Below are 115,343 nucleotides of genomic sequence, written 5' to 3'. Positions count from 1 at the left end.
TCTGCAAATGCTTCTGTCAGTTCCATGCGGACTCCGGGACAGGAAACATCCAGTGCCAGACCGCTCTGATGCTCGCTGGTACCGGGCGGTGCGACGTAAGTGCTGGCTGTGAAAAGTTCTTTCTGACGCTGATAGGAACGATATCCGGACACACAGCAGATGTTCAGGCCTTCCCGGCGGCTTCGGCTGATCAGTTCTGCGGCTGCAAGAGCGGTTTTTTCTTCCAGAAGACGTTTGGGGTCGTGGGGAGGGGCATCAAAAGGAAGGCCGATGTCCACCAGATTGTCCGGAATGTAGTCTTCCGGAAGCGGATGTTCACGATTGATAAGGCGCGTATAAATCTGATTCATAAATAAAAACCCCCTTTTCCATTCATGTGTATGAACGGGAAAGAGGGTTTATGACTGTGAAATCAGTCCAAGGCCTTGGAACCCATTTCTTCCAGAAGGTCTTTTTTGATATCGTAGAGCTTCTGGGAAAGGTCTACATATACTTTCTGTGGATTTACAAAACGGCGGGACTCATCCCAGAGTGTATTCTGTTCCTGCTGGCAGAAGGCACGGAGCTCCATGACAGACGGAGAAGTGTATACACGTTTGCCTCCTTTGATCACCGGAACAAGAAGTTCTTTCAGTTCGTAGGTACCGCCAAGGACTTTGGTCTTTTTCCATGTGTCTACCGGGTCAAAGATGATCATGGTTTCTTCCGGATTAAATACTTCATCTTTGAGACAGATCAGGTCGGCTTTGATTTTGCCGGTGGATTTGCCATAAATACGGTATACGGTCTTATCTCCCGGATTGGTGACTTTTTCGGTGTTCTCGGATAATTTGATTTTCGGAATGAAGGTGCCGGTAGCTTCGTCTTTTACAGCGGCAAGTTTGTAAACACCGCCAAATGCAGGATTATCCTTGCTGGTGATCAGGTTGGTTCCGACACCCCAGGAATTGATCTTGGCATTCTGGGCCTTCAGGCTCTCAATGAGATATTCGTCCAGATCGCTGGAAGCGGAAATGGTGGCATCGTCAAAACCGGCTGCGGACAGCATTTTGTAGGCTTCTTTGGAAAGATAAGCAAGGTCACCGCTGTCGATACGGATGCCGTAATGCGTGAGCGGAATACCTTCTTCTCTCATTTCCTCAAATACACGGATGGCGTTGGGAACACCGGATTTCAGGACATCATAGGTGTCTACCAGGAGCGTACAGGAATTGGGATATAATCTTGCATAGGTCTTGAATGCAGTATATTCGTCCGGGAAACTCATAATCCAGCTGTGTGCATGGGTTCCGAGGACGGGTACGTCAAACATCTGTCCGGTAAGGACATTGGAAGTTCCGGCACATCCGCCGATAACTGCCGCACGTGCGCCGAAAATACCTGCATCCGGTCCCTGGGCACGTCGGAGACCAAATTCCATAACGCCGTCTCCCTTGGCTGCGTAGCAGACGCGCGCTGCTTTGGTGGCAATCAGGCTCTGGTGGTTGATAATATTGAGAATGGCTGTTTCCACAAGCTGTGCTTCCATAATGGGAGCGACAACTTTGACAAGTGGTTCACGCGGGAAGATGACAGTGCCTTCCGGGATGGCGTAAATGTCGCCGGTAAAATGAAAATCGCTTAAGTATTCCAGAAAATCTTCTTCAAAAATATGAAGGCTTCTCAGGTATTCAATATCCTCTTCTGTGAAACGGAGATTCTCAATATATTCAATCATCTGCTCCAGTCCTGCTGAGATCGCGAATCCGCCATCGCATGGATTGTTGCGGTAGAACATGTCGAAAATTACGGTCTGGTTGTTGTGATTTTTAAAATAGCCCTGCATCATGGTGAGCTCATAGAGGTCTGTGAGCAGAGTAAGGTTCGTTGCTCTCATATGTTTTCTCCTTATTTGCCTGCAGTGTCCGGGCACTGTGTGATTGGTGATGTATGTTATTGTATGGACAGATGGATAGTCATTAAATTTACCCTATTATAACATACTTTTTACAAATGGAACGAAAAATATTTGGTATCTGTTAAAAAGTATTGCACTGGTTGATAAGAGGGAGTCCCTCTTTGTAATTGGCAAGATTTTGGAGGACAATTCCGCAGATGCGGTCCAGAGTTTCCGGCATGTGAAATCCTCCGGAACAGTGGGGAGTCAGCAGGATATCGGGTTCTTTCCAGATCGGATGATCGGAAGGAAGCGGTTCGGGTTCGATCACTTCCAGTCCTGCGCCTGCAATCTGTTTTTCCTGAACTGCCTTCAGAAGGGCGTCCGTGTCCACAAGACTTCCGCGTCCTCCATTAAAAAACAGTGCGGTATTTTTCATGAGCTGGAATTGATGTTCGCCCATAAAATGATAATTTTCCGGAGAAGCCGGAAGGCAGACGATAACAAGATCTGCCAGAGGAAGGACCTCATTCAGCTGCTCCATGGTGTACAATCTGTCTGCATAATCCGGACAATTATGGATATTTCGTTTGATGCCGATGACATGATTTCCAAGGGCATGGAGTACCTGTGCAATTTTGGAGCCGATGTCTCCCATGCCGATGATCAGTGCAGTCTGGCCGTGAAGAGGACGGACGGTTCCGTGATCTTCCCAGCATTGCCGGTTCTGGCTGTCGCGGTATAGATGGAGTTTTTTGCTCATGGCAAATATCATGGCAAGCATGTGTTCCGATACTGCAGGACCATATGCTCCGGCAGCATTGGTGAGTATGCAGCCGTCCGGGAGTATACCGCTCTCCAGGTATTCCGCAAAACCGGCGGAATTCAGCTGAAGCCATTTCAGGGAGGTGGCTTTTCGAATGGTATCGCAGGGAAGATTGCCGATGATGATTTCTGCAGCCTGCAGGTCTTCCTCAGTGATTTCAGATGCGGAAGTGAAACAGAAATCAAAGGAGTCGTTCATTTCCAGCATTTTCTGCCTGCAGGATTCTGTGACAGGCAGAGTTACGAAAGTTTTATGTTTCATTGTAGATTCCTCTTTTTTACGCAAAATATAATGAACCTATTTTATCATAGGAAAGGGGCAGATGGGAGAGAATATTTAAAAATCGAAAAAAATAAAAAAATTTAAAAAAAGGGCTTGCATTTTCATTTTATATGTTATATAATACCACTTGTCTTGAGCGAGCAGAACTCGCAAGAGAGAATAAAAACATATAGGGCTATCGCCAAACGGTAAGGCAACGGACTCTGACTCCGTCAGTTCAAGGTTCGAATCCTTGTAGCCCTGCTAAAGAGAACGGGTATCTTCGATGAGAAGATGCCCGTTTTTTTTGTGTTATGTTACAATATGTACAGACGAAATTGTATTTGATGGATGTAAAGTTATGGAGGAAATGGATCATGGATATTTGGGAAAGACTATATGAAAAGGCGAAAGTACAATATCACCCGGAAGAGATATCTCCTTTTGTTTATGGTCATAATGTGGTTTGTGCGTTAGAAGCGGAAAATGGTGAAATATATGTGGGATTTTGTATGGAAAGCTGCGGCGGCGTTATGAATCTTTGTGCAGAGCGGGTAGCGGCATTGAATATGTATGTCAATAGTGGACAAACAAAAATTAAGCGTTTGATTGCATTTCGGGATAAGGCACCATATGGAGGTGGCAGTGGTATGCCTTGTGGGGCCTGCCGAGAATTTTTCTACCAATTAAACGAAGAGAATGAAGATATGGAAATCCTGGTTGATTACGAAAAAAGAGAGGTTGTTACATTAAAAGAATTGATGCCCAACTGGTGGGGGAAAGAACGATATAAAGAAGCAAAAACAAACGGATAACAGAGTTGTTTTAGGTAAATGGGGAAATGTGCTTTCATTCTACCAGCATATGCAGAAAAGGGGAATGTGGAAATATTAATGTACATATTTTTATGAAAAGTTAATTGTTTTACAGAATAAAGAAATGTATAATATTATTAGAGCAGATGTTATAGATGACGATGAAATATAGAGGAGTGAGTCATATGACGATGTTAAAAGAGCAGGCGGTTGAAATGCTAAAAAAACTTCCGGATGAGAAGGTTGTTTTTTTAATAAAAATCATGGAAGGATTAGAAGGGTTGGGAAATAAACCGAAGCATAGTGATAAAATGGCAGCTTTGAGAGAAATACAGAAATATAGGGGAAGATTGCCGGAAGATTTTGATTATAAAAAAGAATTAGCAGAGTCAAGAGAGGAGCGCTATGCTGGTATTAATTGATACTAATGTTTTGATTGATTATATACAAAAGCGGACGCCTTTTTATATAAGTGCAGAAAAAATATTCAATGCGTGTGCAGAAAACAAAATGGATGGCTGTATTGCTGCTCATTCAGTTTCAAATTTATTTTATATTCTTCGTAAGCGGTTTACTGTAGAAGAGAGAAAAGAATTATTGAAAATGTTATGTACAATTTTTGCGCCGTTGAGAGACATTGAGAAATTTAAAAATGCCTGTACGGTAATAAATGGAACTCTTGCCTGGGATATTTCTGGTAAATGGGATGAATCTGATTGCATAGATATTGATCCGTTTACAGTGTACGAATTGGATGGAATCAATAACATGATTGCATAGAATGGTTGTTGGAGATTGCATGTGTAAAGAAATGCAGTTGTTAATTGATAGAGAGCTTGCAGACTCTGAAATTGCAAGGCACACCATCAGGGACGGAGTTTTCTGGCTCACATTATAAAAATGGTGTAAGGAGAATCTTAGATACTTCTTACACCATTTTTATGTGTACAAAGGAGCTGCACACGAATTGCTTAGTGAGACAGCTCCGTAAAATTATGTCGATTTTTATCCCATATAAACAGTTACATGATATTCCGTCTTGCCTTCTTCTGCTGGAATGCAGCAGCCTTCGTATTCTTTGCCGTCTACGACGATCTTCTTTACACCTTTTTGTACATTGTCCGGGTTCTTTACATCCACATGGTAAGTAGCTCCGCGGTACTGTCTTGTAAGAGAGAAGTCACCGAAGCCTTCCGGAATACATGGATCGATGCAGAGTCCCTGGTAGGATGGCTGCACACCCAAAATAGCCTGAGAAAGATTCCAGAACGTCCATGCAGCGGTTCCGGTCAGCCAGCTGTTTTTCGCTTCGCCGTGGAACACGGCATCTGCACCGGCGATCATCTGTGAGTAAACATATGGCTCGGTGCGGTGAATCTCACTGATGTTTTCGATGTAGGACGGACAGGTCTTTTTGTAAATCTCAAAGGCACGGTTTCCACGGCCGATAACGGTTTCTGCGATGGAAACCCAGGGATTGTTGTGGCAGAAAATACCAGCGTTTTCTTTGTATCCCGGCGGGTAGGAAGAAATCTCACCAAGGTTCAGATAATACCTGGTATAAGCAGGCTGCAGGATCATGATGCCGTATTTTGTATCCAGATATTTTTTGACAGAATCCAGTGCCTTTTCTGCAAGCCCTTCTTTTACACCGATGCCTGCGATTACACAGAAGCCCTGTGGTTCGATAAAAATCTTGCCTTCTTCACATTCGTGGGAACCTACCTTCCGGGACTCTGCGTCGTATGCGCGGAGAAACCATTCTCCATCCCAGCCGGCATCCAGAACAGTCTGATACATTTCGTCAACGGCTTTTTCAGCTTCGGCTGCTTTGTCTGCGTTGCCGTGGATACGGCTGATTTCTGCAAATTCTTTTCCATATTTTACAAACATACCTGCAATAAATACAGATTCTGCAACCGGTCCTTCGGATGGGCCGGTGGTCTGGAAGGATTCGCCCGGCTCTTTGGAGAAGCAGTTTAAGTTCAGGCAGTCGTTCCAGTCAGCACGTCCGATCAGAGGGAGCTTGTGCGGACCTAAATGGGTATTGATATAAGTGAAGGAGCGGTTTAAATGCTCGTACAGCGGCTGTGCTTTATCCTCCTGGTTGTCGAAAGGAACCATCTCATCCAGAATGGAGAAATCTCCCGTTTCTTTTAAATATGCGGAGACAGCGGCTATCAGCCACAGCGGGTCATCGTTAAATCCGCTTCCGATATCCAGGTTGCCTTTTTTGGTAAGAGGCTGATACTGATGATATGCGCTTCCATCTTCAAACTGGGTGGCTGCGATATCCAGGATACGCTCTCTTGCACGATCCGGAATCAGATGCACGAAGCCCAGAAGATCCTGGCAGGAATCACGGAAGCCCATGCCGCGTCCGGTTCCGGATTCATAATAGGAAGCGGAACGGGAAAGATTGAAGGTTACCATACACTGGTACTGGTTCCAGATGTTTGCCATACGGTTTACATGAGGGTCATTGCTCTCTACATGGAAGCGGGAGAGAAGTTCGTCCCAGTACTGGTTCAGTTTTGCAAAAGCATCGGCTACCTGTTCGCTTGTCTGGAAACGGGCGATCATTTCGTGAGCCGGCGCTTTGTTGATTACATTTGGGGCTTCCCATTTCTGGTCGTCCGGGTTTTCACAGTAACCCAGAACGAAGATCAGCTCTTTTTCTTCACCTGCAGCTAAGGTCACATTGATTTGGTGGCTGGCGATGGGATACCATCCGCTGGCAACAGAGTTTCTTGCCTTGTTTTCTTTTACGGCTTCCGGAAAAGCATTGCTCTTGCCGGCGCCCAGGAAAGCGTCGCGGCTGGTGTCGAAGCCGTCAATGTCTGCGTTTACGGTAAAGAAGCTGTAGTGGTTGCGGCGTTCTCTGTATTCGGTCTTATGATAAATGGTGCTTCCCTCAATCTCTACTTCACCGATGCTTAAGTTTCGCTGGAAGTTTGTCATATCGTCCACAGCATTCCAGAGACAGAACTCTACATAGGAAAAAAGAGAGAAGGTTTTGGTCCCGGAGGAAGTGTTCTTCAGTGTGACTTTATTAATTTCGCAGGCGGCATCTACCGGCACGAAAGCCAGCACATCTGCCTCCAGTCCGTTCTTTGCTCCGTGGAATTTGCTGTATCCCATTCCGTGACGGCACTCGTATGCGTCCAGAGGAGTCTGGGAAGGCATGGTTGCCGGATTCCAGATTTCATTTCCGTCATGGATGTAATAATACTTGCCGTTAGAATCCAGCGGAATGGAATTGTAGCGGTAACGGGTGATTCGAAGAAGCTTCGCATCTTTATAGAAGCTGTAACCGCCGCTGGTGTTGGAAATCAGAGAGAAGAAATCCTGAGAGCCCAGGTAGTTGATCCATGGCAGCGGAGTGTCAGGCGTGGTAATGACATATTCTTTTGCAGCGTCATCAAAATAACCAAAATTCATAATAATCCTCCTTTAACGGATAAGTGAGTCTAAAAAAATTATCAGTATAATATTGATATTTTGAAAATAATACGAAACGATTTAGAAAAAGAAAGATTATTTACGAAAACGAGTAAGTTAAGAAATAAACAAGCTTACTTCATCACTTGTTCCTGCAGGAAACAACCTGCCATGTGGTAAGAAACTTTTTATGTAATGAAAATAAAATCTCCCATACGCCCTCAGTATAGCGGATAAAACACCTAAAATCAACACTTTTTCTATATATTTCGGTAAAAAGGAAAATACGAAACACCTGGAATGGAAAAAGGCGGGAGAGCTGAAGACTGCGAAAAGCCTTTCGCTAATATAGAAATGTTTCGAGAACGAAAAATTTCGTAAAAAATGGCGCGTTTTATGAAAAAACGCCTTTTGCACGTAGATAAATACAATGGTATTTTGTGCAATAAAACTAAAATGTTCAAAATATATAAAAAATCAAAAGAAATGCTTGAAGTTTTGTGAAAAAAGATATAAAATATAATTACGAAAACGATTTAGCGAAACGAAAGAATGATTGAGGCACACACCTATGGTTTCAATGAAAGAGGTCGCAAGAAGATGCAATGTCTCCGTAGCCACCGTCAGCAAGGCGATGAATGGTTACTCTGACATTGGAACAGAGACAAAAAACTATATATTAAAGACTGCATCTGAAATGGGATATCTTCCAAACTCTTCAGCCAGAGCATTAAAGACCAAAAGGAGTTACAATCTGGGAGTGTTATTCGTTGACGAAGCCAGAAGCGGTCTTACCCATGATTATTTCAATCATGTGTTGGAAAGCTTTCGGAAGACGGCACAGGAAAGGGGGTACGACATCACCTTTACAAACGGAAAAGTATCCGGACAGAAGATGAGCTATTATGAACACTGCCGATATCGGGGGGTGGACGGAGTAGTCATCGCCTGTGTAGACTTTTACACAGAGGAGGTTCTGGAACTTGTCCGTTCGGAAATACCGGTCGTGACCATTGACCATGTTTTTGATGGAAGAATTTCAGTGGTTTCCAATAACGTTCAGGGAATGGAAGAACTGGTGTCTTTTCTGTATGAGAAAGGGCACAGAAAAATTGCTTACATCCACGGAGAGGATTCCTCAGTAACCAGAGCCCGCCTGACGAGCTTTTACCGAACCGCCCAGAGCCTTGGCCTGGAGATACCGGAGGAATACATTCGCACTGCACCTTACAGAGATGCGGACAGTGCAGCGGAGGAGACGGGAGTTTTACTTGATCTGCCAGATCCCCCCACCTGTATTCTTTACCCGGATGATTATGCAGCGTTTGGAGGATTCAATGAGATCCGTGAAAGAGGTCTGAAGGTTCCGGATCATATATCTATTGCAGGATATGATGGAATCACAGCAGCAAGAATCCTGGAGCCGAAACTGACGACCATTTGTCAGGATACGGAGGCCCTCGGAAGAATTGCGGCAGAGAAGCTCATCGATCTGATCGAAAATCCCAAAACTGCACTGATTGACAAATTTACCGTAGATGGAACCTTATTTACAGGCGCATCCGTAAAATCATTAAAGTAGTCATTTCTATTACGGGATAAGTAATTAGAAATAGAACAGAAAAAAGTTTGAAATTATTTCAGGAGGTAGCAAAAATGAAGAAAAAAGTGTTAAGTGCTGTATTAGCAGCATCCATGCTGGCTGGTATGACCGCAGTTCCTGTATTCGCAGAGGAAGCGGCAGAAGAAGGAAAAGTTTTAAATATTTACTGCTGGAATGAAGAGTTCAAATCCCGTCTGACCGATCACTATCCGGGATACGAAGAAGTTGACGGAACTCATGGAAAAATCGGCGATGTAGAAGTTGTCTGGAACATCACCCCAAGTGATGACAACGCATACCAGAATAATCTGGATGAGAACCTGTTAAAACAGGCTGATGCAGCAGCAGATGACAAGATCGACCTGTTCCTGGTTGAAGCTGACTACGCTCTGAAGTATGTAGATACAGAATACACCATGAATGTTGCAGATCTGGGAATCACTGATGAAGATCTTGCACAGCAGTTCCAGTATACACAGGATATCGTTACAGATTCCAACGGAAATCTGAAGGGTGTTTCCTGGCAGGGCTGCCCTGGACTTCTTGTTTACAACCGTGACGTAGCAAAAGAAGTATTAGGAACGGATGATCCTGCAGAAGTACAGAAATCTGTAGCTGACTGGGATACCTTCCTTGCTACAGCACAGACAATGAAAGATGCCGGATACTTCATGACATCTTCCGTAAATGATGCTTACCGTGTATTCTCCAACAACGTAACAAGCAAATGGGTAGAAGACGGTGTGATCAATGTTGATGAAAATATTGAAAAATGGGTTGAAATTTCCAAACAGATGGTAGATGCAGGCGAGACCAATACCTACGAGCTGTGGAGTGATGACTGGAGCAAAGGCTTCTATCCGGAAGGCAAGACATTCTGCTACTTCGGACCGGCATGGTTCTTTGACTTCTGTATGGCAGCTGATACCGAAGGAAGTATCGCAAACGCAGGCGGCTGGGCAGCTACTGAAGGACCGCAGGGCTTCTTCTGGGGCGGTACATGGATCTGTGGTGCAGCCGGCACAGACAATGCTTCTCTTGTAAAAGATATCATGCTGAAACTTACCTGTGATGCAGACGTTATGACTGAAATCGCAAAAGCAGACGGCGACTTCGTAAACAACAAAGGCGCTATGGAAGCTCTTTCCACAGATGATACATTCGGTGATGCTATCCTTGGCGGACAGAACCCGATCGCTAAATTCCTTGGCGGAATCGATTCTATCGACTTAAGCAACCTTTCCGCATACGATCAGGGCTGCAACGAAGAATTCCAGAACGCTATGAAGAACTACTTCGAAGGCAACGCAGCTACTTATGAAGAAGCTCTGGAACAGTTCTACACTGCAGTTATCGAGAAATATCCGGAATTAAGTAAACCTGCTGAATAATGATATTTCATAAATAACAACAAGATAATATCAAGTCGGTAATGCACGCCATGCCTGCTTAGGCAGGTATGGCGTTTATGATGCAGGTATCTGCGTTCTCATGCAGGGGTGGCATCAGTTTTTTACATTTCATATGGGCAATAAGTGAAGTTTAAAGATTTGCTGCGAACTTTGCATGGAAAGGAAAAAGCCAGGAGGTGTTTGTTTTATGGAACATAAGAACAATAAAAAGGCCGTAAGCTACAACAAATGGGGCTACATATTTCTGATTCCGTTTGCTGTTGCGTACATCGTCTTTCAGTTAATTCCGCTGTGCAGTACCATCTGGAACAGTTTTTTTGAAAATTACCGTTCTGGTCTTACCCAGGTTGGACCTAATTTTGTAGGATTGGAAAACTACAAAGCCCTTCTCTCCAATGGAGACCTTTTGGTATATTTCAAAAATACCATGATCATGTGGGTGATGGGATTTGTTCCCCAGATTCTTGTATCGCTTCTTCTGGGCGCATGGTTTTCTGACCCGCAGCTTCGGCTGAAGTTTATCAATTTTTTCAAAACCGTGATCTATCTGCCAAACCTGATCATGGCTGCCGCATTTGCAATGTTGTTCTTTACTTTATTTGCAGAGAGCGGTCCGATCAACTCGATTCTTATGAGCATGGGTGTGATCAGTGCACCGTATAAGTTCTTTTCGCATACGTGGAGCGCGAGAACGCTGGTAGCTTTGATGAACTTTTTGATGTGGTTTGGTAATACCACGATCCTTCTGCTGGCAGGTATGCTTGGTATTGATACCTCCCTGTTTGAAGCGGCAGAAGTGGACGGGGCAACCTCCACGCAGATTTTCTTCCGCATTACACTGCCTCTTCTGAAACCGATTTTGATTTATGTAATGGTAACTTCTCTCATCGGCGGTCTGCAGATGTTTGATGTACCGCAGATTCTCACAAACGGAACAGGAGATCCAATGAGATCTACCATGACCCTGATTATGTTCCTGAACAAGCATCTGTTCAGCAAGAACTATGGTATGGCCGGTGCGCTTTCTGTATTACTGTTCTTAATCACCGGTGCGCTTAGTATTTTGATTTTCAGGTTTACAGCTAAGAAAGAAAATTAAGGAGGTGCAGTGGTATGTCAGATCCAAATAAAAAACAAAAAGGCGTTGGCATTAAGACAAGAAGAACCATTGCATATGTAGTATTGATTTTTATGGTTGTCCTGTGCCTCTTCTGGTTTTATGTTTTGATTATTAATGCAACAAGATCCAACGGTGAAATGTCCAAAGGCTTCACACCGATTCCAAGCAAATATCTTTGGACGAACTGGAAGAACCTTCTGAAAGGTACTCTTCCGATATTTAGCGGTTTGATCAACAGCCTGATTGTTGCCGCGTGCAGTGCAGTACTGAGTGTTTATTTCTCCACCATGACTGCATACGCCATTCACGCATATAATTTCAGGTTGAAAAAACCGATTTTCACCTTTATCCTGATGGTTATGATGATCCCGACTCAGGTTACCGCACTTGGTTTCGTACAGCTGGTTTCCAGGATGAAGCTGGAGGATTCTTTTATTCCGCTGATTGCTACGACAATCGCGGCCCCCATTACTTTCTACTATATTATACAGTATATGGAAAGTAACCTTCCCATCTCTCTTGTGGAGGCGGCCAGAATCGACGGATCCGGAGAATTCCATACCTTTAATAAGATTGTGCTTCCGCTTATGAAACCTGCGATTTCTGTACAGATGATTTTTGCCTTTGTAACCAGCTGGAACAATTACTTTATTCCGGCATTGGTACTTCACAGTGATGATAAAAAAACATTGCCGATTTTGATCGCACAGCTTCGTGCAGCAGACTTCCTGAAGTTTGATATGGGCCAGGTGTATGTGATGATCCTGTTCTCCATCTTACCGGTTGTGATTGTTTATCTGTTACTGTCCAGAAATATTGTAGGCGGCGTTGCTGCCGGCGGTGTAAAGGGTTGATACCTATAAATGAGCAAATATCGAAAAATGCACAAAGTTACCCTACTAATTCTAAAACTTCCTCAAGTGTGGCACCATTTTTAATGAATTGATGCAGATTCCCAAGCTATTCCTCTTTTATCTGCTTTTGTAAATGGGAATATCCTTCTTCAAATGTACAATAGCTTCCCTTACATGTGCAGCATAGATAATGTGCCAATGACATGATTAGCCAGTATCTCTGAATTCCCTGTTTGGAACGGATCTGATACTTATCCAATGCAAGCTTACTTTTGCTCTGGCGGAAAAATAATTCAATCGGCCATCGTCTGGTGTACGTATCTAGGATCTCCTGTGTGGACATTCCTACATTAGTAGATAGAAATATCCTTAATGCTTTGGATTCCCCAAAGGCTTCACGGGGATAGCTGAAAATAACAGCTGCATTTGGAATGCCATTGAGTTCTCCTTCATAGCGATACACATAAAACTCCCTACCGCCAACGGTCACGAGGTTGACTTTGGGATCAGATTTTCTTAAATGAAGGGCAAACTCACTGGCTTTTTGACGAATCCCGCATGGATAAATAATCCTGTTCGTTTTTAATGCACCAATCGTGTAGTAGCCTTTTTGAATAAAACTGTCCATCACTTTGGCAGAAGTATACCAGCTGTCACAAAGGAAATAAGAGATTACTGGTGCTATGGGAAGTTCCTTTGCAATTTCCTGTACAATCTGAATCTTTGATTTGGATTTATCATACAGGATAACGGCATAATTCAAAACAATCCCATTGCAGGAAAGCATGACAGATACGACCTGATGCCCATAATCCTGACGCCTTTTTAAATGAGACTGATGGAAATACGCAGCTTCGATGGGATGCAAAGCCTGTGACGAGGGTTTTGCATGCGAAGCGATTGTATCATCCACAATACAGAAAATAGGCTGTCCGGAACGTTGAGCTTCCTGATAAATAATCTGAATCACACTACTTTTTAATGTATCTTGCAGAGCAATGTCATTCCACTTGCCATGATTCAGGAAATGAGAAATGGTAGTTCTGTGGTGATGACTTACTTGAGCAAAATCAATGGTTTTGCCTCTGTATCCACGAAGGAAAACAGAAACAATAATAGTCATTAAATGGTTCAAATATACGTCGGATAAAAACTGACCGAGTTTTAGAGTTTTAAAGTAATTGTAAATTTTGTTAGAATGATGTATACTGTTTGCAACGGACACCCCCTTGTTTGAGTGAGTATGTTGTTGGTGGTACTTCAATTATACATCATTCTTCAGTGGGTGTCTTTATTTTGTGCAATATTTGGGATTTACTCATTTATAGCGGCAAACATATTTGACAGAGTATCCGGAATCTCTGGATAAAACATAAACCGATGGCTATTGACTGATCCTAGTATAACCCGCGAAACATAAGGTATTTATCGTGGCTTATCCCAGTCTCTACCATCGGTTTTCTTAATGTAAGCTAACCTGTGAAAAGCAGCATATTGGAAGTGATTAGAAGCCGCAAAACAGGCAATTTATCCGGAAGTGAAATTTATCAAATAATGGTTATATGATAATTCGTCTCCTATGAATGAAGGGCAGATGTCTGGTATTGCCGGATACTGCCCTTTCCCATTATATTTAAAAATGAGGAGGAGGTACTGTGGGACCACAGGAAATGCTTGACCGGGCAGAAGTAGAGGATAAGTGGATGCTGACACCGATGAAAAATTTTAAATCGCCCAGATTAACCGCCCGTATATGGAGAACACCTCTGGCAGTAATGATTACTGCGCTTATTTATAAACACCTGCTGGATGGACGAAATCCATGTTTTGCGCTGATAGGAGCTGCATATGGGGTAGGAAGTCAGTTCGAAGAGGGCTTTCATAATGGAATCAATCGTTTTATCGGTACATTTGTAGGCGGATTTCTCGTTATACCATTTCACTGGCTGTATGTTCATCAGCCGTTTGCCATACCAAACTGGATATGGCTTGTAGCGGGTCTGTGTCTTGTATTATGGTGCAGTCTTGCTCTGGGAGCTGATTGCGCTGCTTTTGACAATGCTTATACCATCCTGTTATGACAGAGAAAAAGGATTGACTTTCCGGACATTCTGGTTGGAAACGAAGTATGCGTTTCAGACATATTTGTATAACAATCGCAAAAACCGGCAGAAGGAACAGGAGAATTTTGGTATGAAAAATGTGGAGGAAGCGGGCGATGGACCGATTTATCCGGCAAAAAAGAATGAGAGAATTTCGGAAGAAGATCCGTGGTAATGAAGAGTAGAGGTGGATGAAAAACAGTATGCAGAAAGAATGGAAGTGTAATGAGCAAGAAAAGATTTAAGAGCTATTGGTCTGAAACGGGCACGTATGAAGCAATCGTACCGTTGATTAAGATGGATTTTGACGGGCTCAAAAAAGCTATCATTGAAATGCTGTCCGGTTCATCCGTAGAAGTGGGTGTGACATCTTTCCAGAATGATACCGTAAGTTTTGTAAATAAAGATGATGTTCTTACGTATCTGATTCATCTCGGTTATCTGGGGTATGACCAGAATACTGAGACAGCATTTATTCCCAATGAAGAGATTCGCCAGGAACTGATAAAAGCAACAAGAAGGACGCAATGGAATGAATTGTTTGATCATGCATCTATTGAAGCTTATACCGGTACGATATTACTGGTTGGTGTTAATTATAATAAAAGCAGTAAGGAACATCAGTGTGAGATTGAAAAGTATGAAAAATTAATGTGACAGAGTAAATGAGGGGACAGGTCACGCGACTCGAGGAATTTCGAGTTGCGTAACCTGTCCCTTCTTTACTATTAGTAGTCCGGACTGTTGTATTCCGATGGAAATGCTGCGCTGACGGTTGTCTGCTTCAGTGGCTCGCTGGATATGGATAATCCATAGGAATCCCCGTAAATAAGTTTCAGACGCAGATGAATATTCAGAAGTCCGATATGTGTGTGCACAGTATTTGCAAGTGATTTACAATCTGTCTGTTCCAGCATCTGAAGCAGGTGTTCGAGTTTTTCGGAGGTGATTCCAACCCCGTTATCCGTACATTCCACATAAAGAAGCTTCTGCGGGGTCAGGCTTACGGAGAGAGTAAGAACCCCCTTTCCGGGCATGGGTTCCAGACCGTGCAGAATCGAATTTTCTACCAGAGGCTGCAGAAGAAAACGGGGCATGGTATATTCCATTACACACGGATCTACCTGAAGATGAATTTCGAAACGTCCGGGGAAACGGATTTCGATAATTCTAAGGTAATTTTTTATACAGGTAAGCTCATCCTTGATCAGCACCATATCTTCACCCTTTACGTTGTAGCGCATGATAAAAGAGAGTGCCGAAATAGCAGTCCGTATTTCTTCGTTTTTGTTCAGATAAGTCAATCCCCTGATCGTGCTCAATGTATTATAAAGAAAATGCGGATTGATCTGACTTTGCAGGGCTTCCAGCTGTGCCCGGTTGTTTGCAAGCTCCGCTTCGTAAAGCCGTGCCTGGTTCTGCAGTACAGAATGGCTCATCTGGTTGATTTGATCGAGCATATGATTGATGTTCTGCGCCAGTGTCTGCATTTCCTGAGGACTGCTGATTTCCAGCTGATGATGCAGTGTATAATAAGGATCCTTCTGCATAAATTGAAAAATCGTGGACAATGGCTGGGTAATGTTTTTTCTGATATGTGTGATCAGAATTAAAAATGCCATGAGCAGAACAAAGATAAATAAAAACGCGAAAGCGTTAAAAAGTGTCAGATCTTTTGAAATTGTGGAGTATGGTATGATACTGGCTATTTTCCATCCGGTTATCGGTATGGCAGGAACCTGATCCATCAGATAAGAGGTACCATTTACTTTGCAGGAAAAGGAAGTCCGGATATCTTTCAGAATCTGAATAAATTTTTCGTCCAGATCACTATCTGACGGGAGACTGTTTACCAGAATCTGATTATTACCATCCAGAATCATAATCCGGGAATCAGGAGCTGTGGACCGGTTGGCGCAGATTTCCGCGAGAGGTTCTGCAGTACAGAGAATGAGGCAGAACCCGAGTCTGTTTTCATCGGTGGCAGGTTTTCCCTGATCATATACAGAAGTCATAAGAGAATAATAATGTTCGTTAGAATCAGGCAGATGCAGTTCTCCGGAAAATTCATTCGTATATGCTGTCGGGGAGTATATTCCATACAGATGATTCAAGCGGTTGACAAGGGAGTAGTCGTAACCGTTAAAGCTGTATACGTTCTGCTGTGTATCCAGAAGCAGTATATTTACAATACTGGAATTGCTTTTTACCATTTCGGTCGTCAGCCTGTTAAGAGATTGCTTATAAGAAAATTTTGCATTATTCTGGTTCTCTTTCAGGAGATAAAGTGCATCCGGAGATGCAGCAACCGTATTCAGCATCAGGCGCGCAGATGCCGCAATTGTTTGTGTGCTCTGCGAGATATGGTCAAGAACATTTTGTGTATATTCAGATTCTTTGTTCCGCAGAGAGCGAAAGGAAACTGTATAAAACAGCAAAGCACTTGCCAGTGTGACCAGTATGGTAATGGAAAAAAGCAGGTAGATCTGCCGGACAAGAGAATGTTTTCTGGAAATTTTCATAGTAGTATCCTGTCTGTATAATTTATAAAGTTGCTGTGTCGTTTTTCATTATATGGATATGGGTATTCTGTCAGTACCTTTATGGCTGGCTGCGGGTAGCAGCCCGGTATTGCCGCGGCGACATTCCGTAGGCATTTTTAAAAGAACTGCAGAAATAGCGATAATCGTGAAACCCCACACATTCTGAAATCAGAGTGATATTGGTTTCTGTATCGGTGAGAAGTCGGCAGGCATGAACCAGACGGATTTCTGTGAGATAATCGGAAAAAGATTTTCCGGAAATTTTCTTGAAAAGCTGGCTTAAGTAAGTGTAATTAATGCTGAATTTGTCGGATAATTCCTGCAGGCTTATTTTTTCGCTGTAATGTGTATCTACGTAATGTAGGATATCTGCAAAGTATTGTGACATTTCTTTGTTGGCAGAGGAAAGTATAAAAAATCCATCCTCTTTCCTGCTGAGTCTATTGTCATATTCTTTCTGAAGGCGTTTCAATGCGGCCTGAAATCCGGAAACGGAACAGGAACTGTACATTGCGATCATAAGGTCGGAAAACTGACAGGAAGAAAAAAATATTTGGAGCCGGTCTTCCGAAATATGAGTCTCCCAGAAGAGGAATACCTTTTCTGAACCCGGAAACAAAACATGGGGAGTGGGGAGAACAGAAGCGGTATGGCGAATTAATTCTCTGAAATCAGAAGACCGGATCAGCAGCAAAGTCAGGCTGTCAGGAAGTGGCCGGCTGTGAAAAATATCTGACAGATATGCATCGCACAAAGACGCATCAGAGATCAGAGAAGCTGTATATTTTGGATCAGACAGGAGATGCTGCTGGTAGATTTTCTGTGTGAGTTTTTCCATTACAGGGGTTACTTCATCCGGATCCAGAGGCTTCAGGCAGTAGTCGAGCGCATTCAGGCGCATACTTTCTCTGGCATAAGAAAAATCAGAGTAACCGGAAACGATGACAAAACAGGTGCGAACCTGGTGTTCCCTTGCTTTTGCAAGCAGTTCCAGACCAGTGATTCCGGGCATACGGATGTCCAGAAACGCAGCATCAAAGTTCAGGTTTATCAGGAAGTCCAATGCCTGCTGTGGATCTGTAGTTGTAACAATCTCAGTAAAACCATATCTTTCCCAGTCAATGGAATACCGGAGTTCTGTCAGAGAAAATTCTTCATCATCGACTAATAATACTCGCATTTCACAATTTTACCTTTCTAAAAAAATTCCGTATATGTACAGAACAATCTATTTATATATTAGCAATTTTTGAAAATTTTAGCAATCTGAAGATAAATAGTTCTGAAATTATTGAACATTTATTTGAGAAAATATCCCCTTTTTTTGTAAAACACAGTCACATATAATAAAATTGACATAGGAAAGGGGAGAAGATGAATGAAAGAGAAAAGAAAGAAAAGGCAATGGTTCTGCAAAAAAGATATTCCTCTTTATCTGATGGCTTTACCAACGGTGATCTGGCTGATTATGTTCTGTTATCTTCCGATGGGTGGTCTGATACTTTCCTTCAAGAAATATAACGTTCAAAAAGGAATATGGGGCTCGGAATTCGTGGGGCTGAAGAATTTTGAGTACCTGTTTACAACATCGGATGCCTGGAGAATCACCAGAAATACGATTTTGTATAATGTAGTGTTTATCGCATTGAATCTTGTTTTATCTGTGGCACTGGCATTGCTGCTGAATGAACTGAGAGTAAAGTTTATGGCAAAAACACTGCAGACAGTATTTATTATGCCGTACTTTTTGTCCTGGGCAGTGGTAGCGATTCTGGTGATGGCATTTCTGGATCGTGATAATGGATTTGTGAATCAGATATTACAGATGATTGGAAACAAGGGGTTGATTGACTGGTACAAAAGAACGGAAATCTGGCCGCCGCTTCTGATATTTATTAATGCCTGGAAGAGTGTGGGATATCAGACGGTTTTATTCCTGGCAACAATTTCAGGAATTTCCAATGATTATTATGAAGCAGCTGTTCTGGACGGTGCTTCCAGACTGCAGCAGGCAAGATACATTACAATTCCGCATTTGAGATTTGTTGCGGCAATTACACTGATTATGTCTATCGGTAATATTTTCCGCGGTGACTTCGGTTTGTTTTATACAGTTACCAAGAACAGCGGTGCGCTTTATCCGGTGACCGATGTGATCGACACCTATATTTACCGGGGGCTGATGGATGTGGGAAATGTAGGCATGTCTGCGGCAGCAGGATTTTATCAGTCGGTAGTAGGTTTTGCTGCAGTAATTGCAGCCAATAAGATTGTCTCCAAAATTGATCCCGACAGCGCAATGTTCTAGGAGAAGGGAAGGCTGAAAATGAAAGGCGAGAAAAAGAGAAAAGAAAAAGTGATGAATCGCGTCAGCGCAAAATGGAATATAATTTTCAGTATTTTGCTGATCTTTTGTGCAATGATGGTCATTCTGCCGATGGCATTAATGGTGGTTGTATCTTTTTCAAGTTCTGAGAGCATAAAAAAAGCGGGGTATACTTTCTTGCCGCAGGAATGGTCGCTGGAAGGCTATCGTTATCTGTTGGAGATGGGGGATCAGATTTTAAGGTCTTATCGAATTACGATTATTTATTCTGTAGTCGGAACCGTGCTGGGGCTTCTGATCATGATGATGTTTGCATATGTCATTTCCCAGAGAAATTTTCGATACAGCAGGTTTCTTACGTGGATGCTGTTTTTTACAATGCTGTTTTCCGGAGGTCTGGTTCCTTCGTATATTCTGAATGTTCGTTACTATCATCTGAAGGATACCGTATGGATTCTTATTCTTCCGGGATTGGTAAGCGCGTATATGGTGATTATTCTGCGTACCTTTATTCGAACAGCGATTCCGGATGGGCTGTTTGATGCGGCAAAGATTGACGGTGCCGGGCATTTTACGATTTTTTTCAAAATTGTTGTCCCGCTGTCAAAGGCGGGAATTGCAACGGTTGCACTGTTTACGTTTATTGCAAAATGGAATGACTGGTTTATTGGTATGCTTTATGTGGATAATCCAAACCTGGTTCCGCTGCAGACACTTTTAACCAAACTGCAGAGTTCTATTGATTTTCTGAAGCAGAATACCCAGGCTGCATCCGGACCGGATGGACTCCGGCTTTTAAAGTCGCTGCCAAGTACAAACCTGCGTATGGCATGTACGGTGATAGCAGTGGTGCCGGTTCTGTTTGCATATCCTTTTTTCCAGAGATATTTTGTAAATGGTATGACGGTAGGAAGTATTAAAGAATAAATAAAGACGATGAAATGATTGTCAGAGTATGAAAAAGGATCATGTTCTATGGTGGGTGAAGATCATAGGTTGTGATAAAAAAAATAATTACAAGGAGGAATGTTACATGAAAAAGAAATGGGCAAAGAAACTGTTATCCATGCTTTGCGCTGCATCACTTGCTGCTGCTCCATGCATGACTGTTCTGGCAGAAGAGGAAACCGCTGAGACAACAGCGGCAGAGGATCTGGAGTATGTGGAACTGGAGTGGTATCTGGAACTGAGTCCTGTCAGACCGGATTTTGACATGGTTATGGAAAAGGTCAATGAGTACCTGAAGGAAAAACTGAATATGAACGTGAATGTTCATTTGCTGACAAATGCAGAGTATAAAGATAAGGTTCCGAATATGTTAAGAGCCGGTGAGGACTGCGGAATTGTCAGAGTAAGCGGTGGTGCTCTTCCTTATGCTGTGAATGCAAGACAGGGTGCTTTTTATCCTATGAATGAACTGCTGGAAAAATACGGAACCGGCAGCAAGGGTCTGTTCAGTGAAGATGTATGGAACTCATTGGAAGTGGATGGAAATATTTACTGTGTTCCGAATTTAAAGGATAACTGTTATATCATGGGCTACATCTATAATGAAGATCTGGCAAATGAACTGGGAATCGATATGGAAAATATCGGTGCCAAAAACGGACGCGATCTGGAGGAAACGCTTTTAAAGGCCATGGAAATCCGCAATGAAAAACATCCGGAATGGGAAGGTGAACCTCTGGTTTCCGATATGGCATCTGTTGTATTTCCTTACTTTTTCCAGGTGGAACAGATGGACAGCTTAAGATATGCTGTTTGTAATATTCCGGATGTAGATGCAATTGGAGGATATGATCCGGATACGGTTTATAACCTTTATGCAACAGATGAATTCCGTGAGTTCTGTTTAAGCCAGCAGCGTCTGTCGGAAGCAGGTGTGTATGCTTATGATTATACAGAAATTGCTTCAACGGTAATGTCCGAGTCGTCTACTCTGGTAAATCTGGCATGGGGATATACCTGGATTGATGAACATCTTTTCAGCAATGAGTTCAGCAGCAAGCTGGTTCCTTTTGAAAATATCTGGACGGATTCCGGAAACTTTACATCCTCTGCACTGGCAATTTCTGCAAACTGTGCAAATCCGGAGCGCGCTATGATGCTGATCGAACTGGTAAATACCGATCCGTATCTGGCAACCCTGTTTCGTTTTGGTATTGAAGGGGAACACTATACAATTGGAGAAGATGGTAAAATGAATCTGGAAGGTACACGAAATGAAGATCCTTCCAATCCGGGATGGCTGTACTGGTACGGCGATAACTGGGGCAATCTGACCATCACGAATGCACCGGAATCCTATGGCGGTCCGGATGGCATCGTGTTTAAGAAGATGCTGGAATACAACAACAGTGCGAAATTGTCTGCTCATATGGGATTTACCTTTGATCCGTCCAGTGTAGAAAATGAAATCACTGCCTGTGCCAATGTTCTGGACGAATACAATGACCTGATTCTCGGACATTATGAGTCAGCAGATGAAGTGAATGCAGCATTTGATGAGATGAACGAGAAACTTACAGCAAGCGGTGTTGACAAGATTATCGCAGAAGCACAGTCTCAGATCGATGCATGGAATGCTGAGCAGGGAAAATAATTTAAATAAAAATGCCCGGGATGTAAATATTCCAGCAATGTGATGAATGAGTAAAAGAGTATCCTGATTCATTCCGAGAAAAAATCGAGTGAATGAATCAGGATATTTTTGTATATGCGCCCGGCGGCGTATGTTTCTCATAAAATAAAAGGAGGAGTGCAGGATGAAAGTTTTACCATATATTGCCCAGAACGGGGTGCATCATAAAGTCATGGGAGGAAAGGGAACACATAATGCCATGTGGGATTTTGCCATTTCTCCGGAGGGAAAAATTTATTTCAGTCTCTGTTCAGAGCTGATTGAGAGCAGTTATGCAAGGTTTTATGAATACATTCCGGAAACAGAGGAATGTAAACTGCTTTTTAAGGTGGAGGATGTGATTCTGCCGGCTTACCGTACCATTCGCCACAGCAAGATTCATACATCGATCAGTTTCCTGCCAAACGGACATATTCTTATGTCCACTCATACGACAGACAAATCTCCGGTGCATCCCTGTTGGCTTCCGGAAGGATATTATGCGCATCCGTGGGAAGGTTTTTCCGGTTCTCATCTGATTGATTATGATCCGGAGACGGGAGAAGCTCATACGTTGGGAATCCCTGTGCCTTTTGAGTCGATTTATGGCGGTGTTTACGTAGAAAAAACCAATCGTTTTTATTTTACCGGCTATATCCGGGGACATCTGTACAGCTACGATCTTTCGGATAAACAGGTAAAGGATTACGGTCAGGTTACAGAATACGGATGTTTCCGGCTTCACAAAGGAACGGATGGAAAGCTGTACTGGTCCACCCGATCCGGATATCTTGCACGTTTAAATGTGGACACAGATGAAATCGAGCAGCTGTCTGCCAGATTTACCCCTGCAAAAGGGAATTCTTTTTCAAATAAAATCATGCGTCTGGATTATGCTGTAAACCTGCCGGACGGACGAATGATCATGGCTGCTGTGCTGACAGATGGTCTGTATATATTTGATCCAAAAACAGAGGAACTGGTGAATATGGGCAGCTATGGTGAGGAAGCTCTTCCGGAAGATCCCACCAGAGTAAGAGCGGCTGTTTACGGTCCTGCGCTGGACTTTGAAAACGTGCTCTGGTATGTACTGGAAAGCAGTTATGAAGAAGGAAGTACCAGCGGTACTTTGGTTCGCTGGGATATTCTGCATGATGGAAAACCGGAGGTTCTTGGAACCATGGGAACTCCGGGAACGCGTATTGTAGCAGGTGTCAGCGAAGCGTATATTTATCATGATGTTTATTATGTGGCAGATACCAATCATGCAACAGATCTGCCGGCTGTTTTTACGATCGATCTGAAAGAATTCCGTCCGCACAGGAATGAACATTCGGTGATGCCGGAAGATCCGTACACAACCATGGGAACAGAACAGTACCGGGAAATGGCAGAAATGACAAAAGATTACGGCAGATTTCTTGATGAAAATCCGTTTCATGTAAGATGTGATCACTGGAATGCATGGAAATTATGGCTTCATATAAAGCCGGAACAATCTCCGGTGATGCGTGTGGTGCTGGATGAAGACGGTGATATTCTGGGATTGTGCAGCGGAGAGGGAAAGGAGCATTTTTTCCGCATTCACGGAGATGATGTGTGTGTAAAAACGAGGGGAGAAATGTCGGAATCGGAATGTATCGCTCTTGAGGAAAAACAGACTCCGCTGACAGGGAAAAAAATAGAGGCACTGGCGGTTCCGGGAAGGCAGTACAAGGCTATTGTTACAGCAGAGGTGTCTTTGGGAGACGGAAGAAGTTTTGTGGGAACACAGGATGGTGTTGTGGGGATTGTCCGGGAAGACGGAAGTATCTATCGTCTGGGACGTGCCTGCATTAACGGACCTGTACGGGGACTGGCCGGGGACTGTGACGGCAAAGTGGTTTATGGTGTTGGCGGGGATGAAAACGATTTGGGTATTGTTTTCCGCTATACGGAGAAAGCCGGTCTGGAAGAACTGGGTGCACTGCGGCTGGATGCAGAGTATGATCCCGGCATCCATATGAGCAGTCGGCCATGCTGTCTGGATGTGAGCAGGGACGGAAAAAAAGTAGTAATTGGAGCCAGGGATCGTATGGGTACTGTTTATGAATTAAATTTCTGATGCAGAAGGAGAACAAGATGAATCTTTTGAAAAAAGGAACATTTACCGTGGGATGTAATTACTGGGCTTCTCATGCCGGAACAAATATGTGGCGGGAGTGGAGGCCGGATATTGTTAAGGAAGACATGAAAAGACTGGCGGAGTATGGGGTACGGACTCTGCGGGTATTTCCTCTCTGGCCGGATTTTCAGCCTGTCAGAGCAATGTATGGACAGGCCGGGGTTTTAAGGGAATATCGAATGGGAGAAGAGCCTCTGCCGGATACCTGGGAAGGTCAGTGTGGTGTTTCTATAGAGGCACTGGAAAAATTCGAGGAATTCTGCAGACTTGCAGAGCAATATGGAATTACGCTGATCGTGGGGCTGATCACGGGATGGATGAGCGGACGGCTTTATGTACCGGAAGCACTTCAGGGAAAGAATATCATTAGGGATCCGGCGGCAATTATGTGGCAGGTTCGCTATGTACGGTGCTTCGTGAGACATTTCCGGGATAGTAAGGCTATAGAAGCCTGGGATCTGGGAAATGAATGCAATTGTCTGGCTCCTTTTGAGGAACCGGAGGAATTATATGCATGGGCTTCGGCGATCGCGGGAGCGATTCGTATGGAGGACGGCAGACGACCGATTATTTCAGGTATGCATGGACTGCTTCCGGAGGGAAAATGGAATATCCGGCAGCAGGCAGAACTGACGGATGTTCTTACGACACATCCCTATCCGTTATTTACTCCGTGGTGTGATGCCGCACCCATTAACACGATCCGGACAGAACTTCATGGTACGGCGGAAACACTGCTTTACCGCGGGATCGGAAGAAAACCATGTTTTGTAGAGGAAGCCGGGACACTTGGAAATATGCTGGGCGATGAAGAAACGGCAGCGGCTTTTGTCCGTACCTGCCTCTATTCTCTCTGGGCACATGACTGCCGGGGCTATTTGTGGTGGTGTGCCAATGAACAGAGTCACCTGATGCATGCACCGTATGACTGGTGCGCTGTTGAGCGGGAACTCGGGCTGTTCCATGAGGATCAGAGTCCAAAAACTGTGGTAAAGGAATTGAAAGAATTTACTGATTTTCTGGAAAAATTTCCGATGGAAGTACTCCCGGAACGTGTGGTGGATGGCGTATGTATCCTGACTCACGGGCAGGATGCATGGGCAAATGCGTATATGAGTTTTATTCTGGCGAAACAGGCGGGAATGGATCTGGAATTCATTTATGCGGAACAGAAACTTCCGGAGAGCAAGTGTTATTTTATGCCGGGAATCTGCGGAGATTCTGCTATTACAAAAGGGCATTTTCTGGAACTTATGAAGAAAGTGGAAGACGGAGCCTGCCTGTATCTTTCTCTTGATGACGGACTGATCAGCGGTATTGAAAGATTCTGCCATGTACATTCCAGAGGACGCATGAAGTCTGCGGCGGAAAAAATGGTCAGACTGGAAGAAGAAAAGGAAGACCTTCCGATATTCTTCTCCTATCAGATGTATCTGGAACCGGAAGATGCGCAGGTTCTGGCAGCTGATGAAGATGGAATACCGGTATGTACGGTATGCAGTTATGGAAAAGGTCATGTGATCTTAATGGCCGCTCCGCTGGAAATGACACTGGCACGGCGTGATCAGAGAGTGAACGGGACACCCGGATACTATAAAATATATGAGAAAGTAAAGGAATATGCTCCAGGGGAAAAAGCTGCTTCCATCGATAAAGGGACGGGAAACAGTAATGTAGGGTTGACAGAGCATATTGTCAGTGAGCACGAAAGGATACTTGTTTTCATCAATTACGATCCGGAGCCGGCAGAAATTTCGCTGAAACTGTCAGAAGGCTGGGAAGAGGGAGAATACATCAGAGGTTCTCTGCAGCTTTCAGGAAATGATTGCTGTATCCTGAAAATCCGCCATAATCATAACGTCAATGGGAATATATGAAATAAATGGTTTTATCCCGTAATATCCGCAAAATGAAGAACGGTATCCGGAAACAGAGAAAGGTATACTGTAAATGGAGGAATGTATGCTGTATCACAATGAAGAAAAACTGTCCCGTGAGGTCTTTAAAAATCCGCCGGAATACTTTCGGGGAGCTCCTTTCTGGGCATGGAACAGTTATATGGATAATGAAAAAATCGACCGGTGTGTACAGGCTGTAAAAGAGATGGGGATGGGCGGTGCGTTTATACACAGCCGTACCGGAATGAATCATCCCTATATGAGTGAGGAATTTCTGGACCGCGTGGAATATGCACATAACAGGCTGAAAGAACATCATATGTATACGTGGCTGTATGACGAAGATCGCTGGCCGTCCGGGTTTGCCGGAGGACTGGTAACAAAAAAGCATGAAAACAGGCTGCGTTTTTTGCTGTTTTCTCCGGAGTGTCAGGATGGAAAGCCCATACCGGAGGAAGAAACAAATATGGGCGGTTCTGTTTTGCGAAGCGAAGAGAGGTCATTGCTTGCCCGTTATCAGATTCTGTTAAAAGGTGGTTATCTGAAGGATTATGCAGTAATGAAAGAGGGCGAACCTGTTAAAGAGGGATACGATGAATGGTTTGCCTACATGGAAATATCCGGGACTGACCCAGGATTTAACGATCAGAGCTATGCAAACAATCTGGACGCCAGGGCGGTACGTGCTTTTCTTGATGAGGTACATGAAAAGTATTATGAAAGATTCGGAGATGAATTTGGCACGGAGATACCGGCAATTTTTACAGATGAACCTCATTTTGCAGGAAAACACTATCTGGAATTTGCGGAGCAGAAGAAAAATATGGCAATGCCATGGGCGGATGATCTGGAAGAAGGATTTCAGGGCAGATATGGTTACAGCCTTCTTGCGCATTTGCCGGAGCTGTTCTGGGAACTTGGGGAAGATCAGTTCTCAGCAGTACGGTATGAATTTCATAATTATGTGACTGACCGGTTTGTGAATGCGTATGCAGATCAGATCGGGGCATGGTGTACAGAACACAGGATCGCGCTGGCAGGGCACATGTTTGAAGAACCGACACTTGGAAAACAGACACATGCTTCGGGAGAGGACATGCGTTCCTATCGTTCTTTTGGCATTCCGGGCATTGATATGCTTTGTGATAACCGGGAATTAAATACGGCAAAACAATGTCAGAGTGTTGTACACCAATATGGAAAAGAAGCCATGCTCAGTGAATTGTACGGAGTGACCGGATGGGATTTTGATTTTCGCAGACATAAGCTGGCGGGAGACTGGCAGGCGGCACTCGGAGTGACACTGCGGGTACATCATCTGACCTGGTCTTCCATGGAAGGCGAGGCAAAGCGGGATTATCCGGCTTCCATAGGATATCAGTCCCCCTGGTATCAGGAATACTCTCTTGTGGAGGAGCATTTTGCAAGAGTAAATACTGCCATGACAAGAGGAAAGGCGCATGTGCGTGTGGGCGTGATCCATCCGATAGAATCTTTCTGGCTGTATTGGGGGCCGATGGATCAGACAGGAAATGCCAGAAGAGAAATGGAAGCAGATTTCCGGAATCTGGCGGAATGGCTGTTATATGGGACCATTGATTTTGACTATATATCAGAAGCTTTGCTTCCGGAACTGGCCGGAGAAAAAGTGAGTGTGTGCCTGAAGAAAAACAGCCCGGCTCTGAAAGTGGGAGAAATGAATTATGAAGTGATTTTCATCCCGAATTGCAGGACATTAAGGAGCAGTACACTGGATGTTCTGGAAAAATTTGCAAAAATGGGCGGAAGGGTGATATTTGCCGGAGATGCGCCTTTCCTCGTAAATGCCAGAGCTTCGGACAGAGGTACGATGCTGGCGGAAAAGACAGAAAAGATTCCCTATACCAGACAGGCTGTGTTAAAGGCACTGGAGCCTTATCGGGATATCCGTATTCTGGAGGAAGAAGGTTATTCTTCCGAGAGCCTTATCTATCAGATGAGAGAAGAAGGAAAAGACAGATGGGTATTTATTGCGCATGCAAAAACCAGTGAGATATTGGAAGAATATGTATTTGACTGCGGAGGCTCTCAGTGGCGGCGGAAATTTATCGATTTTCCGGTGAAGCAGAACCTGACAGTCAGCATACGCGGCAGATGGAATATGACGGTATATGATACAGTAACAGGGGAAATCTATCCTGCGGAAACCGTATGGAAGGAAAATGAAACGGTGATTTATCCGACACTGTATGATCAGGATTCTCTTCTTTTACATCTGGAGGCAGGAGAGGTACAGCTGCACCCGTATCAATATCCGGAAAAAATTTCTCAGGAAAAAGGGGAGAATATCGGGAAAGAGAAAAACATCAGAAAAGAGGCGGCAGTTCCTTATGTGAATGATGTGGATTTTTCTGAACCGAATGTCAGTGTTCTGGATATTGCGGAATACCGTTTTGACCGGGGAGAATGGCATCCGGAGGAGGAAACTTTAAGAATTGATAATTTGTTTCGGGAAAAATTGGGATATCCGGTTCGAAATGGAGGTCATGCACAGCCATGGGTGAGAAAAGGAGAAGAACCTCTGGAACATCAGCTTTCCCTGCGCTATACAGTGGAATGTGAGTGTGTTCTGACAGCATGTGAACTGGCTCTGGAGTATGGCGCGGATACGGGGATTTATCTGGATGGAAAGAGGGTGCCATGTGTACCGGATGGATGGTATGTGGATCCCTGTATATATAAAATTCCGCTTCCTGTGCTTACGAAGGGGGTGCATATTCTGCAGGTGGATATCCCGTATAACAGCAGGACAAATGTGGAAAATATGATGATCCTGGGTGATTTTACAGTCAGAGTAAATGGAAAGAAACAGGTGCTGTGTGCACCTGTAAGGAGGCTTTCTTTTGGAAATCTGACAACGATGGGCTTCCCGTTTTACGGCGGTAATGTGATATACCGGATTCCTTTTGTTTCGGATGGAAGCAGGTATGTTTTGTCGGCAAATCTGTTCCGGTCTCCTTATCTTGGGGTAAAGCTGGATGGAAGGAAGCTTCCGGGAATTGCTTTTTCGCCTTATGAATGTTCACTTGGAGAGGTAGAAAAAGGGGAACATTTACTGGAAATCATTATGTATGGAAACAGAGTAAATACTTTTGGCGCACTTCATAACTGTAATCTGCAGGCAGATGACCATGGACCGGCTTCTTACCGGACAACAGGCTGCGAGTGGGCATATGAATATCAGCTGCAGCCTACCGGTATTCTGAAAACGCCGGTGCTTATAATAATGGAATAAGGAGTCAAGGGTGGGGACAGGTTATGTGGATCAAAGAATCTTGAGAAGCAGAACGTTACTGTTCGCAGGTAATATCCCGCGAGGTGTTTCCATGCATTTATGCATGGAAATCCTGAGACAGTCAACGCACGAAATTATGCTTATTGCATAAATTCTGTGCATCGCGGAGCGTGTTACTGAGAACGGAGTGAACAGTAACAGCAGAACTTGTCCCTCTGACTCTTAATTACTGTCTACTTGCGGAATGGTTTATGCTATGCTAGACTAGAACTAGAAAAGATGTCAGCTTATCGGAAGCATTAAGATTGAGGTGAGACAGTATGGGGATTTATTTGAATCCGGGGGGCAGTAAATTCTATATGAGTTGTAACGCACAGATTTATATAGATAAAAGTACGTTAATATCAAAATTGAATCCATTGGTAGAAACAGAAGATCCGTCCTATCAGATGCATTTGAATAAACATATGGTTTTACAATTGAATATGTAGAATTTCTTGGAGATTGTGTTCGTGTAAATATTGATAAATTCACAAATGATATGACCAGTCCGAACAGTAAAGATAATGTATTAACGTTGCTGATACATCTTGGATATCTGACATATGACGGAATCGAAGGAACTGTCCGGATTCCAAATAAAGAAGTCGCGAAAGAATATCTGAATGCGATTGAGGATACAGATGGACTGAGTTCAGTTGCTAAAACGATGGAAGAATCTAACGGAAATGTCTGCTTACGCAGACATCACCAATAAACCGGCAATTGTAATAGAATTGAAATGGGATAAAACAGCAGATGCGGCAATCCGGCAGATAAAAGATAAAAAATATCCGGAGATATTGCAGGATTATTCGGGAAATCTGCTTCTGGCAGGGATTAATTATGACAAGGTGTCCAAGAAGTATGATTGCGTAATAGAAAAATATGATAAATAAAAAGGAGAAGAATATCTATGGAAAGCGGATTGAAAGAAAAAATACTCGGTACAGAGCTTCTTCCCTCACAGGTGGCTCTGTTTTATCTGGGTCAGGTTGGATTTATCCTGAAATACCAGGGAAAATATCTGATGATAGACGGCTATCTTTCTGATTATGTGGACAGAAACTTCAGCTCGGATCTGGTACAGTGGAAACGGCTGTATCCGTCCCCCATCCGGTCGGAGGAACTGGATTTTCTGGATTATGTTTTCTGTACACATACCCATTGCGACCATGCGGATCCGGATACATTGAAGGCAGTAGCAGAATGTAATCAGAAGGCTGTCTTTATGGGCTGCGCATCGGTGTGCAGCGCGCTGAAGGAATATGGTATCCCTGCGGAGCGAATCTGCAAAATAAAGGCAGATGAGGAAATGCTTCTGGAAGGAAATATCCGCGTGACCGGTGTACCGGCGGCTCATGAAGAACTGCATCCCGACGGGGAAGGCGGCTATGAAGAGACAGGTATTCTGTTTGCGCTGGGAGAGAAAAAAATTTTTCATTCCGGAGACTGCTGTCCTTATGACGGGCTGGAGCAGAGGATACAGAACTGTGATGCTTTAATACTTCCAGTCAATGGAAGAGATTATTACCGCACTTATGTTAAAGATATTATTGGCTGCTTTGACAGTGTGGAGGCAATAACGATTGCAAGGAATACCAATGCCGGATTACTGATGCCGGTACACTGGGATTTGTACGAAGTCAATTCTGTGAATCCCGGAATTTTTGCAGATGCGATTCACAGACTGGCGCCTTCACTGCCCTATCATATCTTTGTGCCGGGAGAACGATATATCCTGGCATAAGAAGGATGCCCGTAGAAGTATATCCCGCAGTTGCATATTATTTTGCATTATGATAAGATGAAAATACTTACAGACATGGGTGAATGAAGCAGAGGTGACAGATATGAGTGCAGAAGAAGTCATAGACAAAGTGGTGGAAATCTGTAAGAAACATTCTGTTTCACAGGTGATTTTATTTGGTTCCAGGGCAAAAAACACTCAGATGGAACGCAGTGATATTGATATAGCAGTGTCCGGAGCAGGAGATTTTGATTCATTGTGTGAAGAGGTAGAAGATATTCCGACGTTGTATACGATAGATCTGGTTGAACTGGAAGAATGCAGAAATCAATTGTTGTTGGAGGATATCAGACAATATGGACGAAAAATTTACGAAAAGATTTGAGTCTTTTAAAAATTCACTGGATTCTCTTTCAGAAGCAAGAGAAAGAGATCTGTCAGATTCCTTCGTTCTGAGCGGAACGAGTGCTAAATTCAGTATTACATTTGATCTGTCATGGAAGGTTATGAAAGATATACTTGTTCAGCATTATGCCATTGTTGGATTTGCAGCCGGTTCTCCACGGGAAGTACTGAGAGAATCATTCAAAATGGGAATGATTTCTGATGATATATGGATGGAAATGCTGAAAGTAAGAAATCAGCTGGCTCATGATTATGATGGGATGATTGTGAAAGAATACTGTACGAGAATTGTAAATGTTTATATAGACAGGTTTTACGAATTCCGAATAAGAGCAGAAGAAATCCTTTCGTTTCATTAGAAATCCCCATAATTTTCCAGGAAAATGTTTTACTGATGGGTGAATGAAGCAGAGATGCCAAAAAGAGGTTGACTTTATGAGTTATTGTTTTGACGGAAGAGTGCGTTACAGCGAGATTGGAGAGAACGGATGCCTGACTTTGCCGGGAATTCTCAATTACTTTCAGGACTGCAGTATTTTTCATTCGGATGCAGTTCATCAGGGGGTAAATATTCTGAAAGACAGGAAAAGGCTCTGGGTTCTTTCTTCCTGGCAGGTAGTTGTTGACAGATATCCGAAGCTTGGAGAGCATATTGAGACGGCCACATGGCCATATGATTTTAAAGGGTTTATGGGGATGCGTAATTTTACCATGAAGACGGCGGAGGGCGAGATGCTTGCCTATGCCAATACATTCTGGACACATCTGGATGCAGAGACAGGACTTCCTTTGAAACTGACAGAGGAAGATACAGCAGGATATATAAAAGAAGAAAAACTGGCTATGGATTATGCACCGCGTAAAATCCGGCTTCCGGAGAATTTCAGGGAAGAAGAAAGTTTCACGGTTCAGAAACACCATCTGGATACCAATCATCATGTAAATAACTGCCAGTATATCCGCATGGCAGAGGATTATCTGCCCGAGGGATTTCTGGTACGCCAGATGAGAGCGGAATACAAAAAACAGGCAAGGCTGTGCGATGTGATCTGTCCGAAGATCCGTGAGGAAGAGGGCAGAGTAACCGTAGTTCTGGATACAGAACAGCAGGAAGCCTATGCAGTGGTGGAATTTACCGGAACAAACAAAGAATAAAGAAAATGCAGAAGAAATACCAGGCGAATGGTATAGTGAGCGCCTGCGTGGAAAAGGAGACAAAACGATGCTGGAAAAATTAAAAGAAGAAGTATACAGAGCGAACATGGAACTGCCGAAATACGGTCTGGTAACATTTACATGGGGAAATGTCAGCGGAATTGACAGGGAAAAAGGCCTCTTTGTTATCAAACCAAGCGGTGTAGACTACGACAAACTGAACCCGGAAGATATGGTAGTGGTGGATCTGGAAGGAAATAAAGTAGAGGGAGAATACAATCCGTCCTCTGACACCCCAACTCATGTGGTACTTTATAATGCATTTCCCAATATCGGTGGAATCGTTCATACACATTCCTCCTGGGCGACAAGCTGGGCACAGGCGGGACGCGCGATTCCATGCTACGGAACAACTCATGCAGATTACATTTATGGCGAAGTTCCCTGCGTGCGCAATCTGACGAGAGAAGAAATTGAGGAAGCTTACGAAAAGAATACCGGTATTCTGATTGCAGATTATTATAAAGACAAAGACTATGAAGCAGTTCCGGCTGTTCTCTGTAAAAATCACGGACCTTTTACCTGGGGAAAAGATGCTCACGAAGCAGTACATAATGCGGTTGTTCTTGAGGAAGTGGCTAAAATGGCTACCCGCTGTGAACAGATTAATCCGGATGTGAAGCCGGCGCCGCAGGAACTTCAGGATAAGCATTATTACAGAAAACATGGTGCAAACGCATATTACGGACAGATTAAGAAATAACGCAGACATATTTGTTTGCCGGTAAATGAAATATCATATGTGAATGTTTATGGAGGAACATCCGCATATGATATTTTTTTGCAAAATCACAGAAAATAATTTATAATGAGGGAAAATATCCACAACGGTTTTGCGGTGATTATTGCAGGATTCCCTGTTAATTTAAGGAGGAAAAATAATGCATTACGCGATTTCTGATATTCACGGATGTTATGATGAATTTATGGAGCTTCTGAAATTGATCCATTTTTCAGACAGGGACGAGCTTTTTGTTCTGGGAGATGTGATCGACAGAGGACCGAAGCCTGTGGAAGTTCTGCAGTTTATGTCTATGCAGCCAAATGTGATTCCTCTGGTGGGAAATCATGAATATATTGCAATGAAAGTTCTTCCGGGACTTCTTCAGGAGGTGCGTGAGGAGAACTGTGAGAAGATTCTGACGATGGATTTCCTGAAAGGGTGTCAGTTATGGTTTGAGGATGGCGGGAAGATTACAGCGGATGCTTTTCGAAGACTTTCTTTAGAAGAGCAGGAAAATTTGTTGGATTATATGCAGGATTTTTCTGTGTATGAGGAAGTGACAGTGTGCGGCAGAGATTATATTCTTGTGCATTCTCTGCCGGGTGATTACCGGAATGCACAGAAACAGGATTATGTTCTGGAAGAAATCCTGTTTTCCAGACCTGATTTCACAGGAGACTGGAAAGGTGATGTGACATATATTCTCGGACATACCCCGACTTTTAAAATCGGAGAAGAATATGCAGGGAAGATTTATGTACATGATCAGCTTGTAGATATTGACTGTGGATGTGTGGCAGGGCATAATCTGGGAGCTTATTGTCTTGAGACAGGTGAGATGTTTTATGTACCGAGGAAATGAATTTTCAAACACACTCTACAGCAAAATAAAAATTCCAATCGCTTATGTTCTGTGATATAATGTTTCAACAGATTTTTGCATTAAAAGTAACAAATGAGTGATTTATGGGAAAAAATCATCCGGAGGATTATTTATGATTATATTAGGGAAAAAACAGGTTCTGACAGTAGTCAGAACCGTGGAATTCGGCATATATCTGGCAGAAGACAAAAATGCGGCTCCTGAGGAGCGTGTTCTTCTCCCCGGGAAGCAGGTACCGGCAGGGACAAAGGAAGGCGACAGTCTTGAGGTGTTCATTTACAAAGATTCCAAAGACCGTCTGATCGCCACGACCAATAATCCCATGCTTCAGGTAGGGCAGACTGCAGTTCTGAAAGTGAAACAGGTCACAAAGATCGGAGCATTTCTGGACTGGGGGCTGGAAAAAGACCTTCTTCTTCCGTATCATGAACAGGTTTTGCGTGTGAGGGAAGGTGAGGAATGCCTGGTGGCTCTTTATGTGGACAAGAGCAGCCGTCTGTGTGCAACCATGAAGGTTTATCCGTATCTTTCTACCAGAACGCCGTATAATATTGGTGATGAAGTCAAGGGACGCGTATATCAGATCAGTGAGAGATTTGGAGTGTTTGTTGCGGTAGATGATAAATATTCCGCACTGATTCCTGCACGGGAAGCCCAGGGAAAATACCGCCCCGGAACAATTCTGGATCTTCGTGTTACCGAGGTAAAAGAAGATGGTAAAATGAATGTTACCGACCGTCAGAAGGCATACATCCAGATTGAAGAAGACGCAGAAAATGTTCTTTCCGTCATTGAGGAATTTGCCGGTGTGCTGCCGTTTGATGATAAAGCTTCTCCACAGGTCATCCAGAGAGAATTTGGCCTGAGCAAGAATGCATTCAAGCGTGCGGTGGGTCATCTTCTGAAGGAAGGAAAAATAGAAATAAAAGACAGACGTATCTATAAAAAATAAAGCAGCTGTTCTGACAGAAATCGTCTGGTAACTGCAGAACAGCAATGAGATAACAGGAGAGATATTTTGAATTTTACACATCTTCATGTCCATACAGAATACAGCCTTTTGGACGGCTCAAATAAAATAAAAGAATATGTATCCAGAGTGAAGGAACTGGGCATGGACAGTGCGGCAATCACTGATCATGGCGTCATGTATGGTGTGATTGATTTTTACCGTGCTGCCAGAGATGCCGGGATTAATCCGATTCTCGGATGCGAGGTTTATGTGGCGCCCGGATCCCGATTTGACAGAGAAGTGGGCAGCGGTGATGACCGTTATTATCATCTGGTTCTCCTGGCAGAAAATAATCAGGGTTACAGCAACCTGATGAAAATCGTATCCAAGGGCTTTGTGGAAGGATTTTATTACAAACCGAGGGTAGATCTGGAAATACTGGAAAAATATCACGAAGGAATTATTGCTCTCAGTGCCTGTCTTGCCGGTGAGGTGGCGAAATATCTTACCAGAGGCATGTATGAGGACGGGAAGGCAGCAGCTCTGCGATATCAGGATATTTTTGGAAAAGGCAATTTTTTCCTGGAACTTCAGGACCATGGAATTCCGGAGCAGCAGAATGTGAACCAGCAGCTTCTGCGTATGCATCAGGAGACAGGAATCGAACTGGTTGCCACTAATGATGTGCATTATACCTATGCGGAGGATGCGCAGCCTCACGATATTCTTCTCTGCCTTCAGACCGGCAAAAAGCTTGCAGATGAGGACCGCATGCGTTATGAGGGCGGTCAGTATTATGTGAAATCTCCGGAAGAAATGGCACAATTATTTCCCTATGCGCTGGAGGCTCTTGAGAATACGCACAAGATTGCACAGCGCTGTCATGTGGAAATCGAATTTGGTGTGACCAAGCTTCCGAAATATGATGTTCCTGACGGATATACATCCTGGGAGTATCTGAATAAGCTCTGTTTTGAGGGTCTGGAACGTCTGTACCATCCGGTGACGCAGGAACTGAGAGAACGTCTGGAGTATGAATTATCCACGATCAAAAACATGGGGTACGTGGATTATTTCCTTATTGTATGGGATTTTATCAAATATGCCCGCGACAATGATATTATGGTGGGGCCGGGACGTGGTTCCGCAGCGGGAAGCCTTGTGGCGTATACGCTGGGGATCACACAGCTTGATCCGATCAAATATGACCTTCTGTTTGAGCGTTTCCTGAATCCGGAACGAGTGTCCATGCCGGATATTGACGTGGATTTCTGCTTTGAACGCCGACAGGAAGTCATTGATTATGTTGTCCGCAAATACGGCAAGGATCGTGTGGTACAGATTGTTACTTTCGGTACTCTTGCGGCCCGTGGAGTGATCCGTGATGTGGGCCGTGTTCTGGATATGCCGTATGCTCAGGTGGATACCATTGCCAAAATGATTCCTCAGGAGCTGAACATTACCATTGACAAAGCACTGGAAATGAATCCGGAGCTGCGTAAGGCTTATGAGGAACAGGAGGATGTTCATTATCTCATCGATATGGCGAAGCATCTGGAGGGACTGCCCCGTCATACGTCCATGCATGCTGCGGGTGTTGTTATCAGCCAGAAGGATGTGGATGAATATGTTCCGCTTTCCCGGGCGCAGGACGGTTCCATTACCACACAGTTTACCATGACGACTCTGGAGGAACTGGGACTTCTGAAAATGGATTTCCTGGGACTTCGGACATTGACGGTTATCCAGAATGCGGTAAGACTGATTGAAAAAGATACGGGCGCTCATCTGGATATGCAGTTTATTGATTATAATGACAAAAAAGTTCTGGATTCCCTTGGAACCGGCCGTTCAGACGGTGTGTTCCAGCTGGAAAGTGCGGGCATGAAGAACTTTATGAAAGAGCTGAAGCCTCAGAGCCTGGAGGATGTAATTGCGGGTATTTCCCTGTATCGTCCGGGTCCGATGGATTTCATTCCTCAATACATTCGCGGCAAAAATCGTCCGGATACGATCCGTTATGACTGCCCGCAGCTGGAACCGATTCTGAAGCCGACTTACGGCTGTATCGTATATCAGGAACAGGTAATGCAGATTGTGCGGAATCTGGCGGGATATACCCTTGGACGAAGTGACCTGGTGCGCCGTGCCATGTCCAAGAAAAAAGCCTCCGTCATGGAGAAAGAGAGGCAGAATTTTGTTTACGGAAATCCGGAAGAGGGAGTTCCGGGCTGTATTGCCAACGGAATTTCGGAAAAGACAGCGAATAAGATTTATGACGATATGACGGATTTCGCCAAATATGCGTTTAACAAGTCTCATGCGGCGGCTTATGCAGTGGTTTCTTATCAGACTGCTTTTCTGAAATACTATTATCCGGTGGAATTTATGGCTGCGCTTATGACGTCCGTCATTGAAATGCCGAACAAAGTTGCAGAGTATATTCTGGTCTGCCGTCAGATGGGAATCAAAATTCTTCCTCCGGATATCAACTGCGGGGAATATGGATTTTCCGTGGATAACGGCTGTATCCGATATGGCTTGTCTGCAATCAAGAGTGTTGGAAGACCGGTCATCGAAGCGCTTGTTCAGGAACGGAAAGAACGGGGAGAGTACCGTTCTCTCAAAGATTTTATCGAACGCATGACGCAGAGCATGAATAAACGTGCCATTGAGAATTTTATCAAGGCTGGTGCGCTTGACTGTCTTGAGGGAAATCGCCGTCAGAAGATGACAGTCTACACACAGATTGTGGACAGTATCAATCAGGACAAAAAGCATTCCATGGCAGGACAGCTCAGTCTGTTTGACATTGCCAGTGAGGAGAATAAGAAGGAATTTGAGATCCGCATGCCCAATGTGGAGGAATACGACAAAGAGGAACTTCTTGCTTTTGAAAAAGAAGTTCTGGGTATTTATCTAAGCGGACATCCTCTGGAAAAATACCGAAGTGCCATGGAAAAAACCATCACTGCGAAGTCCACAGATTTTCAGCAGGATGAAGAAACCGGATATCCTCATGTGATGGATGGACAGAAAGTCATCATCGGCGGTATGATTACGGATAAAACCATCAAATATACGAAAAATAATAAAGTCATGGCATTTCTTACTGTGGAGGATCTGGTGGGAACTGTGGAAGTTGTTGTTTTCCCGAGAGATTATGAGAAATGGCAGACGATGATTGGCGAAGAAGCCCGGGTATTTATCCAGGGCCGTGTTTCAGCAGAGGATGACAAGGCCAGCAAGATGATTTTGGAAAAGGTTCGTTCCTTTGATGACATTCCTAAGGAATTGTGGTTCCAGTTCCGTGACCGGGAAGAATACGCCGAAAAAGGTCCGCAGCTTCTGGAGGAACTCCGCAGATATCCGGGCGGGGACAGCGTTGTGATCTATCTGCGTGATGTAAAGGCCATGAAGAAGCTTCCGGTTGGTTATCAAGTACAAATTCAGGATTCCTGGGTCAATGAAATGAAGAAAAAATATGGAAGTTCCAATGTTAAAGTTGTGGAAAGAGTATTGAAAAACTTTTAAAAATGCTATACACTATATCCGAATATGTGTACTATTGGAAGTTTCAGCAGCCCGGCAGAGGGGCGGCTGGCTGACAGAATGAAAAGATGGAGGACAAAATTATGGCAGATAACAAAATTAAGACCATTGGTGTACTGACCAGTGGTGGTGATGCACCTGGTATGAATGCCGCGATCCGTGCCGTTGTAAGAAGAGGATTAGCTCAGGGCCTGAATGTAAAGGGTATTCTGAAGGGATATAATGGATTATTAAATGAAGAAATTATTGATATGACTGCCAAAGATGTTTCAGATACCATTGAACGCGGCGGTACTATCCTGTATACTGCACGATGCGCAGAATTCCGTACACTGGAAGGACAGCAGAGGGGTGCAGAAATCTGCAAAAAACATGGAATCGACGGTCTGGTAGTCATTGGTGGTGACGGTTCTTTTGCAGGTGCACAGAAACTGGCAAACCTTGGAGTAAACACCATCGGTGTTCCTGGAACCATCGACCTGGATATCGCATGTACAGAGTATACCATCGGATTTGATACAGCAGTAAATACCGCTATGGAAGCCATCGATAAAGTACGTGATACTTCTACTTCTCATGAGAGATGCAGTATCATCGAGGTTATGGGACGCGGCGCCGGCTATCTTGCACTGTGGTGCGGTATTGCCAATGGAGCAGAAGACGTACTGATTCCGGAGAAATATGATTATGATGAGCAGAAGCTGATCAATAACATCATCGAGAGCCGTAAGCGCGGTAAGAAACATCATATCATCATTAATGCAGAAGGTATCGGACATTCTGAGGCAATGGCAAAACGTATTGAAGCAGCAACCGGTATTGAGACCCGTGCTACGATTCTCGGACACATGCAGCGTGGTGGTAACCCGACATGTAAGGACAGAGTATACGCATCCATGATGGGAGCTATGGCTGTAGACCTTCTTGTTGCAGGCAAGAGCTGCCGTGTAGTAGGATACCGTCACGGTGAATTTGTAGATTTTGATATTAATGAGGCGCTGGCTATGAGCAAGAACGTGGATCCGTTCATGTGGGAAGTTAACCAGTCTCTTTCTCATAATTACAATAAATAATAATGTATCAGAAATTTATCAGCAGATTACGTAAGATGACAACTGCCCAGGTAATTGCCTGCGGCTTTGCAGTACTGATTCTGATAGGAGGGATCATTCTCCGGATGCCGTTCTGTACGGCTCCGGGGCAGAGTACCTCTTTTACAGATGCTGTTTTTACAGCAACGACATGTATCTGTGTTACCGGACTTGTGACTGTCACAACGGCGACACACTGGACTCTGGCCGGCAAGATCGTGATGCTTATTCTCATACAGATAGGCGGAATCGGATTTATTGCGTTTGCCAGTATTATTTTTATTACTCTGCGCAAAAAAATCTCCATGCGCAGCAGAAAAATGATACAGGAATCCTACAATCTTGATCAGATGTCCGGTCTTGTGACTCTGGTAAAGAAAGTCGTTGCGTGTGTGTTCGGCGCTGAGGCGATCGGCGCTGTGTGTTATGCATTTTGTTTCATACCGGAGTTTGGTTTGGTGAAAGGAATCTGGCAGTCTGTTTTCACTTCCGTATCTGCTTTCTGCAATGCAGGTGTCGATATTCTTGGTGAAAACAGCCTTATGCCCTATGTGGATGATCCGGCAGTCAATTTTATCACGATTATGCTGATTATCACAGCCGGTCTGGGATTCATTGTCTGGTGGGATGTGGCGGACAAAATCAGGAAGGTTTTCCGAAGAGAGCTTTCTGTTCATCGGGTATTTCGCAGCCTGCGTCTTCACAGCAAGCTGGTTCTTACGACTACAGCAGTTCTTGTGCTGGGCGGAACCGTTCTTATCTTTCTCTTTGAGTACAACAATCCCCGAACTATGGCGCATATGCCGCTCTGGCAGAAACTTATGGCATCTCTTTTTCAGTCAGTTACCACCAGAACAGCAGGTTTTCTGACAATCGATCAGGCGGCTTTTTCCAGTGCATCGGTGCTTTTATGTCTGTTTTTAATGTTTATCGGCGGTTCCCCCATGGGAACAGCTGGCGGAATGAAGACCACGACAGTTGCAGTGATGTTTTTGAATGTGGTATCCAATCTCCGGGGGAAGGAAGATGTGGAATTTCGTCACAGAAGAATCCGCAGTCATTATATCCGTTCAGCAGTTGTGATTATGGGAATGGGATTCGGAATTCTTCTTATGATGAGTATGCTTTTGGCAGCAGCAATGCCGGAAACATCTCTTATTGATATTGTTTATGAAATTACATCTGCCATTGCAACGGTGGGGTTGTCCAGAGGGCTGACATCCAGGCTTACTTTGGCAGGCAAATGGATTGTGATTCTGACCATGTATCTGGGAAGAATCGGACCGATGACTCTTGGCATGGCAGTGGTTGTCCGGGCACAGAAGCGTTCGGAGAAGGCGCAGCTGGCAGCTGAGGATATCATGATTGGATAAACCTGTAAGGAGAAGATATGAAAGATAAATCGTTTGCGGTGATCGGCCTGGGACAGTTTGGTATGACACTGGCTACTACACTGGCGGAGAGTGACAACGATGTCCTGGTGATTGACGATAAGGAAGAAAATATTCAAGAAATTTCAGAAAAAGTGACATATGCGGTCAGGGCCGATGTACGGGAACCGGGAATTCTGGAAACTCTTGGTGTTCAGAACGTGGATGTGGCAATTATTGCAGTCGCTGAAAACATGGAAGCCAGCATTATGGCTACCATGCAGGCTAAGGACTTGGGAGTTCCTTATGTTATGGCGAAGGCAATGAACAGTCTGCACGGAAGGATTCTCAGCAAGATCGGAGCGGATAATGTAATCTATCCGGAGCAGTCCATGGGTCTGCGAGTTGCGAAGAATCTGATGTCCGGCGGATTTCTTGATATTTTTGAACTTTCTTCGGAGTTCAGTATTGCCGAGTTCCGCATACCTGAGAAATGGGTGGGCAAAACTCTCAGTTCTCTTAAGGTTCGTGAGAAACATAAGATTAATATCATCGGTATTAAGAAGAATGATGAAGTGCGTGTGGATTTGAATCCGGAGGAAAAATTGCCGGATGAATGTACTTTGATCGCAGTTGGAAAAAATAAAGATCTGAATCAGACCCATTCATTCTGAATACCAGGAAGAAAAGCAGAGGATCATTTATGATTACCAGTTTGAATAATGAACAGGTAAAGAATATTATACAGTTGAATCAGAAGACAAAAGCCCGGAAAAAACAAGGGCTTTTTGTTGCAGAAGGAAGGAAAATGTTCGCAGAGGCACCCCGTGACTGGATTTCAAGAGTTTATGTGACGGAGAGTCTGTCTGAAGACGAGGAACTGATGGAGCATGTACGGGAACTGCCGTATGAAATCGTGGCGGATGGAGTTTTCCGACAGATGAGTGATACGCTGACTCCACAGGGAATCCTTACCGTTCTGAAAACACCGTCTTATACATTGGAAGATATTTTTCGCAAAGAGCATCCGTTTGTGATGGTGCTGGAGGACCTGCAGGACCCAGGAAATGCGGGGACGATTTTCCGGACAGGAGAAGGGGCAGGTGTGGATGGAATTCTTCTTACAAAAACCTGTGTGGATGTGACAAATCCGAAGGTTATCCGTTCCACCATGGGTTCTGTGTACAGAATGCCTTTTCTATATGTGGAAGATGTGGTATCATTAAAAGAGAGTTTTTGTGAAAAAAATATCCGCACATATGCAGCTCATCTGAAGGGTAAAAACTTTTATGATGGGGAAGACTATCGGGGAGGAACCGCGTTTCTGATCGGAAACGAGGGGAATGGACTGAGTGAAGAGGCGGCCTCGGCAGCGGACTGTCTGATAAAAATTCCCATGTGCGGCAGAGTGGAATCTCTCAATGCTGCGATGGCAGCAGGAATTCTGATGTATGAAGCAGCGCGTCAGCGCAGGAACTGAGAGAGGTGCAGTTCCATGAAGAAATTCATCATTACATCTGAATGAGTTTTATCAGATGATGATGGAAATGTCTGGCAGAGCATATACGGGAAGGGGGAATTTTATGGATCCGTTCATATGGCTCGCAATACTTGCGGTATTACTGGTCACAGAAGCGATTACGGCAGGACTGACAACCATCTGGTTTGCCGGAGGTGCCCTTGTGGCGGCAGTTGCGTCCTATTTCGGGGCAGGACTGATTACTCAGCTGATGCTGCTTTTGTGTGTATCACTGGTGCTTCTGATTTTTACAAGACCGGCTGCAGTGAAGTTTATGAACAAAGGTGTGACAAAAACCAATGCAGAGAGCCTGATCGGCAGAAAAGCCGTTGTCATTCAGACAATTGACAATCTGGCACAGACCGGACAGGTGAGAATCAGTGATATTGAGTGGATGGCAAGAACGGCTTCTGATGGTATTGTAATCCCGGAAAATGCAGTTGTTATGGTAAAAGAAATACAGGGTGTAAAATTGATTGTTGAAGAAGTACAGGAGGGTTAAGCGATGGGAACAGGTATTTTTGTTATTATTTTACTGGTACTTTTGCTGTGGATTCTGGCATCTTGCATCAGAATCGTGCCGCAGGCCTATGCAGTTGTTCTGGAACGCCTTGGTGCATACCGTGCTACATGGAACACAGGTATTCACTTTAAAGTTCCGTTTATTGAGCGTGCAGCCAGAAAAGTCAACCTGAAGGAACAGGTCGTAGATTTTCCGCCGCAGCCGGTGATTACCAAGGATAATGTTACTATGCAGATCGATACAGTGGTATTTTTCCAGATCACAGATCCCAAGCTGTATGCTTACGGTGTGGAAAATCCAATCATGGCAATCGAAAATCTTTCTGCGACTACACTCCGTAACATTATTGGTGATATGGAACTGGATGAAACTCTGACTTCCCGTGAGGTGATCAATACCAAGATGCGCGCATCTCTGGATGTTGCCACAGATCCGTGGGGAATCAAAGTGAATCGTGTGGAGCTGAAGAATATTATTCCTCCGGCAGCTATTCAGGATGCCATGGAGAAACAGATGAAAGCAGAACGTGAGCGCCGTGAGGCGATTCTGATCGCAGAAGGTGAGAAGCGGTCTACCATTCTTGTGGCAGAAGGTAAGAAACAGTCTGCAATTCTTGATGCGGAAGCAGAGAAACAGGCAGCGATCCTTCGTGCGGAGGCTCAGAAGGAGCGTATGATCAAAGAAGCGGAAGGTCAGGCAGAAGCAGTGCTGAAAGTACAGAAGGCAACCGCAGAAGGTATCCGTATGATCAAGGAAGCCGGTGCAGATCAGTCGGTTCTTACGCTGAAGAGTCTGGAGGCCTTTGCAAAAGCTGCTGACGGCAAGGCAACGAAGCTGATCATTCCGTCAGATATTCAGGGAATCGCAGGTCTTGCGGCATCTCTGAAAGAAATTGTTAAGGATGAGGAAAAATAATATAGAACCACAGAGGAGGAGATTATTATGAATTTAAAAGGACGGAATTTCCTGACACTGAAAGATTACACACCGGAGGAAATCGTATATCTTCTGGATTTGTCTGCAGATTTGAAGGCTAAGAAAAAAGCCGGTGAACTGCATGAGTATTACAAAGGCAAAAATATTGCACTGATTTTTGAAAAAACCAGTACCAGAACACGCTGTGCCTTTGAAGTGGCAGCACATGATCTGGGCATGGGAAGCACTTATCTGGATCCGACAGGTTCTCAGATCGGCAAGAAAGAGAGTATTGCTGACACGGCGAGAGTTCTTGGAAGAATGTTTGACGGTATTGAATACCGCGGATTTGGACAGGAAATCGTGGAAGAACTTGCGAAACATGCGGGTGTTCCTGTATGGAACGGTCTGACCAATGAATATCATCCGACTCAGATGCTGGCCGATATGCTGACTATTCGCGAGCATTTCGGCAGACTGGAAGGAATCCGTCTGGTTTATATGGGTGATGCCCGCTACAATATGGGAAATTCCCTGATGGTAGCTTGTTCCAAGCTTGGCATGCATTTTACCGCATGCACGACGAAGAAATATTTCCCGAATGAAGAACTGGTTGCACAGTGCCAGGAATGGGCGGAGGCTTCCGGCGGTTCTGTCACTCTGACAGAGGATGCGATGGAAGGAACCAGAAATGCGGACGTGATCTATACGGACGTATGGGTTTCCATGGGTGAGCCGGACGAAGTATGGGAAGAAAGAATCCGTGAGCTGACACCATATAAAGTTACGAAGGAAATCATGGCAAATGCCGGAGAAAATGCAATTTTCCTGCACTGCCTGCCTGCATTCCACGATCTGAAGACAAAGATCGGCAAGGAAATGGGAGAGCGCTTCCAGCTTACTGATATGGAAGTAACGGATGAGGTGTTTGAGTCTGTACAGTCAAAGGTTTTTGATGAGGCAGAGAACCGTATGCATACCATCAAGGCGGTAATGGTGGCAACTTTGGGTGAGCCGGAGAGATGATGACAGAGATGAAATTTGACGAAAAGACAATTTCAGATGCGATACATACGAAATGGGCGGGTAAAACCGTCCATTTTGTGGAAGAAGTGGATTCTACCAATGAGTGGGCGAAGAAACTGGGAAAAGACGGTGCAGAGCACGGCACTCTTGCAGTGGCGGATTATCAGTCGGCAGGCAAGGGACGTCTCGGCCGGAGATGGACGGCACCTTCCGGAAGCTGTGTTACCATGAGTATCCTTCTTCGCCCGGATTTTGAACCTCAGTATGCGCCTATGCTGACGGTTGTGATGGGACTGTCTGTTGCGCAGGCGGCTCAGAAAATAGGTGTGGAGACTCTGATCAAATGGCCGAATGATGTGGTGGTTTCCCGAAAAAAAATCTGCGGAATTCTCACAGAAATGAGCGTTGAGGAAGGTAAGATCCGATATGTGGTGAGCGGAGTGGGAATCAATGTGAATCTGGATACGATTCCGGATGAACTGGCAGACAAAGCGACCTCTCTTTATCTGGAAACAGGGAAGAAATTTGACAGGAATGAGATGATCGCATACGTAATGGAAGCTTTTGAACAAAATTACGAAAAATTTGCAAAAACATGTGACCTGACTTTTTTGCAGGAAGATTATAATCGTATGCTGGCAAACTTTGGACAGCCGGTGCGTGTGCTGGATACGATCGCTCCTTATGAAGGGATTGCCCGGGGAATTGATGAGAAGGGTGAGCTGATCGTAGAGAAGACGGACGGTACGAGAATATGTGTAAGTGCCGGGGAAGTATCGGTACGCGGATTATACAGTTATGTGTGAGAAATGAGGAGTTATCGGTATGCGGATTATACCGTTATGTGTGAGAAATAAGAAGCCATCGGTGCGTGGATATGGAGGAATTATGTATCAGGAAAATATTGTGCTCTGCGGAGCAAGCGCTTATGAACAGAAATTTTATTTTAATCATGATTTCGATTCCCTTCCGGAACATGTGAAACAGGAACTGCAGGTTCTCTGTGTACTTTATACGGAAGAAATCGGAGGAATCCTGACACTGGAATTTGATGAACAAGGACATCTTCAGTTTAAGACAGAAGCAGAGGACAGTGATGGATTTTTTGATGAGATCGGCAGTGTGCTGAAAATCAAAAAAATTCAGACGGAAAAAAGAGAATTGCTGGAATCTCTGGAAATTTACTACCGGGTATTTTTCCTTGGGGAGATTCCGGATGAGGAGCTGCAGAAAAAAGTGGATTCCGTGGATAAAGAGGAATAAATCATGCAGATGCGGTGGAAAATCGGTGATGTGCAGATGGAAAATCCCTTTGTACTGGCACCTATGGCCGGTGTAACGGATCTTCCTTTCCGAAAACTCTGCAAAGAACAGGGAGCCGGTCTGATCTGTATGGAAATGGTCAGCGCCAAGGCAATTTCTTTTCATAATAAAAATACAGAGGCGCTCATGGAAATTGATCCCTGCGAGCATCCGGTGTCCATGCAGCTTTTTGGCAGTGAACCGGAGCTGATGGCACGGGTGGCAGCTGAAATTGAGGGGCGTCCTTTTGACATTCTGGACATTAATATGGGATGTCCGGTGCCGAAGGTAGTAAATAACGGGGAGGGTTCCGCCCTTCTGAAAAATCCTGCGCTGATCAGAGAAATCGTGACTGGGGTTTCTCATGCAATAAAAAAACCGGTAACTGTAAAAGTCCGTATCGGATTTGAAGGTTATCCGGTAGATGTAGTGGAAATTGCAAAAATCGTGGAGGATTCCGGTGCGGCGGCGATTGCTGTTCACGGAAGAACCAGACAGCAGTATTATTCCGGTCAGGCTGACTGGGATGCAATCCGGAGAGTGAAAGAGGCGGTTTCTATTCCTGTAATCGGCAACGGTGATGTGGACTCTCCGTTAAAAGCTGAAAAAATGATGGAAGAAACAGGATGTGACGCTGTGATGATCGGAAGGGCAGTGCGTGGGAATCCATGGATTTTCCGGGAGCTGCAGCATTATTTGGCAACAGGGGAATTGCTGGAGAGACCTTCTGTTTCTGAAATCCGGGAGATGATTCTTCGTCACGCAAGGGCACAGATTGAACTGAAGGGAGAATTTACCGGAATCCGGGAAATGCGCAAGCATGTGGCATGGTATACTGCAGGCATGCGTCACAGTGCGGGATTACGCCGGGAATCCAATACCATTGCAAGCTACGGGGAACTGGAAGGTCTGCTTGAGAAACTTGGAGGATGACCGTTACGAAACAAAAGAAATGGAATGGAAAATATTTCGGGATAATTATGGTCATCGTACTTTTGGTGATGGCAGGTATTTTTATGTACCAGGAAAATTCCGGGATAAGCCGGAAACAGGAAGATGGTACGAGCCGGGAGGTCAGTGAAAGTATTGAAGATGAAAAAAGTGTGGAAGTCGATGAAAGTGCAGATGACGAGGATGTCCCGACAAGTGCTGTGGATTCGGATATTTATGCACAAGAAGGGATTCTCCATCTGAGGGTGCTGCAGCATGGAGGTTCGGAGAATGATCGATTTACGCTGGTTATTCGGATCAATGACGAGAAGTATCAGGGGAAAGTTATCGTAGATGGTACAGAAATAACGACAGATGACGGAAAAGTGAAACTGAAAGGCGGCCAGAGAGCGGAAATCGGCGGCATTGCATATGGAAGCAGTTATCATGTTATACAAAAAAAGGATATTTCTTATACAACCACGGTGAATGGAACGGACACGCGGGAAACAGACGGGGTAATCAGTGAAGACTGCCCGGAAGCAACGGAAGTATTTGTTAATACTCTTGGCAGAGGAAGTATGACTCTTGGATATACCTGTGAATCGGGAATGAATTGTCCGTTTATGCCGTTCACAGTCAGAATTGGCGGAGATTTATATGACGGAACAGTTCATATCGGTGACGCGGAAATTTCGGTGACGGATGGTATTGTCTGGCTGACAGAGAATAAAACTGCAGAATTTAGTGATATTCCTTTTGGCACTGCTTATGAAATTACGGTGCAGAAATATGGAAATTATCCAGTGACAGTAGATGGTATGGAAATTTGTGAAGATTCCGGAATCGTCAGCGGACAGAATGAAAAACCGGAAGTGAATTTTGAAATCGGCGGATTATACTTGCCGGAAAACAATGCAGCGGAAAGTGATTCATCGTCAGAAGCCATGGAAAATGATTCATTATCAGAAGCCATAGAAAGTGATTTATCATCAGATACTATGGAAAGCCATTCAGGAAAGACCACGATTGTGGAAATAATCAACACAGGATTTGCCGGAACTGTTTTTCTGAAAGTAAAGGATGGCACTGGAAATCCAATCGAAGGTATCCGGTATCAGCTTTTTGCAAAGGGAGTTTCCCAAGGGGAAATATCAGAATGCTGGGAAACATATGACAGGGATGAGGAAAATGGAATTTATACAACAAATTCTGCAGGTGTTTTGATGGCACCAAATCTGCCGGCAAATGAGTATTATTTTGCAGAACTGAAAAATCCGGATAGTTATGAACTTTCCGGGAAAAAATATGTTTTTGCGGTAACACAAAGGAAGATTTACATCAAAAGCTGAAAAGGTTTTCTCATACAGAAGCTGAAAAGATTTTCTCATACAAAAGCTGAAACGTTTTTTCTCATAAAGCAGAAACACGGTCTTTCTCACACTTGACAACACAGATGATTTTATGTATAATACAGAAATTGCGAGTATCCTGGCATAAGTCTACCCTTTTTTAGGAAAAGGGCAGAGGCACATCTATTGATATCTGATCGTGCCGGATATGAGATGCAATGGAATTTCCGGATTGTGGAAAAGCATCGGCGATTCAGATCCGGGCAGGAAAGGGAGTAAGGAATATGGAAGAAAAGAAGAACTTACTAACTTATGCAGGACTTAAAAAATTAGAAGAAGAGCTGCATGACTTAAAGGTAGTAAAAAGAAAAGAAGTAGCAGGAAAAATTAAAGAAGCCAGAGAACAGGGCGACTTATCTGAAAATGCAGAGTATGATGCAGCTAAAGATGAACAGAGAGATATTGAAGCACGTATTGAAGAAATCGAAAAAATCCTGAAAAATGCCGAGGTCGTCGTAGAAGATGAAGTCGATCTTGACAGAATCAGTGTTGGATGTAAAGTTAAAGTTTACGATGTGGAGTTTGATGAAGAAATCGAACTTAAGATCGTAGGCTCTACAGAAGCAAACAGCCTTCAGGGCAAAATCTCCAATGAATCCCCTGTAGGCAAGGCACTGATCGGTGCACATACCGGTGATACTGTAGACGTGGAGATGCCGTCCGGAGTGATGCAGTACAAAGTTTTGGAAATCCAGAGAAACATTTAAACAATATATAAGGAGGCACTAAGGTGGCAGAGCAGAAGAAGCAGGAGCAGGATTTAAATCAGTTGCGATCAGTCCGCCGCGAGAAACTGGCAGATTTACAGGCAAATGGCAAAGATCCATTTAAAATCGTAAAATATGATGTAACACATCACAGCCAGGAAGTCAAAGACCATTTCGAAGAACTGGAAGGCAAGACCATTACTGTAGCAGGTCGTATGATGTCCAAACGTGTAATGGGAAAAGCTTCTTTTTGTCATGTACAGGATAAAGAAGGAACCATCCAGTCCTATGTGGCAAGAGACAGCCTGGGAGAAGATCCGTACAAAGATTTCAAGAAATTGGACGTTGGCGATATCGTAGGAATCAAAGGCGAAGTATTTAAAACCAAGACAGGAGAAATTTCTATCCATGCTTCGGAAGTAACACTTCTGTCCAAGAGCCTTCAGGTGCTTCCGGAGAAATTCCATGGTCTGACCAATACAGATCTCCGTTATCGTCAGAGATACGTAGACCTGATCATGAACCCGGAAGTAAAAGATACCTTTATCAAGCGTTCCAAGATTTTGAGTGCAATTCGCAGATACTTGGGAGATCAGGGCTTCATGGAAGTGGAGACTCCTATGCTGGTATCCAATGCCGGCGGTGCTGCGGCACGTCCTTTTGAAACACATTTCAATGCACTTGATGAAGACCTGAAACTTCGTATTTCCCTGGAACTTTATCTGAAACGACTGATCGTCGGGGGTCTGGAGAAAGTTTACGAAATCGGTCGTGTATTCCGTAACGAGGGTCTTGATACCCGTCATAATCCGGAATTCACTCTGATGGAGCTTTATCAGGCATATACCGATTATCACGGCATGATGGATCTGACCGAGAATCTGTACCGCTATGTGGCACAGGAAGTTCTTGGCACAACCACCATTACCTACAATGGTATTGAAATGGATCTCGGCAAACCGTTTGAGAGAATTACCATGCTGGATGCAGTTAAGAAATATTCCGGTGTGGACTTCAATGAAATCCATACTCTGGAAGAGGCAAGAGCCGTGGCAAAAGAGCATCACATCGAATATGAGGAACGTCATAAGAAAGGTGATATCCTGAACCTGTTCTTCGAGGAATATGTAGAAGAACATCTGATTCAGCCGACTTTTGTTATGGATCATCCGATTGAGATTTCTCCTCTTACCAAGAAGAAACCGGAGAATCCGGAATATGTAGAGCGTTTCGAATTTTTCATGAATGGCTGGGAAATGGCCAACGCTTACTCCGAGCTGAACGACCCGATCGATCAGAGAGAACGTTTCAAAGCCCAGGAAGAGCAGCTTGCCCAGGGTGACGAAGAAGCCAACACCACAGATGAAGACTTCCTTAACGCACTTGAAATCGGTATGCCTCCGACAGGCGGAATCGGATTCGGAATCGACAGAATGTGCATGCTGCTGACAGACAGCGCTGCAATTCGTGATGTATTGCTGTTTCCGACGATGAAGACACTGGATAAGTAAAACGCAGTAAAATCAAGGGTTTGCGGTATGTGTTCTGTACCAGAAATCAGATTTTGTACCAATCTATGCAGGGTTTGCGTAGAGATTCGTAGATTTATGTGATTTTGAATGAATAGAAGAGATAATTCAGTTGAAAATACTGGAATTATCTCTTTTATTTTTTGAATGAAGAGATGGTATTAACGAGACATGATTACAATGAAAAATTAATAAAGATGTGATCCGGCCATCAGCCGAAGAATGTGTCCGCAACAGCCGGGCCCGTTCCACAAAAATGAGATGGGCGATCCGCAGTGAAATGTAATTGAAATCAATGTGGAAAAATCACATTTCACCGAATCAAGTAAGCGCGGCGGATGGAGAATGTCTGCTTGACTAATTGATAAAAAGCATAAATCTGGTTTGTCACAAAAACGATTGCGAATATTTCATGATGTAGAAAAAGTGCGCAGTAATCGAGAAACTGCTGCATATACTTTATCAATATCCTGGAATTGTGTGAAGCCGGAGGAAAGTCATGAGCATTTATGTCGTACAGCCGGGAAACAATATTGATGAAATTGCATTAAATTATGGAGTGCCTGTGATACAGATCATAGAGGATAATCAGCTTGTATATCCGTATGAACTGGCTGTCGGTCAGGCACTTCTGATCAGAGACGGCGATATAACAGGTACCGGGCGTGAAATTATCAGTAATGGATACGCCTATCCTTTTATCAGCCGCTGGGTTTTAGAACAGACACTACCGTATTTGTCGGATCTGTCTGTTTTTTCTTATGGTTTTACGTCAGAAGGAGAGTTGCTTTCTCCTCTTTTGGATGAGCAGTGGATGATCTTTATGGCAGCGCAGTATGGAACACGGGCGATTCTCACATTGACGCCTCTCGGAGCTGACGGAAGATTTGACAATCGTCTGATCAGCGCGGTGGTAAGAAATTCTCAGGCGCAGGAAAAACTTCTTAATGAATTATTGGCTGTTATGGAAGAAAAATGGTACCGGGGTCTGGATATTGATTTTGAGTATGTATTAGAGGAGGATCGGGATTATTTCACGAAATTTGTCCGAATCTGCACGCAGGTGATGCATGAATATGGATATACAGTTTCTGTTGCACTGGCTCCTAAATCATCGGCAGAGCAGCCCGGGCTTCTTTATGCCGGAAAGGACTACCGGGCGCTGGGAGAAGCTGCGGATTCTGTGCTACTTATGACTTATGAGTGGGGATACAAGTATGGACCTCCCATGGCAGTGGCACCTTTAAATAAAGTCCGCCAGGTTGTGGAGTATGCAGTCACTGAGATCCTGCCTTCGAAGATCAGCCTTGGAATTCCTAATTACGGATATGACTGGCCCCTGCCTTTTATCCAGGATCAGACAGCGGCAAAGACTATTGGGAATATAGAAGCAGTGCGGATTGCCATTCATTATGGGGCAGAAATTCAGTTTGATGAAATTGCCCGATCGCCTTTTTTTCATTATTTTGATGAAATAGGAGTAGAGCATGAAGTATGGTTTGAGGATGTGAGAAGCCTGCAGGGAAAATTTGACCTGATTGATGAATTTTTCTTACGTGGTCCGGGATACTGGCAGATCATGCAGCTGTTTCGGGTCAATTGGCTGCTTTTGGCGGAGAGGTTTCGGGTAAAAAAATAATTGAGTACAGTTTTATCCCCTTGACTTGTGTCATATGCCGTAATTACTATAGGATAAAGCCAAAGCAGATTCAAAGGAATTTTGCCAATGATATAAGAAATAAAAGAATCAAGAGTGCTGCTGTGAGCATGACCCCGATCTTACTGGTGAAAGCCTATCAGAACGAAAAAATTCCTTCATTGAAAATGGCTGGAGAAAATGATACAATAAAAATGCTTGAATATTTTGTAAAATGTACTGAAAATAGATATATTGTAAAAACATTGATGTAGTATAAAAGATTTCCGTTGAAAAATAAAAATAGTAGCATTGTTGACAGAAATTTAAATGAATTTTACTTGACAATTAATTTAGAATGATTATAATAAAATTAGAATTGTTCTAAAGGTAGCGAAGCACGAAAGAGGATAAAGTATGACAAAATATGAGAAAGAAGTATTTGCCATTGTAAACACTTCCTGTGAACATCTAACTGTAGAACAGATTTTTCAGAGACTGAAGGAACGACATCCGAAAGTGGTTCTTGCGACAGTGTATAATAATCTGAATAAATTACTGGAGGAGGAGCTGATTCGCAAGGTATCCATCGAAGGAATGCCGGACAGGTATGATCGAATGGAAAAGCATGATCATCTGGTCTGCAGGCATTGTGGGAAGCTTGCAGACGTTACGTTCAAGGATTTGACCGCATCTTTACGGGAACAGATGGGGGACGGATTTTTGTATTATGATCTGAAGGTTTATTATCTTTGCCCCGAGTGCAGGAAAAAACTGGACGAGCAGGATAAAAAAGAATAAAAACCAACATACTTTAAGGAGGTGTATAGAGATGTTAAAAGGAAAGATAGCTATCATTACGGGCGGAACCAGAGGAATTGGATTTTCTATTGTAAAAAAATACCTTGAAAATGGTGCCAATGTGGCTATTGCAGGATCCAGAAAGGAGTCTGTAGAAAAAGCAATTTCACAACTGTCGGAGTATAAAGAACGGGTGATGGGAATTTGGCCTGATTTGTGTTCTCCAGATGAGGTAGCGGACGCATTTGCTTCTGTGAAAGAGAGGTTTGGAAGAATTGATATCCTTGCGAATAATGCCGGAATTTCTTCCAGAACCAGTCTGTATGATTATACGGTGGAAGAATTTTCCAAGATCGTTGATATTAATTTAAAGGCTGTTTTTGTCTGTTCTCAGGCTGCTGCAAGGATTATGAGAGCGCAGGGAGGCGGAGTTATCATTAATACCAGTTCCATGGTTGGGGAGTATGGACAGCCGTCGGGATGTGGTTATCCGGCAACTAAATTTGCAGTCAACGGTCTCACGAAATCACTTGCCAGGGAATTGGCAAAGGATCAGATTCGTGTAAATGCTGTAGCTCCTGGTGTTACGAGAACAGATATGGTAGCTGTACTGCCCAAGGAAATGGTTGACAGAATTTCAGCGGGTATACCGCTTGGAAGAATGGGAGAGCCTCTTGATATTGCAAATGCTTATCTGTTTCTGGCCAGTGATCTGGCAAGCTATGTGACAGGAATCACGCTGCGTGTTGACGGTGCGGCAATGACCTGATAGGGAGGAAAACCAGGATGAATAAAAAAGCGATGTATCAACTGACATACGGATTGTTTGTGCTGACTTCCCGTCTGGGAGAAAAAGATAATGGCTGTATTATTAATACGGCAGGACAGGTGACTTCCAGCCCAAACAGAATCAGTATCACGGTAAATAGGGATAATTTTACTCATGACCTTGTGATGGAAAGCAGAAAGTTTAATATTTCTGTTTTAAGTGAAGAGGCAGATTTCAAAATATTCCAGCATTTTGGTTTTCAATCTGGGAGAACGGCAGAGAAATTTGAGGGGTATCATGCCTGCAAACGCAGTGAGAACGGTCTTTACTATATTACGGAAGGAACAAATGCCTATATCAGTGCAACGGTAGAGCAGACGATTGATCTGGGAAGCCATACCATGTTCATTGCTTCCGTGGATGATATGGAGATGCTGTCATCGGCGCCGTCTGCTTCCTATGCATATTATCAGTCTTCTATCAAACCCAGACCGGAAGAGAAGATTTTGACGGGGAAAACGGTATGGCGCTGTACTGTGTGCGGATATGTATACGAAGGGGAGGAACTTCCAGCAGACTTTGTCTGCCCGCTTTGTAAGCATCCGGCTTCCGATTTTGAAAAGGTGACGTCATAACTTTATACTGTGAAAGAAGGATAGTTTGTTGTTGGCGGTCTTTATTATTTTGTAAAAAACAGCAGCAGGAAATGAAGTGTAATGTCATTCCATCACTTGGAAATTTTCTTAAGTGATGGAATTTTTTTATATTAGAGGATGGAAAAGATAGAAGATCGGTCTTCTTACCGGCGCTCCGGGCCGTGGAAAAACAACTCTGGTCCGTTCCTGGTCTGCCGGATTGAACCCTTCCCTGTATAAGGTGATCTATACCAGCCTTTACACCGTTACGGTGAATGATTTCTACCGGAATCTCGCCGCGTCTCTGGGTGCCCAGCCGTCCTACCGGAAGACTGAAAACTTTCATATCATTCAGGAGGAGATCAATCGTCTTGCTCTGGATAAGAGGAAGACTCCAGTTATCATCATTGATGAAGCGAACTATATCAAAAACGCTGTTCTGAACGATCTGAAGATCCTGTTCAACTTTGAGATGGATTCCAGAGACCGGGCTGTGATTCTCCTGGTCGGCCTGCCTCAGCTGAACAATACGCTCCAGCTTTCCATCCATGAACCGCTCCGTCAGCGTATCATCATGAACTATAACATAGACGGCTACTCAAAAGAGGAAGGACGTGCTTACATTGAATGGAAACTGAAAAAGGCAGGCTGTACAGATCCTGTTTTTGATGACGCGGCCATCGAAGCGATCCTGAACGCTTCCGATGGAACAGCCCGGGTGATCAGCAAGCTCTGCAATGCTTCCCTTGTGATCGGGCATATCCAGACAGCAAACCGGATCACGGCTGACATCGTGATGCAGGCAATCAATGACAGCACCCTTGGGTGAGAAGACTCCCGCAATTAATTTGCGGGGGTTTTTCTGTCAGGAAAACAATTCGCAGAAATAATCATCTTTAAAGTGACTGACACATTTGCAAGGTTCTAAAATCAGCACGAAATAATCTGCCGAATGGGGCATCATTTAATTTGCTGGACAACACTCTGCTTTCTGATATCTTACCAATTCCAACATATCTCCACCATTATAATAATAGGCGCGCAACTGTGCCATTTGTGCGGCACCTTTTCGGCTCCATCCCATCGGTCTGGAACTCATCCTTGATGACAGTATATGGCTTACATGCCCTTCTGTACTGCTTCCGATCACTCCTTCTTTGTGCATCAGACGCAGCCGTGCTGCTCCCCAGTTCTCCAGTATATAATCCCGGCTCTTCTCCAATCGTTTCGTACCCGATTCTATATTTTCTTCCGGAAGTGCATTCTTCAATCTCTCCACGATTTCACAAAAATCGTCTTTCGTTCCCTTTCGTATTTCTCTCCCCAGCTCTCTGTATGCATCATCTGCGCTGTCTTTCATATGGCTAATCAGGAGGATCAGGTATTTCTGTAAATGAAACTCATCCAGTACATAGGATACTCCCTTAAATCGTGTCTTTGCTGTTTCTATCCAGCCTCCTCCATCCGCATTCAGATAGATCTTTTTTACTTTCTCAAGCTCATAATGGGCATTGATATATTCGTAGACTTCATCCCAGAATGCTTCATTGTCTTTTCCATCGCATACCCTGCAGAAGTAGTGTGGATTTATCAGTTTATATCGTTTGCTTTGCGGTGCTTCCGGTTCAATTCCTTCATGCACATACACCAGTTTTGTAATCTGACAGTTGTTTTTCTGACCATTGTTATTTTTAATCAGATCCCCCTTCCGTTCATGAAACTGGAGTGAAACATGATCCTCATCTGCTTCTATATACAGATATTTCACTTCCTTTTTCTTTTCGGGCTCTTTGATGTCTTTCGGGAACTTCAGTCCATGCAGCTTTGCTTTTACGGTCTGTTTGCTCACAGTTCCTTCCAGACTGGTTTCCTCGCCACCTCTTCTGTAGGAAGTCTGTACCGCTTCTTCCAGCATGGATGCCACCGCATCTTCTGTTATTCTTTCATGCTTTTCCAGACCCAGAATCCTGTCCAACAGATACTCCATCTCACCGGTTTCCCTGTTCTTGAAGAGGGTTTTTGTAAAGTGCACCGTTCCCAGCGACGTGACAAGCTGCTTTTGACTGTCTTTTTCAACATACCATCTGGTTGTTCTCTTACCGTTGTCTTTCAGCTGCTGGTTCATTTGTTCCAGAGACTCCTGAATTATAAGGAGACCAACCTTATGCAGTTCCCTGGTGATACCTCTGACATACTCCGCCATCTTTTCAGGATGTTTAAAAAAATCATCCTCCAATTTTTCAAAAATACTGATGCTTTCTTCTGCGAAATGTTTTATACTCTTAACCATAGAGAACACCTTCCTTTGTTTGTATTAGTTTCGTCGCTAAATACTTTATCACAAAGTGGTGTTCTCTTTTATTACCATTTTTAATTTTCCGACTAAAATTTTACGCTAGCTTTTTCTATGAGTACATCCAGTTCTATTCCAATATCAATCACACTCACAAGAATCATAGCTAATCCACAAGCTTAGAGCGTGTTTGAAAATTCATTCCCGTCATATGCACGCCCCACTTTGCGGGAAATTTGCCTCGCATTCGGTCAACATAGCCCGCTATGCCTCCCTCATTTGAGTCAAATTTCCCACAAATTGTGACGCACATCTGTCGAAAAGCAATTTTCAAACACACTCTAGATCATTGTCTCCGTCCCCATTGTTTTCTCAAAATTAGTGAAATACGTGGGAATATTTCCACATACGAAACGTGTATTTATTTTAGAGATTAAGATATAATTTCTCCATGAATAACGGAATTCCCAGTTGTATTTTCAGATGGAAGGGAAAAGAGAGGAGAAAACAATTATGAGAATTGTAAATCTTGAAAATGAAAACAGAAAATTTATTAAGACATTGGATAATTTCCATGTATTGGAATATGTACAGGATGCAAGTGTATCTCCAATGAATGCAATCAATGAATACTTTATGAGTAAAATGAATGTCAGAAGAAGGCAGGTTGTAATTGATATTAACAAGGATCATTCTGCAGTCATTCAGGCAGGCTCCATGCAGTGGATGGGTGGAAATGTTCAGGCAACATCCGGTGTAAAAGGAATCGGAGATCTGTTTGGAAAAGCATTAAAAGGTGCTGTGACCAGGGAATCTGCAGTAAAACCGGAATATGTTGGAGAAGGTTGTCTCGTGCTGGAGCCTACATATAAATACATTATCCTTCAGGATGTATCAAAATGGGGAGCTGTTGGAATGACCATTGAAGATGGAATGTTCCTTGCCTGTGATGCAAATGTAAAAAGAAACATCATTGCCAGAAAAAATGTTTCATCCGCAGTTTTAGGAGGCGAAGGCCTGTTTAATATGAGCCTTCAGGGAAGCGGCGTCGTTGCACTGGAGAGTAATGTTCCGGAGAGTGAACTGATTGAAATCGAACTGGAAAATGATGAACTGAAAATTGATGGAAACCTGGCAGTCTGCTGGTCTTCTAATCTGGATTTTACCGTAGAAAGAACGACAAAAACACTGGTAGGATCCGCAGTCAGTGGAGAAGGCCTGGTCAATGTATATCGTGGAACAGGAAGAATTTTAATGAGTCCGGTTGCACCGACTTCTTCCCTTCTTGAATCTACGAATACCATCAGTGCGAAGGCAGGGGCAAAAAGCAGCAATACATTAGGAAAGTAAATTGGGATATGCAGGAAGTATTATCCCATTGCTTGATTCGGAAGGAAAAGTGGTAATTACCAAATAATCTCCAGATGAAAGAACTCATAAAAAAGAATTCAAGAATACAATTAGTGAAAGGCAGTAATTTATGAGGTTTCGTAAATTACTGCCCTTTCATTTATTTGAGTTTTTCTTTTTCGGCATTTAACAGTTCTATATTAAGGTTATTCTCACTGGCAGTTTTATCCACCCACAGATTTAAGGAATCAATAGCCAGAGATACTTCATCAAGTTTTTTACTGATAAGAGCGAAGTCTTTCATCTCATCATCTGTAATTTTTCCATCTCTTGCGATCTGGATCAGACGGGCGGTCAGAGGATTGATTTCATTCAGACTGGCGATAGTTTCCAAAATGATATTGGATAATTCAGATATTTCAACTTCCGGAACGTAACGGTCCCCGATTATGCATTTGTGGGAACAGTAGTAATTGCAAAGATCCGGTCTCTTATAGCAGTCAGCCATCTGAATGATGTCATACGGAGTTGGTTCCTGAAGTTCATATTCAATCTTCTCGATTTTGGAAGCAGATACCCCTGCCATATTTTCACTTGCTTTTTCGCGGGTAAGTCCCTGAGCTTCCCGGCACAGCTGGTATATATTTTTATTTTCTCTTGTTGATTGTTTACCCATTAATAGTTCTCCTTCATCTTTCAAACACGTTCCAGAGAAATACACATGTCTAAGTCCTCTCTTCCAACGTGTATTTCTGCATGTAAAATTATTATACTGAAAACATAGAAAAACGGCAAGGATAAGTCAGAGGAAATGAGGTGCAGAGATGGATGCAGCAAAAAGAATACAGTTAATCAGAATCATTGAAAAAATGGAAAATAACCCGGAATTCAGTGAAAAACTGGGAATTCGGGATAAATCGGTATTGAAACCGGCGAAAGAGGAAAAGGGATGATTGGGGACGGAAAAGAAACAAGCAAGTCCGATTGATTCATTAATTGAAGTTGCAGGTTGACACTGGCTGTCAACCTGCAATATGCTTAGACCAAGAAGCGCTTCCGAATAACAGATGGAGGATTAATTGATGAATGGACTCAGATTTATAAGAACACAATGTAATATTTCACTTAGCAGTTTGGCAATGGCACTGGGCGTTTCACGCCAAATGGTGAGTGCTTGGGAAAATGATAAAAAAGAATTGCCCCAAAAGCGGGTGGAGCAGCTATCCCAGTATTTTGGGCTGGAGGAAAAGTATTTTGGTGAGATAGACGATGTATAGAAGCAGGAAATATTGGATAAGGCAATGTTTCGCTGGGGAAAACCGGAAGAGGAATATTATTTGTATCGATGTAATAGCAGCGATGGGGAGATGGCAGGACAGTCGGTTTATTTCCAGATAAAGGAAAGAGATATTCTTTTGTCTGTGTTAGGGTCGGGTGGAATTGACCACTCAGAGCCGCTTAGAATTAGCCATTTTTAGTCAGTGTTAATCACGGTGCACCGCTGGTTTGCCAATAAAAGCTGCCCGGGAAACTGGCTCTATGAAAGGCTTGGTGATCTTGCTTCTACGGTTACGGCAAAGCTTGGAGGCGGAAATGATGGAATGACAGAGCCTGTACAGAAGAATTACTACCGTGTTAGGAAGACATGGGCAGATGCTGCCTCCCAGCTTGGTGCTTATACGGTGCTGGAGAATGCAAAGCAGATGGCAGATAAGAATCCGGGATATACAGTGTTTGACTGGAATGGGAAAGCTTTGTATAAATCAGGAGAATCTGACAGGGCAGACAGCGGCATGACGAATGCTGACTGTCCTTTTATGGTGAAGGTGAGTGTTCCGAATCTGAACATCCGGGTTGGAGCCGGAACGGATACGGCTAAAACAGGGCATTACACTGGAGTAGGTGTATTTACTATTTTAGAAGTCAGAGAGGGTAAAGGCTCTGATGCTGGATGGGGAAAGTTGAAGTCTGGAACTGGATGGATTGCGTTAGATTTCTGCCAGAGAGTGTAGGTGAATAGGAAAATGTGAGTGAGCCTGCGGTGTTGGGATGAGAGTCCTGATGTCTGCGGGCTTTTTTTGATTTTTTGAAAAATATTGTATATAATGAAACAAACACGACATACAGATGTCATGTTGTGGATGTTAGAATATATCAGGAAGTGAAAGCGATATGAAAATAGATAGACTTATTGGGATTCTTTCTATTTTATTACAGAAAGAAAAGGTGACTGCCCCGGAACTGGCACAAGTGTTTGAAGTCTCAAAAAGAACAATTAATAGAGATATTGATGATCTTTGCAGAGCTGGAATTCCGATTGTTACATCACAGGGAACCGGTGGTGGAATCAGCATAATGGATGGATACAGAATGGATAGGACGATTCTCTCATCTAAAGATATGCAAATGATTATGGCCGGACTTCGAAGTTTGGATAGTGTGAGCGGCAGTCATTATTATGGTCAGCTTATGGAGAAAATCAAGGCTGGTTCCACAGAGTTTGTCAGTGGTTCAGAATCGATTCTTATTGACTTATCTTCCTGGAATAAGGATTCTATATCACCTAAAATCGAACTGATACAGGATGCAATTGAACTGGGAAGAATATTGAAATTTGAATATTATGCACCAAAGGGAAACTCTGAAAGAGAGATTGAGCCATACTATCTGGTTTTCAAATGGTCGAGTTGGTATGTGTATGGATACTGCCTGCTTAGAAATGATTTCAGGCTGTTCAAGCTGAATCGTATGGCAGAAATAGCACACGTAAGAAACTTTGAAAAAAGAAGCGATGTGCCGATGCCTGATTTATCAAATGAGAGAGTATTTCCTTCAAAGGGGAAAGTAAAAGCTATTTTTGATGCATCCATGAAATGGCACCTGATTGAGGAATATGGAATAGAGTCTTTCACAGAACTATCGGATGGAAAACTCCTATTTGAACACGATTACGCTGATGACGAGGGAGTACTGTCCTGGATGCTTACCATGAGGGATAAGGTTACCATTATTGAACCTGAAACCATAAGGCAGAAACTATTTTGTATCGCTACGGATATTGCAGAAAAATATAGGAAGGAATCAGTGAAATGAGATTAGATGGATTTGGAATTTTTGTTGATGACATGGCTGTTATGGTCAGATTCTATCGTGATGTTCTGGGGTTTGGGATAAAGGAAGATGAGAATACTTCAAATGTCTTTCTTGAAAAGGATGGAACGCTATTTCTTTTATATCGAAAAAGTGATTTTGAAAAAATGACAAATAGGACATTCTCGTATTGTAAAGGTGTGAATGGACATTATGAGATTGCGCTCAGCGTAGATAACTATGCAGCGGTTGATAAGACCTACGCAGAAGTAATTGCAGCCGGTGCCGAAAGTATTATGGAACCAACGACAGAGTCTTGGGGTCAGAGAACTTGCTATATTGCCGATCCGGAGGGAAACCTTATTGAAATAGGATCCTTTAAGGAGGTGTGAATAAATGAAGAAATGGTATGACGAAGAGTATATTTTTACGATTGAGGTAACAGGATATCTGCGGGGAAACCACACAGAGCATTTATGCAGAAATGGGGAGGAAATCGGGGATAAATATACCTGTACATATGGTTGCCCTGTTAATGAACAGGGGTATGGAATCTGTCAGAAAATGATGCAGATTCTTTACGGAGATATGCAGGCTGTCAGAAGTGGAGGAAATCTTGCACTGGTAGGTGGGACTGGAAACAATGAAAAGGATTACGTATGTCCGGATGGATGTGTCTGTTTTCATATGACTGCTAAAAAGACTGGCGCTGAGAATTTTTATACCGGCAAGCATTATGAGGAGTGAAGGGGAAGTATATGGCATTTAACTTTAAGAAAGCGTATAAGGAATTTTACGTGCCTAAGAATACACCGGAGATTGTGACGGTTCCGAAAGCAAATTATATTGCAGTAAGAGGAAAGGGAAATCCAAATGAGGAAGGCGGTGCATACCAGCATGCTGTGGGAATCCTGTATGCGATTGCATATACTTTGAAGATGAGTTACAAGTCAGATTATAAGATAGAAGGATTTTTTGAATATGTTGTGCCACCGCTGGAAGGTTTTTGGTGGCAGGATGGTGTAGATGGCTGTGACTATAGCAGTAAAGTGGAATTTAACTGGATATCGGTAATCAGACTGCCTGATTTTGTAAGAAAAGAGGATTTTGACTGGGCGGTAAAAACCGCATCTGCAAAGAAGAAAATAGATTGCTCCAAGGCAGAATATTTAACTGTGGAAGAAGGCTTATGTGTTCAGATTATGCATCATGGATCTTTTGATGACGAGCCAGCAACAGTAGCTATTATGAATCAATATATCGAAGAGAACGGATATAGAAATGATTTTAATAACGCCAGACTGCATCACGAAATCTATATGTCTGATGCAAGAAAGATTGCTCCGGAAAAATGGAAGACCGTAATCAGACATCCGATCTGCAAAAAGGAGGCTTAGGAGAAAATGAGCAAGGCATTAGTAGTTATTGATATTCAAAATGATATTACAAAAAATTATAGAGGTATAATTGATCGGATCAATTCAGCCATTGATTGGGCACAGAGTTATCAGATGCAGATTGTATATATTCAGCATAATAATATCTCTGTAGGTACCAGAACATTTAAGCCTGGTACTAAAGGTGCTGAGCTTGCTCCGGAACTTCATGTAGTGTCAGATAATATTTTTGTAAAGACGAAAGCCAGTGCCTTAACATGTGAAGCATTCACTGAGTTTATTGATAAGAATGAGATTGATGAATTTTATGTGTGTGGTGCAGATGCTGTTGGCTGTGTAAAATCAACCACTTATAATATGGCCAAGACAGGTTATCTGGTGCATGTAATATCTGACTGCGTTACAAGTTATGACCTGAAGAAAGTAGATGAAATGCTTAAGTATTATGAGGAAAAGGGGTGCGAGGTAAAACGATTAGATGAATATATAACAGCTTAATAAAGAAAGTGAATTGAATTATGGCATCAAGTAAAGAATATTTAATCTTTATATTGGAACAGCTGTCCGCACTAGATGACATAACCTATAGAGCAATGATGGGTGAATACATCCTTTATTATCGTGAGAGAGTTATCGGTGGAATATACGATGATAGGTTTCTTGTAAAACCAGTAAGAGCCGCGGTAAATTTAATGCCAAATGCAGAAATGGAAGTTCCTTATGAAGGAGCAAAGGGAATGCTTTTGGTGGATGATGTTGACGATAGAGAGTATCTGGTTAAGTTGTTTGAAGCTATGTATGATGAATTGCCAAAAAGAAAAAAGAAATAGAACGTAATATTCGAGCCTGCGGGTGTAGGGATGAGAGTCCTGATGCTTGCAGGCTTTTTCTTGACAAAATCGACATAGATGTCTATAATGAAACCGACATCAGTGTCGAAAATGGAGATGTAGATATGATTAGCAAGAAGGAACGAACAAGAGAAAGCATTTTAGATACTGCATACGAGTTGTTTGCAAGGGATGGATTTAATAAGATCACTATGAAAGATATCTGCGAAGCAACTGGAATGAGCAGAGGTGGGTTATATAGTCATTTTGGAAGCACAAGAGAATTGTTTGAAGCAATTCTTGAGAAAATTAACCAGAAAGATGAAATGAATTTTCAAAAAGAAATAGAAGATGGGATGGCGGCAACAGATATTCTTGACAGAGCACTTGCGCTGATGAGGAATGAGATGGAGCATTCAGAAGATTCACTGTCTCTGGCAATGTATGAATATTCAGGTACCTGCTCGAATGATAGGATGAATTACTTCAATAGGATAGGTGAAAAGAAATGGTCTGATCTTATTGAATATGGAATAGTCAGAGGCGAATTCAATACAGTGAATGTCAAAGAGATTGTTAATGTAATTCTCTATGCTTATCAGGGCGTTCGAATGTGGAGCAGAATTGTAAGTATGACACCCGAAGTGTTTGATTCGATTACGAATCATATTAGAAAGCAATTGATAAAGGAGCAATAGGTTATGGTATTAGAAACAGAAAGACTGATTCTTCGTCCATGGGAGGAGAAGGATGCAGAAAGCTTATATAAATATGCAAAAGATCCAGAGGTTGGTCCGATTGCAGGATGGCCTGTTCATACAAGTGTGGAAAATAGCCTTGAAATCATAAAAAACGTGTTATCGGCAGATGAAACATATGCTGTTTGTCTGAAAGACGATAACGTGGCGATAGGCAGCATAGGTCTGATTCCTCCTGCTCAGTCGCATACTGCTGCGGCAGATGATGAGATAGAGGTGGGATATTGGATCGGAGTACCATTCTGGGGACGAGGACTGATTCCGGAAGCGGTCAAAGCATTACAGAAGCATGCATTTCTGGATTTAGGCTGCAGTGCTATGTGGTGCGGGTATTATGACGGCAATGAAAAATCGAAACGATGCCAGGAGAAGTGCGGCTTTGTGTATCATCACACGGAAGAAAATAAACCGTGTGAACTTATGGGAGATGTAAGAACAGAGCATTTCACTTTTCTTACAAAACAAGACTGGTTGGATAATCAGAATAAGAAGTTGGTTTTTTATGTTCATGGAAAAGGTGGAAGTGCTTCAGAATCGGAACATTACAAACCGTTTTTTAGAGACTATGACGTATATGGGTTTGATTACAAAGCTGAGAATCCCTGGGAGGCCAAGGAAGAATTTGGTGATAAGGTAAAGGAACTTAAAAAGACATATAGTGAAATGATTCTTATTGCCGGCAGCATTGGGGCTTATTTTTCTATGAACGCAGGTATTAGTGAGTATTTCGAAAGAGCATATTTTATTTCGCCGATTGTAAATCTGGAGAAACTGATACTTGATATGATTTCCTGGGCAGGAGTAAGCGAAAGAGAACTGGAAGAGAAAAAAATTATTCCGGTTGATTTCGGAGATGACTTATCCTGGGATTATCTTCAGTATGTCAGAAATAATAAGATTAACTGGAAGGTGCCGACTGAAATATTGTATGGAAGCACGGATAACCTGCAGTCAATCGATACGATTAATGAATTTGTTAATGATAATGGCGCGGGGCTTACAGTAATGGAGGGCGGAGAACACTGGTTTCATACTAAGGAGCAGATGAGATTTTTGGATAGATGTATGCAGGAGCTATGTGATGAGTAAATATGATGGATTATGGAAATGGATAGCTGAAAATGGTCAGGACCAATTTAAATTGACATATGCCCAGATAGAGGAATTAGCAGGTGTTCCGATTGATCATTCTTTTTCAGTATGGCTATCTGGATTTGGACAGGCTTGATCGCAGTAATAAAGCTAATCAATATTATTTCTGGATTTGTGGTGCAAAAGCGATTTGTGACAGTTCATTCTTTGGCTAATAAAATCACAGGTGCTGTGTTATTTGCATTGCCGCTTACTTTATCGTTGATTGATGTTTCGTATTCAGCTATTTTTGTGTGTCTGGCGGCAACTTTTGCAGCGATACAAGAGGGACATATTATAAGGAGTCAATGAACCGAAACAGATAGAACTGCTCACACTGGACAAATAAAGCCAAGAAATGTCGGGAAAAAGTAATTTCTATGAGATAAGATAGTTTCAGAGCAAGCGAAGGGAGAAAAGAACTATGGAATGGATGGCAATTATCGGTGATTCGGTTCAGTACATTGAGGATCATATAACAGAGGATATTTCAGCTGAGAACATTGCAAAAGCAGTCGGCGTTTCACCTTTCTATTTTCAGAAGGGGTTTGCAATGCTTTGTGGTTTCAGTGTGGCTGAGTATATTCGTAACAGGAGGCTTGCCCTTGCCGGCAATGATCTGTTGATTACTGATGAGAAGGTTATTGATATTGCTATGAAGTATGGGTATGACTCTCCGGATAGTTTTACCAAAGCATTTACCAGATTCCATGGTGTATCGCCTTCATCCGTGCGCAAGGATGAGGTTCTATTAAAAACCTTTGCTCCGCTGAAACTAAAAATATCATTAGAGGGAGGATATCTCATGGACTACAAGATTGTTAAAAAAGAGGCTTTTACTGTTATTGCAAATGCGAAGACTTTTCCTTATGAAGGAGCCAAAGAAGTTGTGCCTCAGTTCTGGCAGGAACATTTCCAGACGGGAATGGGTCAGCATGTAATGGGCGTCTATGGAATTAACATTGATATTGAAATGGGTCAGGAGAATTTTGAGTACCTGATTGCAGATCCATATAATCCGCAGAAGGATGTTCCAGAGGGTCTGGTTACAAGAACAATACCTGCATTTGACTGGGCAGTATTTCCCTGCAAAGGGGCAATGCCAAACGCTCTTCAGGATGTAAATACGAAGATTTATACAGAATGGCTGCCTGCTCTTAAAGAGTATGAGTTTGCTGCTGGATACTGCGTAGAATATTATGATGATCCAACAAAGTATGAGAAGGGAACACAGGATGAAAATTATTATTGTGAGATTTGGATTCCTGTGAAGAAGAAATAAGAATACTGTACTTGTAAGGGAGCCTGCGGGTATCTGATTAATTTCAGATATCTGCAGGCTTTTTTGCGTTTGAAGTTAAAATATGGTCGTTTTTCTTTGCCTGTGACTTGGGAAGAAGTCTTCTCAGGAAGGATGGGTTAGCCTATGACAGTTGAAGAAATGAAGGCAGTAGATATTAGAACTGTTGACAGAGAAACGCTTGTTGATATCAGGGATGTGAAAATAGACAGATCATTACCGCTTGAAGAAAGGGTGAGAAGCTTTGTGGAGCAGATAAAGAATCCATACTGCTTTAGATGCGGTGATGCAGTTGTGAAAACTTCTTTTCTGGATACAGATGTGACATTGGAGGATTGTGTGGAAAGTTATCTTAGGAATCTATGATTTGCCATATTTCAGATGTCATGGAAGTATAGATGCTCGGTGTGTTAAGATGAACTTGGTCAAATATTTAGGCACTAAGTGCTGAGAAGCCTTGCTTCTTGCTGAGCATATCAGAAAGGAGATTCAAGGTTATGAGTAATAAAATCTACAACGCTTGTATTTATGCAAGACTGTCACGTGATGATGGCGATAAGCTGGAAAGTGACAGTATCACAAATCAGAAAGCCCTGATCAGGGACTTTTTATCGAAACATCCGGAAATCCATGTGGTTTCAGAGAAAACAGATGATGGATATTCCGGTGTCAATTTTGACAGACCAGCATTCCAGGAGATGATGGATGAAATTCGTTCTGGAAAGGTGAATTGCGTGGTTGTCAAAGATTTGTCCCGTTTTGGAAGAAATTATATTGAAGCCGGTAACTACATTGAGAGAGTATTTCCATTTATGGGAGTGCGTTTTATAGCAATCAATGATAGTTATGACAGTCTGGATAAGAATCAGTCGGACTCTCTTATTATTCCTTTTAAGAATCTGATTAACGATGCCTATTGTAAGGATATTTCTGTGAAAATCAGATCTCAGTTGGAGATTAAAAGGAAAAAGGGACAGTTCATTGGTGCTTTTGCCGTGTATGGATATCTGAAGGATGAAGAAGACCATAATAGGCTTGTGATTGATACTTATGCATCTGAGGTGGTAAGGGCAATCTTTAAGTGGAAGCTTGAAGGGATGAGCCAGGGGCGTATCGCAGACAAACTGAACATGCAAGGTGTTCTGTGTCCGATGGAATATAAGATTTCTCTTGGGATGAAAGTGCAGACCAATTTCAGGGTGCATAAGAAGGCTATGTGGTCACCTGTATCAGTTACAAGAATTCTTACCAATGAGATTTACACAGGAGTTCTTGTGCAGGGTAAGAGCGGTACTCCGAACTACAAGGTCAAAAAGGTTATGCCTAAGGATGAAGAGGAATGGATCCGTGTAGAAGATTCCCATCCGGCAATTGTTACGAAGAGAAATTTTGATACCGTGCAGAGAATTATGCAGAGGGATATCCGCATCGCTCCGGCAGAGGAAACAGTTTATCCGTTTTCAGGTTATTTGAAATGTGCTGACTGCGGACAGAACATGGTTCGTAAGCATTACACCGCCGGGGATAAGGAATACACATATTTTATCTGTTCTACACGAAAGGCTAAAAAGGGCTGCAGTACACACAGCATTGATGAAGAAACTCTTATGGCCAGTGTACTGAATGTCGTAAAAAGCCATATTGATATGGTGTTGGAGGCGGAGCAGATTCTCGAAATGGTGGAATCACTGCCAGAGAATCAGCAGAATGTCTTTAATTATGATGCACAGATTGTAAAACTGAAGGAAGAGATTGAGAGAAATAAGAACTTCAAGTTGAAATTATATGAGAATCTGCAGGAAGGCATGATTGGTCAGGATGAATATTTCCTGTTTAAGAAAAGCTATGCGATGAAAATACAGGAAGCGGAACAGGCTATTGCTGCCATTGAAGCGGAACGTGAGCAGATGGTCAATAATAATCGGGAACAGCTGTCATGGACGGAAGTGTTTAAGCAGTACCAGAACATTACAGAGGTTACCAGAAATGTAGTTGTGGATCTGATAGACCATATTGAGATTCTGGAAGGCAAGGGTATTCATGTAGTATTCAGATACCATGATAACTGGGATAAGCTGATAGCAGCTATTTCCAATATTCCTGCAGATATGAAATCTCAGATGGCGGTGTAGGAGGTACGGTATGGCAAGAAAGAGCAGAAAAAACACTGGTGCCGTAATCGAAGCACCGGTACAGATAAGTAATTATTTTTCGACGGCGATTTATGTTCGCTTGTCCATTGAGAATAGCGGTAAAGATGATGACGGTGATTCTATTGCCAATCAGATAAGCTTCTGTAAAGCATACTTGGCTGAGCATACCGACCTGAAGCTTTACGGAATATATGAGGATAACGGTGAAAAGGGTACCAACTTTGACCGCCCAGAGTTCAAGAGGATGATGGATGATATCAGAAGCGGCAAAGTAAAGTGCGTTCTTGTAAAAGACCTGAGCTGCTTTGGCAGAGATTATATAGAGGCTGGTGAGTATCTGGAAAAGATATTTCCGTTCATGGGCATCCGGTTTATTTCCATTACAGACGGATATGACAGTCTGACCTGTGATGATGCCGAAAGTGCCTTGATGATACCATTAAAAAATATGATTAACGATGTGTATGCCAAGGATATTTCAAGAAAAATCATCACATCCTTCAAGGCAAGACAGGAGAAAGGCGAGTTCCTTCCGGCATTTGCTCCTTATGGATATGTGAAATCCAAAGAAGTGGCATACAGATATGAGATAGATCAGGCAACAGCACCTTATGTAAGGATGATATTTGAATGGAAGGCTGAGGGCGTTTCCCATAATGAAATTTGTAAAAGACTCAATGATATGGGAGCGGTAACGCCTGCCAGACGTAAGGTTGATCTTGGTATATGGAGGGCGGAAAAATATAAGCACACGGTATGGCATGGACGCACTATCATTGATATTATGAAGAATCCTACCTATACCGGCTGTATTGTTTATGGCAGGATTCCGAAATCTTTATACGAAGGAATCAAGATGCATCGTGCTCCAGAGGAAGAATGGCGATATGTGCCGGATGCACATGAGCCGATTATCAGCCAGGAATTATTCGATAAGGTACAGAAGATGTTTGCTGACCGTGCGGAAAAGTTTAAGGCAAAGATGGATGAGAATGCACCACTCAGGGAACTTGTGACGAATCATTTTAAGGGCAAGATTTATTGTGGTGACTGCGGAAAGAGAATGCGATTTGTTAAGCCTACAGATAAAAGATATCCTGTGGATCAGGATCATGCGGTGTATGTTTGCGGCGGCTATCTTGATAGTGGTTACTCAAGATGCTCAAGACATTCCATCAGATATCCTGTGGTGGCGGATTCAGTTCTGGCTGCAATTAACATGCAGTTGGAATTAGCTTTAAAACAGGAGCAGCTTATTAGGCAGATGCGTGGTTCTGTAAAGGAAAAGAATCTGATTGATAAATATGTTGGTCAGATAAACTATCTGTCGCAGGAACTAAAAAAGATTAATGGCAAAAGAGAGAGTTTGTTTGAGAACTTTGCGGAAGGCATTTTGGATGAGGCAGAGTATCAGTTCGCCAAGAAGAAATATGATGATGAAGCTGCAGAAATCGAAAAGAAGCTTACTGTGGAAAAGGCAAAGAAGGTTCAACTGGACGACATTTTGTCTTTGAGTAATGAATGGCTTGTGGCGATTCATGAGGCAGAAAATGTTACAGAAATCGATGCTGGGTTGGTGAAACACCTGGTCAGCTCTGTAAAGATTTTTGAGGATAATCGTGTCGAAGTGGAATTGAACTTTAGAGATCAGAGAAACATCTTCAACAGGATAATTGCTGAAATGGCAGGTGAAGCAAATGAGTAAATGGGTTATTGGCAAATATATTCGTCTGTCCCTGGCTGATCAGGATTTAATGAAAAAGGAGAATAAATCAGAGAGTGAGAGTATATCCCACCAGAAGGCTCTGATTCAGAATTTTATCAACGGCCATTCAGAACTGAATGGTTCAGAGCAGTATGAGTTTTTTGATGATGGGTATTCCGGCACAAATTTCGAGCGGCCTTCTTTTGAGCGACTGCTGGATAGAATAAAAAAGGGTGAGATTAACTGTGTTATCGTAAAAGACTTCTCACGATTTGGAAGAGATTATATCGAACTGGGTGATTACCTGGAAAGAATCTTTCCTTTTATGGGTGTGAGGTTCATTTCCATCAATGACCATTATGACAGTGCTGATTACAAAGGTACTACCGGTGGTCTTGATGTTGTTATGAAGAATATCGTTTACGATTACTATAGTAAGGATCTGTCGGTAAAAGTAAAAACAGCAAAGTACCAGAAGATGAAGCAAGGGAAATACCTTGGCGGTCATGTGCCGTATGGTCTTATGAAGGACCCAAAGGACAAGCATAAGCTGATAATTGATCCTGAGGCAGCAGCAGTTGTAAGAGAGATATTTGATATGGCTATTGCCGGGATGCGTCGGATTGATATGGCACGTACTCTGAATGAGAGAGGGATTGAAACTCCAGGACAGTATTACAGAAGAAAGCATCCAGGAACGAAGAAATTTGCAGATGCTTCTGATATGGTTTGCTGGAATCATAATAATATCAGAAACATACTTCAACAGGAAATGTATTACGGTGCAATCGTTGGTCATAAAAGACAGGGGCTTGGTGTGGGATGTAAGCATACAGCAACTGTGCCGAAGGAAAAACAGTTTATTGTGGAAGGCAGACATGAAGGGATTGTTACAAAGGAAGAGTTCCTGAGAGCACAGGAGATATTTTGTAAGCAGCGAAAGACGAAGAAGGTCATATCAAAGACTTATCCGCTTTATCGGAAGGTTAAGTGTGGCACCTGCGGAAGGGCGATGACTTATAAGACATATTCTTTCCGTGGAGAGGAATATAAGTATTTTGGATGCCCTCATGCCAAGGAGCAGGTTGGTGATGACGGATGTTGTAAAAGATATATTACTGAGGATAATCTAAATGCTATTGTTTGGTCGGTGGTAAGACAGCTGCTTGATATGACAGATGCATTTAAGAAAAAACTGGATAAGCAGCATGGTATTAGCAGACAGTATAATCAGATTCTTGCCAAGAAGCTTGCTGAGTTGCAGCAAGAGAAGGAAAAGTGCGAGTCGAATAGATTCACCAATGTGGATCAGTTTATGGCAGGTCAGTTGGATAAGGAAGTGTACCAGAGAAGAAGAGCAGACCTTGGAAGGCTTGCTGAAAGACTTGAAGCTGATATTGCAGAACTGGAGCAGAAGCTTAAGGCAGCGGAAACCGTGAAAGATGACAGCTTATCGCAGGCACTTGGTGTGATGAAGAAGTATTCCGGAGCAGATGAACTGACACAGGCAATGGTGCAGGAACTGATTGATAGGGTTATTGTCACAGATCCGGAGCATGTGGAGATTGTCTGGAAGTTTAAGGATGAGGTTTGGAAGTTTATTGGAATGTAAGGGTGAAGCCGGTTGGATGATGAGTCTGACTGGCTTCTTTTTTGATTGAAAAAATTGCAGTTTTGATGTACTATAAATTATACGAATAAGACAACTGTTTTTTGGTTGAGGATTGGAATTATGGTAAAAAACAATATCGAAGTTGATGTAAAAGTAAAATGCATAGAGCAGGGAAAAACACAGGTGCAGTTGGCTGAAGAGATTGACACTACAAAGGCCTATGTGAATCGTGTCATCAAGAAGCAGGATGGCGTTGTGAATAAGACTTTTGTGCAGATGATGGAAGCACTGGGGTATGATATTGAACTTACTTATGTGAAGCGAGAATGAGATATCTTCGCGAAAAATACATAGCCTATAGTGAACAAATTTGGAAAGGAATTTACAAGTATGGATGAGGAAGTTATTTATATTGCACCCGAGGATGTTGAAATAGTAGATTCATCTGAGTATAGTGCAGAAATCGCAGATCAATTTTCTGACATGCCGGAAGTTGCAAAACCCTTATTAAAAGGAGCCAAGGTGGCGTTTAGGAAGATAGAAAAGATGCTTTATTCTGCACCGGCAATTGTAAACTTAGTCAAAGATAATATTCCGGATGTAACACTGCAGGCAATACTTACAGATGAACAGAAACAGCAGATTGCCAAAGGGGCACTAAAATTGATGACGAAAAAAGATGGATCACTTATGGCAAATCTTGTGAATCCAGAGACAAAAAAGATTGTTGCGACAATTCCACTAAAAAGTGTCAAGATTGCTCCGGAAATAACACAGGCTATGACAAGTTATGCAACACAGATGCAAATGGCACAGATTGCAGAACAGATACAAGTGGTTCAGTTGGCAATAGAAGAAGTAAGGCAAGGGCAAGAGTTTGATCGTCTTGCTACAGCATATAGTTGTCAACAGAAATTGATACAGGCAATGGAAATAAAAAATCCAGAGCTGAGGGCTATGGCTTTGATGCAGATTGCATCTGATGCAGAAGATAGTCGTAATTTATTGATGCTGAGTCAGAAAGCAAATGTTGGATTTATTACAGAACAACCAGAATCTTTCTTTGGGAAAATCATAGGAGGGGCTACCCCAGAGAAAATCAATTCTAGAATGAATGAAATCAGAGAAAGTTTATGTGCTGTAAATATGGTATCTCTTGCTGAAGCTATTGCATATCAGGAACTTGGCGAAGACTCAGCTGCAAGAAAAAGTTTAGCTTATTATGGAGAGTTTGTTCAGAAGACCTATCTTGAGGCTCCTGGACTTGTAGAGAGATTAGATTTAATTGACCCATCTCCAGAGAATTATTGGTCAAGGACATTACCGGATATAGAGAGGAGAATCCAGGCTTTGCCATGTAGTCGAGAACAGAATCAAATTGAAGAAGGAGCAGAAGAAGATGGAGAAGAAGTGCAAGAATAAGAAGTGTCAAAGACCTTTGCCGGATGGATATAAACATAAGTATTGTGAAAACTGTAGAAATGAACATGCACAAAAGGCTAAGAATTTTGGAAAGGGAGCACTAGGGGTTGCTGCCACTGCAGGAAGCATTGCGCTTGCAATTATCACTAAAGGAAAAATTGATCCAAAAGGAAAAGCATAGTAAGGAGACCAGTTATGGATGTATACTTAAGGTCATATCAACGTGAGTGTATAGAAAACATATTTAATAAAATTGAGTCTGGGGCAACAAGAATCAGTGTTGCAATGACAGTTGGCTTAGGAAAAAGTATAACCTCTATATTCTTAGCTGATGAAATTATAAAACGTTATTCTGAAAGTTGTGTATTAGTATTCCGGTATAGAGTAAACTGTGATCAAGCGAAGGTTGAAATAGCAAAATTAGGAAAATCTGATGAAATCTATTGCGGAACGGTTAATGAATTTTTACATGATAAAAATAAAAAATATAAGTATTGTTTGCTTCATGACTTGGCTGTATATGATAGAAAACAAATTTCAGATGCAATTAAAAATAACAACGTAGTAACGGTTTCGTTTTTTGCACCAGGACAAGATGTTGTTGAGGAAAATCAGGTGAGTGATTCCGAGCAAGCAAAGAGGCTGATGGCATATGCAGAGCGTATCACACCTATTGTTTGCGTATATGAAACAAAAGACATACTTGATATCAGAGACATTAGATATGCTGGTGAAATGGAAACATCTTTTATAAAAAATGAAATTTCTGTTGTATCAGATTGGTTGACCACAGAACGTGTTAAAGCAGAAAAAGAGAGAAATGAGACACAAAATAGGGTTAATAGGCTTCAAGCATATATGAAAGCTTTTAAGCAGATGCAAGATCAGCAGACTATCAAAAATCAAGCGGCTGAAATTGAAAGGCTGAAAGCTTTATTGCAGGCGGATGAACGAGATAAGCGAATCGAAGATCTAGAAGCTCGCGAGAAAGAGTATCAAGAACAATTAATTGAAAAAGATGCTCGTATTGCACAACAGGATCAAATGATTTCATTCATGAAAACTGCTTTTAGTAGTATTGGAATATCTCCCGATGTGATTGAACAATCATTCGATCAGATACAGAGGATTCGCGAATCATTAATTGAGGAACTCGAAAGTACTGATGAAGATGTAAAAGAAATTGCATTGAAGAAACTTCAGGATAAAGTAGCAGAGATCGTTGGAGAACTTACTAGAAATGTTATTTCTGTGGCAGATAATACATACTATAAGGAATATCTTGTTGGAGAACTGACTCAAGAGGTATGGGATAAACTTGATGAGAAGAGTAAGGCATTTCTTATAACTGCAAAAAGTAATTATGACAGTATGGTAAAGATGCCAGATAAGGATTCTATGGACTATTCTGGAGTATGTCTTTTGGTTACAAAGGCTCTTGAAGTCGAAACAACAAAGAGATTTTTTGATAAATACAAAGAATTTTTAAATAGAAAATATACTGGTGTATCTCAATGGCCATATGTATTGAGACAGAGAGTTCATGGGCAGGTTACAGATGAAATAATTCCTGATGGAGAATTTACACTTGGGTCTGTTGTTCCTACTGTGGGATATAAGAGAGATTATGATGTTAATGGTAATATAACTGGTTATTCCAGAGGTAATAATAGAACACGAATGGAATTTTTAGATTATGCGACAAGGAATCTTTTTAAGTTATCTGATAGGAGTAGTGCAGAACGTGAGATAGAAAAGGATTATCAGTTTATAGAAAGAGTACGGTTAGATTATAGAAATCCTTCTGCGCATAGAGATGAATTGACGATTACGTCTGCAAAAAATTGCATAGAGTATGTTATTGATGTGCATCACATGTTGAAAGAAATGCTTGGAGCAATGAAAATATAATACAAGGAGTGAAATTTTATATGCTTAATCTTTCTGAAGAACAGCAGAAAAAACTAATGTCAGCTATTAATGAGCATATTCAAGAAGAAACGAAAAAGAGTATGACTGATTTTGATAAGACGTTAGATAACGTCACAGGTAAGTTGAAAAATATAGGATGGACACTGCCAGCTGAGTTGGGAATATATGCAGTAAATGTTATTGGAAATATGGAAGAGATTTCTAATATTGAGAAGTTTTTTGAGATGTATTTTACTCAGGACGATTATAAGTTTACGAGAAAGATGATTGAAAATATTCTCGATGCTCCGATTAGTGAAGGACTAAAAAAGATGGTAAGAGAGTGTTGGACAGCATTTCAAAACAAATTATATGCAGTTTGTGCTACATCTCTATTATCAGTTATAGAAGGAGTATTATCTGAATTTAGTGATGATAAATCAGATGTAAGAATGATGAAAGTTTGTCAGAAGCATGTAGATGAGTTCCCGGCAGATGGCAGCAGTATTTTGAAGCATGTTTGGATCTCCTACAATAATTTTATTCGTAACCTTTATCAGAAAAGCGATTTCAAACAGGATGAACCAGATGAAGTGAACCGTCACTGGTTGTTACATGGAAGATCAGACTTTGAAATTGAGGAAATAGATTGTTTGAGATTATTTAATGCAGTTGATAGTTTATGCATGGTAGTAAAGAAGGAAAATAAGGAAGCTGAAACAAATTAAACTCTGCCATCTAAAAAATGGCAGTAAAATCTTTTAGACCTATCTTGACATACGCTGATGAAGCACATCATTCTGCATCAGATACTTACCAGAGAATAATGAACTACTTTAAACCAAAACTATGGCTTGGTATGACTGCGACTCCAGATAAGCGAGATGACAATATAGAAGGCCGAAATATATATGAAATCTTTCATTACCAGATTGCTTATGAGATTCGTTTGCAGCAGGCTATGGAAGAGAATATGTTGTGTCCATTCCACTACTTTGGTATCAGTGATTTGTCTATGATTGGGGATGGAAAGGGCAGGAATAAAACGATTACGACACAGGATTTCAATCTTCTGGTCAGCGATGAACGAGTAAAACATATCATAGAGCAGGCGAACTATTTTGGTTATAGCGGGGATCGCGTAAAGGGGTTGATCTTCTGCAGCCGTATTGCAGAATCAAGAGAATTGTCGGACAAGTTTAATAAGATGATTAATCCAGATACCGGGAAGTATTACAGGACCATTGCGTTAAATGGAGATGCCGATGAAAATGAGCGGGCAGAAGCATTTGAACGTTTGGCAATGGATGAAGCGGATGCTGCGGATGATATTCAGCCTTTGGATTATATTTTTTCTGTTGAGATTTTGAACGAAGGTGTGGATATCATCGAGGTGAATCAGGTTATTATGCTTCGGCCGACACAGTCTCCGATTGTCTTTATACAACAGTTTGGCCGTGGGCTTCGTAAGGCAGATGGCAAAGAATTTGTTGTAATTCTGGATTTTATTGGAAATTACGAGAAGAACTTTATGATTCCCATTGCTCTTTCTGGTGACCGCACATATAATCCGGATACCATTCGAAAGTATGTGATCAGTGGCAATAGTACGATTCCTGGAGCGTCTACAGTTCATTTTGATGCAGTCGCAAAGGAAAAAATCTTCAGGTCGATTGATAAGATTCGTGGAATGAAAGCAATCATTAAAGATAGTTATATATCATTAAAAAACAGATTGGGACGGGTTCCATATCTCATGGATTTTTACGAAAATGGTGAAATCGATCCACTTGTAATTATCAGAGAGTTTAAAACTTATCAGGATTTTTTAGTTTCGGTTGAACAGGAATGTTACAAAGAAAAGATTACTGACCAGGAAAAGTTGACATTAGAGTATTTATCCAAAACAGTTCTCAGCGGAGTCAGACCATACGAATTAGAGATATTAAAACGTTTATTTTATTCAGATCAGATTTCATTGTCGGAATTGGCCGATGAACTGAAAAAGGTTTATTTGCATTCTTTTGATGAAGCCTCGCTGGAAAATGCGATTCAAGTACTGGAGGGACGTTTTGTCAGTAAAGAAGAAGAGTACCAAAAATATAAGAAAATAGATATTATTGGTGATCATGATGCAAAGTTTATCCACCGAATGGTAAGTTATGCGAAAAGGCTGGAGCATAAGGAGTTCTATAAGCAGATGGATGATTTGATTCGTGTGGGACTTAGAAGATATCAGGATAAATTTGGCAGGAAGCAGGCTGCCGATAGCCCTTTTGTGCTTTATGAAAAATATTCCAGAAGAGATGTAAGTTTGTTGATGAACTGCGGACGAGATCTGTCATCCATAATGTATGGAATGAAGTGCATTGGAGATGATGTTTTTATTTTCATTACTTATCATAAGGTGGGAGCAGAGAGCGAAGAATTACAGTATGCAGAAGGTAAACCGGATTATGCCGATGCATTTGCTGATAGTATGATATTCCGATGGGATTCTCAGATTGGCAAGGGACCGGATAGCAGCTATATGCAAGATGTGATGGGTGCTAAGCGGAAGCATTTGCTGGTCAAAAAAAGTGATGCAGAAACAAGCTTCTACTATATGGGAATCTTTGATATCATATCTGCAGTTGGTGATAAAAAGATGGATAACCGTGGAAATATGAAGGATATCACAAAAGTTACAATGAAAATGCATCGAGCAGTCAGAGAAGACTTATTGAAGTATTTGGAGAGTAATCTGTTAGATGAGGAGAATAAAGCCATATGAAAACGATAAAAGTTGTTGCAGCAGTTATTCGCGATAAAGAAAAGATTTTTGCAACTGCCAGAGGTTATGGAGAATTTAAAGGGCAATGGGAATTTCCGGGAGGAAAGATTGAAGAAGGAGAAACACCGCAGGAAGCTTTGAAGCGGGAAATCAGGGAAGAACTTGCAGCGGAAATTGAAGTAGGTGAATTGATACATACGATCGAGTATGATTATCCTGCATTTCATCTTTCTATGGACTGTTTCTGGTGCAGTATCAGGTCAGGAAAGCTGACTTTGCTGGAAGCGGAGGACGCGAAGTGGTTGACGAAGGATTCCCTTAGAAGTGTGCAGTGGCTGCCGGCTGATTTGGAATTGATAGATGTTATTGAAAGAGCAATGGAGAAAAGATACGACGTGGAGGAATGATAGATGGTAAAACCGATAATGAAGGACGTGTTCTTTCTTGGGAAAAAATCAGAACCGGCGACAAAGGCAGATTTGCAGGTGGGAAAAGATCTGCAGGATACCTTGCAGGCAAATCGTGCCGGTTGTGTGGGTATGGCTGCGAACATGATTGGTGTGAAAAAGAGAGTCATCATTGTGAATATGGGCTTTGTAGATATTGTGATGTTTAATCCGGTACTGCTGAGTAAGGATACTCCATATGAAACAGAAGAGGGATGCCTCTCTCTTACCGGTGTGAGAAAAACTACAAGATATGAAAATATCGAAGTGGAATATTATGATATGAACTGGAAAAAGCAGCGCCAGAAACTCAGCGGCTGGCCGGCACAGATCTGTCAGCATGAGCTGGATCATCTGGAAGGGATTTTGATTTAACAGATTTTGGGAATAGTAGTAAAGATTCATGAAAATGGTTCCCGCCGCAGAATGGAAGCGCAGAAAGAACTGGCGAAACTTGAAAATGAATTGAAACAGGCATTGCTGGAAGCAGGCAGCAGGTGATTATTGGGGACGGTGTCGGTTTTGAAACATAAATATAGAATAACTTTTAATTCCCCGGTGGTGCTGGGGTTTGCAGCTGTATGCTTTATTGCGATGATTGCAAATTATGTTACGAGGAGTGTGAGCAATCGGGTCCTCTTTATGACATATCATTCTTCGCTGACATCACCGATGACTTATGTGCGTTTGTTTACTCATGTTTTCGGACATTCGGGATGGGAACATTTTATAGGTAATATGTCTTATATTTTATTATTAGGGCCTATGCTTGAAGAAAAATATGGTTCCAAACGTATTGGGCAGATTATTGTGATTACTGCATTTGTTACCGGAGTTATCAATTATGTGTTTTTTGGGAATATTGCATTGTGCGGTGCCAGCGGGATTTGTTTTGCATTTATTTTACTGTCGTCATTTACAGGCTTTCGGGAAGGAGAAATTCCGCTTACTGTGATTTTGGTTGCAGTTATTTTTCTGGGGCAGCAGATCTATGAGGGAATTGTGGTGCAGGATAATATTTCCAATATGGCACATGTGATTGGCGGGATTGTTGGAGGTGTTATCGGTTTTTCCTTAAATAAGATACATCCTAATTAATCCGCAATATATAACCGCAATAAATCAAAAATAATTGATAAATTGCGGAACCAAGCATGAAATACACAGAAAGAAGTGAAGTATAATGAAAAGGGAAAAAATTGCCTGTAATTGTAAAAACATCACATACGGTATGATAGAAGATTCCATCAAAAAAGGTGCAAAATCCTATGAAGATGTGGAAAAACAGCTTCGTTTCGGGACCGGATGTGGAAAATGTAAGGAGTTTATTCAGTATCTGATACGGGATTTACTGGAAGAACAGAATAAGAAATGAGAAAAGGACTATTGGGGACAGAGAAAAAGCCATTTATCTCCGTCCCCGTGGCTTTAGAGGATATGACAAAATGATTAATCGAGAAGATATGCTGGAACTGACCAGGAGGATGACGCCTGCCCGGTCTTCGGTAGCCCGGATTGCAGGTGCGTATTTTGATGAAGAAGGATATGTAGACGGTACTTTTAACACAAATTTTCTGAAATTATCACCGTCAGAGCGGTCGAAAAACCTGAATCTGGCAAAGACCATTCTGCTCTCAGAGACAAACATGCAGCTGAAGGATTATAAAATTCCAGCATCCGCAAGGAAACCGGGAAGTATCTGGCAGCTGCTGGACGGTATCAAAGAGGCAGAATTAAAAAATGATGCGTTTATGGATATTATGTATGAGCTGATCGGGGAGAAATTCCAGCCGGGTTACTCATTTGCCTGTTTTTTGTATTTCGGTCAGTATGATGTTCCGGTAAAGGGCCGTGATCAGGAATGGATGGAAGGATCGGAAGAAGTGTATACCTATCTTTTGTGTACGATCAGTCGTCTGGAGGGAGAATATGAACCGGGAAAACCGGAGTTTGGTTTCCTTTATCCGGCATTTCGGAACAGGACAGAGGATGCGGCGTATATCAATGTGTTTGAAGAACATCCGGGACGATATAAAAATCTGACGGAGTGGATGATTCAGGTGCAGTGAGTTTTATCGAAAATACGGGGAAAAACTTTCCAGAGAAAGGAACACATTTATGATACAGGAAATAAAACTGCAGCAGGGAGATTCTTCGGTAACCCTTCACATCATACGGTCAGCCAGAAAGAGCATCGGACTGGAAGTCAGGGGAGAGGATGTTCTCCTTCGCATCCCGGCACGATTGTCGGACCGTAATCTGAAACAGTTTCTTGAAGAGAAAAAACAGTGGATTTTGGAAAAATCTGCTCAGATGCAGGAAAGGCAGGAAGAACGTGAAACTACCGGAGCAGTGTCACCTGCTGAGCTATCTGCCGAAGAAATTGAGGCGATCAAAGAAAAAATCGCTTCACGAGTCCGGCACTATTCCCGGGTGATGGGAGTAACTGTCGGCAGGATTACAATCAGGAATCAGAGAACACGCTGGGGAAGCTGCAGCGTCAAAGGTAATCTGAATTTCAATTATCAGCTCTATTATCTCCCGGAAGAACTGCTGGATTATGTCGTGGTTCACGAACTGGCGCACCGCCGGCATATGGATCACTCTGCGGAATTCTGGGCAGAGGTGGGGAAATATTGTCCGGATTATAAGAAACGGCGGGAAAAACTGAAAGAATATAAGCTGGCATAACCGGCGAAACATAAGGTATTTATCGTGGTTTATACTAGTATAATTGGTGAATGAACACGTAAAATGTGTCTTCGCAGGAGAGGGAAATGTTTGTATTACTGTAAAAGATATGGAAAGCAAAAATGTGGAGGGAAATATTTATGATTACCTGTCAGGATATACTGGAACTGCAGCTGGATGGAGTGGAACTGATTGCAGGCGAAGAGGGACTGGATCATCCTGTCACCTGGACTTATATGGTGCAGACCAGACCTTTTGCGGAACACATGAATCAGGGAAATTTTGCCCTGTGCGTCATTGATTATGTGCGTTATGATTTTGAGGAAGCACAGAGGGCTATGGAGGAACTGTACGAACTGGGGATTTCCGGCTTCGCGGTTTCTGTAATGGAAGACCGGGAATGGATTCCGCAGAAAATGATTGACAGAGCAAATGAGCTTGCGCTTCCGTTGTTTTATATCCGCTGGGAAGGGGCATCTTTCGTAGATATTGCCCAGAGTGTGGGAAAGATCATTCTGGAGCATGAGATCCAGAATAAAAGAACGGGAGATTATCTGTATAACCTGCTGTTTGGTTATGACATCAATGACCGATATATCGAAAAAATTTCCAGTCAGTTTGGAATTAATTTTACAAATCCATGCAGAGTGGGAATTATTGTGGCTGACCGAAGATATGGCATTAATCTGGAACAGGATGAACATATCTATGAATATTACGCCAATTACCTGAACTAGGAAGTAATGGCGATGGAAGGAAAACCGATGTTTCTGCGCTTTCTGAATAAGTTTGTGCTGCTGTTTGAAGCCAGAAAGGATAAAAGCATTGAACATGCGCTGGAACAACTTCTGCAGAAGATTGATGCAAGTCCTCAGTTTTACGGAAGTATAAAAAGTACCTGTATTCTTGGAGGAGTCTATACGAATCCGGCAGATTTCGGAAGAAGTTATCAGGAAGCGAAGCGGCTGATTCCCAAGAAAGATATGCTTCCGAATCCGAAACACAAAAAGGTGCTGAGTGCAACAGCCATGGGCATTTATAAATTCCTTTTTAACAATGATAATCATGAGGATATTTTGAACTACTGTAATGACAGGCTGCAGAAACTGGAAGAATATGACCATGCAAACGGAACTTTCCTTCTGGATACCCTGGTGGCTTATTACATGAATGGATTCAGTGTGGGAAAAACAGCGGAGGAACTGTTTATCCACAGAAATTCTCTGCAGTACCGGCTGAATAAAATTCAGGAACTGGTGGATTTTGAACTGGATGATTACATGGAATATCTGGACGTGGTAAACTGTATCCTGATCAAGCGGCTGATGTTTTCCTAGTACATCGTGTTTGAGAATAACAATACGTGTATACCCATATCATGAATTTTTACTGTGCAAAAAGACAAATAATTTTGTGCAAAATGAAAGTTGACGAAAATTGCCCGATGAGTATAATAAGGTTCAACACGACAACAAAGGCGTTGAAGAAAATGAAAATTTTCTTTCAGCGCCTTTTTTGTTGCCAGTACAGAGGAGGATTTTGTTATGAAAAAAAATAATTGGACCAGAATCGCAACTACAGGTATGGTTGCTGCAGCACTTTGTATGACGATGGCAGTTCCGGCAGCAGCAGAAGAGAAAGAGGTATTGAGAGTTGGTATGGAATGTGCTTATGCACCGTTCAACTGGACACAGTAATTACCCAGCAGCCGGCAGCTAATTAATCTTCGTGAGGTGATAACATGGGATTTTTAACAACTGCACTGGAAGATCCGTCGAATTCATTTGAATGGATGATTTTTCTTGCTCACAAGTATTCCAGCATGTTTATCCAGGGAACCTGGCTGACACTTTATATTGCCATAGCAGGTACGATTCTTGGTTTTGTTCTGGGATATGTGGTCGGAATTATTCAGGATCAGAAAATTAATCAGGGAGACAATGTTCTGAAGAAAGCCTTTTTTAAGATATTAAAAGCAATTTGTTCGGTATATGTGGAACTCTTCAGGGATACCCCAATGATCGTACAGGCCATGGTCCTTTATTACGGACTCAGACAGGCAAATACCGGAATCACACCTCTGGTTGCAGGTATTATGGTCACTGTTCTGAATACGGGAGCTTATATGGCAGAGACTGTACGTGCAGGTATCGGTTCTATCGATCTGGGTCAGAGAGAAGGCGCCTGGGCAATGGGAATGTCTCCTATGAAAACCATGCTCTATATTGTACTTCCACAGGCTTTCAAAAATATCATCCCGGAAATGGCGAATACATTTCTGACGAATCTGAAAATGACATCTGTGCTGAATGTTATCGCCGTACAGGAATTATTTATGGCTGCAAAGACAGTTGGTGGAAACTATTATAAGTACTTTGAATCCTATCTTGTGATCGCAGTGATTTATTTTGTACTGTGCTTTGTCTTTAACAGATTGTTTGCTGTCATGGAAAAGAAAATGAAAGGCAGTGACAATTATGTGCTGGCAGTCGAATATATGGATAATCCGTAAGGAGGCAGATTATGAGTGATGCGATTATATCCGTAAAGGATCTGAGTAAATCATTTGGAGATTATGAAGTACTGCGTAAAATTGATTTTCACGTAAATCCGGGTGAGATCATCTGTATTGTGGGTTCTTCCGGTTCCGGAAAATCTACTCTGCTCCGCTGCATTAACAAACTGGAAAAACAGACCAGCGGCAAGATTATGTACCATGGCAAAGAAATCGGGGATGTACAGAGGGAAATCAATGAATACCGGTCAAAAGTAGGAATGGCGCCTTTTATCAATGCAAAGCCATCGCAGCTTTCCGGTGGTCAGAAACAGCGTGTGGCAATTGCGAGATCTCTTTGTATGAATCCGGAGGTTTTACTGTTTGATGAACCTACATCAGCTCTGGACCCGGAAATGGTGGGAGAGGTTCTGAATGTTATGAAAGAACTGGCAACTACCGGGCTTACGATGATTATTGTGACACATGAAATGGCATTTGCGAGAGATGTTTCCTCCAGAACGATCTTTATGGATCAGGGCTATATTGTGGAGGATGCGGCACCGTCAGAGTTGTTTGTGAATCCAAAAAATACCCGTACCAGAGAATTTCTCAGCAGATATCTGGCAGGGTAAAGGGAGGCGTTGGAAATGGAAAAATTTGTTGTGACCTTTGCCCGTGGTTTTGGCAGTGGTGGAAAAGAAATTGCATCCATGCTTGCAAAAGATCTTGGGATTCACTGCTACGAAAACCGTATTCTGACACTGGCAAGCCAGATGAGCGGGCTTGACGAGAAACTGTTTCTGGATATCAATGAACGAATCCGCGGAAATGGAGGCTTTACCAATTTTCTGCGGGGACTCCCGAAGTCCAGACAGTATATTGCAAGAAATGAAAAGTTTGTTTCAGATGACCGGCTGTTTGAGTATCAGTCACAGATCATCAATAACCTTGCGGATCAGGAATCCTGTGTAATTGTAGGAAAATGTGCGGATTATGTCCTGAGAGACAGACCGAATGTGGTCAGCATTTATATAGAAGCACCCCGCGCATTCTGTGTAGAGCGCACCATGCAGAAAATGAAAGTGTCTGCCAAGGTTGCTTCCGCGACCATTGAGAATACGGACAAATACAGGGCAGACTATTACAAATATTATACACATGGAAATTACTGGACAAATCCTGTCAATTATGACATGACTCTGAACAGTGAAAAAGTCGGAGTGGAACGGTGTGTAAAAGTAATTGAAGAGTACATGATCCTGAAAGGCTTGATTACGCGGGAGATGATTTTATCAGAGCGGTCTTTGAATGAAGAAGAAAAAGGGAGCTGATTCTTGGAAAAGGGAAGCTGATTCTTAGAAAAAGGATAACGGATTCTGAGAAGAGACGTTGATTCCGGAAAATGAACAGCAGGAGAATTAATAGAATAAAGATAATCATGAACGGTACATGGACAGGTAGTGGTCTGTGTGCCGTTTTTTTTTGTGTAATTCTTCACAATTATGTTCACAAATTCTTCACAAATAAATTAGCACTCACCTGTTGACAGTGCTAATAATAAGTGTTATATTACACATAGAACAAAAAAGAAACAAAAAAGGAGCGATGACTTATGTTAATGCCTAGTATTTTTGGAGAAAATTTAATTGATGATTTCTTTGGATTTGATTATCCGCACAGAACCCATCAGACAGCACAGAACCAGAATCTGATGCGTACAGATGTAAAAGAACATGCAGACGGTTATGAAGTAGATATCGATCTTCCGGGCTTTAAGAAAGAAGATATTCATATGGAACTGAAAGATGGATACCTTACCGTCGGAGCTGCAACCAGCAGTAAGAAAGACGAAAAGTCTGAAGAAGGCAAATATATCAGACGGGAACGTTTCACCGGAAATGTCATGAGAAGCTTTTATGTTGGTAAGGATGTAAAGGAAGAAGATATTCATCCGAAATACGAAAACGGTATCCTGAGTTTCACAGTACCAAAGAAAGATGCAAAAAAAGCAGTAGAAGAAAAGAACCATTATATTACGATCGAGTGATGATTCAACAGAGACAGTGAATAGTTAACACAACTTTTTTGTAGTACGAATGTTACAGAAACCACATTCGGATTGGATAAGAAAGAAATTGCCATGGAGGATGACTGGCACCTCTTAATATAAATATAAGGCTGTATATCCGCAGATTTTGCAGATATACAGCCTTTTTAGTGCAATTTTCAAACACGATCCAGGTCAGTGAAAAGTGTTTTACATTTTCCTCTGATAGATCAGATATCAAGCAGGTCGCTGTACACTTTCAGAGCGCCATCGGTATTGTGGGCAAGTACACGTTTTGCAAGGACTTTACCAAGCTGAACGCCTTCCTGGTCGAAGCTGTTAAGGTTCCATACAAATCCCTGGAACATGATCTTGTTTTCGAAGTGAGCCAGTAATGCGCCGAGAGCTGCCGGTGTCAGCTGGTCACCGATAATGATACTGGACGGACGGCCGCCGTTGAATTTTTTATTCAGGTTTTCGTCATCCTTGCCGCATGCAAATGCTACAATCTGGGCAGCAACGTTTGCACAGAGCTTCTGCTGGCTGGTGCTGTCTTCGATGTCAACGTCCACACCAAGCTGGCTCTTCTTAAATCCGATGAACTGCAGAGGAACGATATCAGAACCCTGATGCAGGAGCTGGTAGAAGGAATGCTGTCCGTTCGTACCAGGCTCACCGAAAATAACCGGACCTGTTACGTAATTTACAGGCTCGCCGAAGCGGTTTACAGTTTTTCCGTTGGATTCCATATCACACTGCTGTAAATGTGCCGGGAAGCGGCTTAATGCCTGAGAATACGGAAGAACAGCAGTAGCAGGATAACCCTGAACATTTCGCTCATAAACCCCGATCAGAGCATCCAGCATATCCGGGTTCTTTAATAAATCTCTGTTCGTTGCAAGCTGGTCTTCAGCAGCAGCGCCGTCCAGAATCTGTGCAAATACTTCCGGTCCGAATGCAAGGGAAAGGATAGCTCCGCCGACAGCGGATACGGAAGAATAACGTCCGCCGATATAGTCATCCATGAAAATTGCTGCAAGATAATCATCGCTCTTTGCTAATGGAGAGGTTTCGCTGGTTACAGCAAGCATATGCCTGGATGGATCTAATCCGGCTTTTGTCAGGGCGTCTTTTACGAATGCTTCGTTAGTAAGGGTTTCCAGGGTTGTTCCGGATTTGGAAACAACGATGAACAGCGCGTGTGCAAGGTCTGTGGCAGCAAGAACTGCAGCTGCGTCATCAGGGTCAACATTGCTGATGAATTTTGCTTCCATTTTAAAGGTATTGTTGGCTTTTGCCCAGTTCTCCAGAGCGATATAAAGAGCACGGGGGCCAAGGTCGCTTCCGCCGATACCGATCTGAACAACAGTGGTAAATTTCTCACCGGCTTCGTTGGTGATTTCACCTGCATGGACTTTGTTTGCAAAATCGGCTGCTTTTTTCTGCTGTGCAGTGTAGAATTCACGCTTGTCCACACCGTCCACTACAACCGGATTTCCCAGCTGTCTGCGTGCCAGATGATGAAGAACCATACGTTTTTCTCCGGTGTTGATCACTGCACCGTTATATAATTCTTCAAATTTGTCAATAAGCTGGGCTTCGTCAGCCAGTTCAGCCAGTGCAGCTAAAACGGTTTCGTCCACCTGTTTGGCTGCATAATTGAAGCTCAGACCTTCTGCCATAGGTGTGCTGTAACCGGATGCACGCTCTGCGCCTTTTTCGCCGGACATAGCCTCAGCGATATTTACATGATCTTTCAGACCGGAAAGCTTGCTGTAGGAAGCAAGTGTATCCAGATTTTTCCATGTTGCCATAATACGATTCCTCCTTTAATTGGTGTGATTGCATATGATCAATGAATCACAGAGTTCTACAGCAATTATACTGAAAAAATCATATAATTTCAATGATAGATTTTATCACAGGTTTTGGCAGAAGATAGAAGACAGAATACATCTTTTCTTGTCCGGAAAATTAATGCACTATTAAAAGAATAAGCAGTTCAGTTTTTTCCACATGATTTTGAAAGATTGTGAGTATGGGTATGCAGAAGATTTCTTTATAATAAAGATACCATAAATAGAGAAAAGGAGAGACAACTATGAAAAAGTTTTATCAGTATCGCCTGGTCTGGCCGGCATTATTTCTTTACAGTGTGTTTTTCGTAATACCGGCAATTATTGGAATTGGCTATTCCTTTACTGACTGGAGCACTTTTCACAATTCGGTATCTTTTGTGGGATTGGATAACTTTGTTAAAATATTCCAGGACAGAGAATTGTCGAGAAGTCTTGTAAACACACTGAAATATGCAGTGGTTGTGGTTATATTTAAAAATGGATTGGGACTGCTTCTTGCGATTGCGGTGAACACCAAATTGAAAGGAAGAAATATTTTCCGAATGATTTTTTATGTTCCTGCAGTCATTTCTACTATCGCAGTTGGATTGATTTTTACACAGATCCTGCATCCGAATGGAATGCTTAACCATGTACTCGAGTTGGTAGGACTGTCATTCCTTCAGCAGAGATGGCTGGTTGACAGCAAAATTATCATGTATAGTATTGCTGCGGTAAGTATCTGGCAGTGGACAGGTTATCATATGACAATTTATCTTGCCGGTATTCAGGGAATTGATGAAACCTTTTATGAAGCAGCAAGAATAGACGGGGCTACATTCCTGCAGGAACTTCGCTATGTAATGATTCCTCTTTTACGTTCATCCATTAATATTAATGTGATTTTCAGTCTTATTGGCGGAATCAAGGTATTTAGTGAAGTTTTTGTACTTACTAACGGAGGTCCGGGAAGCGCTTCACAGGTACTTGCTACAGAGGTGTTTAAAAAGTTCGGTGAAGGAAACTGGGGGCTGGGAACAGCTTTGAATACAGTACTTTTGATTTTTGTTACAATTATCTGTGTTCCTCTTTTGGTTGTAATGCGTAAGCAGGAGGTAGAAGCGTAATGACTATGAAACAAAAAAGAAAACTGACAAATCTGTTTCTTTATATTTTCCTGATTGTGTGTGCAGGCGTATTTTTGGTTCCATTACTGATCATGGTACTGGGGTCATTTAAGAATAGTATAGAGGTAACTGCATTTAGTTTATCTTTGCCTGAAAAATGGTTATTTGGAAACTATGTACAGGTATTCAACAAGGATTTTATACGTGCTGTTGTGAACAGTTTGATAATTACAGGAGTAAGTGTTATAATTAATATAGCATTGGCATCTATGGCATCATTTATTATTGTCAGAAGAACAGGGAAATTCAGCAGTTTTTTGTATTATTTCTTTTTTATGGGTTCGCTGATTCCGCAGCAGGTAATTCCAACGATCAAAATGTTGAAGACGATGCATTTTTACGGTACAATACCCAGTGCAATTTTGATGTATATTGTAATTAATCTTCCTTTTGCATGTTTCCTGTATGCAGGTTTTATCAAAGGAGTCAGCCGGACAATCGATGAAGCTGCGATTATAGATGGGGCAGGCTGTTTTCAGGTTTATTACAAAATTGTACTTCCACTTTTAAAACCAATTAACATCACAGTTCTGATTATTACATTTATGAATATATGGAATGACATTAATATTCCATTGTATTTCCTCTCAAATCCGAAATATTGGACGGTACCATTGACGGTATACGGATATTTTGGGAAATATAATGGCAGCAACTGGGAGCTTGTATTTGCAAGTCTTGTATTAATAGCACTTCCTATCGTGATTGTATATCTGATGGGTCAGAAATATATTGTATCCGGTCTTACTTCAGGAGCTGTGAAACAATAATATTCAGGTATGCCGAGGCGTACTTGCTAAGACAAAATGAAAAGCAAAAGAAAAATCAGTTATAGATTTCGGATGCAGATGGGCGCTGCAGTGATTATCGCCTGTATTATCCTGTTTTTTTCCTTTTTTATATTTCGATTTTTATTAAAGGAATTGAAAAGAGAAGAATACCGCAATGCTGTAGAAATTCTGAATACAGAGGCAGTAAAAGTAGAACTGTACCTGGAAAGTATTGACAATGTTTCCAAGAAGATTGCAACCAGCCAAAATTTGCAGAAGACATTATCTGATTCTGTACAGAGATTGGGGATTCAGCAATTCCGGAAAATTGAAGAAGTGGTCCAGAACTCTGTGATATTCACAAATGCGGATAAGATGAAAATCTTTATCTGGGATGATCAGAAGCGTATGAGATATTATTCGCATGCATCTGTGGGGGAAGACAGCCTGTTTCTGGAGAAAATTGATAAGATTATGCAGGATGATGCATACTGCTGGTTTGTTACCGAAAACAGGAATAATATGCCAGGACTTGACAGGAGCAGAATGTCAGTAATACGCAGGATTTATAATGTATCCAAAGGAACAAATCAGGGATATGTTGAAATTGTTGTAGACCGTGATTCTATTGATGATATCTTTGGTGTGCAGGAAAAAGTATGTCTGTACAATGAGCAGGGAGAAATCTATTATCCATATGAAACGATAAATGAAAAGATTCTGAACTGTTTGGGAATGGATAGGGACATTGTAGGAGAAGATATGGTTTTTTTGAAAAAACCAATCTTAAATAACCGGATGTATGTTGCGGTGTATTATGACAGCCGTCAGATATTCCAGTCATTTAAATCATGGAGAAATGTCAGTATTGGATTGATTCTGTGCGTGCTTCTTGGAGCTGTACTGGTTGTTTCTTTTTATACAAAAGTACAGCTTGCACCGTTGGAACGTCTCCGCAGGGATATGAAGAGAATTGAATATCTGAATTCTGTCGGTCAGATTAAGAGTGAGGATTATGAGCAGGAATTCAAAGTGTTTGTGGAAACATTTAATGAACTGCTGGAAAAGATTGAAATCGGGAGAAGAAAAGAGCTGATTGCTATGAAACAGATAGAAAAAGCGAAATATGAAGCGCTTCAGGCACAGATTTCCCCTCACTTTATCCAGAATATTCTGTTTGATCTGCAGATTATGATCACAAGCGGAGAAACAGATCTCGCATACGATATATGCGGAAAGTTATCTATGCTTCTGCGCTATATTATGGAGATAAAAAAAATGACAGTCCCATTGGAGAGGGAACTGGAATATGTAAAGAATTATCTGGAATTATATCAGATACAATATGAAACGGACTTTCATTATGAGATTATCAGTGATGCGGATACGGATAGGATAATTGTACCGAAATTATCAATCCAGCCATTTGTGGAAAACTCTATCAAACATGGTCTGTATGATGTTCCATATGCCTGGGAAATCAGCGTAGCATGTAAAAAACATGAAAAAGGTATCAGTATTGAAATTTGTGATAATGGTTGTGGTATGGATGACGATGAGATTCGTTTTATTATGGATCATGTAACGAATATTGGAAATCTGGAAATGGAACAAGATGACAAAAAGATATTGGGAATCGGAATGATCAATACACTTTGCCGGTGGAAATATCTGTACGGAGAAGATACCCACATCCGGATTACCCGAAGAAATCCCGGACTGAAAATAGAAATAATGATTTCGGATGTTCAAGAATATACACATAATACTTCAGTTTAATTCCTGTTTTTGATGAAAAGAATTGTGTATAATACAGTTACTTTAAAGGAACAGGGCGCCTTACAAATCTGAAAAAGAAAAGAGTTGGAGGTAAAAATGAAACAGAAGAACTTTATGAAAATGATGGCCGTAATGCTGACAATGTCTATGCTGGGTACTACTCCTGTTATGGCTGGTGAGGGAGAAGAAAAGGTTACTCTTACAATTGAAATGTCTCAGGATATGAAAGCACAGAATAATGAAGCTGTAAATGAGGAGATTTATGCGGCTTTTGAAGAAAAATATCCGAATATTGAAGTTGAAGAAATTCTTGTACCGGATGCGCAGTATAAAAATGTTGTATCAACAAAAATTTCGGCAGGAGAGCCTTCTGACATCATTATCTGTAACCGTTTAAATGGCCAGACAGATTACAATGCAAAAGAAAATATGCTGGATCTTAGTGATATGGAATTCGTGAGCAGAATGAAAGATCCGTCTATAGTTACAGATGAAGATGGAGTAATCCGCTGCTACCAGCCGAAGTACTCCAATGAAGGAAGCTGTATTGTATATAACAAAACGTTATTTGATCAGTTTGGCCTGGAAATTCCACAGACATGGGATGCATTTCTTGATGTTTGTCAGAAACTGCAGGACAACGGAATTCAGCCTCTTTACAGCCCGTATAAAGAAGTATGGACTTTCCAGATTATCACTTCCGGAACTTTTGGCCAGTTAGAAGCATATAAAATTCCGGGAACTGCTGAAGCAATCAACTCTGGTGAGAAAAAGTGGAGTGAAGTACCGGAATTCCAGGAAATTCTTGAACGTGCAATGGTTCTGGTTGAAAAAGGATACTTTGGAGATTCCTATCTGTCTGATGACTGGGTATCTGCTCCGAGTAAAATGACAAGCGGAGCATATGGAATGATGGTAGCTTTCAATACAACCTTACCGGATCTGGAAGGAACAGAGTATGAATTTGGATTCTTCCCAATGCCTTTCGTAGATGACATTGAACTGAGCATGGCACAGCCACAGGCTTCCGGATGTATGTTTATTCCGAAAGATGCAGCTCATATCGATGCCGCTAAGAAATATATTGATTTCGTATCTACACCGGAAGCGGGGGCAATTTCTGAAAAAGTAAGTCCATATATTCCGACAGTAGAAGGTGTTGAACCGGAAGCAGTATCCGGACAGCAGGAAGTCTTTAATACAGAATATCTGGATAAGGGTAAAGTTGTTCGTGAATTTAACAGTTATGTTGGAGTTGATATGAGTCAGTTATGGGCTCTGTATCAGGAAATGCTTGCAGAACTGATTACTCCTGAAGAAGTTATGACACAGTGGGATGATATCTTTGCTGACTTAATGAAACAGGCAGGGTATGAAGGATTTTAATCAGATTTCATAAATAGGTTTCATAAACAAGGGGCATCACACCGCGGGTTATGGGTGGGGTATGCCCCTTTTTTGGAGATGTTATATGTATAAAATCATAGTAGTGGAAGATAATGTAAGAATTAACCGTTATATATCAGGAATATTGAAAAAAGCACTCCCATCGGATGTTAGTATAGAATCGGCATTTGATGGAGAAAGTGCGCTTCAGATGGCAAAGAATGGTGTGGATGCTGTTATCACAGATATCAGAATGCCCAAAATGAGTGGTATTGAACTGATTACAGAAGTGAAAAAAATGTTTCCAAAAGTAAAAATTGTCATTATCTCTGCATATGAAGATTTTAAGGTTGCCCAGGAAGCAATTGCTCTGAAGGTAGATCAGTATTTGTTAAAACCATTTGATGACAAGAAAATTATTGATATAGCAAAAGGTCTTTACACAGAAAGCATGGGCAGGGAATCTGATGCGATCAAACAGGCGCTTCTTAAGACTGCTTCAGGGGTTATGCTTCAAAAGGAGGAGCAGTATACAGACATTCAGTGTCAGGTTATGCTGCTTCGTTTTGGTGTTTTTGGGACAAAGGGCGGGCTGAATGCAGAAGAGGAACTGAGGCAATATATTGAGAGTATGCAGTACCATCTGGATTATGTGATATTTAAGATGAACTATGAAACATTTGGAATAGTTTTTTATCGGAAGCGGACGGAGTATCTGCCAAATGTTCAGGGACTGGCACTGGGATTGATCAATACTCTTTTAAAAAAATATGCTATGATAAACGTATATTTATCTAAGCCATATCTGGATATCTGTGAAACATATCCGGTGATTTTAAAAAGTTATCAGGAATTGAGCTGTCTTCTTGTAATTGGAAAAAGCATGTTATGGGAAGAAGATGGATACAGACAGCGTATCATTCCGGCATCTCAGGTGGAAAGAAAACTGGCAGAATTTAAACCGATTCTGGAGAAAAGAATGAAGGCGAAAAACCAGCAGAAGATGGCGGAGGCGATTCAGGGATTTTTTCTGAAGGAAGGTCTGGAGGAATATCCGGCAATTCTGATTAAGCGTCTTGTGGTAGGAACAGCAGAAAAAATGCTGGAAGTAAGCAAGTGTATGCTGGATGAAAATATTTTGGAAGTAGTGGAAAAAGAACTGTTGGACTGTTATTGTGTGCAGGATGTAATAGATGCGGTCATAAGAATTTATCAGAATATTGAAAAAATGAATGTAAACGAAAATGGAATTTCTATGAAAGAATTATCGGATCGGGTTCTGGATTATTTGAAAAAGCATGTATATGAAAATGTGTGCCTGAAGGATCTGGTGGATGAATTTCATTTTTCGGAGTCATATATTGTTCGTGTTGTAAGTTATCATACAGGGATAACGCCTATGAAATGGTCTATTTTATTAAAAGTAGAAGAGGCAAAAAATATGTTCCGTACGAACCCCTCGCTGAAAGCGGCTTATGTGGCGGAACAGCTTGGATTTTCGGATCAGAGATATTTTTGTAAGGTATTTAAAAATTATGAGAAAATGACAATTTCGGAGTATAAAAAATTGTGCGAAGAAAGATCAGATAAGGAATAAAAAGGAGATAATGATAATATGGAACGGTTATGGTATAGAAAGAGTGCGAAGTATTGGGATGAAGCACTTCCGGTAGGTAATGGAAGGCTTGGGGCAATGGTATACGGGGGTGTTTGTGAGGAAACGATACAGGTCAATGAAGAATCTGTATGGAGCGGAGCAGAAAGAAACAGGATAAACCCGGACAGTATGCAGTATCTTCCGAAGATCCGGAAATTGCTGGAGGAAGGGAAAATCCCGCAGGCACAGAGAACAGCAGTAGACGCCCTGTCAGGAACACCACAATACCAGAGGGCTTATCAGACTCTTGGTGAGATAAAAATATTACATCATGGAATAAACGGGACACCCAAAAGCTATAAACGGGAGCTGAAGCTTGCAGATGCAGAGGCATATACGGAATTTATAGTGGATGGAACTGTTTATTGCCAAAGTGTATTTGCTTCTTTTCCGGATGACTGTATCGTGATTGTACTTCGTGCGCAGGGTGAGAAAAAACTGGATTTTCACTGCAGACTGGACAGAGGCAGACATTTTGACCGGGCATATGCATCAGGGCAGAAAGAAATTGCATTTGAAGGAAACAACAGCGGACTTGGATTTTATGGAGCACTGCGCTGTATGGAATGTGATGGGAATGTAAAAACAACAGGAGAACATTTGATCATTGACAATGCGTCCTGTGCAGTCCTGCTTTTTAGTGCGGCAACCACCTTCCGAAGTCAGACACCGAATCAGATGACGGAAGAGATTCTGGATAAAGCGGAAAGAAAAACGCTGGAGGAATTAAAAAAAGATCACCAGACTGATTTTGGAAGACTTTATCATAAAATGAAACTGGAATTTGCGCGGGATGAAGAGGCGGAAGTTCTTCCTGTGGATGAAAGACTGGAACGTCTGCGTCAGGGAAAAGAAGATCCCGGATTGTTTGCACTGTATTTTCATTATGCGCGTTATCTCATGATTTCCTGCAGCAGAAAAGGAGGATTACCCGCGAATCTTCAGGGAATCTGGAATGGTGAAATCGACCCGGCATGGGACTCCAAGTTTACCATTAATATCAACCTTCAGATGAACTACTGGCCGGCAGATGTGTGCAACCTTTCGGAATGTTATGAGCCATTCTTTGCACTTTTGGAGCGTGTTCGTGAGAGCGGAAAAAAGACAGCCAAAGAAATGTACGGATGCAGAGGATTTGTGGCACATCATAATACGGACATTCATGCAGACACTGCACCGCAGGATCAGTATATTCCGGCAACTTACTGGGTTATGGGAGGGGCATGGCTTTCCCTGCATATTATGGAGCATTACAGATTTACAAAAGATCTGGAATTTGTGAAAAAGTATTATGGAATTCTTGAAGATGCCGTTTTGTTTTTTAAAGATTTCCTTGTGGAAACAAAAGAAGGATATCTGGCTACTTCTCCTTCTGTTTCTCCGGAAAATACATATATCATGGAAAACGGAACGAAGGGATGTATGTGCATGGCTCCGGCGATGGACTGCGAAATTCTCCATAATCTGTTCAGAGATTTTATGGATGCCTCTGCCCTTCTTGGAATTGAAAATACATTAACCTGTGATGTCCGGGAAATGGCGTCAAAAATACCGGGACTTCATATCGGAAAACATGGACAGCTTATGGAATGGATGGAAGATTATGAAGAGGAAGAACCGGGACATCGCCATATTTCCCATTTATTTGGTGTGTTTCCGGGAAGTGAGATTAATGAGTACGAAACGCCGGAATTGATGGAAGCTGCAGAGAAAACATTGAGACGTAGATTATCATTTGGCGGCGGGCATACAGGATGGAGCAGAGCATGGATTATTTCTTTGTGGAGCCGTTTTAAAAATGGAGAGCTTGCTTATGATAATCTGAAAAAATTGCTGCAGACATCAACATTTGATAATCTGATGGATAATCATCCGTATGACTGCAAAAGGGGAAAAGTTTTCCAGATCGATGGAAACTTTGGTGCAGCTGCTGCAATTTGTGAAATGCTGGTTCAGAGTCAGAATGGCAGAGTTGTGATTCTTCCGGCGGCAGGAGATGTGCTGACAGACGGAACGGTATCCGGTTTGCGGATCAGAGGAAACGGACAGATTGCGATGGAGTGGAAAGATGGAAAACTTACTGTATTCCGGATTAAAATGGGCAATACAGAAAAACTGGTTCTGCAGTATAACGACATAATGAAAGAATGCCTGCTGGAAAAAGATAAGGAATATGTATTTGATTCAAATCTGATATTAAAAGAATGTTGTGCTTAAAGCTGGGCAGAGTATGTCAGATTAGTGTATACTTAAGTAAAAAGAGTTACTGTGAATGTAAGAAACAGGAATGAAAAAGGATAGGTAGTGTCAAATAATTTATGATATCAGGGAGGAAAAGAAAATGAGAGGGAAATTCAGAAATCCAATATTGTCCGGTTTTTATCCGGATCCGTCAATTTGCCGTGTCGGGGAAGATTATTATATGGTCACGTCTTCTTTTGCGTATTATCCGGGGCTGCCGATCCATCACAGTAAAGATTTGATCCACTGGGAACAGATTGGTCATGGAATACACAGACCAGACCAGCTGGACTATAAAAACTGCGAAGCCTCGTTGGGCCTGTGGGCTCCCACGATCCGTTATCATGAGGGGAAATTTTACATCATAAATACCCTTGTGTCGGAGGGAAGAGAAGCAAGAAGAGATAACTATATTATTACGGCAGACAGACCGGAAGGACCGTGGAGTGATCCTGTTTTTGTAGAAGGAGCAGACGGAATAGACAGCAGTCTGTTTTTTGATGAAGATGGTTCTGTATGGTATGTTGGTAATTATATCTGCAAAGAAAATCTTTATGAAGGACATCATGGAATTTATCTTTGCGAGTTAGACAAAGATACGCTGCAGTTTAAAGGTGAGAGAAAAATTTTGTGGGATGGCATTACCACAAGAGGGAAATGGCTTGAAGCACCGCACATTTATAAAATAAATGGAATGTACTATCTGATGGTAGCAGAGGGAGGCACGTTTACCAATCACAGTGTTATGATGGCGCGAAGCAGTTCTGTGACAGGACCTTATGAAGTATGTCAGAGAAACCCGGTAGTAAGTCACAGACACCTTCCGCTGGATCGTGATATTTCCGTAACAGGACATGGAGACCTGATTGAAACCCAGAATGGAGAATGGTGGATGGTACTTCTTGGAGTCCGTCCTTATGAGGCGAAGAAGAAAGAAGATTATCGGAATGAGAATGGAAATATTTTTTATAATCTTGGAAGAGAAACTTTCCTCCTTCCAATGGCATGGAGCGAAGATGGATGGCCGATTGCAGCGTCAGAAAATGGCATTGTAAATGAATGGGAACGTAAGCCGGAGCTTCCGGAGTATATTGCGCATATGGATGACAGCAGTGATAATTTTGAAGATGAAGAACTGAGAATGATGTGGAATACCCTGCACCAGCCTGTGGAAAACTTCTATTCTCTGACGGAAAGAAGTGGATTTCTCAGATTAAAGCTTCGTAAGGAAACTCTTGAAGAAATTAACACCCCGTCTTTTGTCGGAAGGAGACAGCAGCATATGCGTTTTCTGGCAAAAACAGCCATGGAATTTACACCGGCAGCTGATTGTGAGGAAGCAGGCGCAGTGCTTCTTCAGGATGATCGTTTCCATATTACATTTACAAAAGCAAAAAAAGGTACTGATTTTGTGCTTCTGATCAAAAAGACAGAATATGGAAAGACGACACTTCTGAGCGAAATTCCGATAAAAGATACCGGGAGAATTTATTTGCAGATTCAGGGAAATGAGAGCAATTATACATTTGCCTACGGATACAGAGAATCCGAAAGAATTGACTGTGGACTGACCGTACCGGCAGAAATACTGAGCTCTTCGGTTAATGGCGGATTTACAGGAACTTATATCGGTATGTATGCTGTATCAGCAGGAAAAGGCAGTGAAAATTATGCGGATTTTGACTGGTTTCATTATCATGGAATTTAACTATTGAGTGATGGTTTGAACAACAGAATGGGGGGAAAGTACAATGAATTTTCGGTTTGCAATTATGGGTGCGGGAAATATTGCGGGGAAATTCTGCGATGCAGTGAGTCGTGTGGAGGGCTGTGAAGTAGCGGCGGTCGCCAGCAAATCCATGGAACGGGCGAAGGAATTTTCACGCAGAAACCATATTCCGAAGGCGTATGATCATTATGAAACAATGCTTAAGAAAGAACAGCCGGATTGTGTTTATATTGCTACGACACCGGACTCCCATTATCGTCTGGCAAAGCTGTGCATGCAATATAAAACACCAGTATTGTGTGAAAAAGCAATGTTTATGAACAGCGCGGATGCGAAGGATATTTTCGGGGCTTCCGAGAGAAACCGCGTATTTGTTATGGAAGCTATGTGGAGCCGTTTTCTGCCTGCTGTAAAAAAAGCGAAGGACTGGATTGCAGAAGGAAAAATCGGTGAACCCAACTGCTTAACGATTGCAGTCGGGACGGCGTTTGACAAAGAAAAGAACCGGAGAAACTTTGACCCGAATCTGGGCGGCGGAGCTGCCTTTGACCTGACGGTATACTGTTATGAACTGGCTACCTGGTTCTTTGGACACGAGATTGAGAAGACAGATATTTCTGTATTCTGGGATGAAACAGGCATTGATACATCCAATCATATCTGCCTGAAGTACAGAGACAAAGAAGCCATTCTTACGGCCAGCTGTGTTTCCATGCTGGATGAAAAACTGACGATATCCGGAACCTGCGGGCGCCTGGAAATTCCGCATGTGCATTATGGAGAGGAAGCCTTTCTTTTTGACAGAGAAGGAAAAATGGCTGAGCATTTTGTGGATGAGGAGACGGTCAATGGCTTTGTTTATGAGATTCGGGAAGTCATGGAATGTATCCGGGAATCCCGGGTGGAAAGCGCAGTCGTGCCCCATGAAGAGACCCTGAGATGTGCGGAATTGTTTGACAGGATATACTGCAGAAAGTAACAAAAGATTCGATCTGCTGTTTGGCAGAAGGAGGTATGTATGGGAAAAAAATATTGGAAATGTATGAGCGTTTTGTGTACTGCCGGGCTTTTGTGCGGCGTGCAGGCGATGCCTGTGTTTGCGGAAAATGGATTCTCCTATGAGGATGTTTCGAATCTGACATTTACATTCAGCAGTGGTGTGGGAGCATGGGGAACGGTTCTGGAAATCGATGAAAAAGGAGCTTTTGAAGGTTTTTTCCATGATGCAAATATGGGAGAAACCGGGGAAGGATATCCCAATGGGACGGTGTATGTCTGTGACTTTTTCGGGCAGTTTACAGAGCCTGTGAAGGTGAATGATTATACCTATTCTGTGGAAATTGAAAGCCTGGAATATGAGAAAGAAGCGGATACTTCGGAGATCGTTGATGGTGTTCTTTATGTGAACAGTGATCCCTATGGGCTGGATCATGCAGAGCAATTTCTGTTCTATCTTCAGGGCGCGCCTCTTGCTGAACTTCCGGAAGAGTATCGGAGCTGGGTGGGATATTATGATTTAACATCTGTGGAAGAAACAGAACTGCCTTTTGTCGGTTTTTATAATGAAGCTGCGGAAGAGGGATTCAGAAGTTATGAAAAAATGGATGATGCAGATGGAACGGAAATGTCAGAAATCGATGCGGAATTAGCGGATATTGCCGCACAGGCGGAAGATATGGAAGAACAGCTTGAGAGCGGAATGCTTGCACAGCAGGAAATGAACAGACTTTCCGCGGAACTTTATATACTCTGGGATGAAGAGCTGAATTCCATGTGGAAACGCATAAAGGAAATTCTGCCGGAAGATGCCATGGACCTGCTGACAGAAGAAGAGCTGGACTGGATCCGGGAAAAAGAAGCTGCTGTGAAAGAGGCAGGATCCGAAGCAGAAGGCGGAACTCTGCAGCCGCTTCTGGAGAACACAACAGCTGTAGAATATACGAGGGAACGCGTGTATGAACTGGCAGAGTATCTGCGGTAAAAGGACTGTGATTTTGATAATAAATTAGGTGTCTTAAGTAAATTCAGTACATTGTTATGAAAGAAATTTGTATACTTTGATTATGCATGATTTTAGGGAAAAGCCGCTCCGGACTTGCTGTGTAAATCACTTTACAACAGCAGATCCGGAGCGGCTTTTTGTTTCAAGAGAAAGAATATTTACAGGCCGGCAGCCTGCTTTTCCAGCATTTCTAAAAGATCAGAAATAACACATCCGGTGGTTTCGAAATGCAGATAATCGGTCACATATTTATCAAATAAAACCTGTACCTGTGCAGGAAAATCCTCATCTGCATCCCAGAAAATCAGCTGCAGAGGAATCTGCGGGAAGGAAGTAAACCTGAAGGCGAGATCACCCCTATCCAGTCTGTTTCCACCAAGCTGAATGCAGGCTTTTTCCAGTAAATCTGACTTGCCGGAGAACCGGGAAGCGAATGGAGTAAGGAGAGGATCCGGGAGATTGCGGTTATGTGCTCCTGCTCCTTCCAGTGCAGTATTGGGAACCCAGATTCCGGCAGTACGCGGCTGATCTTTGGTATAATGGAGCAGATGATAAATGCTCATAGTTTCATTGAAATACAGCTGATCTGTCCATTCTTCTTCGATTTTTCGTTCCAGATGACCGTCGCTCAGACATAAACGGTAAGATTTCCCATAATAAACCAGATAAAGATAATCTTCATCATATTCCAGATCAAGAATCCGGGAAATACGGGAAGGATCATATCCGACAAAAGCACTGTGCCATTGTTCTGTCAGAGTTTCATGGTTGGAAAACAGGTAACCTCTGTTCTGGAAAGCATGATAATTTACGCTCATAGTGTTCTCCTTCTATAATCATATACAAAGTGGTTTTTACTGGTATGTAATCAGGTAGTACTGTTTATCTTGAAATGAGATAAGACTCCCACCTCTATAGGTGGTGAGTTACGTCAATTTAGTCTTGGTGGGAGTCCAATCTCCTTCCAAGATAAAGCCTCCGGCGGATTGCAGAGGTGCGCAGATGTATCATGTCATGCGAAGCATGACGCGCACCTCGCAGCAAGTACGTCGAGGCGTACTTGAATTCATTCACAGAAACAACCCGGTTATTCTGAGATTATGATATCAGAATCATTTTTTGTGAATTTTGAATTGATATGATATCATTATATATAATCGATTTGATAAAAACAATGTGAAGTTGATGAGTTATGGTATATTATGTTGGATAATAAGGAATCGTCCATATTACTTGCAAATCACGAGCAGTTAATAAAAAATTGTTATTTCCAGGCTGCATAGATGAAGCCTGATGTGTTATTATGATGCCAGGTTCAATGACATTTTATCGTTGGTACAGTACATCACAGGTGACGAATCTGTGTGTCAGAGTGGTTAAAATACCTTTTGATTCCATCATTATTTGATGTATATCATGTATGAATCAGTTTGTATCATATGTGACTGGTTCGCTTATTTATGATGCTGTACGGGTACAATGTTCTGGAGCAAATAGATAATGATTATGGAGGAAAAAGATATGGCAGGACTTATTGATATCGCTCCGCTTGCGGACAAAGAGGATAAGCTTGAGCAGATTTTGGATTATCTGGAGGAACTGAAGCGTGAATTCGAAGAGGTTGTGGAAGAGTATGAGAGTGACGATGCTGACGAAGATATTCTGGATGTTTTGACAGATGCACTGGATGCATTGGAGGATGCGTTTGATGGTATTCAGGATGTTGTGATGGAACAGATGTAGATCTGGCAGGTGGTTATTTCGCGTGGATGATACTGAGATTTACAAATACTCACTTTTATAATGAAATAGTCTGGAAAATTAAAAAATAAAGATCACATGATGATGGGGTCAAAAGGTATTTTGACCTCTCTGATACACGGATTTCTCCGCACTTTGTGCTCCCGAAAATCTGCGCTTCGCTCCGGTCGGCGCTAAACAAACGTCCACCGGACGTTCAGCGCCCTAAAAATATTTGAAATCCGCCCTATTCGGGCTATTTTCTCATGTTTTCCAGATTAACTGCCAGAGAACAGAAAGCCCTGGAAAACTCATGGGCAAAAGTATTTGATGATGAAATATTCCCTGCCATTGACGAAAAGCGTTTTTCTGTTTTATACATCGATAAGGCATCCAGACCGAATACTCCTGTAAACGTGATCGTTGGTGCGCTCATTATCAAAGAACTTTTTGATTATTCCGATGATGAAAAGGTCGAAAACCTCATGCTGGATATTCAATTGGTAAAAAAATATAACAAATCTGATATTCAAAAACGAACATATGTTTGCTATCCTTATTGCATCAAAGAGCTCTTGATACGATAAAAAGTATAAAAAGATTGGAGAGAAAAAGATGAAACGAAGAGAACTGATTAGTAAGAGGACAGCAAACACAAAAATATTTGAAAACGCAGACCATTCCATGACCGCGGAGATCTATCTGGATGCTGTACATTTCCAGGAGGAGGACGGTTCCTGGAAGGATATGGACGATACCCTCCAGGAAGAGTCTGCAGAAGAGGATACTTCTCTGACGGGAGGACCAGGAGATAAAGAGAAGGAGCTTATCAATAAAAAAGGAAAGCTTCAGATACGTTTCGCGAAACATGCGAAGGAACAGGGAACTGTTACCGTTAAGAAAAACGGTGCGGTACTTCACTGGGGTGTAAAGGATGCTGCGAAAGCAGATGCTGTCCCTGATGGCGTTAACGGGATTCTTTATTCGGGTGTCCTGGAGGGGATGGATGTAAGATGCCGTGTTCTCGGCGAAAAAGTAAAAGAGGATCTGATCCTGACAGGACCGGAAACATCAGGGACGGTCACAGTCCTCTACAGGATGAAAAAACTGGAAGCTATCCAGGTGAAGAATCATGTGTCCTTCGTAGACGGGCAGGGCGAAGAGATCTTTGTTGTCTATGCTCCATACATGAAAGATGCGGCAGGTGTGAAATCAGAGGAGATCAGTCTGACCCTTGTGCAGGATGGGAAGGACTGCTGCAGGATTCTTTTTCAGGCAGATGAAGAATGGTTGAAGTCACCGGAGAGAAAATATCCTGTTGTAATTGACCCGGTGACCACCACATCAAAAAAAGCGTCCGATATCATGGATGCCCATGTGGATTCCCTTCTGGAAGAGGACAATTTCCAGCAGAGCATTATCCTGAAGACAAAGGGTGGAGATAATATTCAGAGAAGTTTCCTGAAATTTGTCCTTCCAACGATCAAAACAGGAGATATGGTAGTGAATGCAAAACTGGTCCTGGTATCTCTTGCAGAAGACAATAAAGAGCGGACAGTCAATGTGCACCGTGTAATGCAGGACTGGAATTCTGCAACGATCAACTGGAATAACAAACCTGTCTATGACGAGACGATTGAGGATTCCTGCAAATTCAAAGGAGACAAACAGAAATATATCACACTGGATGTGACAAGGCTGGTGAAAGACTGGTACCAGAATGGACATAATTTCGGGCTGATGTTCAAGGATGACTATGAAATGTCCGGATATACGGAGTTCCTTGCTTCAGACTGTGATAGCGGATATCAGGATATGCGCCCGAGAATTGATATTTCCTATGTGAATTACTCCGGGCTGGAAGACTTCTGGAATTACCACAGCCAGGACGTGGGCAGGGCAGGAACCGTGCATGTGAATGATTATAACGGAAACCTGATCCTTGTACGCCCGGATCTGGAGATGGGAGGAAGCCGTATTCCGGTCAGCCTGAAGCATGCCTATAATTCAAATAACAGGACAGAAAACATTGGCTACGGCTACGGATTCCGGTTAAATTATCATCAGACGCTGGAGAAAGTGAAGATTGCCGATACGGACTATTACAAGCATACGGACGGTGACGGAACAGTCCATTATTTTTACTATGATTCCGACAAGAAGAAATGGAAAGATGAATCCGGGATGGAATTTACCCTGATAGTGAATACTGGCAGTTCCGAACCATATGTGATCAGGGATAAAGAAGATAACCAGATGGTATTTGGCAGCAGCGGATATCTGGTTAAGATCCGCGATAAGAACAGCAATGTGCTTTCCATTACTTACAGCAGCAGCCGTATCACGAAAATTACGGACGGTGCGGGAAGAGTGACCACCCTGACCTACTTTAAAGACAGCAGCGGCAATCCGACAGACTTAAGCCAGGTGAAGGCACCGTCCGGCCAGACAGTATCGTTTGGATATACAGACCATAATCTGACATCCATCACCGACATTGACGGGCAAAAGATCACTTATACGTTTACTTCCGGCAGGAATCTGAGCTCCCTTGCCAATGTGGACGGATACCAGGTGAAGTATTCCTACTACAGCACTTCCCCATACCGTGTGAAGAAAATCGCGGAATATGGAGGCAGTACGGCAGGAAACAGCCTTACCCTGTCCTATGGTTACAACAGTACGAAGTTTACAGATAATAAAGGAAGAGCTGAAATCTTCCGGTTTAACAACAGCGGGAACCTGATCCACATCCATGACGGGTTCGGACATGCTGCCAGCGGGAAATATAATAAAGACGGGAACCATGTGAACCGCCTGGAAAACGAGACAAAGCTGCAGGATAACATTGTCCAGCTCCTGAAAGATCCTGTTATCCAGGCGGGTACCATCGGATGGGCAGCAAAGGTATATGCCGAAGGTACTGGAAGCACATCCATCAATACGGATACGAAATACTGTATGGTCGGCACACGTTCCCTTAAGGCGGTCTGTACATCCGAAAGCAGTTATGCATATTGGGCTCAGAATGTGACGGTTAAAAAAGGAGAGACCTATACCGCATCCATGTATGTCAGGGCAGAAGTGACTTCCGCGGCATCCGACGGAGGATGCCTGCTGAGGGTGCGTTATCTGGATAAGGACGGTGTACAGCATCTTCTGGACAGCGAAATCCTGAAAACGACCACCACAGATTTTGTACGACTGAAAAATACATTTACCCTGCCTGCGGATGCCAGCAGTGATTCCATTAAGATCTATATGGTGGTATGGCATGCAGTTGGGACGATGTATGGCGATATGGCGCAGCTGGAAACTGGTGGGACGGCCAACCGCTGCAATCTGGTGGATAATGGGGAATTCCACAGGGGAAGCACTTCCGGGTTCAGTAAGACCGGTTATCCGGAAGACGGCCTGACGACTGTTGGGGCGGACTGTTATGTACCGATGCAGGTGGCGATGGTAACAAAGGCATCTGCAGCCATGTACCAGACACCGTCTGCTTCCGGCACCCAGGTGGCAACTGTGGCGAAGGGACAACATCTGACAAGTTCTGCGGCATATAAGGACAGCAGCGGGAAGATCTGGTACAGGGTGAAGAATGCTTCAGGACAATGGGGCTATATTTCTTCGGGCAGTGTGGTTCCTTATCTTGGCGGCAGTACCTGTAACCATACTGCGGCAGCAGGCGTGACAGGCGCAGTCCTCCGGGCTTCTGCATCGGACACGGGAACCCCTGTGGAAGAACTGATCCCGAAAGGGACCAGCCTTTCCATTGTGAGCAGCACCACTGATGCAAACGGAAAGAAATGGTATTATCTGGGCATGCAGATCGATACTTCCCGTTATTACGGATATCTGCCCACAGATTCCGTCATCAGGCTCTACAGGAATTATGTGACAGGAAAGATGACCGCGGCTGACAATTATTACCTGAAGCCTTCGAAGACCTCCACTGTCATGGGAAGCGCTGCTTCCGGCGCCACAGTTGTCCTCCGCGGTATCCTGGAGAAGAGCAACGGGGAGAAATGGTATGCGGTGCTCAAAGGAACGGAATTTGTGTTCCTGCCGCAGACAAACATCACTCTGAACATGACCGGTTATGTCGGGAAGATCAATTCCGCTAAGGTAACAGAAACAGTAGGAGGCCTGGAGGAGCATATCTATAAATTCCTGGGTGATCCGGCAGCCAATAAGAAGCTGACGAAAACACTGGATCTGCAGGGCAAAAAAGGCGATACTTACATGGTGAATGCCTGGGGACGCGGGACTCCGCTGCCGGAGACATCCAACGATACGGCGCGCCGCTTCGGGGTGGAAGTCGTGTTCGTGGGGACAGACGGGACAAACGATACCCATTATACCAATTTCAGCCCGGATATCCTGGACTGGCAGTTTTTAAGTGATGTTTATGTGGCGAAGAAGGATTATTCCAGCATCAAAGTATCCTATACTTACTGCCATAATGCCAATATCGCGTTTTTTGACGGGCTTTCCCTGTTCCGGGAGGAATTCGGCCAGAGCTATACGTATGATGCCGACAATAATGTGATTTCCGTTGTGGATGCGAAGAAGCAGGCATCAAAATTTGAATATAACAGTACGAATGATATGACCGGGATCACGGACGCCAAAGGGAATAAATTCACTTATGCATATGACAGCAGACATAATGTGACGAAGGGCACCTCTGCGCAGGGACTGGTGTATAAACTGGAGTATGATTCTGCCGGAAATGTGACTAAGAGCGGCTGCGCGGAGCCTGATAACCAGAGTGCCGGTACCTGGATGACCAGGGCGATGACTGCGTCAAAGAACCATGTGGCTTCTGTAACGGACGCAAGAAACTGTACCGTGAAGTATGCGTGGGATGAGAATAAAGATATCCTTTCTTCTGTGACAGATGCCAGGGGCGGCAGGCTGGCTTACAGTTACGACAGTGCCAACCGGCTGGCCGGTGTATTACAGGAAGTGACCCAGGACGGAACGAAGAAGACCGTATCGAATACGTATGGCTATACAAAGGACCGCCTGACTGCGATCAGCCATAACGGTTTCAGCTATGGTTTTGCCTATGATGCTTTTGGAAATGTCCTGAACGCATCCGTGGCAGGCGCCCGGATCGTGGATTATGAGTATGAGGCGAATAACGGGAACCTGAAAAAAGTGACTTATGCAAATGGCGACTCGATCCGTTATACTTACGATGCTCAGGACCGCATGCTGCTGAGTTATTATAAGAGTGCTTCCGGTGCAGAGCAGAAACTGAACGGGTATGTTTATGACCGCGCGGGGAACCTGGCCCAGGTAACGAACTATCCGTCCGGGAAATCCTATGACCTGGATTATGATTTCCTTGACCGCCTGATGCGTGCAAGGGACAATGACGGGAATTACTACGAGTATACCTATGATGAAAATAATAACCTGACCCGCATGTACCACGGTGCCGGGACTTCCGGTATCGCCACATCCTATACCTACGATAAGGATGGGCGGGAGGTGACCGCGAAGGCATCCGGTAATTACTACCGTACCACTTCTTATGACAGCCTGGGAAGGGTGGACATGCAGACATGGACCAATACGGGGACCCCTCATACGGTGATCTATGAATATAACAGCACGGACAGCACAAGGCGCAGCAGTCTTCCGAGCGCCATGATCCTTGGCAGCAGAAACCTGGGTTATACGTATGACGGGAACGGGAACATCACAAGGATCCAGGACAGCGACACGAATGCGTCCGGCGGCACTACGAAATCAATCAGCTATCAGTATGATGAGCTGAACCGTCTGACCCGTGAGGACAACCAGGTTCTGAACAAGACGGTGGCCTACAGCTATGATCTTGGAGGCAACCTGGTAAGCGAGAAAGAATATGCTTATACCACGGGAACCCTTCCGGCTGCCGCTGCCGTGACAAAGACCGGAACGTATGACACTGTCTGGAAAGATAAGCTGCTGAACTGGAATGGCACAGCCATGACCTATGATGCCATCGGCAACATGCTCACCAAAGGCAGCACCACCTACACCTGGACACAGGGAAGGAAGCTTGCATCCGTGCAGAACGGTAAGAGCATCCAGTATTTCTATGACCATACCGGAAACCGTACCAGAAAAGTGGTGGACGGCGTGACGACCCAGTTCCGCTATGCAGGGGACCTGCTGGTATCCGAGCGTACGGGAAGCGAAAAGAACCTGTGGTACCGTTATGACTCCGCCGGAAACGTTATTTCAGTAACCTACGACAGTGTCTTCTATACTTATGTTCGCAATGTCCAGAATGATGTCATTGCAATGATTGACTCTAAAGGAAACGAAGTGGTAAGATATACTTATGACAGCTGGGGCAGGGTGATGAGCATCACCGGAAGCATGTCCGAAACCCTTGGAAAGAAGAATCCGTTCAGATACAGAGGATATTATTACGATACAGAGACGGGACTGTATTACTTGAAGAACCGGTATTATGATCCGGAGATCAGAAGGTTTATAAGTGCAGACGATACCGGAATTGTGGTGGTTTCCCCACGACTGTTGAAGGAGAAAAACCTGTATTTGTATTGTGACAACAATCCAGTGGCAAGAGTTGATATTGAAGGACATTTTTGGATAACCGCAGCATTAGTTGGTTTTGCAACGAGTACTGTAGGAAAAATGATAATAGGGGCTGCAGTAGGAGCTGTAATAAATATAGGTTCATGTTGGATTGCTGCAAAAGTTACAGGCCAGAAATTTGATTATGACGATGGTATAGCAGCGGGGATAAATGGAGCACTTTCTGGAATAAATCCATATGTGGGAGGAATTGCAAGTGGAGCTTGTGCTTATTATATGACCAAGAAGGATGGGGGGAATATAGGAGAAATTGTAGCAAGTACTTCTGCTGCTTTTGTTGGAACGACTTGTATGGGAAATTTGGGAAGCATTATCGGTGGAAAATCATTAAACATTGGTATCAGTGCAATATATTCTGCAACATTTGGAACTGGCGGGAATTTGGTTGCAGCAGGTGTTAATGCTGGTATTTCACAACGCAATAAGATTGGTTACGATAAGACACTTCACATCTATAAAAAGTCTGCCGGACGCTTCATTGGATATGGAGCCTCATATAATGGAAAGACTGGCGTGAGAACCAGATATAAGATCTATTTATCGGAAGCCGGTTTTACGTATAAGGTATATATTTAAAAAATATGTGTTAGCCATGCAACTTGATTGTTTGTTAGGCCTTATGAAAGCTATCCTGCTATATGCAATTTTTATATTGTGTATGGCAGGACAGCAAGCCATCTGTTGAATGCAAAGGAGTGATAGTATGACTATTCAAAAGAAAGACGATAAATTAATAATAAAATCCAAGGCGCTGTTTTCAAATATTATTTTGATGGTAATACTCAGTTTGGCAATTTGCTATTTCCTTTATAATTGTTTCCCAGATGGGAGAAATATAGATGTATCTGATATGCTGGCATTTATAATACTATCTATTACACTATTAATAATAGATACAATGTATATCTACTCTTTGGTATTTGCCGAAATGCGTGTACTTACGATGGATGCGGATGGTTGTATGGTTAGCTGGCTTGGATTTAAAAAGAGACATAGATGGAGTGAATTCGAAATTATCAGGGAGGACAGATGGGGAATCGGAAAATGGGGATATCATGGTATTGTCTTTTCAACAAAGCTAAAAAAAAGGAACGGAAAAATATATTCGGCAAAAGATATTTTTCTGTCATTTAATTTCTGGAATTGTTTTGCTGTGATCTGGTCAAGGGCAGATTGGACATCCGTTTCATTTACTGACAGTAATCGAAAAAGAATTCTTGAGCAGATGGAAGAATGGGGGATAAAAGTGACAAGAACAGAAGAGATTGCAAAAGAAGAATATTACAAAACGATGGTTGAAGCAAGAAAAAAAACAAGAGATGTGCGAAAGAAGAAAGAAAAAGAATAAATATGTAATTGCTTGGATGACAATATGAATTTACCAAATATTATTGTGTGAGGGAGCGGTTTACACCGGCCGTTTCCTTTTTTGTACCCTTTTTTAAGAAAGTATTGAAAATGAATGGAGATGAAAGTTTATGAAATACAAAATCTTAACAATAACAGCCCTTATAGGAAGCGCTGTGGCAGAGCTGTTCGGCGGATGGGATATGGCGCTGCAAACACTGGTGGTTTTTATGGCAATAGACTGGATCACAGGAGGAATCATCTTGCCGGGAGTGTTTGGGAAAAGTCCAAAATCCCAAAATGGTGCCTTGGAAAGCCATGCCGGATGGAAAGGGCTTTGCAGGAAGGCAATGACACTGTTCTATGTGCTGGTTGCGGCACATCTGGATGCTTTGATGCATACGGATTATTTGCGTGATGCAGTTTGTATTGGATTTATTGCCAATGAAGCTCTGTCTATTGCAGAAAATGCCGGACTTATGGGCTTGCCAATGCCCCTCTGCATCAGGAAAGGAATTGATATTTTAAAAACAAATGCAGAAAACGGGGTGAAGTGAAATGGGTAGTATGATGAGCTGAACCGTCTGACCTGTGAGGACAACCAGGTTCTGAACAAGACGGTGACCTACAGCTATGATCTTGGAGGCAACCTGGTAAGCGAGAAAGAATATGCTTATACCACGGGAACCCTTCCGGCTGCCGCTGCCGAGACAAAGACCGGAACGTATGACACTGTCTGGAAAGATAAGCTGCTGAACTGGAACGGCACAGCCATGACCTATGATGCCATCGGCAACATGCTCACCAAAGGCAGCACCACCTACACCTGGACACAGGGAAGGAAGCTTGCTTCCGTGCAGAACGGTAAGAGCATCCAGTATTTCTATGACCATACCGGAAACCGTACCAGAAAAGTGGTGGACGGCGTGACGACCCAGTTCCGCTATGCAGGGGACCTGCTGGTATCCGAGCGTACGGGAAGTGAGAAGAATCTGTGGTACCGTTATGACTCCGCCGGAAACGTTATCTCAGTAACCTACGACAGTGTCTTCTATACTTATGTCCGTAATGTCCAGAATGATGTCATTGCAATGATTGACTCTAAAGGAAACGAAGTGGTAAGATATACTTATGACAGCTGGGGCAGGGTGATGAGCATCACCGGAAGCATGTCCGAAACCCTTGGAAAGAAGAATCCGTTTAGATACAGAGGATATTATTACGATACAGAGACGGGATGGTATTATGTATCCAGCCGTTATTACGATCCTGAGATCGGTCGGTGGATAAATGCGGATGATGCGATTGCCGGTGTTGGTGGAGATGTTCGTGGTTATAACCTTTTCTCCTATTGTATGAACAATCCGGTGAATATGAGCGACCACACTGGTCACTGGCCGCAATGGATAAAAAATGCTGCAAGTGCAGTGGTTAGTGCGGTTAAGAAAGCCGTTACTGTTGTTGTCAACACGGTCAAGTCTGCAGTATCATCGGCATCAAACATACTGAAAGCAAGCTCGAATAGCTTGCCTAAAAAAGGAGAGCCCGGATCAAGTCAAACTTTGCCAAATCCAGACGGAACCCCAAAACAGAAGCGTTGGTATGGACCGGATGGCAATCCCGAAAGAGACCGGGACTATAATCATCCTGGCAACATGCCTTTCCCACATGACCATGAGTGGAAAAATGGCGAAAGAGGGAAAGACCATCTTTCACCCGATCCTTCTTACAAAATGAATTGGGAACCAGTAATTGGAGTGGGATTGGTTTTCATATGTACTGTGGGCATAATAGCTGTTGCCGCCGATGATGTAACAGTCGTAGGAGTTGCGGATGACTTTCTTTTTGGACCACTTGGGGCAGGTGTAGGCGAAGGGCTGATAATGATTTTTGGATAACTAAAGGAGAAAAAAATGTGGAATGAAATTGAAAACGAAAAGGATTTAAATAGCTTTATGGATGCTATGTATTGTTTCCACGACAGTTGTTTAAAAGAAATTAAATACATTAGCGGTGCATATGTAAATGAAAAATTAGGTATGTTGCCAGTTAATAGCCAAAGAATATTGAATATGATTATTCAACGACAGTTTGAAAATCCATCTGTAGTTGAAATGCAATTTGTGGGGCTAAAGTACTTAAAACTATTTCCAAATGACGAAAACTATACCTGTGAAATACTTGATGCAACTATGATTTTAAAGGAAGATTGCATTTATTGGTGTGATTGCGGTGGGTTATCAGAAAAGGATATAGAAAGCTATACAGGAACTACAATATGTGCATCAAAAGTTCGGTGGAGAGCTGTGGATGAATTCATTGGGGCGAAGGAAATTTATGTGACGATTTAGAGTCATATCGAAAAACGAAAAATCGAAAAAGGGTTTCAGGAGTACTCCTGACAAGCGCCATGGTAATCCATCGGCGATGCTTGCTGGTACATAGCAGCTACCATTCTTTTTTGTAAAAAATTATATGAATTTTTAAAATTAAGGCTTACATTTTTGCCTTTGAGTGAGGAAACAGTTGGAGGGAGTTTGTCCCATCAACTGTTATTCTCATTAAGGAGGCGACTATGGGAAAAGTTAAACTGATTGTTCATGAAACCTACCAAGGGAAATGCAAAACGGAAGATATCTTTGCAGCGGTGTTTCTGTCAAATGCTGCCGCATTGACTGAGGGTACAAAGCCAAGTATAATTGAACTGACCGAACGATCTCAGGATTCACTTTGTTCCGGGAAAGGAGCAGATGATGGAACAAGTGAGGAATGAGCAAATTATTTACAGCGCAGCAGTCTATTGCAGACTCAGCAAGGACGATGAACAGGCAGGTGAAAGCGTCAGCATTGAAACACAGAAAATGATGCTGACGGACTTTTGCCACGAACGAGGATTCCCCATCTACGAGATCTATGCGGATGACGGCTATTCGGGACTGAACTTCAACCGACCGGCATTCACAAAATTACTCGAAGACATTGACAGTGGCAAGGTCAACCTTGTCATTACCAAGGATCTGAGCAGACTGGGCAGAGACTATATCCAAACCGGCTATTACACCGATGTGTATTTCACCCGAAAAAGGGTACGGTATATTGCCGTGAATGACGGAATCGACACCAACCGGGAGGATAACGATATTGCACCGTTCAAGAATATTTTGAACGACATGTATGCAAGGGACTTGTCCCGGAAAGTGAAGTCAGCTAAACGCCAACGAGCCTTCAAAGGGTATTATATCAGCGCACAGGCACCCTACGGCTATAAGGTTGACCCACAAAACCGAAACCGCTTGATCGTAGACGAAGAAGCCGCCGAGGTTGTGAAGGAAATCTTCCGTCTTTCCCTTGCCGGACACAGCCTGATCCAAATAAGCAGAATACTGACCGAAAGGAAAATAATCACACCGGGCGTTTACAAGGCCCAGAACGGCGACACACGCTTTTTGAGGTATCAGGAGAGCAAGGACTCTCTTTTCAACTGGTGCTATCAGACGGTAAGAGCCATTCTTCGGGATCAGGTCTATACCGGGGATATGGTAAATCACAAGGCTGAGGTCATCAACTACAAGACCAAGGAATGTGTCAGAGTGCCGAAAGAGCAGCAGATCGTTGTTTCCGACTGTCACGAGCCGTTAGTCAGACGTGATGACTATGAGCGAGTGCAAACGCTGATTACTCTGCGACACAGGCCGAAAAAACACAATTTTGACAATGTGTTCCGGGATTTGACTTTCTGTGCCGAGTGCGGACAACGAATGACGCTGATGATGAAGCCGCTGAAAGCCGGGCCAACGCCGCTGATCCGTTGCACAAACCACTACAGCAATCCCGAAGACTGCAAACACAATCATTATATCTACTATGATGATCTGTATGCGGAAGTGCTGAAACGGGTGCGAAATATTGCAAGGCAAATCGAAAGCGGTGAGCTGTTGGAGCAAATCCAAAAGCAATCTGCAAAACGAGTGAAAACGGACAAGCTGGTAGCGGAACAGGCAAAAATCAACAAGTGACTGTCTGTGCTGAAAAGAATTATTAAAAAGCTGTATGAGGATTTTGCTGCCGATCTTCTGGACTCGGAAAGCTACCATTCCATGCTGACCGATTACACCCAGGAGCAAAAGCAAATCACCGCGAGACTTGCGGTGATTGAAGCAGAGTTAGGCGTTGAGGGAAACGACGAGCAGAATGTACAGAAGCTGAAAAACGTGCTGGATGAGTATTTGAATGTTGAAACGCTCACAGAAAATATGCTTAATCAGTTAATTGAGCGGATCGAGATTGGGCATACCGTTAAGGTGGACGGATGCCGACAGCAGGAAATTACCATTGTCTACCGTTTCATCGGAACGGCAGACTAAATTTGAAACAGGAATCAAAGTGAGAATAACGACCGTGCAATCACAAGAGTGATTGCCGGGTACATATAGAAGCCCAGCCGAGACGGGACTGTATTACCTGAAGAACAGATATTATGATCCGGAGATCAGAAGGTTTATAAGCACCGATAGTATTGATGTTTTAGATAATATGAAGTGACCTCACATTTGTAATAACGTGGATTTACCTGTATACTAAAGTTTGACGAGAACAATGGTAACAGGGATTACCACATACAAAAGGAGGCCACTATGTATAGAATAATCAAAATTGGGATGGATGTCCATAGTAAAAATTACACACTTTGTGCAATGGAGCCGGTGATCGGCGAAGAAGACCGCATTTTTGCAAATATCCAGGTAACTGCAGACTATAAAAATATCCTGATGTTCATTGAACAACTTAAAATGAAACTGGGTATGTATGATGAATAC

The 115,343-nt window shown here is 42.7% G+C and carries 107 protein-coding genes, 1 tRNA gene and 7 pseudogenes (1 of these 115 running past the window's edge); 103 read left to right on the top strand and 12 right to left on the bottom strand.

Annotation, left to right across the window (positions count from 1 at the left end):
- From ACTNEW_RS08210 to ACTNEW_RS08200, 3 genes are all read right to left on the bottom strand, one after another.
- On the bottom strand, window positions 1-350 hold the 5' portion of the coding sequence (locus tag ACTNEW_RS08210) for a M15 family metallopeptidase (RefSeq protein WP_441059840.1). 211 nt of this gene lie to the left of the window's left edge; only the first 350 of its 561 coding nucleotides appear in the window; the start codon lies at window positions 348-350; its stop codon lies beyond the left edge, outside the window.
- Between the two features lie 62 nt (window positions 351-412).
- Window positions 413-1,876, bottom strand: a complete 1,464-nt coding sequence (locus tag ACTNEW_RS08205; RefSeq protein ID WP_441059838.1) for a nicotinate phosphoribosyltransferase — start codon at window positions 1,874-1,876, stop codon at window positions 413-415.
- Window positions 1,877-2,018: 142 nt separating this feature from the next.
- Complete coding sequence (locus ACTNEW_RS08200; RefSeq protein WP_441059836.1) at window positions 2,019-2,963, bottom strand: D-2-hydroxyacid dehydrogenase; 945 nt, start codon at window positions 2,961-2,963, stop codon at window positions 2,019-2,021.
- 192 nt (window positions 2,964-3,155) lie between these two features.
- On the opposite strand from ACTNEW_RS08200, the gene ACTNEW_RS08195 reads away from it, so the two are divergent.
- The 4 genes from ACTNEW_RS08195 to ACTNEW_RS08180 all read left to right on the top strand — a co-directional run bounded on the left by ACTNEW_RS08195 (window position 3,156) and on the right by ACTNEW_RS08180 (window position 4,558).
- A tRNA-Gln gene (locus ACTNEW_RS08195) sits at window positions 3,156-3,227 on the top strand.
- A gap of 113 nt (window positions 3,228-3,340) precedes the next feature.
- Window positions 3,341-3,778: a cytidine deaminase family protein gene (locus ACTNEW_RS08190; protein ID WP_441059834.1), complete on the top strand. Its 438-nt coding sequence runs from the start codon at window positions 3,341-3,343 to the stop codon at window positions 3,776-3,778.
- 185 nt (window positions 3,779-3,963) lie between these two features.
- A complete protein-coding gene (locus tag ACTNEW_RS08185; RefSeq protein WP_441059832.1) occupies window positions 3,964-4,200 on the top strand; it encodes a dihydrodipicolinate reductase in 237 nt (78 codons plus the stop codon).
- Window positions 4,184-4,558: a type II toxin-antitoxin system VapC family toxin gene (locus ACTNEW_RS08180; protein ID WP_441059830.1), complete on the top strand. Its 375-nt coding sequence runs from the start codon at window positions 4,184-4,186 to the stop codon at window positions 4,556-4,558. Before ACTNEW_RS08185 ends, ACTNEW_RS08180 begins: the two co-directional genes overlap by 17 nt.
- A gap of 225 nt (window positions 4,559-4,783) precedes the next feature.
- Here the strand turns inward: ACTNEW_RS08180 and ACTNEW_RS08175 are convergent, their stop codons facing one another.
- Window positions 4,784-7,219 carry a GH36-type glycosyl hydrolase domain-containing protein gene (locus tag ACTNEW_RS08175; protein WP_441059828.1) on the bottom strand — a complete coding sequence of 812 codons (2,436 nt, stop codon included), beginning with the start codon at window positions 7,217-7,219 and terminating at the stop codon, window positions 4,784-4,786.
- Window positions 7,220-7,790: 571 nt separating this feature from the next.
- Between ACTNEW_RS08175 and ACTNEW_RS08170 the strand changes: the two genes are divergently transcribed.
- The 4 genes from ACTNEW_RS08170 to ACTNEW_RS08155 all read left to right on the top strand — a co-directional run bounded on the left by ACTNEW_RS08170 (window position 7,791) and on the right by ACTNEW_RS08155 (window position 12,208).
- Window positions 7,791-8,801, top strand: a complete 1,011-nt coding sequence (locus ACTNEW_RS08170) for a LacI family DNA-binding transcriptional regulator (RefSeq protein WP_441059826.1) — start codon at window positions 7,791-7,793, stop codon at window positions 8,799-8,801.
- 113 nt (window positions 8,802-8,914) lie between these two features.
- A complete protein-coding gene (locus ACTNEW_RS08165) occupies window positions 8,915-10,213 on the top strand; it encodes a carbohydrate ABC transporter substrate-binding protein (RefSeq protein ID WP_441059890.1) in 1,299 nt (432 codons plus the stop codon).
- 208 nt (window positions 10,214-10,421) lie between these two features.
- Entirely contained in the window at window positions 10,422-11,333 is a 912-nt protein-coding gene (locus ACTNEW_RS08160) for a carbohydrate ABC transporter permease (protein ID WP_441059824.1), read from the top strand.
- Between the two features lie 14 nt (window positions 11,334-11,347).
- Entirely contained in the window at window positions 11,348-12,208 is an 861-nt protein-coding gene (locus ACTNEW_RS08155; protein ID WP_441059822.1) for a carbohydrate ABC transporter permease, read from the top strand.
- Between the two features lie 106 nt (window positions 12,209-12,314).
- Here ACTNEW_RS08155 and ACTNEW_RS08150 read toward each other — a convergent pair whose 3' ends face one another.
- Window positions 12,315-13,331, bottom strand: a complete 1,017-nt coding sequence (locus ACTNEW_RS08150; RefSeq protein ID WP_441059820.1) for a transposase — start codon at window positions 13,329-13,331, stop codon at window positions 12,315-12,317.
- A 532-nt stretch (window positions 13,332-13,863) separates the two neighbouring features.
- Here ACTNEW_RS08150 and ACTNEW_RS08145 point away from each other — a divergent pair.
- The 3 genes and pseudogenes from ACTNEW_RS08145 to ACTNEW_RS08135 form a co-directional block, all read left to right on the top strand.
- Window positions 13,864-14,289, top strand: a complete 426-nt coding sequence (locus tag ACTNEW_RS08145; protein WP_441059818.1) for a hypothetical protein — start codon at window positions 13,864-13,866, stop codon at window positions 14,287-14,289.
- Between the two features lie 34 nt (window positions 14,290-14,323).
- Window positions 14,324-14,485, top strand: a complete 162-nt coding sequence (locus ACTNEW_RS08140; RefSeq protein ID WP_441059816.1) for a hypothetical protein — start codon at window positions 14,324-14,326, stop codon at window positions 14,483-14,485.
- A 65-nt stretch (window positions 14,486-14,550) separates the two neighbouring features.
- Window positions 14,551-14,967 (top strand): annotated as a pseudogene (locus ACTNEW_RS08135) (AAA family ATPase); the annotation flags it as partial.
- A gap of 71 nt (window positions 14,968-15,038) precedes the next feature.
- On the opposite strand, the gene ACTNEW_RS08130 reads toward ACTNEW_RS08135, so the two are convergent.
- Window positions 15,039-16,832, bottom strand: coding sequence for a cache domain-containing sensor histidine kinase (locus ACTNEW_RS08130; RefSeq protein WP_441059814.1), 1,794 nt, complete (start codon window positions 16,830-16,832; stop codon window positions 15,039-15,041).
- A 79-nt stretch (window positions 16,833-16,911) separates the two neighbouring features.
- Window positions 16,912-18,033 carry a response regulator transcription factor gene (locus ACTNEW_RS08125; RefSeq protein WP_441059812.1) on the bottom strand — a complete coding sequence of 374 codons (1,122 nt, stop codon included), beginning with the start codon at window positions 18,031-18,033 and terminating at the stop codon, window positions 16,912-16,914.
- A 198-nt stretch (window positions 18,034-18,231) separates the two neighbouring features.
- On the opposite strand from ACTNEW_RS08125, the gene ACTNEW_RS08120 reads away from it, so the two are divergent.
- The 33 genes and pseudogenes from ACTNEW_RS08120 (at window position 18,232) to ACTNEW_RS07960 (ending at window position 55,649) form a co-directional block, all read left to right on the top strand.
- Entirely contained in the window at window positions 18,232-19,161 is a 930-nt protein-coding gene (locus ACTNEW_RS08120; protein WP_441059810.1) for an ABC transporter permease, read from the top strand.
- 18 nt (window positions 19,162-19,179) lie between these two features.
- Window positions 19,180-20,106 (top strand): carbohydrate ABC transporter permease, encoded by a 927-nt coding sequence (locus ACTNEW_RS08115; RefSeq protein ID WP_441059808.1) that lies wholly within the window; start codon window positions 19,180-19,182, stop codon window positions 20,104-20,106.
- A 106-nt stretch (window positions 20,107-20,212) separates the two neighbouring features.
- A complete protein-coding gene (locus ACTNEW_RS08110) occupies window positions 20,213-21,781 on the top strand; it encodes an ABC transporter substrate-binding protein (protein ID WP_441059806.1) in 1,569 nt (522 codons plus the stop codon).
- A 163-nt stretch (window positions 21,782-21,944) separates the two neighbouring features.
- Complete coding sequence (locus ACTNEW_RS08105) at window positions 21,945-23,903, top strand: hypothetical protein (protein WP_441059804.1); 1,959 nt, start codon at window positions 21,945-21,947, stop codon at window positions 23,901-23,903.
- A 17-nt stretch (window positions 23,904-23,920) separates the two neighbouring features.
- The gene (locus ACTNEW_RS08100) at window positions 23,921-25,840 is read left to right on the top strand and encodes a glycoside hydrolase 5 family protein (RefSeq protein WP_441059802.1); all 1,920 of its coding nucleotides are present in this window, start codon (window positions 23,921-23,923) and stop codon (window positions 25,838-25,840) included.
- Between the two features lie 85 nt (window positions 25,841-25,925).
- Entirely contained in the window at window positions 25,926-29,135 is a 3,210-nt protein-coding gene (locus ACTNEW_RS08095; protein ID WP_441059800.1) for a hypothetical protein, read from the top strand.
- A 728-nt stretch (window positions 29,136-29,863) separates the two neighbouring features.
- On the top strand, window positions 29,864-30,073 hold the full coding sequence (locus ACTNEW_RS08090) for a hypothetical protein (protein WP_441059798.1): 210 nt from the start codon (window positions 29,864-29,866) through the stop codon (window positions 30,071-30,073).
- A gap of 17 nt (window positions 30,074-30,090) precedes the next feature.
- Window positions 30,091-30,924, top strand: coding sequence for an MBL fold metallo-hydrolase (locus tag ACTNEW_RS08085; RefSeq protein WP_441059796.1), 834 nt, complete (start codon window positions 30,091-30,093; stop codon window positions 30,922-30,924).
- A gap of 103 nt (window positions 30,925-31,027) precedes the next feature.
- A complete protein-coding gene (locus tag ACTNEW_RS08080; RefSeq protein WP_441059794.1) occupies window positions 31,028-31,309 on the top strand; it encodes a nucleotidyltransferase domain-containing protein in 282 nt (93 codons plus the stop codon).
- The gene (locus tag ACTNEW_RS08075; protein WP_441059792.1) at window positions 31,281-31,688 is read left to right on the top strand and encodes an HI0074 family nucleotidyltransferase substrate-binding subunit; all 408 of its coding nucleotides are present in this window, start codon (window positions 31,281-31,283) and stop codon (window positions 31,686-31,688) included. The genes ACTNEW_RS08080 and ACTNEW_RS08075 overlap by 29 nt, the downstream gene beginning before the upstream one ends.
- A 76-nt stretch (window positions 31,689-31,764) precedes the next feature.
- Window positions 31,765-32,484 (top strand): acyl-[acyl-carrier-protein] thioesterase, encoded by a 720-nt coding sequence (locus ACTNEW_RS08070; protein WP_441059790.1) that lies wholly within the window; start codon window positions 31,765-31,767, stop codon window positions 32,482-32,484.
- 67 nt (window positions 32,485-32,551) lie between these two features.
- Window positions 32,552-33,247 (top strand): L-ribulose-5-phosphate 4-epimerase, encoded by a 696-nt coding sequence (gene araD / locus ACTNEW_RS08065; RefSeq protein ID WP_441059888.1) that lies wholly within the window; start codon window positions 32,552-32,554, stop codon window positions 33,245-33,247.
- Window positions 33,248-33,425: 178 nt separating this feature from the next.
- The gene (locus ACTNEW_RS08060) at window positions 33,426-34,130 is read left to right on the top strand and encodes a metallophosphoesterase (protein WP_441059788.1); all 705 of its coding nucleotides are present in this window, start codon (window positions 33,426-33,428) and stop codon (window positions 34,128-34,130) included.
- 133 nt (window positions 34,131-34,263) lie between these two features.
- A complete protein-coding gene (locus tag ACTNEW_RS08055) occupies window positions 34,264-35,103 on the top strand; it encodes a CvfB family protein (protein WP_441059786.1) in 840 nt (279 codons plus the stop codon).
- 66 nt (window positions 35,104-35,169) lie between these two features.
- Window positions 35,170-38,637, top strand: a complete 3,468-nt coding sequence (locus ACTNEW_RS08050; protein ID WP_441059784.1) for a DNA polymerase III subunit alpha — start codon at window positions 35,170-35,172, stop codon at window positions 38,635-38,637.
- Window positions 38,638-38,738: 101 nt separating this feature from the next.
- Entirely contained in the window at window positions 38,739-39,728 is a 990-nt protein-coding gene (gene pfkA, locus ACTNEW_RS08045) for a 6-phosphofructokinase (RefSeq protein WP_441059782.1), read from the top strand.
- A 35-nt stretch (window positions 39,729-39,763) separates the two neighbouring features.
- Window positions 39,764-41,119 (top strand): TrkH family potassium uptake protein, encoded by a 1,356-nt coding sequence (locus ACTNEW_RS08040; RefSeq protein ID WP_441059780.1) that lies wholly within the window; start codon window positions 39,764-39,766, stop codon window positions 41,117-41,119.
- Window positions 41,120-41,136: 17 nt separating this feature from the next.
- Window positions 41,137-41,790: a potassium channel family protein gene (locus ACTNEW_RS08035; RefSeq protein WP_441059778.1), complete on the top strand. Its 654-nt coding sequence runs from the start codon at window positions 41,137-41,139 to the stop codon at window positions 41,788-41,790.
- Between the two features lie 29 nt (window positions 41,791-41,819).
- Window positions 41,820-42,596: a TrmH family RNA methyltransferase gene (locus tag ACTNEW_RS08030; protein ID WP_441059776.1), complete on the top strand. Its 777-nt coding sequence runs from the start codon at window positions 41,820-41,822 to the stop codon at window positions 42,594-42,596.
- A gap of 103 nt (window positions 42,597-42,699) precedes the next feature.
- Window positions 42,700-43,137, top strand: coding sequence for an NfeD family protein (locus ACTNEW_RS08025; RefSeq protein WP_441059774.1), 438 nt, complete (start codon window positions 42,700-42,702; stop codon window positions 43,135-43,137).
- A gap of 3 nt (window positions 43,138-43,140) precedes the next feature.
- A complete protein-coding gene (locus ACTNEW_RS08020) occupies window positions 43,141-44,073 on the top strand; it encodes an SPFH domain-containing protein (RefSeq protein ID WP_441059772.1) in 933 nt (310 codons plus the stop codon).
- Window positions 44,074-44,100: 27 nt separating this feature from the next.
- Window positions 44,101-45,099 (top strand): ornithine carbamoyltransferase, encoded by a 999-nt coding sequence (gene argF / locus ACTNEW_RS08015; protein ID WP_441059770.1) that lies wholly within the window; start codon window positions 44,101-44,103, stop codon window positions 45,097-45,099.
- Window positions 45,096-45,905: a biotin--[acetyl-CoA-carboxylase] ligase gene (locus ACTNEW_RS08010; RefSeq protein WP_441059768.1), complete on the top strand. Its 810-nt coding sequence runs from the start codon at window positions 45,096-45,098 to the stop codon at window positions 45,903-45,905. Before argF ends, ACTNEW_RS08010 begins: the two co-directional genes overlap by 4 nt.
- 82 nt (window positions 45,906-45,987) lie before the next feature.
- Window positions 45,988-46,362 (top strand): DUF6145 family protein, encoded by a 375-nt coding sequence (locus ACTNEW_RS08005; RefSeq protein WP_441059886.1) that lies wholly within the window; start codon window positions 45,988-45,990, stop codon window positions 46,360-46,362.
- Window positions 46,363-46,371: 9 nt separating this feature from the next.
- Entirely contained in the window at window positions 46,372-47,334 is a 963-nt protein-coding gene (gene dusB, locus ACTNEW_RS08000; protein WP_441059884.1) for a tRNA dihydrouridine synthase DusB, read from the top strand.
- Window positions 47,331-48,683, top strand: coding sequence for a prealbumin-like fold domain-containing protein (locus tag ACTNEW_RS07995; protein ID WP_441059766.1), 1,353 nt, complete (start codon window positions 47,331-47,333; stop codon window positions 48,681-48,683). Before dusB ends, ACTNEW_RS07995 begins: the two co-directional genes overlap by 4 nt.
- Window positions 48,684-48,967: 284 nt before the next feature.
- A complete protein-coding gene (gene greA, locus ACTNEW_RS07990) occupies window positions 48,968-49,450 on the top strand; it encodes a transcription elongation factor GreA (protein ID WP_441059764.1) in 483 nt (160 codons plus the stop codon).
- Window positions 49,451-49,473: 23 nt separating this feature from the next.
- Window positions 49,474-50,949: pseudogene (gene lysS, locus ACTNEW_RS07985) on the top strand (lysine--tRNA ligase); the annotation flags it as partial.
- Between the two features lie 529 nt (window positions 50,950-51,478).
- Complete coding sequence (locus ACTNEW_RS07980; RefSeq protein WP_441059762.1) at window positions 51,479-52,618, top strand: glycosyl hydrolase family 18 protein; 1,140 nt, start codon at window positions 51,479-51,481, stop codon at window positions 52,616-52,618.
- A gap of 414 nt (window positions 52,619-53,032) precedes the next feature.
- A complete protein-coding gene (locus ACTNEW_RS07975) occupies window positions 53,033-53,416 on the top strand; it encodes a Fur family transcriptional regulator (protein WP_441059760.1) in 384 nt (127 codons plus the stop codon).
- Window positions 53,417-53,447: 31 nt separating this feature from the next.
- Window positions 53,448-54,185: an SDR family NAD(P)-dependent oxidoreductase gene (locus ACTNEW_RS07970; protein WP_441059758.1), complete on the top strand. Its 738-nt coding sequence runs from the start codon at window positions 53,448-53,450 to the stop codon at window positions 54,183-54,185.
- A gap of 17 nt (window positions 54,186-54,202) precedes the next feature.
- Window positions 54,203-54,820: a flavin reductase gene (locus tag ACTNEW_RS07965; protein ID WP_441059756.1), complete on the top strand. Its 618-nt coding sequence runs from the start codon at window positions 54,203-54,205 to the stop codon at window positions 54,818-54,820.
- 154 nt (window positions 54,821-54,974) lie between these two features.
- On the top strand, window positions 54,975-55,649 hold the full coding sequence (locus tag ACTNEW_RS07960) for an ExeA family protein (protein ID WP_441059882.1): 675 nt from the start codon (window positions 54,975-54,977) through the stop codon (window positions 55,647-55,649).
- A 189-nt stretch (window positions 55,650-55,838) separates the two neighbouring features.
- Here ACTNEW_RS07960 and ACTNEW_RS07955 read toward each other — a convergent pair.
- A pseudogene (locus tag ACTNEW_RS07955) lies at window positions 55,839-57,110 on the bottom strand (ISLre2 family transposase); the annotation flags it as partial.
- Window positions 57,111-57,279: 169 nt separating this feature from the next.
- Window positions 57,280-57,387 (bottom strand): annotated as a pseudogene (locus ACTNEW_RS07950) (DUF6783 domain-containing protein); the annotation flags it as partial.
- On the opposite strand from ACTNEW_RS07950, the pseudogene ACTNEW_RS07945 reads away from it, so the two are divergent.
- Together ACTNEW_RS07945 and ACTNEW_RS07940 are read left to right on the top strand one after the other, a co-directional pair.
- A pseudogene (locus ACTNEW_RS07945) lies at window positions 57,364-57,495 on the top strand (DUF6783 domain-containing protein); the annotation flags it as partial. The pseudogenes ACTNEW_RS07950 and ACTNEW_RS07945 sit on opposite strands and share 24 nt — an antisense overlap.
- Before the next feature lie 131 nt (window positions 57,496-57,626).
- Window positions 57,627-58,463, top strand: a complete 837-nt coding sequence (locus ACTNEW_RS07940; RefSeq protein ID WP_441059754.1) for an AIM24 family protein — start codon at window positions 57,627-57,629, stop codon at window positions 58,461-58,463.
- A gap of 160 nt (window positions 58,464-58,623) precedes the next feature.
- On the opposite strand, the gene ACTNEW_RS07935 is transcribed toward ACTNEW_RS07940, so the two are convergent.
- Window positions 58,624-59,139, bottom strand: a complete 516-nt coding sequence (locus ACTNEW_RS07935; RefSeq protein ID WP_441059752.1) for a helix-turn-helix domain-containing protein — start codon at window positions 59,137-59,139, stop codon at window positions 58,624-58,626.
- A 148-nt stretch (window positions 59,140-59,287) separates the two neighbouring features.
- On the opposite strand from ACTNEW_RS07935, the gene ACTNEW_RS07930 reads away from it, so the two are divergent.
- From ACTNEW_RS07930 to ACTNEW_RS07755, 36 genes and pseudogenes are all read left to right on the top strand, one after another.
- Window positions 59,288-59,416 carry a hypothetical protein gene (locus ACTNEW_RS07930; protein WP_441059750.1) on the top strand — a complete coding sequence of 43 codons (129 nt, stop codon included), beginning with the start codon at window positions 59,288-59,290 and terminating at the stop codon, window positions 59,414-59,416.
- Between the two features lie 129 nt (window positions 59,417-59,545).
- Window positions 59,546-59,740: a helix-turn-helix domain-containing protein gene (locus tag ACTNEW_RS07925; protein WP_441059748.1), complete on the top strand. Its 195-nt coding sequence runs from the start codon at window positions 59,546-59,548 to the stop codon at window positions 59,738-59,740.
- A 204-nt stretch (window positions 59,741-59,944) separates the two neighbouring features.
- Entirely contained in the window at window positions 59,945-60,475 is a 531-nt protein-coding gene (locus ACTNEW_RS07920) for a hypothetical protein (RefSeq protein WP_441059746.1), read from the top strand.
- Window positions 60,476-60,635: 160 nt separating this feature from the next.
- Window positions 60,636-61,556: a helix-turn-helix transcriptional regulator gene (locus ACTNEW_RS07915; RefSeq protein ID WP_441059744.1), complete on the top strand. Its 921-nt coding sequence runs from the start codon at window positions 60,636-60,638 to the stop codon at window positions 61,554-61,556.
- Window positions 61,553-61,945, top strand: a complete 393-nt coding sequence (locus ACTNEW_RS07910; RefSeq protein WP_441059742.1) for a VOC family protein — start codon at window positions 61,553-61,555, stop codon at window positions 61,943-61,945. Before ACTNEW_RS07915 ends, ACTNEW_RS07910 begins: the two co-directional genes overlap by 4 nt.
- Before the next feature lie 4 nt (window positions 61,946-61,949).
- Window positions 61,950-62,300 (top strand): TIGR04076 family protein, encoded by a 351-nt coding sequence (locus tag ACTNEW_RS07905; protein WP_178857169.1) that lies wholly within the window; start codon window positions 61,950-61,952, stop codon window positions 62,298-62,300.
- An 11-nt stretch (window positions 62,301-62,311) separates the two neighbouring features.
- Window positions 62,312-62,950: a GyrI-like domain-containing protein gene (locus ACTNEW_RS07900; protein WP_441059739.1), complete on the top strand. Its 639-nt coding sequence runs from the start codon at window positions 62,312-62,314 to the stop codon at window positions 62,948-62,950.
- A gap of 6 nt (window positions 62,951-62,956) precedes the next feature.
- Window positions 62,957-63,448 (top strand): cysteine hydrolase family protein, encoded by a 492-nt coding sequence (locus tag ACTNEW_RS07895; RefSeq protein WP_441059737.1) that lies wholly within the window; start codon window positions 62,957-62,959, stop codon window positions 63,446-63,448.
- Between the two features lie 20 nt (window positions 63,449-63,468).
- Entirely contained in the window at window positions 63,469-63,780 is a 312-nt protein-coding gene (locus ACTNEW_RS07890; protein ID WP_441059735.1) for a TfoX/Sxy family protein, read from the top strand.
- 125 nt (window positions 63,781-63,905) lie between these two features.
- The gene (locus tag ACTNEW_RS07885) at window positions 63,906-64,478 is read left to right on the top strand and encodes a TetR/AcrR family transcriptional regulator (protein ID WP_441059733.1); all 573 of its coding nucleotides are present in this window, start codon (window positions 63,906-63,908) and stop codon (window positions 64,476-64,478) included.
- Between the two features lie 3 nt (window positions 64,479-64,481).
- Window positions 64,482-65,027: pseudogene (locus ACTNEW_RS07880) on the top strand (GNAT family N-acetyltransferase); the annotation flags it as partial.
- Window positions 65,028-65,619: 592 nt separating this feature from the next.
- Complete coding sequence (locus ACTNEW_RS07875) at window positions 65,620-65,766, top strand: hypothetical protein (protein WP_235249045.1); 147 nt, start codon at window positions 65,620-65,622, stop codon at window positions 65,764-65,766.
- Between the two features lie 327 nt (window positions 65,767-66,093).
- Window positions 66,094-66,951, top strand: a complete 858-nt coding sequence (locus tag ACTNEW_RS07870; RefSeq protein WP_441059730.1) for an AraC family transcriptional regulator — start codon at window positions 66,094-66,096, stop codon at window positions 66,949-66,951.
- 144 nt (window positions 66,952-67,095) lie between these two features.
- Window positions 67,096-67,335 carry a DUF6870 family protein gene (locus ACTNEW_RS07865; protein WP_235249042.1) on the top strand — a complete coding sequence of 80 codons (240 nt, stop codon included), beginning with the start codon at window positions 67,096-67,098 and terminating at the stop codon, window positions 67,333-67,335.
- 131 nt (window positions 67,336-67,466) lie between these two features.
- The gene (locus ACTNEW_RS07860) at window positions 67,467-69,101 is read left to right on the top strand and encodes a recombinase family protein (RefSeq protein WP_441059728.1); all 1,635 of its coding nucleotides are present in this window, start codon (window positions 67,467-67,469) and stop codon (window positions 69,099-69,101) included.
- Window positions 69,102-69,111: 10 nt separating this feature from the next.
- Window positions 69,112-70,827: a recombinase family protein gene (locus tag ACTNEW_RS07855; protein WP_441059726.1), complete on the top strand. Its 1,716-nt coding sequence runs from the start codon at window positions 69,112-69,114 to the stop codon at window positions 70,825-70,827.
- Window positions 70,820-72,439: a recombinase family protein gene (locus ACTNEW_RS07850; RefSeq protein ID WP_441059724.1), complete on the top strand. Its 1,620-nt coding sequence runs from the start codon at window positions 70,820-70,822 to the stop codon at window positions 72,437-72,439. Before ACTNEW_RS07855 ends, ACTNEW_RS07850 begins: the two co-directional genes overlap by 8 nt.
- A 120-nt stretch (window positions 72,440-72,559) precedes the next feature.
- The gene (locus ACTNEW_RS07845; protein ID WP_235249038.1) at window positions 72,560-72,769 is read left to right on the top strand and encodes a helix-turn-helix domain-containing protein; all 210 of its coding nucleotides are present in this window, start codon (window positions 72,560-72,562) and stop codon (window positions 72,767-72,769) included.
- Window positions 72,770-72,829: 60 nt separating this feature from the next.
- Window positions 72,830-73,861 (top strand): hypothetical protein, encoded by a 1,032-nt coding sequence (locus ACTNEW_RS07840; RefSeq protein ID WP_441059722.1) that lies wholly within the window; start codon window positions 72,830-72,832, stop codon window positions 73,859-73,861.
- On the top strand, window positions 73,839-74,042 hold the full coding sequence (locus ACTNEW_RS07835) for a hypothetical protein (protein ID WP_441059720.1): 204 nt from the start codon (window positions 73,839-73,841) through the stop codon (window positions 74,040-74,042). The genes ACTNEW_RS07840 and ACTNEW_RS07835 overlap by 23 nt, the downstream gene beginning before the upstream one ends.
- Window positions 74,043-74,056: 14 nt before the next feature.
- Window positions 74,057-75,772, top strand: coding sequence for a DEAD/DEAH box helicase family protein (locus tag ACTNEW_RS07830; RefSeq protein ID WP_441059718.1), 1,716 nt, complete (start codon window positions 74,057-74,059; stop codon window positions 75,770-75,772).
- A 20-nt stretch (window positions 75,773-75,792) separates the two neighbouring features.
- Window positions 75,793-76,500, top strand: a complete 708-nt coding sequence (locus ACTNEW_RS07825; RefSeq protein WP_441059716.1) for a hypothetical protein — start codon at window positions 75,793-75,795, stop codon at window positions 76,498-76,500.
- Window positions 76,501-76,517: 17 nt separating this feature from the next.
- Window positions 76,518-78,545: a DUF3427 domain-containing protein gene (locus ACTNEW_RS07820; RefSeq protein WP_441059714.1), complete on the top strand. Its 2,028-nt coding sequence runs from the start codon at window positions 76,518-76,520 to the stop codon at window positions 78,543-78,545.
- Window positions 78,542-78,952, top strand: a complete 411-nt coding sequence (locus ACTNEW_RS07815; RefSeq protein WP_441059712.1) for a (deoxy)nucleoside triphosphate pyrophosphohydrolase — start codon at window positions 78,542-78,544, stop codon at window positions 78,950-78,952. Before ACTNEW_RS07820 ends, ACTNEW_RS07815 begins: the two co-directional genes overlap by 4 nt.
- Window positions 78,953-78,955: 3 nt before the next feature.
- A complete protein-coding gene (locus ACTNEW_RS07810; RefSeq protein ID WP_441059710.1) occupies window positions 78,956-79,366 on the top strand; it encodes a peptide deformylase in 411 nt (136 codons plus the stop codon).
- A gap of 147 nt (window positions 79,367-79,513) precedes the next feature.
- Complete coding sequence (locus tag ACTNEW_RS07805) at window positions 79,514-80,089, top strand: rhomboid family intramembrane serine protease (RefSeq protein ID WP_441059708.1); 576 nt, start codon at window positions 79,514-79,516, stop codon at window positions 80,087-80,089.
- Window positions 80,090-80,174: 85 nt separating this feature from the next.
- Window positions 80,175-80,366 (top strand): (2Fe-2S)-binding protein, encoded by a 192-nt coding sequence (locus tag ACTNEW_RS07800; RefSeq protein ID WP_441059706.1) that lies wholly within the window; start codon window positions 80,175-80,177, stop codon window positions 80,364-80,366.
- A 70-nt stretch (window positions 80,367-80,436) separates the two neighbouring features.
- Window positions 80,437-81,060: a DUF4317 family protein gene (locus tag ACTNEW_RS07795; RefSeq protein WP_441059704.1), complete on the top strand. Its 624-nt coding sequence runs from the start codon at window positions 80,437-80,439 to the stop codon at window positions 81,058-81,060.
- 49 nt (window positions 81,061-81,109) lie between these two features.
- The gene (locus tag ACTNEW_RS07790; RefSeq protein ID WP_441059702.1) at window positions 81,110-81,682 is read left to right on the top strand and encodes a M48 family metallopeptidase; all 573 of its coding nucleotides are present in this window, start codon (window positions 81,110-81,112) and stop codon (window positions 81,680-81,682) included.
- A gap of 140 nt (window positions 81,683-81,822) precedes the next feature.
- The gene (locus ACTNEW_RS07785) at window positions 81,823-82,419 is read left to right on the top strand and encodes a PucR family transcriptional regulator ligand-binding domain-containing protein (RefSeq protein ID WP_441059700.1); all 597 of its coding nucleotides are present in this window, start codon (window positions 81,823-81,825) and stop codon (window positions 82,417-82,419) included.
- 12 nt (window positions 82,420-82,431) lie between these two features.
- Entirely contained in the window at window positions 82,432-83,019 is a 588-nt protein-coding gene (locus ACTNEW_RS07780) for a PucR family transcriptional regulator (protein WP_441059698.1), read from the top strand.
- 207 nt (window positions 83,020-83,226) lie between these two features.
- Window positions 83,227-83,379: a hypothetical protein gene (locus tag ACTNEW_RS07775; RefSeq protein ID WP_441059696.1), complete on the top strand. Its 153-nt coding sequence runs from the start codon at window positions 83,227-83,229 to the stop codon at window positions 83,377-83,379.
- 44 nt (window positions 83,380-83,423) lie between these two features.
- Window positions 83,424-84,194, top strand: coding sequence for an amino acid ABC transporter permease (locus ACTNEW_RS07770; RefSeq protein WP_441059694.1), 771 nt, complete (start codon window positions 83,424-83,426; stop codon window positions 84,192-84,194).
- An 8-nt stretch (window positions 84,195-84,202) separates the two neighbouring features.
- Window positions 84,203-84,811, top strand: a complete 609-nt coding sequence (locus tag ACTNEW_RS07765) for an amino acid ABC transporter ATP-binding protein (protein WP_441059880.1) — start codon at window positions 84,203-84,205, stop codon at window positions 84,809-84,811.
- A gap of 15 nt (window positions 84,812-84,826) precedes the next feature.
- Window positions 84,827-85,510, top strand: a complete 684-nt coding sequence (locus ACTNEW_RS07760; RefSeq protein ID WP_441059692.1) for a cytidylate kinase-like family protein — start codon at window positions 84,827-84,829, stop codon at window positions 85,508-85,510.
- A 281-nt stretch (window positions 85,511-85,791) separates the two neighbouring features.
- Window positions 85,792-86,226 (top strand): Hsp20/alpha crystallin family protein, encoded by a 435-nt coding sequence (locus tag ACTNEW_RS07755; RefSeq protein WP_441059690.1) that lies wholly within the window; start codon window positions 85,792-85,794, stop codon window positions 86,224-86,226.
- A gap of 230 nt (window positions 86,227-86,456) precedes the next feature.
- On the opposite strand, the gene ACTNEW_RS07750 is transcribed toward ACTNEW_RS07755, so the two are convergent.
- Complete coding sequence (locus tag ACTNEW_RS07750; protein ID WP_441059688.1) at window positions 86,457-88,040, bottom strand: glucose-6-phosphate isomerase; 1,584 nt, start codon at window positions 88,038-88,040, stop codon at window positions 86,457-86,459.
- A 287-nt stretch (window positions 88,041-88,327) separates the two neighbouring features.
- Here ACTNEW_RS07750 and ACTNEW_RS07745 point away from each other — a divergent pair, with 287 nt between their 5' ends.
- From ACTNEW_RS07745 to ACTNEW_RS07705, 9 genes are all read left to right on the top strand, one after another.
- Window positions 88,328-89,191, top strand: a complete 864-nt coding sequence (locus tag ACTNEW_RS07745; protein ID WP_441059686.1) for a carbohydrate ABC transporter permease — start codon at window positions 88,328-88,330, stop codon at window positions 89,189-89,191.
- Window positions 89,191-90,021 carry a carbohydrate ABC transporter permease gene (locus ACTNEW_RS07740; protein ID WP_441059684.1) on the top strand — a complete coding sequence of 277 codons (831 nt, stop codon included), beginning with the start codon at window positions 89,191-89,193 and terminating at the stop codon, window positions 90,019-90,021. The genes ACTNEW_RS07745 and ACTNEW_RS07740 overlap by 1 nt, the downstream gene beginning before the upstream one ends.
- Before the next feature lie 36 nt (window positions 90,022-90,057).
- Window positions 90,058-91,800, top strand: a complete 1,743-nt coding sequence (locus ACTNEW_RS07735; RefSeq protein ID WP_441059682.1) for a sensor histidine kinase — start codon at window positions 90,058-90,060, stop codon at window positions 91,798-91,800.
- Between the two features lie 96 nt (window positions 91,801-91,896).
- Window positions 91,897-93,186, top strand: coding sequence for an ABC transporter substrate-binding protein (locus ACTNEW_RS07730; protein WP_441059680.1), 1,290 nt, complete (start codon window positions 91,897-91,899; stop codon window positions 93,184-93,186).
- An 85-nt stretch (window positions 93,187-93,271) separates the two neighbouring features.
- Window positions 93,272-94,783, top strand: coding sequence for a response regulator transcription factor (locus ACTNEW_RS07725; RefSeq protein WP_441059678.1), 1,512 nt, complete (start codon window positions 93,272-93,274; stop codon window positions 94,781-94,783).
- An 18-nt stretch (window positions 94,784-94,801) separates the two neighbouring features.
- Window positions 94,802-97,060: a glycoside hydrolase family 95 protein gene (locus ACTNEW_RS07720; protein WP_441059676.1), complete on the top strand. Its 2,259-nt coding sequence runs from the start codon at window positions 94,802-94,804 to the stop codon at window positions 97,058-97,060.
- Window positions 97,061-97,184: 124 nt separating this feature from the next.
- Window positions 97,185-98,792: a glycoside hydrolase family 43 protein gene (locus ACTNEW_RS07715; protein ID WP_441059674.1), complete on the top strand. Its 1,608-nt coding sequence runs from the start codon at window positions 97,185-97,187 to the stop codon at window positions 98,790-98,792.
- Between the two features lie 43 nt (window positions 98,793-98,835).
- On the top strand, window positions 98,836-99,792 hold the full coding sequence (locus ACTNEW_RS07710) for a Gfo/Idh/MocA family protein (protein WP_441059672.1): 957 nt from the start codon (window positions 98,836-98,838) through the stop codon (window positions 99,790-99,792).
- Window positions 99,793-99,831: 39 nt separating this feature from the next.
- A complete protein-coding gene (locus tag ACTNEW_RS07705; protein ID WP_441059670.1) occupies window positions 99,832-100,794 on the top strand; it encodes a lysozyme inhibitor LprI family protein in 963 nt (320 codons plus the stop codon).
- Between the two features lie 179 nt (window positions 100,795-100,973).
- Here the strand turns inward: ACTNEW_RS07705 and ACTNEW_RS07700 are convergent, their stop codons facing one another.
- Window positions 100,974-101,633, bottom strand: coding sequence for a DUF3786 domain-containing protein (locus ACTNEW_RS07700; protein WP_441059668.1), 660 nt, complete (start codon window positions 101,631-101,633; stop codon window positions 100,974-100,976).
- A gap of 703 nt (window positions 101,634-102,336) precedes the next feature.
- Here ACTNEW_RS07700 and ACTNEW_RS07695 point away from each other — a divergent pair.
- The 12 genes and pseudogenes from ACTNEW_RS07695 to ACTNEW_RS07640 all read left to right on the top strand — a co-directional run.
- The gene (locus ACTNEW_RS07695) at window positions 102,337-102,558 is read left to right on the top strand and encodes a hypothetical protein (protein WP_441059666.1); all 222 of its coding nucleotides are present in this window, start codon (window positions 102,337-102,339) and stop codon (window positions 102,556-102,558) included.
- 263 nt (window positions 102,559-102,821) lie between these two features.
- Window positions 102,822-103,142 carry a hypothetical protein gene (locus tag ACTNEW_RS07690; RefSeq protein ID WP_441059664.1) on the top strand — a complete coding sequence of 107 codons (321 nt, stop codon included), beginning with the start codon at window positions 102,822-102,824 and terminating at the stop codon, window positions 103,140-103,142.
- 28 nt (window positions 103,143-103,170) lie between these two features.
- The gene (locus tag ACTNEW_RS07685; protein ID WP_441059662.1) at window positions 103,171-109,755 is read left to right on the top strand and encodes a DNRLRE domain-containing protein; all 6,585 of its coding nucleotides are present in this window, start codon (window positions 103,171-103,173) and stop codon (window positions 109,753-109,755) included.
- Window positions 109,756-109,882: 127 nt separating this feature from the next.
- Window positions 109,883-110,527: a hypothetical protein gene (locus tag ACTNEW_RS07680; protein WP_441059660.1), complete on the top strand. Its 645-nt coding sequence runs from the start codon at window positions 109,883-109,885 to the stop codon at window positions 110,525-110,527.
- 130 nt (window positions 110,528-110,657) lie between these two features.
- Window positions 110,658-111,083 carry a phage holin family protein gene (locus tag ACTNEW_RS07675; RefSeq protein WP_441059658.1) on the top strand — a complete coding sequence of 142 codons (426 nt, stop codon included), beginning with the start codon at window positions 110,658-110,660 and terminating at the stop codon, window positions 111,081-111,083.
- Between the two features lie 63 nt (window positions 111,084-111,146).
- The gene (locus ACTNEW_RS07670) at window positions 111,147-112,424 is read left to right on the top strand and encodes an RHS repeat-associated core domain-containing protein (protein WP_441059656.1); all 1,278 of its coding nucleotides are present in this window, start codon (window positions 111,147-111,149) and stop codon (window positions 112,422-112,424) included.
- Between the two features lie 15 nt (window positions 112,425-112,439).
- Window positions 112,440-112,877 carry a hypothetical protein gene (locus tag ACTNEW_RS07665; protein ID WP_441059654.1) on the top strand — a complete coding sequence of 146 codons (438 nt, stop codon included), beginning with the start codon at window positions 112,440-112,442 and terminating at the stop codon, window positions 112,875-112,877.
- A gap of 224 nt (window positions 112,878-113,101) precedes the next feature.
- The gene (locus ACTNEW_RS07660; protein WP_441059652.1) at window positions 113,102-113,299 is read left to right on the top strand and encodes a hypothetical protein; all 198 of its coding nucleotides are present in this window, start codon (window positions 113,102-113,104) and stop codon (window positions 113,297-113,299) included.
- The gene (locus ACTNEW_RS07655) at window positions 113,277-114,542 is read left to right on the top strand and encodes a recombinase family protein (protein ID WP_441059650.1); all 1,266 of its coding nucleotides are present in this window, start codon (window positions 113,277-113,279) and stop codon (window positions 114,540-114,542) included. Before ACTNEW_RS07660 ends, ACTNEW_RS07655 begins: the two co-directional genes overlap by 23 nt.
- A 6-nt stretch (window positions 114,543-114,548) precedes the next feature.
- The gene (locus tag ACTNEW_RS07650) at window positions 114,549-114,890 is read left to right on the top strand and encodes a DUF4368 domain-containing protein (protein ID WP_441059648.1); all 342 of its coding nucleotides are present in this window, start codon (window positions 114,549-114,551) and stop codon (window positions 114,888-114,890) included.
- A 52-nt stretch (window positions 114,891-114,942) separates the two neighbouring features.
- On the top strand, window positions 114,943-115,068 hold the full coding sequence (locus tag ACTNEW_RS07645; protein WP_441059646.1) for an RHS repeat-associated core domain-containing protein: 126 nt from the start codon (window positions 114,943-114,945) through the stop codon (window positions 115,066-115,068).
- Window positions 115,069-115,160: 92 nt separating this feature from the next.
- Window positions 115,161-115,343: pseudogene (locus tag ACTNEW_RS07640) on the top strand (hypothetical protein); the annotation flags it as partial.

Source organism: Blautia sp. HCP3S3_G3 (assembly GCF_052063365.1).
Lineage (GTDB): Bacteria > Bacillota > Clostridia > Lachnospirales > Lachnospiraceae > Blautia_A.
The sequence above is the reverse complement of the archived record's forward strand: the minus strand, read 5'-3'. Positions and strand labels throughout refer to the sequence as shown.

Coding starts and splice junctions, on each gene's coding strand:
- ACTNEW_RS08205 (WP_441059838.1), bottom strand. CDS start 1,876: ATGAGAGCAACGAACCTTACTCTGCTCACAGACCTCTATGAGCTCACC.
- ACTNEW_RS08200 (WP_441059836.1), bottom strand. CDS start 2,963: ATGAAACATAAAACTTTCGTAACTCTGCCTGTCACAGAATCCTGCAGG.
- ACTNEW_RS08190 (WP_441059834.1), top strand. CDS start 3,341: ATGGATATTTGGGAAAGACTATATGAAAAGGCGAAAGTACAATATCAC.
- ACTNEW_RS08185 (WP_441059832.1), top strand. CDS start 3,964: ATGACGATGTTAAAAGAGCAGGCGGTTGAAATGCTAAAAAAACTTCCG.
- ACTNEW_RS08180 (WP_441059830.1), top strand. CDS start 4,184: ATGCTGGTATTAATTGATACTAATGTTTTGATTGATTATATACAAAAG.
- ACTNEW_RS08175 (WP_441059828.1), bottom strand. CDS start 7,219: ATGAATTTTGGTTATTTTGATGACGCTGCAAAAGAATATGTCATTACC.
- ACTNEW_RS08170 (WP_441059826.1), top strand. CDS start 7,791: ATGGTTTCAATGAAAGAGGTCGCAAGAAGATGCAATGTCTCCGTAGCC.
- ACTNEW_RS08165 (WP_441059890.1), top strand. CDS start 8,915: ATGCTGGCTGGTATGACCGCAGTTCCTGTATTCGCAGAGGAAGCGGCA.
- ACTNEW_RS08160 (WP_441059824.1), top strand. CDS start 10,422: ATGGAACATAAGAACAATAAAAAGGCCGTAAGCTACAACAAATGGGGC.
- ACTNEW_RS08155 (WP_441059822.1), top strand. CDS start 11,348: ATGTCAGATCCAAATAAAAAACAAAAAGGCGTTGGCATTAAGACAAGA.
- ACTNEW_RS08150 (WP_441059820.1), bottom strand. CDS start 13,331: ATGACTATTATTGTTTCTGTTTTCCTTCGTGGATACAGAGGCAAAACC.
- ACTNEW_RS08130 (WP_441059814.1), bottom strand. CDS start 16,832: ATGAAAATTTCCAGAAAACATTCTCTTGTCCGGCAGATCTACCTGCTT.
- ACTNEW_RS08125 (WP_441059812.1), bottom strand. CDS start 18,033: ATGCGAGTATTATTAGTCGATGATGAAGAATTTTCTCTGACAGAACTC.
- ACTNEW_RS08120 (WP_441059810.1), top strand. CDS start 18,232: ATGAAAGAGAAAAGAAAGAAAAGGCAATGGTTCTGCAAAAAAGATATT.
- ACTNEW_RS08115 (WP_441059808.1), top strand. CDS start 19,180: ATGAAAGGCGAGAAAAAGAGAAAAGAAAAAGTGATGAATCGCGTCAGC.
- ACTNEW_RS08110 (WP_441059806.1), top strand. CDS start 20,213: ATGAAAAAGAAATGGGCAAAGAAACTGTTATCCATGCTTTGCGCTGCA.
- ACTNEW_RS08105 (WP_441059804.1), top strand. CDS start 21,945: ATGAAAGTTTTACCATATATTGCCCAGAACGGGGTGCATCATAAAGTC.
- ACTNEW_RS08100 (WP_441059802.1), top strand. CDS start 23,921: ATGAATCTTTTGAAAAAAGGAACATTTACCGTGGGATGTAATTACTGG.
- ACTNEW_RS08095 (WP_441059800.1), top strand. CDS start 25,926: ATGCTGTATCACAATGAAGAAAAACTGTCCCGTGAGGTCTTTAAAAAT.
- ACTNEW_RS08090 (WP_441059798.1), top strand. CDS start 29,864: ATGTCTGCTTACGCAGACATCACCAATAAACCGGCAATTGTAATAGAA.
- ACTNEW_RS08085 (WP_441059796.1), top strand. CDS start 30,091: ATGGAAAGCGGATTGAAAGAAAAAATACTCGGTACAGAGCTTCTTCCC.
- ACTNEW_RS08080 (WP_441059794.1), top strand. CDS start 31,028: ATGAGTGCAGAAGAAGTCATAGACAAAGTGGTGGAAATCTGTAAGAAA.
- ACTNEW_RS08075 (WP_441059792.1), top strand. CDS start 31,281: ATGGACGAAAAATTTACGAAAAGATTTGAGTCTTTTAAAAATTCACTG.
- ACTNEW_RS08070 (WP_441059790.1), top strand. CDS start 31,765: ATGAGTTATTGTTTTGACGGAAGAGTGCGTTACAGCGAGATTGGAGAG.
- araD (WP_441059888.1), top strand. CDS start 32,552: ATGCTGGAAAAATTAAAAGAAGAAGTATACAGAGCGAACATGGAACTG.
- ACTNEW_RS08060 (WP_441059788.1), top strand. CDS start 33,426: ATGCATTACGCGATTTCTGATATTCACGGATGTTATGATGAATTTATG.
- ACTNEW_RS08055 (WP_441059786.1), top strand. CDS start 34,264: ATGATTATATTAGGGAAAAAACAGGTTCTGACAGTAGTCAGAACCGTG.
- pfkA (WP_441059782.1), top strand. CDS start 38,739: ATGGCAGATAACAAAATTAAGACCATTGGTGTACTGACCAGTGGTGGT.
- ACTNEW_RS08040 (WP_441059780.1), top strand. CDS start 39,764: ATGACAACTGCCCAGGTAATTGCCTGCGGCTTTGCAGTACTGATTCTG.
- ACTNEW_RS08035 (WP_441059778.1), top strand. CDS start 41,137: ATGAAAGATAAATCGTTTGCGGTGATCGGCCTGGGACAGTTTGGTATG.
- ACTNEW_RS08030 (WP_441059776.1), top strand. CDS start 41,820: ATGATTACCAGTTTGAATAATGAACAGGTAAAGAATATTATACAGTTG.
- ACTNEW_RS08025 (WP_441059774.1), top strand. CDS start 42,700: ATGGATCCGTTCATATGGCTCGCAATACTTGCGGTATTACTGGTCACA.
- ACTNEW_RS08020 (WP_441059772.1), top strand. CDS start 43,141: ATGGGAACAGGTATTTTTGTTATTATTTTACTGGTACTTTTGCTGTGG.
- argF (WP_441059770.1), top strand. CDS start 44,101: ATGAATTTAAAAGGACGGAATTTCCTGACACTGAAAGATTACACACCG.
- ACTNEW_RS08010 (WP_441059768.1), top strand. CDS start 45,096: ATGATGACAGAGATGAAATTTGACGAAAAGACAATTTCAGATGCGATA.
- ACTNEW_RS08005 (WP_441059886.1), top strand. CDS start 45,988: ATGTATCAGGAAAATATTGTGCTCTGCGGAGCAAGCGCTTATGAACAG.
- dusB (WP_441059884.1), top strand. CDS start 46,372: ATGCGGTGGAAAATCGGTGATGTGCAGATGGAAAATCCCTTTGTACTG.
- ACTNEW_RS07995 (WP_441059766.1), top strand. CDS start 47,331: ATGACCGTTACGAAACAAAAGAAATGGAATGGAAAATATTTCGGGATA.
- greA (WP_441059764.1), top strand. CDS start 48,968: ATGGAAGAAAAGAAGAACTTACTAACTTATGCAGGACTTAAAAAATTA.
- ACTNEW_RS07980 (WP_441059762.1), top strand. CDS start 51,479: ATGAGCATTTATGTCGTACAGCCGGGAAACAATATTGATGAAATTGCA.
- ACTNEW_RS07975 (WP_441059760.1), top strand. CDS start 53,033: ATGACAAAATATGAGAAAGAAGTATTTGCCATTGTAAACACTTCCTGT.
- ACTNEW_RS07970 (WP_441059758.1), top strand. CDS start 53,448: ATGTTAAAAGGAAAGATAGCTATCATTACGGGCGGAACCAGAGGAATT.
- ACTNEW_RS07965 (WP_441059756.1), top strand. CDS start 54,203: ATGAATAAAAAAGCGATGTATCAACTGACATACGGATTGTTTGTGCTG.
- ACTNEW_RS07940 (WP_441059754.1), top strand. CDS start 57,627: ATGAGAATTGTAAATCTTGAAAATGAAAACAGAAAATTTATTAAGACA.
- ACTNEW_RS07935 (WP_441059752.1), bottom strand. CDS start 59,139: ATGGGTAAACAATCAACAAGAGAAAATAAAAATATATACCAGCTGTGC.
- ACTNEW_RS07930 (WP_441059750.1), top strand. CDS start 59,288: ATGGATGCAGCAAAAAGAATACAGTTAATCAGAATCATTGAAAAAATG.
- ACTNEW_RS07925 (WP_441059748.1), top strand. CDS start 59,546: ATGAATGGACTCAGATTTATAAGAACACAATGTAATATTTCACTTAGC.
- ACTNEW_RS07915 (WP_441059744.1), top strand. CDS start 60,636: ATGAAAATAGATAGACTTATTGGGATTCTTTCTATTTTATTACAGAAA.
- ACTNEW_RS07910 (WP_441059742.1), top strand. CDS start 61,553: ATGAGATTAGATGGATTTGGAATTTTTGTTGATGACATGGCTGTTATG.
- ACTNEW_RS07905 (WP_178857169.1), top strand. CDS start 61,950: ATGAAGAAATGGTATGACGAAGAGTATATTTTTACGATTGAGGTAACA.
- ACTNEW_RS07900 (WP_441059739.1), top strand. CDS start 62,312: ATGGCATTTAACTTTAAGAAAGCGTATAAGGAATTTTACGTGCCTAAG.
- ACTNEW_RS07895 (WP_441059737.1), top strand. CDS start 62,957: ATGAGCAAGGCATTAGTAGTTATTGATATTCAAAATGATATTACAAAA.
- ACTNEW_RS07890 (WP_441059735.1), top strand. CDS start 63,469: ATGGCATCAAGTAAAGAATATTTAATCTTTATATTGGAACAGCTGTCC.
- ACTNEW_RS07885 (WP_441059733.1), top strand. CDS start 63,906: ATGATTAGCAAGAAGGAACGAACAAGAGAAAGCATTTTAGATACTGCA.
- ACTNEW_RS07875 (WP_235249045.1), top strand. CDS start 65,620: ATGAGTAAATATGATGGATTATGGAAATGGATAGCTGAAAATGGTCAG.
- ACTNEW_RS07870 (WP_441059730.1), top strand. CDS start 66,094: ATGGAATGGATGGCAATTATCGGTGATTCGGTTCAGTACATTGAGGAT.
- ACTNEW_RS07865 (WP_235249042.1), top strand. CDS start 67,096: ATGACAGTTGAAGAAATGAAGGCAGTAGATATTAGAACTGTTGACAGA.
- ACTNEW_RS07860 (WP_441059728.1), top strand. CDS start 67,467: ATGAGTAATAAAATCTACAACGCTTGTATTTATGCAAGACTGTCACGT.
- ACTNEW_RS07855 (WP_441059726.1), top strand. CDS start 69,112: ATGGCAAGAAAGAGCAGAAAAAACACTGGTGCCGTAATCGAAGCACCG.
- ACTNEW_RS07850 (WP_441059724.1), top strand. CDS start 70,820: ATGAGTAAATGGGTTATTGGCAAATATATTCGTCTGTCCCTGGCTGAT.
- ACTNEW_RS07845 (WP_235249038.1), top strand. CDS start 72,560: ATGGTAAAAAACAATATCGAAGTTGATGTAAAAGTAAAATGCATAGAG.
- ACTNEW_RS07840 (WP_441059722.1), top strand. CDS start 72,830: ATGGATGAGGAAGTTATTTATATTGCACCCGAGGATGTTGAAATAGTA.
- ACTNEW_RS07835 (WP_441059720.1), top strand. CDS start 73,839: ATGGAGAAGAAGTGCAAGAATAAGAAGTGTCAAAGACCTTTGCCGGAT.
- ACTNEW_RS07830 (WP_441059718.1), top strand. CDS start 74,057: ATGGATGTATACTTAAGGTCATATCAACGTGAGTGTATAGAAAACATA.
- ACTNEW_RS07825 (WP_441059716.1), top strand. CDS start 75,793: ATGCTTAATCTTTCTGAAGAACAGCAGAAAAAACTAATGTCAGCTATT.
- ACTNEW_RS07820 (WP_441059714.1), top strand. CDS start 76,518: ATGGCAGTAAAATCTTTTAGACCTATCTTGACATACGCTGATGAAGCA.
- ACTNEW_RS07815 (WP_441059712.1), top strand. CDS start 78,542: ATGAAAACGATAAAAGTTGTTGCAGCAGTTATTCGCGATAAAGAAAAG.
- ACTNEW_RS07810 (WP_441059710.1), top strand. CDS start 78,956: ATGGTAAAACCGATAATGAAGGACGTGTTCTTTCTTGGGAAAAAATCA.
- ACTNEW_RS07800 (WP_441059706.1), top strand. CDS start 80,175: ATGAAAAGGGAAAAAATTGCCTGTAATTGTAAAAACATCACATACGGT.
- ACTNEW_RS07795 (WP_441059704.1), top strand. CDS start 80,437: ATGATTAATCGAGAAGATATGCTGGAACTGACCAGGAGGATGACGCCT.
- ACTNEW_RS07790 (WP_441059702.1), top strand. CDS start 81,110: ATGATACAGGAAATAAAACTGCAGCAGGGAGATTCTTCGGTAACCCTT.
- ACTNEW_RS07785 (WP_441059700.1), top strand. CDS start 81,823: ATGATTACCTGTCAGGATATACTGGAACTGCAGCTGGATGGAGTGGAA.
- ACTNEW_RS07780 (WP_441059698.1), top strand. CDS start 82,432: ATGGAAGGAAAACCGATGTTTCTGCGCTTTCTGAATAAGTTTGTGCTG.
- ACTNEW_RS07775 (WP_441059696.1), top strand. CDS start 83,227: ATGAAAAAAAATAATTGGACCAGAATCGCAACTACAGGTATGGTTGCT.
- ACTNEW_RS07770 (WP_441059694.1), top strand. CDS start 83,424: ATGGGATTTTTAACAACTGCACTGGAAGATCCGTCGAATTCATTTGAA.
- ACTNEW_RS07760 (WP_441059692.1), top strand. CDS start 84,827: ATGGAAAAATTTGTTGTGACCTTTGCCCGTGGTTTTGGCAGTGGTGGA.
- ACTNEW_RS07755 (WP_441059690.1), top strand. CDS start 85,792: ATGTTAATGCCTAGTATTTTTGGAGAAAATTTAATTGATGATTTCTTT.
- ACTNEW_RS07750 (WP_441059688.1), bottom strand. CDS start 88,040: ATGGCAACATGGAAAAATCTGGATACACTTGCTTCCTACAGCAAGCTT.
- ACTNEW_RS07745 (WP_441059686.1), top strand. CDS start 88,328: ATGAAAAAGTTTTATCAGTATCGCCTGGTCTGGCCGGCATTATTTCTT.
- ACTNEW_RS07740 (WP_441059684.1), top strand. CDS start 89,191: ATGACTATGAAACAAAAAAGAAAACTGACAAATCTGTTTCTTTATATT.
- ACTNEW_RS07735 (WP_441059682.1), top strand. CDS start 90,058: ATGAAAAGCAAAAGAAAAATCAGTTATAGATTTCGGATGCAGATGGGC.
- ACTNEW_RS07730 (WP_441059680.1), top strand. CDS start 91,897: ATGAAACAGAAGAACTTTATGAAAATGATGGCCGTAATGCTGACAATG.
- ACTNEW_RS07725 (WP_441059678.1), top strand. CDS start 93,272: ATGTATAAAATCATAGTAGTGGAAGATAATGTAAGAATTAACCGTTAT.
- ACTNEW_RS07720 (WP_441059676.1), top strand. CDS start 94,802: ATGGAACGGTTATGGTATAGAAAGAGTGCGAAGTATTGGGATGAAGCA.
- ACTNEW_RS07715 (WP_441059674.1), top strand. CDS start 97,185: ATGAGAGGGAAATTCAGAAATCCAATATTGTCCGGTTTTTATCCGGAT.
- ACTNEW_RS07710 (WP_441059672.1), top strand. CDS start 98,836: ATGAATTTTCGGTTTGCAATTATGGGTGCGGGAAATATTGCGGGGAAA.
- ACTNEW_RS07705 (WP_441059670.1), top strand. CDS start 99,832: ATGGGAAAAAAATATTGGAAATGTATGAGCGTTTTGTGTACTGCCGGG.
- ACTNEW_RS07700 (WP_441059668.1), bottom strand. CDS start 101,633: ATGAGCGTAAATTATCATGCTTTCCAGAACAGAGGTTACCTGTTTTCC.
- ACTNEW_RS07695 (WP_441059666.1), top strand. CDS start 102,337: ATGGCAGGACTTATTGATATCGCTCCGCTTGCGGACAAAGAGGATAAG.
- ACTNEW_RS07690 (WP_441059664.1), top strand. CDS start 102,822: ATGTTTTCCAGATTAACTGCCAGAGAACAGAAAGCCCTGGAAAACTCA.
- ACTNEW_RS07685 (WP_441059662.1), top strand. CDS start 103,171: ATGAAACGAAGAGAACTGATTAGTAAGAGGACAGCAAACACAAAAATA.
- ACTNEW_RS07680 (WP_441059660.1), top strand. CDS start 109,883: ATGACTATTCAAAAGAAAGACGATAAATTAATAATAAAATCCAAGGCG.
- ACTNEW_RS07675 (WP_441059658.1), top strand. CDS start 110,658: ATGAAATACAAAATCTTAACAATAACAGCCCTTATAGGAAGCGCTGTG.
- ACTNEW_RS07665 (WP_441059654.1), top strand. CDS start 112,440: ATGTGGAATGAAATTGAAAACGAAAAGGATTTAAATAGCTTTATGGAT.
- ACTNEW_RS07660 (WP_441059652.1), top strand. CDS start 113,102: ATGGGAAAAGTTAAACTGATTGTTCATGAAACCTACCAAGGGAAATGC.
- ACTNEW_RS07655 (WP_441059650.1), top strand. CDS start 113,277: ATGATGGAACAAGTGAGGAATGAGCAAATTATTTACAGCGCAGCAGTC.